This window comes from Qipengyuania xiapuensis (genome assembly GCF_019711395.1).
Classification (GTDB): domain Bacteria; phylum Pseudomonadota; class Alphaproteobacteria; order Sphingomonadales; family Sphingomonadaceae; genus Qipengyuania; species Qipengyuania xiapuensis.
Genome location: NZ_JAIGNL010000001.1, coordinates 502,507 through 613,061, shown reverse-complemented (window position 1 = coordinate 613,061; position 110,555 = coordinate 502,507). Strand labels below are relative to the sequence as shown.

The window sequence follows — 110,555 nt, the reverse complement described above, 5'->3', positions numbered from 1 at the left end:
CTGCCATCGAGTGCCAGTAGAAGCCGTGGTTCCAGCTCTGGGCTGCATTGTTGAACAGGCCCTGGTTGCTTCCGCGCGCTGCGGCGATCACCTCTTCGAGCGACTTGCCGGCATGATCGGTGCCTTCGATCGCGGCATTGGTCTTGTCGATATAGGCCTTGTGGTGCTTGCCGTGGTGGAAGCTCAGCGTCTTCGCCGAGACCGCAGGCTCCAGTGCGGTGTCGTCATAAGGAAGGTCGATCAGCTCAAAAGCCATGCGAATGGTCCCCTCTTGGGTTGGTGTGAATATAATTCCGTTGCGACCCTAACGCACCAAGGCGCGCGAAGTTGCACTAGGGCGCGATAAGCGCCACGAAAAGGGGGACGAGTGGACTTTTCTTTGCCTTGTGAAGGCGTAACAAGGGTCCGCAGAAGCAGGGAAAGGCATTTATGGCGCGCAAGTTCTTCGGCACCGACGGTATTCGTGGCCGCACCAACCAGGGTGCGATGACCGCCGCGACCGTGATGAAGGTGGGCCAGGCGGCGGGAACGCACTTCCTGCGCGGCGGCCACCGGCATCGTGTGGTGATCGGCAAGGATACGCGCCTTTCGGGCTACATGATGGAGAGCGCGCTGGTGGCAGGCTTCACCAGCGTGGGCATGGACGTGATCATGACCGGCCCGCTTCCGACGCCTGCGATCGCGCTCCTGACGCGCGAGATGCGCGCGGATCTCGGCGTGATGATATCGGCCAGCCACAACCCGTTCGAGGACAACGGCATCAAGCTCTTCGGGCCCGACGGCTACAAGCTGTCCGACGAGGCCGAAGCGGCGATCGAATTGCTGATCGAGCAGGAGCCGCTGCTGGTCCAGCCCGATCGGATCGGGCGCGCGCGGCGGATCGACGATGCGAGCGGGCGCTATATCCACGCGGTCAAGCAGTCGGTGGCGAGCGACATCCGATTCGACGGGCTCAAGGTCGTGGTCGATTGCGCCAACGGCGCGGCCTACCAGGTCGCCCCCAGCGCGATCTGGGAACTGGGCGCCGAAGTCATCGCCATGGGCACCGAGCCTAACGGCACGAACATCAACGACGGCGTGGGCTCTACCGCGCTCGACGCGATCAAGGCGCGTGTTGTCGCGGAAGGCGCGGACATAGGGATCGCGCTCGACGGCGATGCCGACCGGCTGATCGTGATCGACGAGAAGGGCCAGGCAGTCGACGGCGACCAGATCATGGGCCTCATCGCCACGCGCCTCAACGACCGCGGAGATCTCAAGGGCGGCGGCGTGGTCGCCACCGTGATGAGCAACCTCGGCCTCGAACGCTATCTCAAGGACAAGGGCCTGACGCTTGAGCGCACCAAGGTCGGCGACCGCTACGTGCTCGAGAGGATGAAAGAAGGCGGCTTCAACGTCGGCGGAGAGCAGTCCGGCCACATGATCCTGACCGATTACGGCACGACCGGTGACGGGACGGTGGCCGCGCTGCGCGTCCTTGCGAGCGTGGTCCGCTCGGGCAAGCCTGCGAGCGAACTGCTGCATGTCTTCGATCCGGTCCCGCAGCTGCTCAAGAACGTGCGCTATTCGGGCGGCAAGCCGCTGGAGGCCGAGAGCGTCAAATCGGTGATCGCCGAAGCCGAGAAGGAACTGGAAGGCTCGGGCCGCCTCGTGATCCGTCCATCGGGCACGGAACCGGTGATCCGCGTCATGGCTGAAGGCGACGATGCCGCTCAGGTCGAACGCGTCGTCGACCGAATTTGCGACGCGGTAAGGGACGCCGTCTGATGCTCGAGATGCGCCCCGACTGCGAACGCTGCGGCAGCGACCTTCCCGCGGAGAACCCGGGTGCCTTCATCTGCAGCTTTGAATGCACCTACTGCGCTGACTGCGCGGACGATCTCGATGACCTCTGCCCCAATTGCGGCGGCGAGCTGATGGACCGCCCGACTCGAGCGAAGAAGCTGCACGACAAGTTTCCGCCCAGCACCTCGCGCAAGTTCAAGCCATGAGCGAGCGCCCCGTCCCGCCACGCGTACTTTCGATCGCCGGTTCCGACAGCTCGGGTGGTGCCGGCATCCAGGCCGACATCAAGACCATCGCCATGCTCGGCGGCTATGCCATGACCGCGATCACGGCAGTGACCGCGCAGAACACACGCGGGGTCCAGCAGGTCGCGCCGATGGATCCGGGTCTCGTCATGGACCAGCTCGAAAGCTGCCTCACCGATATCGGGGTCGATGCGATCAAGATCGGCATGCTCGGTTCGCCCGAGATCGCCATGCGGCTCGCCAAGCGGCTCGATACCTTTGCAGGGCCGATCGTGTTCGATCCGGTCATGGTTGCAACCAGCGGCTCGATCCTCGCCGACGAGGCGACCATCGAAGGCTTCGGTGCGCTGATGGATATCGCCACCATCGTCACGCCCAACCTGCCCGAGCTTGCCGCCCTTACCGGGCGCGAGGAGATCGACGGCGAAAGCGTCTTCGAAGCCGCGCTCGACCTTGCGCGCGAGCGCGACACTATCGTGCTTGCCAAGGGCGGCCACGGCGAAGGCGACCAAGTGATCGACTACGTCGTTTCCGCCTCGGGCAAGCTGGCAAGTTTCGGCCATGCACGCATCGAAACGCGGCACACGCATGGGACCGGCTGCACTTTATCGGCTGCCCTCGCGACGCTGCTCGCCATGCGCCAGCCGCTGACGCATGCCGTGCGCATCGCGCGCGCCTTTACCTACTCGGCGATCGAGCAGGCCCCAGGGTTCGGCGAGGGAAGCGGACCGCTCGGACACCATGCGGTGCGCAAGCTGTCCGCCCCTGACGAGGGCTAGCAGCCCAGGTCGTAGAAGTCGCAGAGATAGGCCCAGGCCTCTTCCGCGGTCTCGCACCAGCGGAACAGGTCCAAGTCCTTTTTCGAGATCGTGCCTTCCTCGGCAATCGCCTCGAAATCGACCACGCGGGTCCAGAAATCCTTGCCGAACAGCAGGATCGGAATCGGCTTCATCTTGCCGGTCTGGATCAGCGTGAGCAGTTCGAACAGTTCGTCGAACGTGCCGAAACCGCCCGGGAACACCGCGACCGCACGAGCACGCAGCAGGAAGTGCATCTTGCGCAGCGCGAAATAGTGGAAGTTCAGCGAGAGGTAGGGCGTCACATAGCTGTTGGGCGCCTGCTCATGCGGCAGGATGATGTTGAGGCCGATCGATTCCCCGCCAGCCTCGCTGGCGCCGCGGTTGGCCGCCTCCATGATCGAAGGGCCACCGCCCGAACACACGACGAACTGGCGCTTGCCATCCTCGATGATCGATTTCTCGGTCGCCAGCTTCCCGAGCTTGCGGGCCTCGTCGTAATACTTGCTCTTGGCGACGAGGTTCTCGACGACCTTGCGGTCGTATTCCGGAAGGTCCTTGGCACCTTCCAGAGCGGCTTCCGCCGCATCGGGCGGGGGAATGCGGGCGCTGCCGTACATGACCAGCGTCGAGCCGACGCCGGCTTCGTCGAGAACCATCTCGGGCTTCAGCAGCTCGAGTTGGAAGCGAACCGGGCGCAGTTCCTCGCGCAGGAGGAAGTCCGTGTCCTGGAAAGCCAGCTTGTATGAGGGGTGTTCGGTCTGCGGAGTGTGTGTTTCGAGGCCCTTCTTTTCGAACTGGGCTTCTTTGTGTGCAGGGTAGAACTTGCGGTCCTGGATGCCGCGCTTGCGTTTTTCTTCTTCTGTCATGACTTGCGCGATAGGCGCGCCTTGCGTCAGCGACAAGTCATTGAAGAGGAAATGGCAGGGGTGACAGGATTCGAACCCGTGGCCCTCGGTTTTGGAGACCGATGCTCTACCAGCTGAGCTACACCCCTGCAGCTTGGAGAGCGGCGCATTAGAAGAGCCGCGCGCGCTTGGCAAGACAAGTATCGCTACCTTGTGCGAACTGTTAGGATATGCGCGCCATGCATGCGCCGGTACCAGAGATCATCCCAGCGGAATTGCTGCTGCGCGCCTATCGCAGCGGCATCTTTCCCATGGCCGACCACCGGAACGACCGCGAAGTCTACTGGGTCGAGCCGCGCGAGAGGGCGATCATCCCGCTCGACGGGTTCCGCATGTCGAAGAGCCTGCGCAAGGTCATCCGGCAGGATCGCTACCGCGTCACCTGCGACCGGGACTTTCGCGCAGTAATCTCTGCCTGCGCCGAGCCGCGCGAAGAGCATGCGGAAAGCTGGATCAGCCACCAGATCGAGGCGAGCTACATCGCTCTACAGGAGCAGGGACACGCCCATTCGGTCGAGGTCTGGCAGGACGGCGAACTGGTCGGCGGCCTGTACGGCGTGGCTTTCGACCGGGTGTTCTGCGGCGAGAGCATGTTCAGCCGGGCGGACAATGCCAGCAAGGTCGCGCTCGCATGGCTCGTCGCCGCGATGAAGCGGGCCGGCTACGTCCTGCTCGACTGCCAGTTCATGACCGACCACCTCGGCTCATTGGGCGCAGTTGCCATGCCGCAGGCCAGGTACCTGGGATTGCTGCATTCTGCCCGCGGCGTGCCGACGGGGCGCATCCCGCAGGCGATCGCCGAAGCGAACGCTCATTCCTCGCCCGGGAACTCCATCGCGCAGGCCTTGACCCACACGTCGTAAATCGGGTGCTCGACCACGTTGATCGAGGGCTTGTTCTTGAACAGCCAGCCGGAAAAGACCGAGCGGAAATCGCTCTCGCTGCCGCGCTCGCGCACGAGGACCTGCACGAATGCGCCCTCGTCCTTCTCGAATTCCCACGGCGCCGTTCGCTCGCAGGCTCTGAGACGCACGATCACATCGCCGACCCGCTGCTGTTCGCCCGGCCTCAGCTCGAGATCCTGCGCGAGGTTGTTGCGCTTGTTGAGGAGGCCGATCGTCGCGACGCGCTCTTCCATCGGCGTACCGATGCCGGCGACTTCGGCGCCCGATGCAGGCGGCGGAGCCACGTTCTGCAGGTCTTCGGGAATCTCGGTTTCGACGGGAGCCGGCGCGGCAGGGTCGTCCGAACAGGCCGTCAGCAGCGCAAGGCCGGCAAGAAGTGCGCCCGCGCGCATCATGCTCAGGCGTCCGGCGACCAGGCTTCGTAGTCGCCCACTGCGCGTGCGCGCTTGCCACCCTTTTCGAGCGCACCCTGCGGGCGATAGGCCTTCTCGGTACCGGTCGCATTGGGCGTATATTCGGCTTCCCAGATGCGCGGCGGCGGAAGGTTGCTCTCGGGCACGTCGTCGAATGCGCCGTGCAGCCAGCCGTGCCATTCTGCGGGCACGCGGCTCGCATCGTTGGGACCCTCGTAAATCACCCAGCGACGCTCGCGCTGGCCTTCGCCACGCTTCTTGGAGCGGAAATAGGTATTGCCCTGCGCGTCGGTGCCGACTTTCTCGCCATTGCGGGAAGACCACAGGAGCGTGCCGATGGTTGCACCGTTCCACCAGGTGAAGATTTTTCCGAGGAGACTCATGGCCGCGCGCTTAGCCTTGTTTTGGGCGCGCCTCAAGCGCCCTTGAAGGCGTCGGCGCTCGCTTTACCACCGGACCATATCTCCCGGCTCGATACCGAGTTCCTCCGCACGGCCGCCGCGCAGTTCCAGAACCCCGCTGGTGGTACCCTGCGAATAGACCGATTCGAGCGAATAGGGCTCGGTCATCGCGGCGATGTTGAGGATCCTGCCGTCAGTCCCGATGAAAATGATGTCGAGCGGGATCGGCGTGTTCTTCATCCAGAAGCTGCGCGCCGTCTGCGGCTCGCTCGGGAAGATCATCGCCTCCCAGTCGCCCAGCTCCGTGCGGAACATGAGGCCCTGCGCCTGCGCCTCGCGGCTGGCGGCCAGCTCGGAACGGAATTCGAAAGTCTCGTCGCCGCTGGTGACGGTGACCGGAATGATCTCGAGGCCCGATACAGGGTGGACGCTGGGCGCCGCCTCGTCGCCGACGCTGGCCGGTGCAGGTTCTGCGGATGGCTGGGGCGAGCAGGCGAAAAGGATGGCCGCTCCCGCAGCGATGGAAAATCCCCGTGCGATCAGTCCTGTGCGTCCCAAGCCCATTCTTCCAACTCCTCGACCGTCCGCGCCTCGACGATGCGCCGGGCGTGGTCGAATCCATGGCCCGCGCGAATGATTGCGGCAAGCTGCTTTTCGCGCCGTTTGTGGGCTTCTTCGACCGTCTCGTCCGATCCGGGCCGCGCGAAGGGACCGAATCGCCGACGCTTCGCCAGCGCTACCGCCGCCTGCCGGGCCTCCGCTTCCTCGGGAGCCGCGTCGCCGCGCACCTCCTCGTCGATGCCGGCCGCCCGGAGGGTCTCCTCCACCCGCCGTGCGCCATAGCCGCGCGCGAGCAATCCATTCGCCTTGGAGCGGGCATAGGCCTCGTCATCGACATAGCCCTTGTCGGCGAAACGTTCGACCAGCGCATCGATATCGGGCTGGCCGTCACCCTCCCATCCGCGCTCGCGCAGCTTGCGCTGCAGGTATGTCCGAAGCTTTCCTGTGGACGTTGCGAAGCGAGCAACATAATGGAGCGCGAGGTCGTTCAGCCGCGTGCGATCAAGCGGTTTCGGCGAACGACGATTGCGACGCCTTGTTGCGGAAGCATCAACCATCGGCCATATTCTTGCCACAGTCCTTATCGATTGGGAAACATCGAATGAGGGGCCGCGGTAGGGAGCGCGGCAAATTTCTGCATTTGGGTCGCCATAAGGCACTGAATTTCAAAAGGTATCATAACAAAGCTATGAACGACGCCGTTTTGACGCCGACGCCGAACGACTGCAACCTGCCACGACGCAGGAGCGACTTCGCGACTTTCAACGACGCGATCGATTACGCAGCCCGAAGCGAAAAGGGACTCAATTTCCACGACATGCGCGGCAACCTCGCGCGCGTCTATCCCTATTCCGAAATGCGCAGCGATGCGATCGCGATGGCCTACAAGCTGATCGCTTCGGGCATCGGCAAGAACGAGCGCGTGGCGCTGGTTGCCGAAACCAGCTCCGAATTCTCCGCATTGTTCTGCGCCTGCATCTATGCGGGCGCCTGGCCCGTCCCGCTGCCCCTGCCGACCACCTTCGGCGGCAAGGAAAGCTATATCGACCAGCTCAAGGTCCAGCTCGAGAGCAGCGATCCGCGCATTCTCCTCTATCCGCCCGAAATCGCCGAAATGGCCAAGGCCGCTGCCGACAAGCAGGGCTGCGAGGGCGAAAGCTGGGACGTGTTCGCCCAGCGCGAAGGCCCGGAGTGCGAGCTGCCCGAAGCCAAGCCCGACGATATCAGCTACCTCCAGTATTCTTCCGGCTCGACGCGTTTCCCGACCGGCGTTGCCGTCACCCACGAGGCGCTGCTCCACAATCTGCGCGGCCATGCCCAGTCGATGGACATCGGCACGAACGACCGGGTGGTGAGCTGGCTGCCCTGGTACCATGATATGGGCCTCGTCGGCTGCTTCCTGTCGCTGATCGCAAACCAGGTCTCGGTCGACCTTATCCGGACAGAGCACTTCGCCCGCCGTCCGCTCGCCTGGCTCGACCTCATCAGCCGCAACAAGGGCACGACCCTCAGCTATTCGCCGACTTTCGGCTACGACATCTGCGCGCGCCGCATTTCCAGCCAGAGCCACGTCGCGGACCGCTTCGACCTCTCGCGCTGGCGCACCGCCGGTAACGGCGCGGACATGATCCGCCCCGACGTCATGCAGAATTTCGTCAACGCATTCTCCGACGCGGGCTTCAAGGCGAATGCATTCACGCCGAGCTACGGGCTTGCCGAGGCGACGCTCGCGGTTACCGTAATGCCGCCGGGCGAAGGCATCCGCGTCGAGCTGGTCGAGGAAGAGCGCCTATCGGGCCGTCCGCGCGACCTCAAGAATCCCGCGCGCTATCGCGCGATCGTCAACTGCGGCAAGCCGATCCCCGGGATGGAGGTCGAAATCCGCGACGAGCAGGGCAATGCCAAGGGCGACCACCAGATCGGCAAGGTCTGGTGCCGCGGCAAGAGCGTCATGCACTCCTACTTCCGCAACCAGGAAGCGACCGATGAATGCCTCGTCGACGGCTGGCTGGACACCGGTGACATGGGCTACCTCGCCGATGGCTACCTGTTCATCGTGGGCCGCGCGAAGGACATGATCATCATCAACGGCAAGAACCACTGGCCGCAGGACATCGAATGGGCGGTGGAACAGCTGCCCGGCTTCAACCACGGCGACATCGCCGCCTTCTCGATCGAGACCGAGAATGGCGAGGAAGCGCCAGCCGTGCTCGTCCATTGCCGTGTTTCCGAGCCGGAAGAGCGCATCAAGCTGCGCGACCAGATCTCCGACAAGGTCCGCGGCGTGACCGGAATGAGCTGCGTCGTCGAGCTAGTGCCGCCGCGCACGCTGCCGCGCACCAGCTCGGGCAAGCTCAGCCGTGCGAAGGCCAAGAGGCTATACCTTTCGGGCGAAATCCAGCCGATCGAACTCGAACTGGCCGCCTAGTTTCGGCAAACCGCTGATCCGGAAGGACAGAGGCGCTTGAAACTCGTGTTATAGAGACCTAATACAGAACTAAGGCTCACACGCCCTGGTTCTCTCGGAGGTCTGCTGAAATATCATGAGTGACGAAACGCCCAAGCCCGAAGCTGCGCCTGCACCCGCAAAGGCCGCTCCCACGACTACGGCTGCGCCGCCCGAGTTCGACCTGACTCCGCCCGACCCCGTACCCGCGGTCGCGCCCGAAAAGGCGGCCGGCCTCGTGCCGGTTTCCGAAGAGGTGAAGAGCAAGCTCGAAACCAAGGTCGACGGCTTCGTGGAAGATCTCATTTCGCAGGACGCGAACTCGCCCGAATTCGGCAAGAAGGTCGACCAGCTGACCAATATGGGCCGCAAGGAAATCATGGCGGCGGCTGGCATGTCGAACCGCTTCCTCGACCGCCCGGTCCGCGCGATGGACAAGGACGAAGGCGTCGGCGCGAACCTCGCAGAGCTGCGCCGTGTGGTCGAAGACCTCGATCCGGGCAAGCGCGGCAAGCTTTCTGGCACGCGCAAGTTCCTCGGCATTATTCCTTTCGGCAACAAGCTGACGAACTACTTCCGCAGCTACCAGAGCGCGCAGACGCATATCCAGTCGATCCTCTCGAACCTCGCCAGCGGCAAGGACGAGCTGATCATGGACAATGCCGCGATCGACGTGGAACGCCAGAAGCTCTGGGAAGCCATGGGCAACCTCGAGCAGATGATCCACATCTCGAACACGCTCGACGGCAAGCTCGAGGAAAAGGCCGCGGAACTCGACGCGACCGATCCGGCCAAGGCCAAGGCGATCCGCGAAACCGCGCTGTTTTATGTCCGCCAGCGTACGCAGGACCTGCTCACGCAGATGGCAGTCAGCGTGCAGGGTTACCTCGCGCTGGACCTCGTGAAGAAGAACAATGTCGAGCTCGTGAAGGGCGTCGACCGTGCCAGCACGACCACCGTGGGCGCGCTTCGCACCGCGGTTACCGTGGCCGAGGCGATGACCAACCAGCGCCTCGTGCTGGGCCAGATCACCGCGCTCAACGACACTACAGCAGGCATCATCGACAGTACCAGCACGATGCTGCGCGACCAGACGGGCAAGATCCACGAGCAGGCCGCCGCCAGCACGATCCCGCTGGAGACGCTGCAGCGCGCCTTCCAGAACATCTACGACACGATGGACGAGGTCGACCAGTTCAAGCTGCGCGCGCTCGACAGCATGAAGCAGACGGTCAACGTGCTCACCGACGAGGTCGAGAAGTCGAAAGGCTACATCGCCCGTGCCGAAGGACAGGCACAGGCGCAGTCTTCGATCCAGGAATCGAACCTGCTGAGCATCGAAGGCTGATATGAACGACCTCACCCGCGACAGTGACAATATCGTTCGGGCGGCGAAGGAATCGCTGTCGCAGCAACGTGCCGGCGGTGTGCATCGCCGCGCGGGCTCCATTGGTCGCGGGTCTGCCAAGCTTAAGGCGAAGCATTGGGGCAAAAAGGCCCGCAATATCGTGATTGCGGTCTTTGCCATTTGGCTGGCCAGTGGGATCGCCGGCGCGATGTTCAGTGGCATCGGCTTTTGGGGCCTGATGGCTGTGCTCGTTGCCAGCATCGTCGCGATCGGCGTGTTTTCCAGCTACCCCAAAATGGAAGTGCCGAAGCGTGCCGACCTCAAAACGGAAAATGTACGCGATCTTGTTGGCAAGACCGAGCTGTGGCTGGAAATGCAGCGCTCGAAGTTGCCCAAACCGATTGCAAAAAGTCTGGCAATCATTGGCAGCCAGCTCGATGAGCTGCAGCGTCAATTGGAGGACGTCGATCAGAAGCATCCTACCGCTAGGGAAATTCGCAAGCTGGTGGGCGAGGACATGCCCGACATGATCGAAGGGTTCCTGAAGATCCCCGAAAGCATGCGCTACGAAGAGCGGTCGGGAACTACGCCGGTCAAGCAGCTAGAGAACGGTCTTGATGTGATCAGCCGCGAGATCGATTCGATCAATCGCCAGTTGGCGCAGGGTTCCATCGATGACCTTGCGATCAAGAATCGTTATCTCGACTACAAATATGGCGAAGGCGCCGAGACTTCCCTGTCTGACACCGGAGTGCCGCTTCCCGACTTCGATCTCGACAAGCAAAAGGCTCCGAACTGATGCGCGTCCCGCTTCCCCACGATCTCGGCAAGGACGAGGTCCGTCGCCGCATGAAGGCCCGCAGTCACGAGATCGCCGATGCGATCCCCGGCGGCATGGCAGAGGTCGAGACCAGCTGGCCCAACGAGGACTGCATGGCGCTGGACATCAAGGCGATGGGCAATGTCACCCGCGCGCAAGTCCTGATCGAGGACACGCAGGTGATCTTCGAAATCGACCTTCCGCCCGCACTTTCCTTCGTGGAACCGGTCATCGCAGGAGCGATCCGCAAGAAGGGTCAAAAGCTCCTCGAAGCGAAATAGCTCCAAAACATCCGACAAATATCGATTTTGTCGGGAACCTTTCGATAATTCAGGCGCTTTCTGCGAACGCAGGGCTTTGCCTCACCGCTTTGTCGGGTCTCCGTTTCGTCGACCTCCTGCCGTAACACTCGGAAATAAGGGGGTCCGAAGTGAGGAAAGAATTACGCGAGGCGACCGATGCTGCGCACAGGCGGCTCGACGCTGCTGCCGGCGCGCTTCCGCTGACCTGCGATCATGATTACGCGATTTTCCTGAAGGCTCAGTACAGCGCCCGCGCCGCGGTGGAGCGGGCTTTTGCGCTTACGGCTCCTGCCGGCATCCAGGCTCCCCCCGCACAGACCCCTCGCCTCGCGCGCGATATTGCCTCGCTCGGCCGGGTCCTTCCTGTGTCCGCCGAAGCGCCCCGCTTCGATAGTCCGCTCGAAGCCCTCGGGGCCGCCTGGGTCATCGCCGGCTCCTCGCTCGGCAATCGCACGCTGCTTGCCCGGCGCCGCAAGGCAGGCCTTTCTGGCGCAGACGCATTCCTTTCCGACCCATCGATGCCCGAGTATTTTCGCAGGCTGCTAGCCGTGATCGAAGCGGCAGATCCTGCAAGTTCGCTCGAACCGGCTACCCGCGGCGCCCTGAAGTCTTTCGCCCTGTTCGAAGGCGCATTTGCCGACCACCTGATGGAGCAGGCCGCGTGAGCCAGGAGGTCGACCTTACAAGTTGCGACCGCGAGCCGATCCACAAGCTCGGCAAGATCCAATCATTCGGGGCGCTCGTCACGGTCAATGGCGACTGGTTCGTCAGCCAGCGCTCGACCAATCTCGAAAACATGCTCGGCATCGACCGCGAGGTCGAAGCAGGAGCGAAACTTTCCGATTACCTCGATCGCAACGCGTTCATGAGGCTTCGCAGCGCGGTCTCCGTCATTGCCGACGGCGACCAGGTTGAGCGACTCTTCGGTGTAGCTCTTACCGGCTCCGACGATCTTTTCGACTGCGCCGTGCACCAGTCCGGTGCCTACCTCGTCATCGAGATTGAACCGCATGCGAAGGGCGATCTCAACCGCCAGATCGGCTTGCTTCGCCCGATCATGAGCCGTCTCGAACGGCACGATACCGTCGAGGGCATCGTGCAGGAGGCAGCCCGCCAGCTGCGTTCCTCGCTCGAGATGGACCGCGTGATGGTCTACCGCTTTCACGACGATCTTTCCGGAGAAGTCGTTGCCGAGGCAAAGCGTGACGGGCTCGAAGCCTTCCGTGGCCTCCGCTATCCTAAGAGCGACATCCCGGCCCAGGCGCGCGAGCTCTATAAGCGGAACCGTTTCCGCATCATCAGCGACGTGCATTCCGAACCTGTCGACATCGTCCCCGAACACACGATCGAGGGCAAGGAACTCGACCTTTCGATGAGCACGCTGCGCGCGGTCTCGCCGATCCATATCGAATATCTCAAGAACATGGGTGTCGGCGCTTCGCTGTCGATCTCCATCGTGATCGGCGGAGAGCTGTGGGGGCTGTTCGCCTGCCACCACTACGAAGCCAAGATGCTTCCCTATTCGCGGCGCACGACGGCAGAGCTGTTCTCGGAGATGTTCTCGCTGCTGCTCGAAAGGGCGCTGCACAGCAAGAGCGACGAGCTGCGCATCGCGGGGCGCGAGGTGCACGATCGCCTGATGCGTGATATCGCTGCCGGCACGCCGTTGAACGAGAGCCTCCCGATGCTCTCGCCGGTCATCCAGAACATCATCCCGCACGACGGCGCCAGTGTCTTCATGGACAATGTCTACGAAGCGCAGGGTGCCGCGCCCAACGAGGAAGAATTCCGGGCGATCGTCGGCTCGCTCAATGCAGCCGCCACGAGCAAGATCTTCGCGACCGACGCGATGAGCGAGCGCATTCCCAAGGCCGAGCGCTTCTCCGACCGTGTGGTCGGCGCGCTCACCATCCCGGTCTCGCGGACTCCGCGCGACTATCTCGTCCTGTGGCGCGAGGAATTGAGCCAGAGCGTGCGCTGGGCGGGCAATCCGGAGAAGCCCGTCGAATACGGGCCCAACGGAGCGCGCCTGACCCCGCGCAAGAGCTTCGAGGCCTGGCAGGAAACCGTCGAGGGACGAAGCTCTCCCTGGACCAGCGGCGAGCTGCAGGTTGCAGAGGGGCTTCGCGTCACGCTGCTTGAGATCATCCTGCGACTGACGGACGAAGCCGTACAGGAGCGCGCAAAGGCGCAGAACCAGCAGGAATTGCTGATTTCCGAGCTCAATCACCGCGTCCGCAACATCCTCAACCTCATCCGCGGGCTCGTGAACCAGTCGCGCGGTGAAGCGAAGTCGGTCGAAGAATTCTCCGATATCGTCGGCGGACGCATATCCTCGCTCGCCTCGGCGCACGACAACATTACCAAGGGCAACTGGTCTTCCGCCCCGCTGCACGAGCTGATCGAGACCGAGGCCAATGCCTACCTCTCCGGCAAGACCAGCCGCATCACCGTTGACGGACCCGACCCCATGGTCGTGCCCGAAGCCTATACGGTGCTTGCCCTCGTCATCCACGAGATGATGACGAACTCGGCCAAATACGGATCGCTGAGCGACAGCAGCGGCGAGTTGCTGATCGAGATGAGGCAGACGGACGACGACGCCCTCGAAATCCACTGGAAGGAGGTCGGCGGCCCCCCGGTGAAACCACCCAAGCGCCGCGGTTTCGGGTCGACGATCATCGAACGCTCGATCCCCTTTGAGCTGGGTGGCGAGGCGAAGGTCGATTACAAGCTGCAGGGCCTCGAAGCCTTCTTCATGGTGCCGCAGCGCTTCGTCTCATGGGAGACCAAGTCGGTGCCCCCGCAGACGCAGAGGAAGCAGGAAAAGGCTTCCGCGCCGCTATTGGACAGCGTCCCCGATCACGTGCTGGTCGTGGAGGACAGCATGATCATCGCACTCGATACGGAAGACTGCCTGAAGGAACTCGGCGTCGAGCATGTCGTGGTCGAAAGCACGGTCGCAGGCGCGCTCAAGGCTCTCGAACGCAAGGAGCCCGACCTCGCGATTCTCGACTACAATCTCGGCAGTGAGAGCAGCGAGCGTGTGGCCAAGGAACTCGCCCGCAGGAAGATCCCTTACTGGCTCGCAAGCGGCTACGGGGAACTCGAGGATCGCCTCGAGGAGCTCGGGGCCGACGGCCTGCTGACCAAGCCTTACGGCAAGGACGATCTGGTCTCGATCCTCAAGTCCTGAGCGGAAGGCCCACCAAGAGGCAGCGCGGGCAGCCGGAGAAATCGACAACGTTCACCGAGCTAGCAAAAGCAGAACTGCCCGCCTCGATGCGCTCGCCTTCCAATTCGCAATGCCCTTCGAGCGGGATGAGCTGGACGGGACCTCCCATCTGCGAGATGACCTCGTCCGCAGCGGACTGCGAAACCTGGGCGACGGCGAAATAGGGCCCTTGGACCAACATCTGCGAGCGCGCCGGATCGATCAATCGGCGCAGGTCTGCCGGGTGCAATGAGCCGAAGGCGCTGCCGATCGCTTCATCGAGATGCAGGGGCCGGTCGCGCCCGTAATCGTACAGCCGGTAGGTGATATCGGTGTTCTGCTGCACCTCGACGATAGAAAGTCCCGGACCCATGGCGTGAACCGTGCCGGCAGGAACATAGAGAAACTCGTTCACCGCCACCTCGCGCCAGTCGAGCAGGTGCTCGATCGAACCGTCGAGTGCCGCCTGCCGGATCGCATCAGGTCCGATCTCTTCCCTGAAACCGGTCGCAAGGCGGGCTCCGGGTTCGGCATCGATGACCAGCCAGCACTCGTCCTTGCCTCGCCCAGTCGGGCTGAAGCTTGCGCGCGGATGGACCTGTACGGACAGCTTGGCGCTGGTGAAGAGGTATTTGGTGAGGATGCTGTCGAGCGGCGCGGGCGGCGCGTACCAGATCTCCCCGACGGCCCCCTGGCTGTCGCCGACGAGCCGTTTCGGCAGGCCAGTCCGGCCCCACGGCTTCTCGAGCAACCATGGTTGCAGTCTCATCGCTTCGCTCATGTCCGGTCTGCCGGGTTTAGCTGCCGTACCGACTGCGCCGCGTCGCGCGAGAGGACGAGGACCTCGTCCCCGTCGACCACGACGATCACGTCATCGAGCCCCACCACCGAGATGCGCGCCCCGTCGCTGACGGTCATGATATCGTCGGCACCGACCGCCTGCGTGTCGGGCGCGCACAGATCGAGACCTGCGGCCTCACGCGCGATCATGAGTGCATTCCAGTCGCCGATATCGGACCAGCCCATATTCGCGCTCACCACCGCTGCGCGCTCTGTCGCTTCCATCACTGCGTAATCGATACTTTCCGCGGCGATCCCACCGAAGGGCGCGGCGCCGGGGCAGAAGACATGACCTTCGCTACGGCCACCTGCGACCGCCTCGTCGATGAGCTTGGCCATCTCGGGACGATGCTTCGCCAGTTCGTCGAGGTAGTCGCCCGCCCGGAAGAGGAATATTCCCCCGTTCCAGACGAACTTGCCACTCGCGAGATAACTTTCGGCAGCCTCGCCGTCAGGCTTCTCGACGAAGCGGGACACGGCGTGACCCGTCTCCAGCGCCTCGCCCCGCTCGATATAGCCATAGCCGGTTTCAGGGCGGTCGGGAGCGATGCCGAAACAGACGAGCCTTCCCCGCTCTGCAAGGCTCTTCGCCGCCTCTACACCTTCGCGGAATGCATCTTCGTCGCCGATGTGATGATCGCTCGGGCAAACCAGCAGTACCGTCTCGCGCGGAACTCTTGCTGCAGCCAGCGCGATGGCAGGCGCGGTATTCTTCGCATGCGGTTCGACGATGAGGTGATGGCGGCCCGCCTGGTCTTCGATCATCGGGGTATGGGCGCCGCCGGCAACGACGATCGGGTCGGCAAATCGCGAGCGGTCGGCCACGCGGTCCAGCGTCTGCTGGAAGAGCGTGCGTTTGCCCAGGAGCGGGAGGAACGGCTTGGGCCTGTCGGGGCGGCTCAGCGGCCACAGGCGCGTGCCGCTTCCTCCGCACAGGACGACAGGCTGTATCACTTGCAATTCCTTATTCGGGCCGCTTCTTGCGCCCCTCCATAGGCAGTGCTTGTGCGCTTGTCAGTTGAAGAAACGCTGCCGGTAGTAGAACGGCGCTGGAACCGGATTACCCTGCGCATCTCGGGCCGGTTCGAAGCGGATTTGCTCGTAGGACAGGCGGCAGACGACCGCATCGGTCTCGGGGAACGGGCTTGGCCGGTAGATCGAACACGCTGTCACGCGGCCCTGCGCGTTCACCGTCAAACGTACGATCACCGATTCACCTATCCGTGCCTGGCGGCCACCGGGCGGGATGGGAAAGGCGCTGCTGTCGGTAATCGAGCGGATGAGCACGGGCTTCGTCGCTGCGACGCCGCCCTGCCCGCTGCCGCCACGCCCCGATCCGGTACCGGTGCCGCTTCCTGCCGCGCCCGTGCCATCGCCCGATTGCGTCGCGCCCGAAGTCGTTGCCGAACCCGTCGATGCGGCGCGCGGAACGGGCCGGTCCTCGCGGACCTGTTGCCGCGGAGTGGGCGCGGAGACCGGCTGCGGGACAGCTTCCTCGCCCGGATCGCCCTGCGCGCCCTCGTCGGGTTCGGGTTCGGTCACAGGGGTCTCTTCTTCGGGCGCAGAGACGGTCACCGTGAAAGCGGAAACCACCGTCTGCTCGACGCTCGCGACCGCGGTGGGCGCAAGCGCACGTATTAGTACGTAGAAGATTCCCAAGTGAATCAACAGTATAAGCACAATAACCCAGGGGTTGAGCCGCTTCCTGGTCGTGCTGAATCGGGTCGCCGTTTCGGACATGAAGCAAGAACGGGAGAAGCCGCCGGGACGTTCCGGCCAAATTTTTTCCCGCCAGCGCGCTTCACGACAGGGGACACGCCCATGGATTCCACCGCCGCCATCCTCCCCAGTTCCGACCGGAGGGGGAAAGCTCCCGCTGCAAATGCGCTCCTGCTCCCGCTGGCAGGACTGATCGCCTTCGCCGCCCTTGCCTATCTGAGCATCGCGCTGACCCGCGGAGAGGGGCGCATCGCTGTCGTCTGGCTGCCCAACGCACTGGCGGTCGCCTTCCTCCTGCGGTTTCGCGTGCCGCAGGAGGCGTTCTTCCTCGCTGCAATGTATGCCGGCAATTTGCTGGCGAATTTCTACGCGGGCGATTCCGCTTTCACCGCGGGTACCCTCGCGCTTGCCAATTCGGTCGAGATCCTGCTCGCGATCAGGCTCGTACGCCGCTGGTGCGGGCCGCGACCGGACATGTCCGACACCCACGATCTGGGCTACTTCATGGTTGCTGCCGGGCTCATCGCGCCGATGTGCTCAGCGCTGGTCGCCTCGGTCGCCCTGCTTGTTTCCGACGGACTTTCGCCAACGGCCGTGCTACGCTGGGCCGGGTCCGACGCGCTCGCAATGTTGATCCTCGCCCCCGGTGCCCTCGTCCTCCATGACGCACTGAGCAACCCGCGCATGCCGACACCGCGCGAGGCATTGGAATGGCTGGTACTGACCGGCTGCGGCACTACCCTGACCCTCGCCGTTTTCAACCAGACCCAATACCCGCTGCTGTTCCTCGTGCCGCCCATCGTGGTGGCCCATGCCTTCAGGCTGGGGGCGCTCGGGACCGCCTTCTCCACTCTGAAGGTCGCCCTGATCGCGCTGGTCTTCACCCAGCTTGGCAAGGGACCGATCAATCTCCTGCCCGTACCGATGGCCATGCAATTGCTGGTCCTCGAAACATTCCTGGCGTCCGCAATGGTCGTCGGCCTGCCCATAGCCGCCGTGCTGGCCACTCGGGATAGGGCCCGCATGGAACTCGATGCAGGCAGGCAGCAACTCGCCCTGCTCGCCGACAACATCACCGACGCGATCCTGCGCTTCGACTTGGACGGAAAGTGCACCTACGCCTCGCCCTCGGTGGAGACCGTGCTCGGCCTGCCGCCCGGCGATTTCCTCGGAAAGAGCGCCGGTGAACGGGTTCATCCGGAAGCTACGCGGGCGATCCATGACGTCCAGGAAGCTCTCCTGACCGGCAAGAAGGACAAGGAGCGCTTCACCTACCGCCGCTACCTCGATGCCGAGGACGGGAGCGCGGTCCATATCGAGGCAGATTGCGCGGTCGCATTCAATTTCGAGACGGGCGAGCGCGAGGGCATCATAGTGTCGGCACGCGATGTCACCACCCGCGTCGAGCTCGAAGGCCGCCTCAAGCGTGCCACCCGCCATGCCGAGAACGCCGCACGCGCCAAGGCGGAATTCCTTGCCAACATGAGCCATGAAATCCGCACGCCCATGAACGGCGTACTCGGGTTTGCCGACCTGCTCTCGCGGATGGATCTCGACGAGGACGCGAAACGCTATGCGCAGCTCATCGTGCGTTCGGGACGCTCGATGATGATGCTGCTCAACGACATTCTCGACATCTCGAAGATCGAATCGGGCAAGCTGGTGCTCAATTACGAGCGGGTCGACATCGCCCAGCTGGTCGCCGATTGCGCGCACCTCCACCACGAGGGTGCCGAGCGGAAGGGAATATCGCTTGTCACCACTGCCGAGCCCGACCTGCCGCAGTGTGTGCACAGCGATCCGCTGCGGCTGAGGCAGATCCTCCTCAACCTCCTCGGCAATGCGGTGAAGTTCACGGAAAGCGGAACCGTCTCGCTAACGGTCGAGAGCGAGGGTGAGACGCTGGCCTTCGTCGTCGAGGACAGCGGGATCGGCATTGCTCCGAAACGCCTCGAGAATATTTTCGCACCCTTCGTGCAGGAAGAGGCCACCACAACGCGCCGCTTCGGCGGCACCGGGCTCGGCCTCAGCATCTCGCGCCAGCTCGCCGAACTGCTCGGCGGATCGCTTACGGCCGATTCCATGCCGGGGCTGGGCTCGCGCTTCACCCTGCGCATCCCGATGAAGGCAGCGGATGGCGCGAAAAAGGAAGCTGCCGGTACCGGACGCAGGGCGACCGATGTCGATCGGCCTAACCGCGGTCGGGTCTTGCTTGCCGAGGACCACGATGTGAACCGCATGCTGGCGACCGCCATGCTCGAGGAGCTCGGGCAGGACGTCGTCGTTGCGCAAGACGGTCTCGAGGCTGTCGAGGCCGTGCTCTCGGAAGTCGAGAAGGACACCAGCTTCGACCTCGTCCTCATGGACATCCAGATGCCCGGTTGCGATGGTTATTCGGCGACCCGGATGATCCGCGATAGCGGTGTCGGGCCCGAAAGCCTGCCGATCATCGCGCTCACGGCCAATGCCTTTCCCGAGGATGTCGCTGCGGCACAGGATGCAGGAATGCAGGCGCATCTCGCAAAGCCCCTCGTCTTCGAAGATCTGTCGAAGGCACTCGCCCGCTGGATGCCGGTCCGGATCGTCGACGAAAGCGCGGCTGCCCCTGCGAGCCTCTCAACTCCACGCAAGTCTCCCGAGATGATGGCCCGCTGGAGCGAGCGCCGAAAAGAGGCGATCCAGGCCGTGACGGAGGCGCTGGGAGGCAATGAGCTCGAAGGCGCTCGGATCGAGGAGCTGGCACGTACGGTGCACAAGCTGGCCGGTACGGCCGCCATGTTCGGCGAACCGGGGCTCGGGAAGAAGGCGGCCGCGCTTGAGCGCGCGCTGCGGTCCGGCGTGGAACCTGACATTCGCAGGCAGCTTGCAGAGGAGCTACTCGACGCGGCCTGACACCGGGTCACACTCAGGCAAAGAAAAAGGGCGACCCCGAGGGGCCGCCCTTTCCTGTTCGGTATGATCGAAGGATCAGAACTCGTAGCGAGCGCCGACCTGGATCTTCCAGGCCGAACCCGAGATCGAGATCGACTGGTCATCATCGGGGTTGAAGTTGTCGATGATGTAGCGGCCTTCATCGTCATAATCCGCGAACGAAGTCGGGATGTCGAAGTTGAAGATCACGCGGTTTGCTTCGCTGTCGATCATGTTCAGGACGTTGTCGAAATCGGCGAAGATTTCGAGACGGTCGTCGACGAGGCCGGTCAGCTTGCCGAAGAACGGCAGTTCCTGGCTGATGCGCATGTCGAGATCGTACGACCACGGGTTACGGCAGGTGTTACGCTCGATGCTTGCACCCGGCGTGAACTCGCAGCCCGACGCGTTGACGTAATCGATCAGTTCCTGGACCGCGGTCGGATCCGACTGCGGCGAGAGGAACGGATCGTTGATGCCCGACGGGACGTAGAGCAGTGCGTTGTCCGAACCCGACGCGCTGTCGTTGAAGACGCTGCCGCCGTCGAAGACGAGGCTGTACGGACGGCCCGAACGGGCGCGGAAGAACAGACCCAGCTGCGTTGCGTAGTCGCCGAAGAACTTCTCGCGGAAGCTGATCGCTGCCGTGATGTTGTGACGCGTTTCGAAGTTCGAGGTCGAAACGGCCGGGTTCTGGCGATCGAAGGCTGCGGTACGGTCGTACGACGAGGTCGCAGTCGACGAAGCGACGTCACGGTTGTTGCTCGAGTCCGTGAAGGCGTAGCCGAAGCGGACGTTGACGCTACCACCGTCGGTGATGATGCCACCGTCGAAGCGCTTCGAAAGCAGCATCGAGGCGATGTGGCTTTCATAGCTCGGGCCGTTGGTCAGCTGGATGAAGTCATCCAGGCGCGTACCGAAGCAGTCACCGGTCAGGTTGTCGTAGACCGGCGGCGTGCCACCCGTGCCAACGAGCGTTGCGTTACAACCGGAACGGTTGATGTCGAGCGCGTCGTAGATCGGACGACCGTCGATGGTGTAGCCGTTGAGGCCTTCATCGGGGTTCGGAGCCTGCACCAGGTCGACGAAGTTCAGCGTGTCGTTGAACCGCGAGTAGATGTAGTCGAGGTTCAGGCGCCAGCCGCTGAAGAAGCCGGTGTCGGTGCCGATGTCGCTGGCGAAGCCGAGGTTCGCACGAACGACGGTCGGAACGTCGAAGTCCGGATCGGTCGACTGGACGTCACCACCGCCCTGAGCAGCGGTAGCCGAACCGGAGTCGGTCACACACTGCGGGAAGCCGGTGAAGTTGCCCTGTGCGTCCAGAACGTTGGTCGGCGTGGTCGAGCAGAACACCGAGGTGCCCAGCGCGGTCGAGAAGCCGTTGTTCGAGAACGCGTTCGAGAAGTACACGACCGGGTCGCCGCCCGAGAACACGCAAACACCGCCGGTGATGCGCGAGTTCGAGAAGAACCCGTCATTGTCGAGTTCGTAGGTGGCGCTCAGGCGCGGCAGCAGGACCGGGTCCAGCTTGCCGAACGAGTTGGCGTTGGTGAAGCCGAAGCGATCGAAGAACGCCGGGTTCGTGCGCGGTGCGTCACCGTCGTAGATCTGGACGCGAAGGCCGGCAGTAACGCTCAGCTGGTCGGTCGCCTGCCACTCGTCCTGTGCGTAGAACGAGTAGATGTTGCGGTTGAAACGCGCGGCGGCTTCGTTGATGTCGCCGGTCGGCGTGGCGTTGATGTCAGCGCCGTATGCCTGGCCGGTGGCGATTTCGAACGCGTTCGGGAAGAACTCGAAGCCCTGGCTCAGGACACCGTTTTCGAAGTCGTCGAGGTTGGCGAAGTACAGCGTACCGGTCGCGTTGATGGCGAACAGGTTGTAGACTTCGAGCGAGTTGGCTTCGGCACCGATCTTGAACAGGTGGTCGCCAGCATCGATGTTGATCTGGAACTTCGCCTGGTCGATCTGCGTGTCGAGCTGGTTGGCCGAACGGAAGATGCCCGGGCCGGTGCTCAGCACGCCGTAGTTGAATTCGCCCGGATCGTTCGCGTCGGGGACCTGGGTACCGACTGCGAGACGCACGGTCGGGTTGGCCGACTGTGCTTCACCGAAGCCGACCGGACCCTGCTTGTCGCCAACTTCTGCGCGGCTGAGGCGCAGCTCGGTCGAAACCTTGTCGCTCCAGTCCGAGTAGAGACGGACCGAGTAGTAGTCCGAGATCGTGCCTTCGTCTTCGAACGAGTTCAGGCCGGTGATGTTGCCACCGCCGAAGTCGGGTTCGATGTTCGATTCCTCGAGGCGCTGGTAGGTCGCTTCGAGACGATGGTCGTCGGTGATGTAGGCGTCGATACGACCGAAGTAGCGGACGCTGGTTTCGTCCAGGGTGCGCGGATAGCCGCCGACATCCTGGCCGTAGACGTCACGTGCGATCTGCGCGAAGCGATCGAACTGTGCCTGCGTCACACCGAATTCGGGGTTCGCGAAACCGCCGCCGAGGGGACCTTCGTCGTTCGCGTCGCCGAGATCGGTTTCTTCGTAGCCTGCGTAGAAGAACAGGCGGTCCTTGATGATCGGGCCGCCGAGGGTGACACCCCAGCGCTCTTCGCTACCCGACGAAAGGGGCACTTCCTCGCCATCCGGACGGATGATCGTGTCGGCCAGCATGCTGTCGTCGTAATAGGTGTAGAAGGCCGAACCGTGGAATTCGTTCTGGCCCGACTTGGTGACGACGTTCACGAGACAGCCCGTGAAGTCCGAGTATTCGACGTCGAACGGTGCGAATTCGACCGAGGTCTCACGAACCACGTCGTAGGGAAGCGGCAGCGAGTTACGCGCTGCGAACGGGGTGCCGTTGAGACCGAACACGTCGGCCTGGACGATACCGTCGACGGTGAAGGTGTTCGAACGGTCGTTACCGCCGAGGCACGAGATACGATCGACTTCGTCGGCGCGCTCGAGGCTGACACGCGGGTCAAGACGGATGATGTCGCGAACGTCGCGCGAAAGGCTCGGGAAAGCTTCGAGGGTCGCTTCGCCGAATGCGGTGCCCGGGCCGACAGCGAGCTGCTGGACGTTGGCACGTGCGCCGGTGACGACGATCACGTTCTCTGCCGCGCTCTGCGTCAGTTCGAAGGTGAAGCTGGTGTTACCCGAAACGGTGATGAACTGGCCTTCGACGGTCTGACCTTCGAAGCCGTCCGCCTGCGCGGTGACCGTGTAGGGACCGCCCGGAACCAGCGAGCCGACGCGGAACGAGCCGTCCGGGCCCGAGGTAAGGACGCTGCTCTGGCCGGTACGCGTGTCGGTGACGGTGACCGTCGCGCCCTGGATCGCAGTGCCGCTGTCGCTGACGACCTGGCCTTCGATGCCCGAGGTGATCTGCTGCGCCGCAGCAGGTGCAGCGACCATGGCGGCCGTTGCAGAAAGGCTGACCGCACTTGCGGCCAAGAGATACTTGAACTTCATCGGAGAAGACCCCTTCGTCTTGTCGGATAAAAAAATCGGATGCACTTAACGATGCGCAGCCCCGCTAGGCTGACGATGTTTCGCCAAAGCTATCCTTTTATGACAGAGTCAAGACAACGCACCCGCCCCTGTGGAGGGTGAGCCACGAAATTGCAAAAAAACGTTGTTTTTCTGCGCTTTACCGCTGTTGCAAAAACCACACAGCTGTCAAAAAGATTCGTTTTCTAACGAAACTCGTGTGCGACGGGCTGTGCCTCAGGCGAGATTGATTTCGCGCAGGCGCTGCAGCAGGAACTCGTGGCTAGAGATCGGCTCGGGGTGATCGGTCGGATTCTCCGGGTCGATGCACGAGGGCAGCGTCTCGATCACGTAGTCCGGGCGGAAGTGCAGGAAGAAGGGCATCGAATAGCGTGCCCGGTATGCAGCTTCGCCGCGCGGATTGACGACGCGGTGCGTGGTCGAACGCAGCTTGCCGTTGGTCAGCCGGTCGAGCATGTCGCCCACGTTGATCACCAGCGCGCCCTCCGGCACGTCGACGGCTTTCCACTCGTCCTGCTTGGTCAGCAGTTCGAGCCCTGCCTCTTCGGCACCGAGCAGCAGCGTGATCGTGTTGATGTCGCCATGTGCGGCAGCGCGGATAGCGCCCTCGGCCTCTTCGCCCTCGAGCGGCGGATAACGCAGCAGGCGCATGACCGAGTTCCCGTCCTCGACAGTGGCGGCGAAGAATTCGCGCGGCAGTCCGAGGTGGATGGCGATCGCTTCGAGCACCTTCCCACCGGCAGTTTCGAATGCGGAGTAAAGCTCGCTGAAAGTCTTGCGGAAACCGTCGACTTCATCGGGCCAGACATTGTCCGCCATGAATTCGGCGAGCGGGTGGCCCTCGGGAAGTTCGCGGCCGACGTGCCAGAATTCCTTGAGGTCGTGGACGTTGGCGTCCTTGGCCTTCTCGGTGCCGAAGGGCGTGTAGCCACGTGCGCCGCCGCCGCCGGGAATGTGATAGGCCTTCTTCACATCCTCGGGCAGCGCGAAGAATTCCTTCGACAGCTCTTCGGCGCGATCGATCAGCTCCTGCGGGATGCCGTGGTCGCGGATCACGGCAAAGCCGTATTCCTGGAAGCTGCGGCCGATCTCGTCGGCAATGCTCTCGAGCGGCTGTGCCAGCGACACAACCGCGATGTCGGTGTTCGAATCGGTCATAATGGTGCGCCCTTTAATACGGGAGGAAGATCCCCGCCAGCGCTGCGCTCATCAGGTTGGCGAGGCTGCCGGCGGCGAGCGCGCGAATACCCAGCTTTGCAATCACCGGTCTTTGATTTGGCGCAAGGCCGCCCGTGACGGCCATCTGGATGGCGATCGAGCTGAAATTGGCAAAGCCGCACAGCGCAAAGGTTACGATGGCGCGGCTGCGATCGGTCAGCGCGCCCGCTTCCATCGCACCCAGCTCGATGAAGGCCACGAACTCGTTCAATACGATCTTGGTGCCGAACAGGCCGCCTGCGAATTGCGCCTGGCTCCAGTCGGATATGCCGATCATGTACATGACGGGCGCGAAGACATAGCCGAGCAGCTGCTGGAAGGTGACGTCGGGATAGCCGATCAGTCCGCCGATCCCGCCGAGCACGCCATTGGCGAGCGCGACCAGCGCGACGAAGACCATGACCATCGCACCCACCGCCACGGCCAGCTTCACGCCGGTCTGGGTGCCCTGTGCCGCAGCTTCGATCACGTTGGCGGGCCTGTGGCCCTCCTCGAATGTCTCTGCGACCTCGACCTCGTGCGGCTTGCCGCTTTCGGTGAGGGCTGCCGGACCTTCTGCGCTGATGCGGGCATCGGGCAGCTTGATCTCGCCTTCGGTGCCGGCAAGCTCGGCCGCGTCGCGCGCGAGATCGCTCTCGTCGTCGGGCATGATGATCTTGGCCATCAGGATCCCGCCGGGGGCCGACATGAAGGCCGCTGCGAGCAGGAAGGGGACGGCTTCGGAGCCGATGAAGCTGGCATAGGCCGCGAGGATCGTGCCCGCGACACCCGCCATGCCGACGCTCATGAGCGTGAACAGGCGGCTCGGCGTGAGGGCTGCGAGATAGGGACGCACGACCAGCGGGCTCTCCGACTGGCCGACGAAGATGTTGGCAGCGCTACCCAGCGCCTCGACCTTGCTGATGCCCGTGATCCAGCCGATCGCACCGCCGACCCAGCGCACGAGGCGCTGCATGATGCCCCAGTGATAGAGGATCGAGACAATCGCCGCGAAGAAGACGATGACCGGCAGGGCGGCGATCACGAAGGTGTTGGTGAAGGGGTTCGAACCCATCGGTCCGAACACCGCCTCGATCCCGATCTTCGAATAGTCGAGCAGGGCGATGACGCCGTTCGACATGCCCTCGATCAGCTGGACGCCCCAGGGCGTGCGCAGGACCAGCAACGCCATGACCGCCTGCAGCGCGAATGCCGCGCCCACGACCCGCAGCTTGATGCGCTTCTTGCCCGTCGACAGGAGGAAAGCGATCGCCAGGATGGCGATGATACCGAGAATATTGATGACCACTGGCGGCATGCCGACCCCTCTGGCTACGCGACTAGTTGCGGATGAAATCAGCCGCTGTCTTGCGCGGCGGGCCCGCTTAGTCAATTTTCGCGCCCGATTCCAGCTTCGGCTATCACCAGACGATAAGGGGCGCAAAACGCCAGCATGACCGACCAACCGGCCAACGAAACCCGCCTCGCGGCAGCCGCAATGCCTCTGGGGCTCTTCGTTTACACGCTGCTTTATGGCGGGATGACCGTGCTTGCAGGCGTGCTCGCGTTCAAGCAGGTGCAGCTCTACCCGACTGATCTTGCTGTCGAGGCAGGCATCTTCGCCTTCCTGCTGCTGGTGGTCATTTCCAGCACGCTTGCCCAGCTATATGGTGAGAAACTGGCCAATCGCATCGTCTGGTGGGGCTTCGTGCCGCTGCTGATTGCATCGCTGCTGATGCAACTGGTGCTCAACCTGCCCGCTTCGACCGAAATGGTCGAATTCCGCAGCGACGACCTTGCCGCCTTCGAACGCGTTCACGCGACGCTCTGGCGTGTATGGGCCGCCGGACCTGCCGCCTATATCGTCTCGCTGCTGCTCAACGTGTGGATCTTCTCGCGCCTGCGCGGGAAATCGGAAGGTGCCTCGACCTTCTCGCTGATGGTGCGCGGCGCGATCGCATCTGCCCTCAGCCAAGCGATCGATTCGGTGATCTTCATTACGCTCGCCTTCTACGGCCAGTTCGAGATTACCAACCTCCTCATCGGCCAGGTCATCGCCAAGGTCGCGCTCAGCATCGTGCTTGTGCCGTTCCTGATCACCGGCGGTGTCGCTTTCGCGAAGTGGCTCGACGCGCGGAAGGGCTAAGTCTCGCGGACATTCTCGACGAGAGTTTCATCGAGCCTGTCGCCGTGAAGCACCGAGACGTCACCGGTGGTCTCCAGCACAACTGCTCGAACTTCGGATAGCGAGAGCACATTCGCTTCGCGTAGCTTGGCGATCACGTCGCTGCGCGCGACGCGGGTGGACTTGAGCGCATCCTCGCAGAACTCGCCGTCGCGCATCAGGAAGACGGGTTCGTTCTGGATCGCTTGTTCGAAGGCATCCGAATCCTTGCGCGCCCGCGCCACCAGCCATTGGACAAGGAACAGCCCGGCCATCGCCGACAGGCACTGCCCGAAGACCACCCACTTGTCCGCCGTGACGGCGGCTGCGAGGACCGAACCGAGCGCCACGGTCATGACGAAGTCGAAATTCGTCATCTTGGAGAGCGAGCGCAATCCGACGATGCGGATCAGCAGCATGACCCATGCGAGGCCGACAACGGACAGGACGAAGCCGCGCGCGGCGAGATCGGCGAGTGTGTTTTCGAAGAACATGCCCTCTTAACGGGCACTTGGGCATTTGGCTCCTAGGCCGAACAACTTGCCCCGCCGAGGACGCAGAAACGCGCGCAATGCGGATGGTTCAGCGGGACATCTCCGCTCGCCTCTGCCAGCGTTTCACCGAGATCGAACCCATCATCATAGGGAATGAGGGTGCAGGCGACGACGCGCGGGCTTGCCTCGCCCTTGCGGTGCACCACCATGCGGCTCGATGCGCACATTATGTCCGACGGCGACTTACCGAGGATGCCCCAGCATTCGGTGGTGATCTCGGCGATGTCCTTTTCCTCGTCCATTTCGGGAAAGAGGACGAGGCGTGCGGGATCGCGTGCGTCGATCGCGATGCCTTCGCGCTCGAACAGGGCAGCGTAGCTATCACGCGCGGCCGGTTCGCCTTCTTCGGGCAGGAGACGACCTGCAACGGCAATCGAGAAACCGTTTTCGCTCAGCCAGCGCAGGCCCTCGATGGCCGGCTCCCAGCTGCGCTGTCCGCGTTCGCCCTCGTGAACTTCGCGGCTGTGATGATCGAGACTGACGCGGAGCGTGAGGCGATCGCCGTGCCTTTCGTGCAGACCGAGAAGCGCTGCTTCGTGCCGCCGCATCGGCTTCATCGCATTGGTGAGAACGAGGGCTTCGAAGCCGCCGCCCAGCGCATCCTCGAGCATGCCGAGCATATCGGGGTTCATGAAGGGCTCTCCTCCGGTGAACCCGATCTCGCGCGTGCCCATGCCTTTCGCCTCGGCGAGATAGCGCGCCGCGTGCGCCCGCGAAAGGTACACCAGCGCATCGTTGGTGGGGCTGCTCTCGATATAACAGGTCGCGCAGGCGAGATTGCAGAGGGTGCCGGTGTTTAGCCAGAGCGTGTCGAGCTTCTCCAGCGGCACCGAGGCGCGCTGTTCGCCCTTGGCCGTCAGCAGCGGATCGCTGAATTTCTCGCGCGGGAGCGGTGCGGCCTCCACCGCGAAGGGCGAAGGTCCGACCGGCGCGTTTCGCGACTTCGCCCGGGTGGCATTCACGAAAAGCGTCTCCGCAAGGAAGCGACGAAACCGGCATACTTCTTCGGGATCGATCCGAAGACGGTCGGCTCCCACGCGGTGAAGGCAGCCGCCTTCGAGATCTCGCTGCGGGTGGGATAGGCGATGATTGCCGAGCCGAGCGCAAAGGTGCTGCTCTTGCCGGTGATCGATTGCGAGAAGGGCAGGAGGAGTTCGCCTGCATTCTTGCCCACTATGCTGGCGCCGAGCACCTTCTTGCCCTTGAGCACCAGCTTCAGGTGACCCTTGTCGTTGCCCTCGGCGAGGCTGCGTTCGTTGTCGTGGAACGTCTCCTTGACCACGGTGACCTTTTCGCCGTGCTTTTCGCGCGCTTCCCTTTCGGTCATGCCAATCTGCGCGACTTCGGGGTCGGTGTAGGTGCACCAGGGAAGCGCCGACCAGTCGACCTTGGTCGGCACGCCGAGCGTGATTTCGAGCGCGACATTCGAGCCTTCATAACCCGAGACATGCGTGAGCCGCGGGCCATTGCGGCAATCGCCGATGGCGTAGATGCCCTTCACCGAGGTGCGCCTGCGGTCATCGACCTTGATACCACCGCGATCCATTTCGACGCCGATGTCTTCCAGGCCGAAACCCTTGCAGCGAGGCGTGCGGCCGACCGCGATGAGGAGGTGCGAACCTTCGACGGTTTCGTCTTCCGTGTGGAGGCGGATCGCGCCTTCCTTGCCCTCGACCTTTTTCGCGAGCCCCTTCACGAAGCGAACGCCCTCGCCCTCCATCGTCTCGCGGACCACGGCCACGCTGTCGGGATCGTCGCGCCCCATCAGCTCGCCCGGCTCGACCACGGTCACGGCGCTGCCGAGGCGGCGGAAACTCTGCGCCATCTCCATGCCGATCACGCCGCCACCCACGATCACGAGGTGATCGGGCAGCGCATCGAGATCGAAGATGTTCTCGTTGGTGAGGTAGGGCGTTGCGTCGATATTTTCGATCGGCGGGACTGCGGGCTTGGAGCCGGTCGCGATGACGATACGCGGTGCCCGCAAGGTGCGTCCGCCGACTTCAACCGTCTGCGGGCCGGTGACCTTGGCCCAGTCGCGGATGACCTCGCAGCCCATTTCCTCGAAGCGTTCTTCGCTATCGTGCGGGGCGATCGCGGCGATGGCATCGTGGATGTGCTTGTGAACGCCGGTCCACTCGACTTTCGGCGGCTGCAGCGTGATGCCGTAGCGCTCGCTCTCGTTCGCTTCGGCTGCGCGCTTTGCGGCGGCGATCAGGGCCTTGGACGGTACGCAACCATCGTTGAGGCATTCCCCGCCCATCTTGCGCGCTTCGATCAGCGCGACGTCGAGGCCGAACAGTGCGCACCCTCCGGCTGCGGTGAGACCGGCAGCTCCGCCGCCGATCACGATAACGTCATGCGTGAATTTCATCGCTTGCTCCGTAACCGAATTTGCGAGAGATGCGAAAGCCCCAGTGCAGTTCGCACTCCTCCATTCGCCGACGGGAAGCATCAGGTTACATGGGCTCCGCGCACATCTCGTGAATATTCTCGTCACCGGAGCGGCCGGCCTGCTGGGCGGCGAGGTCTGCAAGCGACTGGCCGATGCGGGCCACCGCGTGACCGCGCTCGTCCATAACAATCCCGAAGTGCGGGCGAACGACGGCAGTCTCGTCGACGTCGCCACGATCAAGGGAGACGTGTCGTGCGAGAAGTTGGGCTGGGACCAGGCGACTTGCGCCTCGGTGGCCGACGGTCACGACCTCATAGTCCACTGCGCAGCGACTGTGCGCTTCGACCTCGCGGAGGCCGACTACAGCTCGGTCAATGTCGACGGCGTCGCGAATGTCCTCGCGCTCGCGGAGGCGGGTTCGATGGCCTTCCTCCATGTCTCGACCGCCTACGTCTGCGGCACGCGAGACGGCCCCATTCTCGAAAGCGATCCATTGCCCGCGAGCGGCTTCGCCAATGGCTACGAGGCGAGCAAGGCAGCGGGCGAACGCCTCGTCCGCTCCAGCCCTGTGCGCTGGGCCATCGCGCGCCCCTCGATCGTGGTGGGCGAGCACCAAAGCGGCCGCATCCGCCAGTTCGATACGACCTATGCGGCATTCAAGCTGATCGCCGAAGGCCGCGTGCGCCACATGCCCGCCCGCGCCGGAGCAACGCTCGATTTCGTCCCGCTCGACCATGTCGTGCGCGGCATCGTGGCCATCGCCAGCGACATGGAGCGCGCAATGGGCGGCACGTTCCATCTCGTTTCGGCCCAGCCGCTTCCGGTGGAGCGTTTTACCGGCTTGATCGGCGCCTACCCGCAGTTCCACGAGCCCGAACTTGTCGCTCCGAAGAAGTTCGACGCTTCGATGCTTCCCGCGCTCGAGCGGCGGCTCTTCAAGCGAGTTGCCGGTCTCTACGCAAGCTACTTCCAGCGCGATCCCGAATTCGACGACAGCCAGTTCCGCGCGTTTGTCGGAGCGTCATGTCCGGAAACCGGCGAGCCCTTCATCGAGCGCCTGATCGACTATTGCGTCGAGGACGGCTTCCTCAGGCCGAGCGACGCTTCGGCCTAACGCACGTCGGGATAGTGCTGCGCCATGCGGCCACGCAGCCCGAAGGCCCAGAGCATACCGACCTTGAAATAGATCCAGTTGGCCTTGAGCGCGCCCCATTCGGCGATCCGGCGGTCGGAAGTATAGACCCGCCGCGGCACCATCTTCACGCGTCCGCGCTGCGCCAGCTTCACGCACAGATCGGCCTCTTCCATCACCTGGTCGCCCGGCGTGCAGCCGCCCACGGCAATGAAATCCGCTCGACGAAAGAACATCGCGTGATCGCCGAAGAGCAGGCGAACGCCGCGCACAAACAGGTGCGGCCGCGTGATCAGCGGAGCGTACCAGGTCTTCGCCCAGTTATGGATAGTCGTGCCCCAGCGCGTCTTCTTAGGGCCGCGAATGACGGGCGTGAAGCTCGCCAGAGCGATGCGCTGGTCGGCAAGCGTCTCTTCGATAACTTGCACCATGTCGGCTGGCGGATGCGTATCGGCATGGACTACGCACACGATCTCGCCGCGCGCCGCTTCGACCCCATTGTTGATCTGGAGCGCCCTTCCCTTTTCGCTTTCGATCACTCGCCATCCCGCTTCGCGCGCGATCTCGCAGGTCCGGTCGGTGCTACCCCCGTCGACGAGCATGATCTCGGCGGGCTTCGGGTCAAGTCGCTCGAACAAAGCGACCAGCTCGGGCAGCACCCTTTCCTCGTCGAGCGTCGGCACGAGGAGCGTGACGCTCATTCGAATTCGGGCCAGGCGGCGAGGTCTTCGCCGGTATCGATATCGGCCAGTTCAGGCAGGATCGCCGGGCCGTATCCGCGCTCAGCGAGCCGGGTGAGCGTTTCGGGCAGCACCTTGGGTGTGCTCCATTCCATGTCCTCGAACAGGAAGGGCACCGGCTCGGTGAAACCGATCAGGTAATAGCCGCCGTCATTGGCTGGCCCGAGCACGACACGGCGGTCATCCAGCGCGCCCGCCGCAGCCTGGAGCAGCGGCACGGAAATGCCCGGACAGTCGCTTCCGATAAGGAGGGCCGGCGCTTCGACACGCGCCATCTTCGCGCCGAGATCGCCGCCACCCTGGTCGACCACGGCGACATTGCTTCCGAACAGCGAATGGAATGCCTCCACCTCGCCCCCGGTCACGCGCAGTTCGAAGTCGAGCCCGCTTTCCTTCGCGACTTCAACAGTATGCGCCAGCAGCCGCGCATAGATTCGCGCGGCCCCTTCCTCGCCCACGGCTGGAACGAGCCGCGTCTTCACCTGCCCCGGCACAGGGAGGCGCGCGAAAATCGAAAGCTTGGGAGAAACCATTCCCGCCACGATAGCGCTGCGAATGCAGGTTGGAAGGCGGAAATGGAGAAAAAAGGTGGTGAGCCGTGCTGGGTTCGAACCAGCGACCTACTGATTAAAAGTCAGTTGCTCTACCAACTGAGCTAACGGCCCGACCACGGCGCCCACCTAGTTACGGTTGTCGAGGTGGTCAAGCACGCTTTGGCTTGCCATTCGCGGCAACCCCCAATTAGGGCGAAAAGGATGACGAAAACCGCTTCCCGAGACGCTCCGCTGGACGCGAAGAAGGCCGCCAGCCGGTCCGGCGGGCCGAGCTTCTCGCTTGCCAACCGCCTCGGGCGGATGGTCTGGATGACGAGCTGGCTGCTTCTCGCCCGCTGGACGCCTCCCCCCTTGCACGGTTGGCGAGCGCTCATCCTGCGGCTGTTCGGAGCAAGGCTGGGCGGTAATTGCCGGGTGCACGCGAGCGTGAAGATCTGGCACCCGCGCAATCTGGAGCTGGGGGACAACGTGCTGATCGGTCCCGGCGCCATCATCTACAACCAGGGGCGCATCACCATCGGAAGCGACTGCGTTGTCTCGCAAAGGGCGCATCTCTGCGCGAGCACGCATGACGTGTCCCACCGGGATTTCCAGCTCGTGGTAAGGCCGGTCGCACTTGCGCCAAAGTGCTGGGTCGCAGCGGAAGCTTTCGTCGGGCCGGGCGTCACGATGGGCGAAGGCGCAGTGCTTGCGGCGCGCGGCGTGCTGTTCGAGGACGCCGAGGCCTGGGCGATCTACCGCGGCAATCCCGCCGCGAAACTCAAGCCGCGCGAGCTGCGAGCTGGCGAAGCGTGAAGCCGGTCACGGGATCGCGCCAGTGCGGCGCGATTTCGGCAGCGGGCTTCAACACGAAAGAGCGTTCGCGGAACAGCGGGTGCGGGATGAGCAGTTCGGGCGAGGCGAAGTAGCCCCCGCTCCACAGAACGATGTCGAGATCGAGCGGCCGTGCCCGCCAAGGGGCGCCCTTGCGGCGGCGTCCGAAGCGGTGTTCGAGTTCCTGCAGGCTGGCCAGCATTTCGTCGGGCGCAAGCGCGCTCTCGGCGAGCACCGCGGCATTGGCAAAACGGCGGAGCGATGGGCCGACCGGCGCGCTCGACATTATGCGCGAGGCCTGCTGCACCCCGATATCCGCTTCGGCGAAAGCGTTGATCGTCCGGGACAGCACCGCGCGCGGCCCGCCGATTCCCGCCACCCGCATGTTCGAGCCCAGCGCGATCAGGTAGCGGTGGCGTGCGCCTGTCATCGGGCCTCCCCGAATATTTCGTTCGCAGCCTCTTTGGCCGAGAACTCGCCCAGCGATACGCGACGCTTGCGTTTCAGGAAGCCCTCTCCTGCCTCGGTAAAGGGGACGAGGATGTCGGCAGCATAGTTGGGCGCGCGGAGCATGACCGTCATCTGCCCTTCATGGTGCCTGTCGAGCGAGATGGCGAAGGCCTGGACCAAGCCTTCAGCAACGCGTGCGCGCAGGATTTCGAACAGCCTGTCGATCACGTCGCGGCATCCGTCGATCGCGCCGGTCTCCAGCACGGCAACGGCCTGGATGGCGCCGCTGTCCCGCAATTCGAAGACGAGTGGGTGGAAATGGCCGTCCTTCTCGATCCGCCCGATCGCCGCCTCGAGCGCTGCCGTGAAGAGCGCGTCGAGCTGGTCCTGACTGATGGAGCGACCCGTGGACAAGCTCAGATATCCTCGCAGATCCGCCCGTAGAGCTGGGGCCTGCGGTCGCGGAAGAAACCCATGCCCGCGCGGTGCTTGGCCGCCCGCTCGAGATCGAGCTTCGCGACGAGCGTGCCGCTGTCCGACGCGCCGAATTCCTCCAGCAGGTCGCCCCATTCGTCTGAGATGAAGCTGTGGCCGTAGAAGCTCTGCTGGCGGTCGGCTGGCCCTTCATGGCCTATGCGGTTGGCGGCGCAGACGGGCATGCAATTCGAGACCGCATGGCCGATCATCGCGCGGCGCCACATGCGGCTGGTGTCGAGATCGACGTCATAGGGTTCGGACCCGATGGCGGTCGGGTAGAACAGGACCTCTGCGCCCTTGAGCGCCATGACCCGCGCGCATTCGGGGTACCACTGGTCCCAGCAGATCCCCACGCCGATGCGCGCCCCGAAGACGTCCCAGACCTTGAAGCCGTCGTTCCCCGGGCGGAAATAGTATTTTTCCTCGTAGCCCGGTCCGTCGGGAATATGGCTCTTGCGATAGGTGCCCATGATCCCGCCATCGGGACCGATCATGGCAAGCGTGTTGTAATAGTGATGCCCGTCGCGCTCGAAGAAGCTGGTCGGGATCGCCACGCCGAGCTTGCCCGCAAGCTCCTGCATCGCGAGAACGCTGGGATGCTCTGCCGTCGGGCGGGCCCGGGCGAACAGCTCCTCCTCTTCCTCGCGGCAGAAATACTCGCCTGCGAAGAGCTCGGGCGGCAGGATGACCTGCGCACCCTTGCCCGCCGCCTCTTCCACGAGCTGGCAGACGGCGGCGATGTTGTCCGCCTCATCCGGACGGGCGAGCGGCAACTGCAGGACGGAAACGGTCAGTTCTCTCATGCGGAGGAGCGTTATTTCTCCCGCAGCGCGAAGTCTACCTGGATGTGGACATTGGTCCGCGTGGTGCCGACCATCATTCCGGGCGATCCGCTCTCAGGAGCAGGTATGTTCACCGGCGGCGGGGCCATGGCCTGCGTACGGACAGCGACGCTTTCGGCCATCTCGTCCATCGCCTGTGCTCCGCGAACCCAGCTGCGGCCCTGCTGGCCGCCTGCATCTCGGATGTAGAGTACCCGGCTGATCTCCATGCCGGCTGCCGCTGCATAGGCCTCGGCGCGTCCGCGAGCGGCTGCATAGGCATCGGCATAGGCGGTGTTCAGCACCTCTTCGGGATCGCTCATGGTCAGGCTCGGGCCGGACAGGACATTGGCGCCCGCCTCGGTAACGGCGCTGATCGCGGCGCCGGCGTTGTCGGGATCATCCATCGTGACTTCGAAGACGTTGCTCGCCTGGTACTGGCCCTTGCGATCTCCCCAGCGCACGCGCTGGACGCTCACGTTCTGCGTCTGGATATTGTCCTCGGCGATACCGAGCTCGCGCAGCGCCGCGACGATCTCCTCGATCTTCTTGGCATTGGCCTCGCTCGCCGCAGTCGCACTGCGCGAGAATGTCTCGATCCCGGCGTTGAATTGCGCGCGGTCGGGGCGGCTTTCCGCCTGTCCGCTGGCACTGACCGACAGCAGAGTCTCGCCGTGATCGACCCCGCGCGCTTCGTCGGCGCGGTCGCTACAGGCCGCCAGCGCGAGCGGAGCGGCAGCCACAAGAACCAGTTTTTGCATACAAAAATCCCTCCGATGTAATACTGTTACATCGGAGGGATTGCAGTTCGCTTATGAACGCTGGCTGACAGAGGCGTCAGTCGGCCTTCTTGAAAAGCAGGGTCATGCGGTCGCTCTCGCCGATAGCGATATAGCGGTCGCGGTCCTGGTCTCCGTAGCGCAGCACGGGCGGCAGCGTCCAAACGCCGCCTTCCCAGTTCGCGGGGTCCTTGGGGTTGGCGTTGATCTCGCTTTCGCCGGCGAGTTCGAAGCCGTTTGCCTCGAAGATCGCGACGACGTCTTGCTTGCGCATGTAACCGCGCTGGCGGGCACCGTAATCATCATAGCTGGCGCCTTCGGGAGCGCGGTGCTGCACAACGCCGACCAAGCCGTCGTCCTTGAGCATCACACGCGCTGCCTTGAGCACCGTGTCGGCAGCATTGCCGATGTTGAGGCCGTGCATCGAGCGGAAGATGAGGACGCGGTCGACAGTTCCGGCCAGCTCTTCGGGCATTTCGTCGATCTCGAAGGCCGTCACATTATCACCGTTGACGCCTTCCATCTCGGAGACGCTCGCGGTGAAGCGCTCGGTCCAGCCCTTTGCGCGCGCTTCCTGTGCCCGGTCGCGATAGGTGCCGCCATCGCTGTCCTGTTCGAAGGCGATGTACTTGCCGGCAGGCGAAATATATGGCGCGAGCACGCGGGTGTACCATCCACCCCCGGGGCCATATTCAGCCACGGTCATCGTCGGCTCTACACCGAAGAATGCAAGTGTCTCTTCCGGGTTGCGATACTGGTCGCGCGCGCGGTCGTCGTCGCGCAGATCGGACGCGAGGACCTCGCCGAGGTCACCGGCGTGATCGTCGGCCGCAAGCGGGGTCACGGCAAAGGCGGCGACGGCCGCAGTCAGGAACAAACGCATGGGGGGATTCTCCTCTCAATTCGATGGCAATGCTTCCTGCACATGCACTGGAACGATGACAAGGACCCGTCGTCTTCCTACATGCTCGCTCAAAGGAGAAATACATGTCGCAGGAACAGGTGATCGTCGCTGGTGGATGCTTCTGGTGCACCGAGGCGGTGATGAAGGACGTCATCGGAGTGAGCGAGGTCGAGAGCGGCTATATCGGCGGCCACCAGGCTAACCCGACCTATAAAGAGGTTTGCACCGGCAATACCGGCCATGCCGAGGGCGTGCGTGTCACGTTCGACAGCGAGCAGATCAGTCTCGAGCAAATCCTCGACGTCTTCATGGGCACGCATGACCCGACCCAGCTCAACCGTCAGGGCAACGACGTCGGCACGCAGTATCGCAGCGCGATCTTCCCGACGGACGACCAGCGCGAGGCGGCAGAAGCCGCCATCGCCCGCTGGAACGAGGAGCATCCCGGCCAGCGCGCGGTGACCACGATCGAAGGCGGTGAATGGTTTCCGGCAGAGGACTACCACCAGGAATACTGGGACGGCGAAGGCCAGCGCAATCCCTATTGCCTCGCGGTCATCCCGCCCAAGCTGATGAAGCTGCGCAAGAGCTTCCAGAAATACGTCAAGGACGACGCCTGAGGACCGCCAGCGTGAAGACTGCGATTGTCGGAGCGGGAATGGCCGGGCTGAGCTGCGCAACGGCGCTGCGTGATGCCGGTGACGAGGTGGCCCTCTTCGACAAGGGCCGCGGCCCGGGTGGACGCATGTCGACGCGCCGGATTGACGCCGATGGCGAGACGCTGCGCTTCGATCACGGCGCGCAGTACTTCACCGTTCGCGACGAGCGGTTCCGCACGCAGGTGGCGAACTGGCAGGAGCGCGGCATTGCGGAACGCTGGCCTGCCGCGGGCGAGGATGCCTGGGTCGGCACGCCGGGAATGAACGCACCGATCCGCGCCATGGCCGATGAGCTTGGCGTGCAATTCGGGGCGCGCATCGAACGCATCGAGCGGGACGGACAGCGCTGGCTCATCGCGGGCGAGGGGTTCGATCCGGCAGCCTTCGACCGCCTCGTCCTCGCGCTGCCTGCCGAACAGGCCGCGCCGCTGCTCGAGGCGCACTGCCCGGAATGGAGCAAACTAGCTGCGACGACGATCTCGGACCCTTGCTGGACCGTTATGGCAGCCTTCGCGGATGCCGTTCCTCACTTTAATGACACGCTGCGTAACGCAGGCCCTATCGGATGGGCGGCACGAGACAGTGCCAAGCCCCGCCGTTCGACGGGCGAACGCTGGGTGATCCAGGCTGGCCCCGAATGGTCGCGCGCGCACCTCGAGGACGAACGCGAAGAGGTCACCGAGGCACTGTTGGGCGCATTCGCTGCGGAGATCGACGCGGACCTCCCCGAAATCGTCGCGAGCAGCGCCCACCGCTGGCGCTATGCCAAGTCAGGAAGCGCCGGCGAAGGCCACTTGTGGGATGCCACTCTCCAGCTGGGCGTGTGCGGCGATTGGCTGGTCGCTCCGCGCGTCGAGGGGGCCTGGGTATCGGGACGAGAGCTCGCCGAGGCGGTCCTCGCCGCTACCGGCTAGGCAAGAAAAAAGGGGCAGGTCCGAAGACCCGCCCCTCAAAACTAGCGTATCCTGCGCTCGGCTCAGCCTTCTTCGGTGGCCTTGCTGACGAGGATGTTGACCGAAACGCGGCGGTTCTGCGCCTTGCCTTCCGGCGTGCTGTTGTCTGCAGCCGGATCCGATTCGGACATGCCGGTCGGGGTCAGCATGCGCCAGGGCTTCCAGCCACACTTCTGCTGAAGGTAGTTGGTCACACGGCCTGCACGGCGCTCCGAGAGGACCTGGTTGTAGTCTTCGTCGCCATCGGAGTCGGTGTAGCCGACCACGAGCAGCAGCGCGTTGTCCATGGCTTCTGCCTGCGAAGCGATTTCGCAGATCTCACGCTCGCCTTCAGCCGAGATGTTCCACTTGCCGCTGTCGAAGTAGACGTTGGTCACGCCGCGGACATTGTACTGGTCGATGTTGGCCATGCGACCACGCAGGGCTTCTGCGGCAGCCGTGTTGGCGTCGATGTCTTCGCGCTGTTCAGCGAACTGCTGAGCGGTCGCACCGCGGATCATGGCAGCGGTTTCGAGGTCGCTCGCCTTGAGCTTCACGCGGCTGGCAACGAGGCCACCGTCGAACTGCAGCGTGTCGACTTCGACCGGAAGGCCGTTCAGCAGCTGGCGCGAGGTCAGCTTCTTGCTGCTCATGCCGAGGAAACCGCCGGTTGCGCGGATTTCGGTGCCTTCATCGATGATGATGTCGGTGGTGGTGCCGTTTTCCAGCGTCACGCGGATCTTGTCGCCGCTGCGCGAGGTGATGATGCCCTCGACTTCGGGACCTTCGGTGAGGGCCGAGCCGTAGACGTCGATGTTGCTGTCGGTGGCTTCAACTTCCTGCGCCGAAAGGCTCATGGGCAGCGCAAGCGCGCCAAGCAGGAGGGGGATTCCTGCGGTCTTCTTAATTGCAGTCACTTTCGTACTCCTTCAATCCACGACGACCATGGACATCTTACAGCTTCTTGATGGCCGCTTGTAGGGGGCGGTCCGGTCGTCGATCCTAAATTCTGATGCGTGTGTCTCATGACGCGGCAAGAATGGCGGCGTCCTCGTGTGGTGACACGCTGATTGTTGATCCCATGCTTTCAAAAATGTGAATGGCAAGCCGAAGGTGCCCGGCATGAGGGCGGTGCGGTCCACTGTTGCGGTGAACCGTTAAAACTTTGCCTTCTTTTTGCCTTTTTTCAGCCGCGCGAAGCGAGCCGGGCGATGAAGAATCCGTCGATTCCCCCGTTTTCCGCCATCATTCCGGGGTCGGTTCGCAAGGTCCCATCGGCGCCGGGGGCGATTCCCTCTGGGAGCTCATCCTGCGAAACCGGTAGAAGATCTAGCTTGGAATGGGCCAGGCGGGCCTCTCCTTCCTCGCGCTCTAGCGAACAGGTTGCATAGACCAGCGTGCCGCCCGGCTTGAGCCATCCGGAGGCGCGTTCAAGTAATGCGGCCTGGAGTTCGGCCATCTCCTCGATCTGTCGCGCACCGATCCGGTGAAGCACGTCGGGATGCCGGCGGGCGGTGCCGGTCGCGGTGCACGGCGCATCGAGCAGGATTGCATCGAAGCGGTGCTTGGGCTCCCACGTGAGTGCATCGGCGCGTAGCGGGCTGGCTTTCAGGCCCACGCGCTTGAAGTTGGCGCGCAGCAGGTCGAGCCGGCGCTTGGAAATGTCGAGCGAGGTGACCTGCCAGCCCTGCGCCGCCAGTTGTAGCGACTTGCCGCCGGGCGCAGCGCACAGGTCGAGGACGTGGCGGCCCTCGCCTTCGCCTAGCAGGCGCGCGGGTAACGAGGCCGCGATATCCTGCACCCACCATTCGCCTTCCGCGAAGCCGGGCAGCTTCTCGATATTCTCGCCCCGCGCGAGACGCAGGTGACCGGGCATCAGGCTGTCGGCGGCAAGTTTCGCCTTCCACACCTCGGTCTGCGAAGGGTCCTTCAGCGTCAGGTCGAGCGGCGGTGGCTCGGCAAGGCCCTGAGCGATAGCGGCCGAGCGGTCACCCCAGCGTTCGGCGACATCGGCGGGAAGCGTCGGCGCTTCGGGCAAGGCGATGCCGCGCTTGGTAAGCGTCGAGAACACGCCGTGCGCCAGCCTGCGCGGGCCTCCAGCAAGCAGCGGCAGGCAGGTCGCGATGACCGCATGCGGCGGCGTATCGAGGCGGAGCCACTGCGCCAGCATCATGCGGAGCACCGTGCGCGCCTTGGCATCGGCAGGCAGCGGCTTCTTCGTCGCACTGTCGATCAGCGCATCGAGATCGACCATCCAGCGCAGCACTTCGCTGGCGATTGCACGCGCCAACGCCTTGTCCTCGAACTTGCGCACATCCTTGGTCGCCGCGCCGAATGCGACGTCGAGCGTCTCGCCGCGGCGCAAAACCGCATCGAGCAGGCGAAGCGCGGCGCGGCGCGCGTGTATTCCGGTAGGCTGTGCCATTGGGCGCTGCCCCTAGCTCCACTTGAAACCACGCGCCAGCCTGCGCATTTTAGATGCATGACAAAACGCGCGACCAAGCGGCCCGAGAAATTCGAGAAGCCCGAGCACTGGAGCAGCGAACCGCCGCCCAAGCCGAAGAAGGTCGAGAACGAGGAAGACCTGAGCCCGACGCGCTACGGCGACTGGGTCAAGGACGGCATCGCGATAGACTTCTGATTTGCGCACCCGCCTCCGCGGGTACGTCCTCGCTAGACGCGCAGCAAGCTGCGCCCGCTGCGGGCGGGCAATCGCCCTTGCCTCGGCTTAGCCTCGGAAATCAAAGCGCCTTGAGCGAGATCTTCAGGCCGTCGCGCGGCTTGGGGATCGGCCAGGGCTGCCAATCGGGTTCCTGCTCGAGCGTGATCTCGTAGCGCGGCAGGAGCTGCGCGAGCAGGATCTTCACCTGCATATAGGCGAAGTGCAGCCCGAGGCACATGTGCGCGCCGCCGCCGAAGGGAACCCATGCATATTTGTGACGCGCCTTCACCTTGTCGGGCGTGAAGCGCATCGGATCGAAGTCGAACGGATTGTCCCAGTGTTCTTCGTCGTGATGGACGTAATACTGGTTGATCCCGACGTGCGTGCCGGCAGGAATGCGATAGCCGCCGAATTCGAACTCGCGCAGCGCGCGGCGCGGCATCGAGGGCACCGGCGGGACCATCCGCAGCGCTTCCTTGAACGCCATTTCTGTCAGTTCGAGCTTACCCATATCCTCGTAGGCAAGGTCGCGGGGCTTGCCATCGCTGCCGACACCGCCGGTCACGCTTTCGACTTCCTGGCGCAGCTTTTCCTGCCATTCGGGATGCTTGGCAAGCAGCCAGATCAGCGAGGTCGCCGAGCTGGTGATCGTGTCGTGCGCCGCCATCATCAGGAAGTTCATGTGGTCGACCACCTCGTCGACCGGCATCAGACTGCCGTCGTCATACTCGGCGGTGGCGAACTGGCTGAACATGTCCTGCCCGCCGCCTTCCGCGCGGCGACGCTGTGTCTCCGCAGTGAAGAAATCGACGAGGAATTTCCTTCCGTCGACGCCTCGCTTCATCTGGGTGAAGGGCAGCGGTTTCCTGACCGGCGCGACCGAGGCCTGTACCATGTCGATGAAGGCGGTGTTGATCTTGTCCGCTTCCGGACCCCACTCGATCCCGATGAAACTGTCTGCGGCAAGGTCGAGCGTGAGCGTCTTGATCGCGGGATAGAATTCCATCCGGCCCGCGCCCCAGTCCTCGACCTTTTTCGCGATGCCGCGATTGAGGCTGCCCGAATAGTGGCGCATCGGGCCGGGCTTGAAGGCGATCGACAGCGCACGCCGGTCGGCGCGGTGATGGTCGAAGTCGAGCAGCATCAATCCGCGCGGGAAGAGCTGGTCGAGCACCGGGCCCCAGCCCTGCTCAGATGAGAAATTCTTGCTCTTGTCGAACAGCACCAGCTCGTTCGCATCGGCACCGATCAGGGCGACGTTCCACCCGCCGAACGCCTTGCTCTTGTAGACCCGGCCATAGGTTTCGACCATGTGCCGCGTGAATGCGTGCGGGTCCTTGAGCATCTTGAAAGTATTGCCGACCAGTGGCCATCCGCCCTCGCCGGGAATATGTGCCAGTTCGTCGTCGCTCGGGACGCCTTCGGTCCAGTGAGTGGGGATCGGATCATGTGCTGCAAGAGTGGCCATGCAGCCATCATGCATCAGCAATTATTAAGTGGCAATTAGCAATCGATCCATCCGGCAAGCTCGCGCCGCAACAAGGTTTCGAGCATCGCGAGGCCCGCGTCCGAAGTGTTGAGGCAGGAGAGTGCCGCAAACTTCTCGCCGCCTTCCTCGATGAACTGCTCGCGCCCCTGGATGGCAAGTTCCTCGAGGGTCTCGAGACAGTCGGCCGAGAAGCCCGGAGCCGCGATGGCGAGAGACTTGGTGCCCTTGGCTGCCTCTTCGCCTATCACCGTGTCGGTCGCCGGTTCGAGCCACTTGGCGGGGCCGAAGCGCGACTGGAAGGTCGTGCGGATGCGCATGTCACGCCCGGCAAGCCGTTCCTGCAACAGGCGCGAGGTCTTCTGGCAATGGCAGTGATAGGGATCACCCAGCTCCAGCGTGCGCTGCGGCATGCCGTGGAAGCTCAGCAGGAGGACTTCGGGCGTGAAATCGAGCGCATCCAGCTGGCGCGTGATATCGGCTTCGAGCGCGTCGATATAGGCAGGATCGTCGTGATAGGGCGGGAGCGTACGCAGGCTTGCTTGCCAGCGCATTTCCTTCAGCTTGTCGGCCGCCTTGTCGACCACCGTCGCCGTCGTCGCACCCGAATATTGCGGGTAGAGCGGGGCGAGGAGAATGCGGTCGCAGCCGGCATCCATCAGCTTCTGGATCTGGTCGGGGATCGAGGGCTTACCGTAACGCATGGCCCAGTCGACCATGACGCCGTCACCCAGCCGGTCCTGCATGGCCTCTGCCTGCTTGCGGGTGATGACGGCGAGCGGCGAGCCTTCCTCGGTCCACACCTGGCTATAGGCGTGCGCGCTCTTCTTGGGGCGCGTGTTGAGGATGATGCCGCGCAGGATCGGCTGCCATGCGATCGCGGGTATCTCGACCACGCGGCGGTCGGACAGGAATTCGGCGAGGTAGCGCTTCACGGGGCCCTTCTCGGGCGCATCGGGCGTGCCGAGGTTCACTACAAGTACGCCGATCCTGCCGGACTTCACCGGCGGGTGGTCTGCGGGGAGTTTCTGTTCTTGCCAGGTCATGATCGTTCGCTGAAGAACGGGAGTTGCTGCATTCGCGTTCCCGTCGTTGTGAAGAGGGCGTTTGCGATCGCCGGCGGGGCGACTGCCACGCCGAGTTCGCCGGGGTCGAACGGCTCGGCCTCGCTGGCGATGAAGTCGACCACGATCTCGGGACAATCGGCAAGGCGCGGCAGGCCCAGCCCGTCGAGCCGTTTCGGCACCGGATGGCCATCACTGAAGCGCAGCGAACCTCCCGAAGCCAACCCAAGGCCGAAAACGAGCCCGCCTTCGATCTGCTGGCGCGCGATATCGAGATTGACGATCCGCCCGATGTCGACGGTCGCAACCAGACGAGAAACGCGCGTGCGGCCCTCGCCCCTGCCGACCTGCGCCACGCAGGCAATGTGTCCGGCACGCGCGGGATCGCTGCCCATGCGAAGCATCGCGATGCCCTGCCCGGATCCTTCCTGAGCGCCGTCCCATTCGCCGAGGCGCGAGGCGCGGCGCAGGCATTCGGCCATGCGCGGCGCGCCGCCCAGCATCGCCATGCGGTAGAGAAAGGGATCGCGGCCCGCGGCTGCCGCCAGCTCGTCGACGAAGCATTCGGTGGCAAAGGCCGTCCAGACATGCGCCCCGCCACGCATCCGTCCGGCGGGCAGGCGAATGCTGGCAGGCACGTGATCAACCGCGACATGCGAGATGCCGTAGCTCGGCACGGCACCCTCGGTCATGAAGGGGTCGGCTTCCTCGCGGCCCAGTTCCTGTGCGGCTTCCGGCACGAGATTGTCGAACAGCCGTCCGCCCATTTCGCGGATGGCGGAAGGCGCGGTGACCCGCGTGCGCCACGCGACTGGCTGCCCCTGCGCCCCGAGGCTCGCTGAGATCTGCACCGAGACCGGGGGACGCGGAGGGACGGCCTGCAGGTCCTGCGCCCGGCTCCAGACGAGCTGCACCGGACGTCCGACCTGCTCCGCGATCTGCGCCACCTCGATCGCATGCTGCTTTTCGAGCCGGGCATCGAAGCTGCCGCCGGCGGACACGGGATAGAGGACGACGTCCTCAGGCGAGATACCGATGGCCTTGGCTGCCGCATCGCGCGCGGCGGCGGGCGCTTGCGAGGCGATCCACAATTCGAGGCGTCCGTCTTCGAACCGCGCGGTCGCACTCGCCGTTTCAAGCGGCGCATGGGCTGCGGGCGCGAAATCGTAGCGGCGGACCGTGGCAGAGCCGCCGAGCATGCCGTCGGGATCACCGATTGTCGTTACCCGTTCGGCATTGTCGTCGGCCGATTCGATCGCGCGTTCCATGTCGCTTTCGAGGACGATCTGCTCGAGCGCCCCGGGCCCGGTGAAATGGGCCCGCATCCTGCCGAGCGCCTGGTCCGCGATCCACCAGCTGTCTGCAACGGCTGCGATCCAGCGCTTCGAGGTGACGACTGTGCGCAGACCGCGCATGCCCTTTACCGCATCCTCATCGAAGCGGAGCAATTCTGGCAGGCCGGCGGGACCGTGCCGGATCGATGCGAAGAGCATTCCCGGCAGGCGGACATCGCCTGCAAAAATGTGGCTTCCGTCGACCTTCGAAGGCAGGTCGAGCCGCGGGAAGATCGTGGAAGCATCGGCCTCGCCCGGGATCGGCTCTTCGGACGCAGCAAGCGGTCGCAGGGGAGCGGGATCGGGCGGGTCGAGACGTGCCGCTTCCATCGCGAGCTCGCCGAAGGGCAGGCGCGTGCCTTCGTGGATGACGAAACCCTCGACCACCTCGCACTGTTCGGGAGCGATATCCCAGCGCTCGGCGGCGGCACGAGTGAGCATGTCGCGCGCGCTTGCCGCTGCCTCGCGCAAGGGGCGCTCATAGGCGGCAAGGCTGGTGCCGAGCGCGGTCGCGTTGAAATCGCCGCGGCGCGCGAAGCGTTCGACCAGCCATGCATCTTCGCTATCGGCCTGCGCAGGGAAGCTCGACCATAGCGGCGACCAATGCGCGGCGAGCGTGAGGTTGGCGAAATGACCCGAAGGCGGGGTCGGTTCGATGCCGATCTGGCGCCAGTCGGCACCGAGTTCGGTGGCCGCGACCTGCGCGAGGACGGTACCGACACCCTGCCCCATCTCGAGCTGCGGGACCGCGACGGTGACGACGCCGTCACGCCCGATCGTAAGCCACCCTTCGAACAAGGCCTCGCCCTCGCCGGCGACCATCGGGCTGGCATAACTGCGCGGCCATAGCGTCCAGGCGACCAGCAGTCCGCCGCCCGCCGCCGCGCCGATCATGAGCTTGCGGCGCGAAACTTCGATGCCGCTCAGTTTCTCGCGGATATCCATTCGGCGAGCTTTTCTGCAATCGCGTGGAACGGCGCGGCGTTGGGGCCGTCACCGGCTGCGGGCGGTTTGCCCGCATCGCTCCCCTGCCGGATTTCCATCGCCAGCGGGATTCGGCCGAGGAAGGGCAACTCCAGTCGGCCCGCAGCCGCCTCGACGCCGCCGGCACCGAAGGGATCGGAAATCTCGCCACACTTGGGGCAGGCATAGCCCGACATGTTCTCGACCAGCCCGATCACCGGCACACCGGCCGTATCGAAGAGCTGGCCAGCCCGTGCCGCGTCGATCAGCGCAAGGTCCTGCGGCGTAGAGACGAGCACCGCACCTGCCGGCTTGAACTTCTGCACCATGGTGAGCTGCACATCGCCCGTGCCCGGCGGCAGGTCGATCAGCAGCACATCGGTGTCGGGCGACCAGTGCGCCTCGATCAGCTGGCCGAGCGCGCCAGCCGCCATCGGACCGCGCCAGGCGAGCGCCTTGCCCGGCGCAACGAGGTGACCCATCGAAAGATGGTCGACGCCAAAGTCGCTGGCGAGCGGGACCGGCTTGTTGTCGCGCGCATCGGGCTTTGCGCCCTGCGTGCCGAAGATGACCGGTTGCGAAGGTCCGTAGATGTCGGCATCGACCAGCCCGACCTTCACCCCGCGCTTCGCCAGCGCGATCGCGAGGTTGGCGGTGAGGGTCGACTTGCCGACGCCGCCCTTGCCCGAACCGACCGCGATGATCATCGGCCCCTTGCGTTCTGCCGTCATGACGACGCGCACGTCGTTCACGTCCTCGCGTGCAGCCACGGCAGAAGTGATCTCGGCTTCCAGCGCACCGCGCTGCGCCTCGGAAAGGCCCGCCACATCGAGAACGAGCGTCGCGCGTCCTTCATTGAGGACGCTACCGGTAACACGGGCGCTGATTTCGGGGGGCAATTGGTCTTTGAAAAGCGTGTCGCTCATGGAGGGCGCTGCTGTAGCATCGAAAAGCGCGCCGCAACCCCTGTTTTTCCTGCAAAGCGTACCTATAAGACAAATATGAGACTTTTGGACGGGCTAGGACAGAGGATCCGCCTCGCAATGGCAGGAAACAATCCATGGGGCGGGGGTGACGATTCCTCCGGCTCCGGTAATGACGGTGATGCGCCGAAGGGCGACAAGGGTAGCGGCAAGCCGAAGGGCCCGCGCAATCCCTGGCTCCCGCCGGGCTCGGGCGGAGGCGACGGTCGCCGCGGCCCCAATATAGAAGACATCTTCAAGAACCGCGGTCCCGAAGGTCCGCGCCGCAAGGGCGGTGGCCCCGGCGGGCCGAATTTCCGCTTTCCGCAGCGCCCCGGCGGCAAGAGCTGGTTCCCCGTGGTGGTGGTCGGCATCATCGCGCTGGGCCTGCTCGCCACGAGCGTCCACCTGATCGGCCCGCAGCAGCAGGCCGTGGTCAAGACGCTGGGCAACTACACCCGCACGCTGGATTCGGGCCTCAAGTTCTCCGCGCCCTTCCCCTTCGAGACGGTCGACGTCGAGGACGTACAGGGCGTGCGCGCCGTGCGCATTCCCGGCAACAACAGCCAGGTGAAGCTCATCCTGACGGGCGACCAGAACCTCGTCGACCTCAGCTATATCGTGCGCTGGAACATCAAGGACCTCGCCGACTACAAGTTCCGCGTCGTCGACCCGGTCGAGACCGTGAACGAAGCGGCAGAGGCCGCGATGCGCGCCGCCGTCGCCGAGAAACAGCTCGACGAGACCTTCTCGGGTCAGGGCCGCGCCTCGATCGAGCAGGACGTGCGCGAGCGCATGCAGGAAACGCTCGACAGCTACCAGGCAGGCATCCGCGTGCTCGGTGTCGAAATCGAGAAGGCCGACCCGCCGAGCCAGGTGGTGGATGCCTTCCGCGACGTGCAGGTGGCAGAGCAGAACGCCGATGCCGCACGCAACCAGGCACAGGGTTACGCCCAGCAGGTGCTCGCACAGGCACAGGGTGAAGCCGAAGCCTTCGACAAGGTCTACGAGCAGTATCGCCTCGCACCGCAGGTGACCCGCCAGCGCCTCTATTACGAGACCATGGAGCGCGTCCTGAGCAAGACCGACAAGACCATCGTGGAAGCGCAGGGCGTGACGCCCTACCTGCCGCTTCCCGAAATCCGGCGCCGGGCCCAGGAGGCCCAGCCTACCACCACCGTGACCGCGCCGGGAGGAAACTGAGATGCAGCGTATCTGGGAAGATTATCGCCTGACCATCATCGCGCTCGGCGTGGCGATCGTGGGTCTGCTGATGAGCGTCTACGTCGTGCCCGAGGAAGAGCAGGCCGTCATCGTGCGGACGGGTAACCCGATCGGGACCGTCAACACGCCGGGCGGCGAGACCGATGCGGGCATCTATCTCCGCATGCCCTTCGTCGACCGCGTCGTGCGGATCGAGAAACGCCTGCTCGACCTCGAAATGAGCGACGAGGAAGTGCTCTCGAACGACCAGCAGCGCCTGCTCGTGAACGCCTATGCGCGCTTCCGGATCACCGATCCGGTCCGCATGGTCGAACGCGCCGGCACCACCGACGGCGTGCGCAATGCGCTCGAGCCGATCCTTAACTCGGTCCTGCGCCAGGAACTCGGTCGCCGGACCTTCCAGGCCATGCTGACTGCGGAGCGCGGCTCGGCGCTGCAGAACGTGCGCAACAATCTCGACCGCCAGGCCCGCCAGTACGGCGCCGAAGTGGTCGACGTGCAGATCACCCGCACCGACCTTCCCGAAGCGCCGCTCCAGTCGGCCTTCACGCGGATGGAATCGGATCGCCAGCGCGAGGCCCGTGCGATCCGTGCCGGTGGTTCGCGTGATGCCCGGATCATTCGTGCAGACGCCGATGCGGAAGCAGCGCGCATCTATGCCGAAAGCTTCGGCAAGGATGCGGAGTTCTACGACTTCTACCGCGCCATGCAGAGCTACGATGCCACCTTCGCGGCCGAGAACGGCGATGCTGCAAGCAGCATCATCCTCTCGCCCGACAATGAGTACCTGCAGCAGTTCCGCGGACGGCGTTGACCGTTTGTCGAACGGTGGCGGTCCAGTATCGCCCCCGTTCAAGGCGCATTCAGCGCCATATTGCAGTCCTGATGCCGGAACCGCGAGGCCGGTCCGGCATAGGATATGCAAAAGACCCGCACTCGCCACTTTGAAGAGGATCGAGAAAAGGACGTGAAGCCCGTGCGTTATGCCTACTCAGTAACCGCCGCCCTGTTGGCCGGTGGTGCAGCCCTTTCGCTGGCAGGTTTCCCTGCCGGGGCGCAGGTCGCCCAGAACGACGATTCGACCATGGCAAGCGTGGTCCCGCGCGCCGGTGCACCGGCAAGCTTTGCCGACCTGACCGAGCAGTTGCAGCCCGCAGTGGTCAACATTTCGACCCGCCAGCGCGTCGAGGTCTCGCGCGGCACCAACCCCTTCGAGGGTACGCCGTTCGAAGGCCTTTTCAACCAACGCCGCGGACAGCAGGACGACGAACCGCAGTATCGTGAAGGCCAGTCGCTCGGCTCGGGCTTCATCATCTCTGCCGACGGTTACGTGGTAACCAACAACCACGTGGTGAGCCCCTCGGGCCGCGCGTCGATCCAGGAGATCACCGTCACCCTGCCCGACGGCACCGAATACGAAGCGGAGCTCGTCGGTACGGACGCGCAGTCGGACCTTGCCGTGCTGAAGGTCAATCGCAGCGAACCCTTCCCCTTCGTCCGGTTCGGTGACAGCGCTCAGGCGCGTGTCGGCGACTGGGTGATCGCAATCGGCAACCCCTTCGGCCTCGGCGGCACCGTGACCAGCGGCATCGTCTCGAGCGTGCTGCGCTCGACCGGCGGCGGTGCCTATGATCGCTACATCCAGACCGATGCCAGCATCAACCGCGGCAACTCTGGCGGTCCGCTGTTCGACATGCAGGGCAATGTGATCGGCGTGAACAACGCGATCATCTCGCCGACCGGCGGCAGCGTCGGCATCGGCTTTGCGATCCCCGCTGAAACCGCGGCCCCGATCATCGACAAGCTCGTCCGCGGCGTCGAGATCGAGCGCGGCTACCTCGGCATCCAGATCCAGCCGGTGACAGAAGACGTTGCTGCCTCGCTGGGCCTCCAGCGCAATCGCGGCGAAATCGTCCAGATGGTGCAGGCAGGCGAAGCTGCCGAGCGCGCCGGGATCGAGCCGGGCGACATCGTCCTTTCGGTCAACGGCCGCGAGGTCACTCCGGACCAGACGCTGTCGTTCCTCGTCGCCAATGTCGCGCCGGGCACGACCATTCCGGTCGACCTGATCCGCGACGGCGAACGCCGCCGTATCAACGTGACCGTCGGCAAGCGCCCGAGCGAGGAAGAGCTTCGCCAGCGCCAGATGTTCGATCCGGACGCCGAGCCCGACGAGGACATGTCGCCGAGCGACAATGAAGTGATCGAGGAGCGCCTCGGCCTCCAGGTCCTCACGCTCACGCCGCAGATCGCCCGCCAGATCGGCGCGGATGCGGATACGCAAGGCCTCGTCGTCGCGATGGTCGACCGCAATTCGGACGCAGCGCGCAAGGGCCTCCAGCGCGGTGACATCATCCTGACGGCGAATTACCGCAGGCTGGAATCGGTCGAAGACCTCGAAGACGCGGTTCGCCGCGCCCAGGCAGACGATCGCGATGCCGTTCTCCTGCGTGTGCAGCGCCGTGGCGGTGCCCCCCAGTACATCGCGGTGCGCCTCCGCTAAGCCGCACACCTCGGCCAAACAGAGAAAAGGCCCTCCCGGTTCGCGCCGGGAGGGCCTTTTTCTTGTTCGCTGCAAGCCGGATCAGTTGCGCGGCGGCCGTTCGGGTCGCGGCGGAGGCCGGTCGCGTCCTATTGCGCCGTCGAGGAAGTCGTCACCGATAGCCTGCGGTGCTCCATCCTCGCCCACGCCCGTCGGACGGGGGCCCGGCACGCGCTCTACCGGAGGCGGTGCCGGAACACGCGGACGCATGCCGTCTTCGCTGCCGAAGGAGCCGCCTTCCTCGGGGAAGGGAATTGCACCGCCGGGGCGATCGCTGCGACCGGGCTCGATCAGGTTGCCCTGCTCGTCGATGTAGTAATAGTCGTCCGGGTCGCCGAAGAAGTAGTCGTCCTCTTCGTCGAGCTGCCATTCGGGCAGCTGGAGCTGGGTGTCGAATTCCTCGACCGGGCGATCCTTGACCGCGTAGCGCATGTAGGCGGCAAAGGCCTGCGCGGGGGCACGACCACCCTGCAGCCCGCCAACGCGGCGGTTGTCGTCCCGCCCCATCCAGACACCGGTGGTGATGCCGGAAGAGAAGCCGACGAAATAGCCGTCCTTGTTCGAGCTGGTGGTGCCGGTCTTGCCCGCGACCGGCCTGCCGATCTGCGCGGCGCGGCCCGTGCCGGTCTGCACGGCGGCCTGCAGCAGGTCGGTGATACCGCGCGCGACATGGTCGGGAATGAGCTGCGTGCTGCGGGCCTTCTCGTGCTGGTAGAGAAGCTCGCCCTCGGCCGTCGTCACTTTCACGATCCCGTAGGGCTCCACCGAAGCGCCTTCGGCAGACACGGCGGCGAAAGCGCGCGTCATGTCGAGCAGGCGGACCTCGTTCGCGCCCAGCACCATCGCCGGATAGGTGTTGATCGGCGTGGTCACGCCGAAGCGGCGCGCCATCGACGCGACCTGGCTGAAGCCGACCTCGTTGCCGAGCTGGGCTGCAACCGTGTTGATCGAATAGGCAAAGGCAGTGCGCAGGTTCGTCTCGCCGATATTCCGGCCATTCGAATTGCGCGGGCTCCAACCACCGATCGAGACAGGCGTGTCGACCACGCGGTCTTCGGGCGTGTAACCCGCCTCCAGTGCGGCGAGATAGACGAACAGCTTCCAGCTGGAGCCGGGCTGCCGCATCGCATTGGTCGCGCGATTGTAATTGGTCTCGACGTAATCGGTGCCGCCGACCAGCGCGAGGATCGCGCCGTCACGATCGAGGCTGACCAGCGCGCCCTGTGCGCCGTCGGGGGCGTTCGCCTTCACCGCCGCGGTGGCTGCGGCCTGCATGCCCGGATCGAGCGTCGTCCAGACCTCGATCGGTTCGAAGGTCTCGGGCAGCAGCAGATCGAGCTGCGGCAGTGCCCAGTCGGTGAAATAGCGCACCGAATTCTGGCCGGCCTCTTCCTTGAGCTTCACGGCCGAAACGTCGACCGTCGCGTTCTGCGGTATGCGGCCCTGCTCCTTCATCAGTTGCAGCACCACGCTTGCGCGGCCGACGGCCGCGTCGACATCTGCCGTGGGCGAGTAACGGCTAGGCGCCTTCACGAGCCCGGCGATGATCGCTGCCTCAGCGGTGGAGAGCTCGGTCGCGGGATGGCTGAAGAACTTGCGGCTCGCGGAATCGATGCCGTAGGCGCCGCCGCCGAAATAGACCTTGTTGAGGTAAAGCTCGAGGATCTGCTCCTTGGAGAACTTCCATTCGAGAGCCATTGCGAGAACCGCCTCGCGCGCCTTGCGGTCGAGCGTACGGTTCGAGTTTAGGAACACGTTGCGCGCCAGCTGCTGGCTGATGGTCGAGGTGCCACCGACGCGCGAACGCTCGCCGGTCACGCCTTCGATGACAGCGCCCGTCAGGCGGACGATGTCGACACCGGGGTGCGAATAGAAGCGCCGGTCCTCGACCGAGATCATCGCGTCTTTCATGACCTGCGGGATATCTTCGGACGAAAGCCATTTTCCGTAGCTGGGTCCCAGCTCCACGATCTCGGTGCCGTCGCGCGCGCGCACGACGATAGTCTGCGCGTTCTGCGTCGCCTTCAGCTGGTAGAAGCTCGGCAGCGAACGGGCGGCGAAGCCCACCGCAATGGCCAGGAAAAGGGCGCCAAGCAGGACGAGCGCTCCGCCCCACAGGGCGATGCGCTTGCTCCACAGCTTGAGCGCGCTGAAGTCACGCTTGCCTTCCGCTTCGGCGCGAGCGGCGCGTTCCGCGCGTTTCGAGCTTTTGCGGCGGCTGCCTCGTTTGGTCATGCTAGGCTGAAATCCTCAATTCGCTTGGCGATCGATGCCGCGTCATATCCGCCGCTTCCTTGCATGGCGAGACGTAACAGCAGGTGAACGCACAAGAGAATACGGCGCGCGCAGCCTCAGTCTTCCGGTTCGAAGTCGAGCGCTGCGGAGTTGATGCAATAGCGCAGGCCCGTTTCGCCCGGACCATCTGGAAAGACATGGCCCAGGTGACCGTCGCATTTGGAGCACACGACCTCGGTGCGGATCATGCCGTGGCTCGTGTCGCGATGCTCGTCGACCGATTCCCCGTCGGCAGGCGCAGTGAAGCTCGGCCAGCCGCAACCGCTGTCGTACTTCTCGCTGCTTTCGAACAGGAGCTGGCCGCAGGCCGCACAGTGATACTCGCCCTCGGCCTTGTTCTTGTCGTACTTGCCGGTGAAGGCTCTCTCGGTCCCTTTCTCCCGCAGGATATGGTACTGCTCGGGAGTGAGCTTCTCGCGCCATTCGGCGTCGGTCATGGCGAGCTTCTCGGTCAAAACGCATCCTTTCGCTTGTCGGGTGCCCTACACCTACCCATATAGGCAAACAGGATGCGGGATGCACGGTTCCGGCTTTGGCTTGACGATTCGCAAGTCCGGGGCTAAGTGCGCCGCTTTCCGGCGGTACATCCGCCTTTTTCGACACGACCAGACACAGATTTTCGCCGCTCTTTCGTGCGGCCTGCACCGAGGACACACATGGCCAACACGCCGCAAGCCAAGAAGCGCATTCGTCGCAACAACCGCCGCGCAGAGATCAATGGCGCGCGCATGAGCCGCATCCGCGGTTTCGTGAAGAAGGTCGAGACGGCCTGTGAAGCCGGCGACAAGGACGCCGCCCAGACCGCACTCAAGGCAGCCCAGCCCGAAATGGCTCGCGGTGTTGCCCGCGGCGTGATGCACAAGAACACTGCCGCTCGCAAACTGAGCCGTCTCACGAAGCGCGTCGCAGCGCTCTGATTCGCCGCCGGCTCCGGCCGGATCGGGACGAGATTCGAAGGGGTCGTCGCGCCAAGCGACGGCCCCTTTGTCATGCTGCAAGCGCACATCGGGATGCAACACCGGTTGCCCTCTCAGCTAAGTGACGCAATTCCCGCGATTCGCATCGTGCGGAGGGCTCTTTTCCTTTAAAAACAGGTAGATGAACGAAGCTCTGCGGCATTGCGGGGAGTCAACAAGTTTATTTCAGGTTTTTTACAGTTATCCCCCTTGCGACTCATCCACAGGGCGACTTACACAATGGGAACGCTCGGGGGGGACAGCCCGGGTTTTTTAAATCGATGGCCATCATGGGGGGTACCCGCGGAGCAACGATTCCGCGGAGCGGCGGAGCCGTGCCGAAACACCTGGATGGAAGACTAGAACAGATAGCTCTTGGACGGGCTGCTCGGGGGATAACAAAGTAATGGCAAAAGCGGGTGAGTTCGCTGGCAAGCGGAAGGCGACAGACGACATGGAAGACTTGGAGGCCGTAAACCTGGCAGCGGATTGGGCCGACATCAGCCAGGGTCTCCGAAAAGATCTGGGTCACCAATTGCACAGCCAGTGGATCAAGCCGATCCAGCTCGGCAAGATTGATTCCGATACCGGCACGCTCGACCTCTACCTTCCGACCGAATTCAGCGCGAACTGGGTCAAGGACCGCTTCGCCGACCGGCTGAGCCTCGCATGGAAGATCGCCCGCAGCGAAGTGCGCAAGGTCGCCATCTCGGTCCACCCGGGTCGCCGCCAGGTCGCCGACCTGCAGCTGCACAACGACGGCCGCCGCCCGGCCAACGATGCCGACACTTCGATGATGGCGATCGGCGCCGATACGCTCGGCGATTCCGGATTCACCTCCTCTGTCGGCCTCGACGCCTCGCTGACCTTCGCAGCCTTCATCACCGGCGAAGCGAACATCCTCGCCTTCAACGCGGCGCAGCGCATGGCCGCGACCGAGAAGCCGCAGTTCAGCCCGCTCTACCTCAAGGCCGCTACCGGCCAGGGCAAGACGCACCTGCTGCACGCCATCGGCCACACATTCCTGCAGACCCACAGTCGCAGCCGCATTTTCTACTGCAGCGCAGAGCGTTTCATGGTCGAGTTCGTCCAGGCCCTGAAGGCCAACCGGATGATCGAGTTCAAGGCCCGCCTACGCAGCTTCGACCTGCTGCTCGTCGACGACATCCAGTTCATCATCGGCAAGGCATCGGCGCAGGAAGAACTCCTTTACACGATCGATGCGCTGCTCGCCGAGGGCAAGCGACTGGTCTTCGCCGCCGATCGCGCACCGCAGGCACTCGACGGTGTCGAGCCGCGTCTTCTCAGCCGCCTGTCGATGGGCCTCGTCGCCGACATCCAGCCGGCCGACATCGAGCTTCGCAAGAAGATCCTGCACTCCAAGCTCACCAAGTTCGCGCCGCTCGCCGTGCCCGAAGACGTGATCGAATTCCTCGCCCGCACCATCACGCGCAACGTTCGTGAACTGGTCGGCGGCCTCAACAAGCTGATCGCCTATGCGCAGCTGACGGGACAGGAAGTCTCGCTCCAGCTCGCCGAAGAACAGCTCACCGATATCCTGTCGGCCAACCGTCGCCGGATCACGATCGACGAGATCCAGCGCACCGTGTGCCAGTTCTACCGGATCGACCGCAGCGAGATGTCGAGCAAGCGCCGTGCACGCGCCGTGGTTCGTCCGCGCCAGGTGGCGATGTACCTGTCGAAGGTCCTCACCCCGCGCAGCTATCCCGAAATCGGTCGCAAGTTCGGTGGCCGCGATCACTCGACGGTGATCCACGCCGTGCGCCTGATCGAGGACCTGCGCCAGCGGGACGCCGACATGGATGGCGACGTGCGCAGCCTCCTGCGCCAGCTCGAAAGCTAATACCCAAAATTCTCACAGCCCTTCGGTTCGCCATACAAAAGGGGAGAGTGCTGTCGGGCAGGTCTATCGCAGAGGCCTGTCGACAGTTTCCGAACAAGCTGCCAACAGGCTTTCCATGAGCCTGTCCACCGACACAGCCGACAACCGGGAAGCCCGCTACGAGCTGCCCGCCACGCTGATGGCGTGCCTATGGCGTGGCGTGCTGGGGCGCTGCCCGCGGTGCGGCGAAGGCAGCCTGTTCCGCAAATGGCTGAAGCCGGTCGACAGCTGCGCGCATTGCCGGCTCGACATTTCGGGACAGCGTGCCGACGACCTGCCCGCCTACATCGGCATCTTCGTCACCGGGCACCTGCTCGCCCCGGTCATCATCGCACTGGTGACGGGCTTTGCGCTCTCGGCCACGGCATTGCTGGCCATCATCATCCCGCTGGCCTTGGTCATGCTGCTCGGCCTGCTCCAGCCTTCCAAGGGCGGTGTCATCGCGCTTCAATGGTGGAACGGGATGCACGGCTTCCGCAAGGAACGCGCCCCGGAGCCATCGGAGTGAGCCTTTCTCCCGATCGCCTCGACCGTTTCGCGCGCCATATCGTGCTGCCCGAAGTAGGCGGCGCGGGCCAGGTCGCGCTCGCCGGCAAGCACCTCGTGCTGGTGGGCCTCGGAGGTATCGGCAGCCCTGCCCTCCAGTACCTTGCTGCCGCGGGGATCGGGAAGCTGACGCTGGTCGACGACGACAAGGTCGATGCGAGCAATCTCCAGCGCCAGACGCTTTATAACGAGCGCGACATCGGCCACGGCAAGGCGATCTCGGCCAAGCGCTGGGTCAAGCTGTTCGATCCCGAACTGGACGTCGAGATCAGCGACCGGCGGATCGATGCCGAGCGCGCCGTGACATTGGTCGAGGGCGCCGACCTCGTGCTCGACGGGACCGACAATTTCGCCACCCGCCTCGCCGTGTCCGACGCATGCGTGAAAGCGGGCGTGCCGCTGCTCTCGGCCGCGGTCGGGCGCTTCCAGGGGCAGGTCGGCGCCTTCGCCGGACACTTGCCGGATGAGGCCTGCTATCGCTGCTTCGTCGGCGATGCCTTCGATGCCGAGGACTGCGACACCTGCGCAGAAGACGGCATGCTCGGCGCGATGGCGGGCTGGGTCGGCAGCTTCGCCGCGCTCCACGCGGTGCGCGTGCTGCTCGACGGCGTGAGCGCCTATGGCGATGCCCAATGGAGCCGCGTGAACCTGCTCGACGGGATGAAGCCCGGCATGCGGCAATTCACGATTGCGAAGGATCCGGCGTGCAAGGGGTGTGGTAGCTGACGATGGGGTACGAGCCCTCCGACAAGCCGCACACCTTCTTCCTTGTATTGCTCGCAGGCCTCATCCTGATCACTCTAGGCTACTTACCGGTCCGGCCGGATCACGCCTCCGCATTCACGAAAGACCTCCATCGATGCGCCGGCGAACACGGCATTGGCGAACTAGAGTGGCGGACGATGCACGGCTTCCATGATTTCAATATCGGTCGCGAATTCCTGGCCAAGACACCCGCCGAAAGAAAGGCATTGTCTTGCGCACTTGAGAACACCTCGGCCGAACTGGTGACACGCGACGCCGAGCAGGGCGATCAGTATCCGGCCCTCCGCATCTGGTACGGCGAAACACTCTTTGAACGGGATATCGTCGTTTACACACCGCCATCAAACTGATGGTGTGAGAATCTCCTTCACCCACTCCGGCACCAACTCGCTGGCGCGGCCTTGGCGCGATTCGTTGAACCAGTAGGAGCCTTCGCTGCGCTCGAGGTTGAGCTCGAGCGTCCTTGCGCCCAGCTCGCGTGCATCGCGCACGAAGCCGGCCGCGGGATAGACCGCCCCCGAGGTGCCGATGCTCACGAACAGGTCCGCCCTGCGAAGATGGGCGTAGATGCGCTCCATCTGGTAGGGCATCTCGCCGAACCAGACGACGTCGGGCCTCAGCGCCTGCGCGCCGCAGCCCGGGCAGGCTGGCTGGTCCAGCAGCGTTTCGCTCCAGCTGTGCCGTGCTTCGCAGCGTGCGCATAATGCGCTCAGCAATTCGCCATGCATATGGAGCACGCGCCTGGCGCCCGCGCGCTCGTGCAGGTCGTCGACGTTCTGCGTGACGATCAGGAGTTCGCCCTCCCACTCGGCATCGAGCTTAGCCAATGCCTCGTGCGCGGGATTGGGCGAAACCCTCTGCACCGCCTCGCGCCGCGCATCGTAGAAGCGCTGCACCAGTTCCGGATCGCGCGCGAAGCCTTCCGGCGTGGCGACGTCCTCGACCCGGTGCTGCTCCCACAATCCGCCCGCATCGCGGAAGGTATCGATGCCGCTCTCTGCGGAAATTCCGGCCCCGGTCAGGACGACGATGTTGCGCGGCTCACTCATACCAGCCATGAACCACGGGAAGCTTAGGAGGGGCAATGGCAAATATCGGCGTCATCGGCAGCAAGGGCGCAATGGGCGAAGCCTTGCGGCGTGTGATCGAGGCTTCGGGCCACGACTACGCAGGCGGCGCGGACAAGGGCGACGACGTGGGCAACCTTGCCGATGTCAGCGACGTGCTGGTCGACTTCTCGGCGCCCGCAGCCCTGCAGGCGAACCTGCATGCGGCGATCGGGGCCGGCATCCCGATCGTGATCGGCACGACCGGGCTCGAACCGAAGCATCACGATGCGATCGATCAGGCGGCGCGCGCAGTGCCCGTGTTGCAGACCGGCAATACCTCGCTCGGCGTCACGCTGCTGGCCCATCTCGTGCGCGAGGCGGCATCGCGTCTGGGCGAGGACTGGGACATCGAGATCGTCGAGATGCACCACCGCCGCAAGGTTGATGCGCCTTCGGGAACGGCACTCCTTCTCGGAGAAGCTGCGGCCGGCGCGCGCGGGATCGACCTCGACGACAATTCGGAAAGCGGGCGCGACGGCCAGACCGGCCCGCGCGATCGCGGCGCAATCGGCTTCGCGGCCCTGCGCGGCGGAACCGTGGCCGGCGAACACAGCGTGATCCTCGCCGGCGAGCAGGAACGCCTCACGCTCTCGCACAGCGCCGAGAACCGCGAGATCTTCGCGCGCGGCGCAGTCCGGGCGGCTGAATGGCTGAAAGGGCGCGAGCCGGGACGCTATACGATGGAAGAGGTTCTCGGGATCTGACGCCATGAAGCTGCGCGAATATCTCCACCACCAGATCACCATCGGCTCGTGGCCCGACGGCAAGCTGACGGGGATGAACGTTCTTCTGATCTGGGTGATTCTCGCAGCTGTCGTCGTCGGGGTGATCTCGACAGAACCGGAGATCCTTGACCGGTACCGCCAGGAAATCCTCTGGGCGGAAATCGCTTTCGGCGTGTTCTTCCTCGCCGAATATCTTGCCCGCATCTACGCCGCGCCGGAAATGCCGGGAGAGGGTTCGGACTGGGTAAAGAGGTGGCGCTTCATCCGTTCGCCGATCGGCTTGGTCGACCTTGCCGTCGTCATCGTCAGTCTCGCGCCCTTCTTCATCGCCAATGCGGCAGCCTTGCGGCTCCTGCGACTGCTGCGCGTATTTGCGCTCGCAAAGCTCGGCCACTTCTCCGCTGCCATGCGCGAAATCCTCGGCGCATTGCGTGAGCGCAGCTACGATCTCCTCGTCTGCGCAGCGCTGGCCTTCAGCCTGCTGCTGGTCGGTGCGAGCGGTCTCTACTGGCTCGAGGGCCATCTACAGCCCGACAATTTCGGCAGCATTCCGCGCGCGCTCTGGTGGGCGGTGATCACGCTGACCACCGTCGGCTACGGCGATGCCTATCCCATCACCACCGCCGGCAAGCTCATCGGCTCGCTCGTCGCGGTCGGGGGCGTGCTCCTGGTGGCGCTGCCGACCGGCATCTTCGCCGCCGCCTTCTCCGACGCAATGCAGCGCAGGCGCGAAGCGGTGGCCAAGGCGCTTGCAGAAATCGAAGAGATCGGCTGATCGCACCCGCATGACCAAGGACCAGATTTTCGAGTTCTTCCGGCGGCTCGCCGAGGACAATCCCTCGCCCGAGACCGAGCTGGAATACGGCAATTGCTACCAGCTCGTGGTGGCTGTGGCGCTGTCCGCGCAGGCGACCGATGTGGGCGTGAACAAGGCCACGCGCGCGCTGTTCCGGGAAGTCGAGACGCCCGAGCAGATGCTCGAACTGGGCGAAGAGGGCCTCAAGGAACACATCAAGACGATCGGCCTGTTCAATTCCAAGGCCAAGAACGTGATCCTGCTGAGCCAGTTGCTGGTCGATGAATATGGCGGCGAGGTGCCTGACACGCGCGAGGATCTCGTCCGTCTTCCCGGTGTCGGCCGCAAGACCGCCAATGTGGTTCTCAATTGCTGGTTCGGGCAGGAGACCTTCGCGGTCGACACCCATATCCTGCGCGTCGGAAACCGCACCGGTCTCGCCAAGGGTAAGACGCCCGAACAGGTCGAGGCAAAGCTTGAAAAACGTGTCCCCCAGCCCTTCCGGCTCGGCGCGCATCACTGGCTGATCCTGCATGGCCGCTATGTCTGCAAGGCCCGCACGCCCGAGTGCTGGCGGTGCAAGGTCACCGACCTGTGCAGTTTTCGCAAAAAGGTGCTGGAGAAACCGAAAGGTCGGTGAGCGGTCGCCCCTTGAACAGCGTCTCCCCTCGCGGCAGTCTGCAAGCGAGGGAGAGAGACTTTGGGGACTAGTGCGAACGGAACCGGGATTGGGGTCGCTAGGGACCTGACCACCGGCGATCTCATGGATGCGGTGCGCAAGGGATGGCGCGATTTCCTCGCCCGCCCGCAGTACGGTTTCTTCTTCGCCTCCTTCTACGTGCTGGTCGGCGCGGGGCTCTATTACCTGCTGATGGTGCGCGGCGAGACGCGCTGGCTGATCGCCTCTGTCGCCGGTTTCCCGCTCTTCGCGCCCTTCGCCGCCGTCGGCCTCTATGAAGTCAGCCGCAGGCTCGAGCGGGACTTGCCGACCAGTTGGGGCACGATCCTGGGCGCGCTGCGCGGGCGCGGCGACGAGCAGTTGCTGCTGATGGGCGGGATCATCTTTGTCGGCTTCAGCTTCTGGGTGATCATCGCGCACACGATCTTTGCGATCTTTGCGTCGGCCGCCGGACTTGGCGAAGGCATGGCCTTCCTGACTTCGCAGATGGGGCTCACCATGCTGGCCATCGGCGGCGCGGTGGGTGCGGTGATCGCATTCGTGTTTTACGCCATCACCCTGATGAGCCTGCCCATGCTGGTCGACCGCGACGTGGACTTCATCACCGCCATCATCACCAGCTTCAAGACGCTCAGCGCGAATTTCGGAGTGCTGCTGCTTTGGGCCCTTGTCATCGCACTGGCGCTTTTCGCGGCTATCCTGCCCTTCTTCCTTGGCCTGTTCGTGGTCCTGCCCGTTCTGGGCCACGCGACCTGGCACCTCTATCGGCGTGCGGTTAGTTGAGGGATCGGAAGATCACGAAGGGGCCACAAGCCTGACGATGCAATCGAGAAGATAGGAGCCTGTGATGAAGCGGAAGCTGCTGTGGGGCGTGGGGATCCTCGCCATATTGCTGGCCATCGGTGCATTCTTCATCACGCGCGACGGCGAAACGATCACGCCGGAAGGCGGCGGCACCGTGACGGTCTCAGGCGTTACCTTCGAGGCCTTCCCGCTGCCCGACTATATCGCCGAGGCCATCGATCGCGACTACAAGAGCTACCTCGTCGAGGTCGAACCCGGCATCAAGATGCATGTGCTGGAAGTGGGCGAAGGCTACCCTGTCTATCTTCAGCACGGCAATCCGACCAACGGGCTGCTCTACCGCAAGGTGGCTGCAGAGTTGCCGCGCGACCGTTTCCGCATGATCATGCCGACGCTGGTGGGCTTGGGCTTCTCCACCAAAGTCCCGGCGAGCGAGCACCAGCTCGACAACCACCTGCGCTGGACCTCGGCGTTGCTAGACCAGCTCCAACTCGAAGAGGTCATTTATGTCGGCCAGGATTGGGGCGGCCCGGTCGGTATGGGCGCGCTCGCTCAGTCTCCTGATCTGCTCAAGGGCGCGGTGATCATGAATACAGGGCTCAACGCGCCGAGAGAGCAACGCGACCTGTCGTCGGCCCACGCCACGGCGAAGACTCCGATCATTGGCGAACTGCTGTTCGAACGCGTGGTGTCGATCTTCGACCGGCTCGCCGATGCGCAAGGCGATCCCGCCTCGATCCCGCCGGAAGTGAGCGCGCTTTATGGCCGACCGGTCACCGAAAGCGGCAACATCAAGGCTCCACTTGCCATGATGCGCATGGTGCCAGACAGCCCCGGCCACCCCAGCGCCGACGAGATGCAGATGATCGAAGACTATATCGGCACGCTCGATGCGCCGGTGGAAATCGTCTGGGGCACGAGGGACCCGATCCTTGGCCCGGGGCTCGCAACCATGAAGGCAAATTTCCCGAACGCACACGTGACCGAGACCGAAGCCGGTCACTTCCTGCAGGAAGAGGTGCCAGGGGAAATCGCCGCGGCGGTGATACGGGTGTACGAAGCGGTTGAGCCGCCCGAAGGCTCCGACGAGCCCGCGAACCCGGACTAGGGAACGAAAGTCCTAGACGTCGTCCGCCGAGACCATTTCCTTCGTGTCGATCTCGCCCGTCATCACGGCCACCGTCGTCGCCACGGCGGCATCGCCGCTGACGTTGGTCGTGGTGCGCATCATGTCCATGATCCGGTCGACGCCGGCGACGAAGGCGATCGTTTCGAGCGGCACGCCGACTGCGCCGAAGACCAGCGCCATCATGATGAGGCCCGCACCCGGGATGCCTGCCGCACCGACCGCACCCAGCGTCGCGAGGATCGAGATGAGGAAGTAATCGCCCATCGTCAGGTCGACGCCGAAGATCTGCGCGCCGAACAGCGTGGCGAGGCCGAGATACATCGCAGTGCCGTTCATGTTGATCGTCGCACCGAGGCTGATCACGAAACTGGCGACCGAGTTCGAGACGCCGAGGTTACGCTCTGCGCAGCGCAGCGTCACCGGCAACGTCGCGTTCGAACTGGCTGTCGAATAGCTCACCGCCATCGCGTCGATGATACCGCGGAAGAAATCGCGCACCGGCAGCTTGGCGAGGAACTTGATCATGCTGCCGTAGACCAAGGCGATGATCAGCAGGCAGCCGAGGTAGTTGAGACCGACCAGCTTCGCGAGGCTGATGAGCGCGTCGAGGCCGAGCGTGCCTGCCACCCAGGCCATCAGCGCGAAAACACCGAAGGGGGTCAGTTCCATCACGACCATGGTGACCTTCTGCATAACGACCGCGCCGCTATCGAAGACCTTCTGGACCGGCTCGCCGTCCTTGCCGGCCATCAGGATGCCGATACCGATCAGCAGCGAGAAGACAATCAGCGGCAACACCGCCACGTCGGCCATCACCTGCACCGGGCTTTCGGGCACGATCGAGAGGATCATGTCGACCGCGGTGGTCGGATTGGGTTCGGGGGTTGCGCCTTTCTGTATCGCGCTGGTGTCGACGCCCGCGCCAGGAGCGACGAAAGTGCCCAGCGCAAGGCCAAGCCAGACCGCGATCTGGCCGGTGATGATGAAGAGGATCATGGCCCGCCCGCCGACCGCGCCGAGCTTGCGCAAATCGCCGATGGCAGCGACGCCTGCGACGAGGCTGAAGAAGATCAGCGGGACAACCAGCATCTTGATCGACTTGATGAAGAAGTCGCCGATCCACTTGATGCTTTCCGCCTCGGGACCCCAGGCATAGCCGGTCAGTACGCCGAGCAGCAGTGCCGTCAGCACGCGCTGCCACAACGGAATTTCGAACCAGACCTTCAGCATTTGTGTCCCCTCACGTCCCGTAAATTATGCCAGCGCGTCTTTCGCGATCGCCGTGTAGATGCGGCTTAGCGTGGAAAGGTCCTCGATGGCCACAGCTTCGTCGCGCTTGTGCATGGTCGCGTTGACGAGGCCGAATTCGATCACCGGGCAAACGCTGCGCAGGAAGCGCGCATCCGACGTGCCGCCGGTGGTGGAAGGCTCGGGATCGACTCCCGTCGCCTCCTTCACCGCGCGCGCGATGATGTCGCTGAATTCGCCTGGCGGCGTAAGGAAGGGTTCGCCCGAAATGATCGGCTTGGCGATGCCGCCGTGCTTTTCGGCGATCGCGCCGACCTTCTCCGACAGTGACGCGCCCGAGTGCAGATCGTTGAAGCGGATCGAGATGCGCGCCTCGGCCTTCGCGGGGATGACATTGTGCGCCATGTTGCCGACCTCGAGATCGGTGATCTCGAGATTGGAAGGCTGGAACCAGTCGGTCCCCTCGTCGAGCACCAGCGCGTCGAGCTCGGCCAGCATGGCGACGAGCTTGGGGATCGGGTTTTCGGCGAGGTGCGGATAGGCGACATGGCCTTGCGTGCCCTCGACCTCGAGCCAGATATTGACCGAGCCGCGCCGCCCGATCTTCATCATGTCGCCGAGGCGATTGACGCTGGTGGGTTCGCCCACGAGGCACAGGTCGGGCTGGTGGCCCTCGGCCCGCATGAAATCGATCAGTGCCCGCGTACCGTGGAGCGCGGGGCCTTCCTCGTCACCGGTGATGATGAAGCTGATCGTGCCCGCTTCGGCGGGGACGTCTTTCACCGCCTCGACCATGCAGGCGATCGCGCCCTTCATGTCGACCGCGCCGCGCCCATAGAGCAGCTCGCCGCGCACTTCGGGTTCGAATGCTCCCGAGGCCCAGCCACCGCCCGGCGGCACCACGTCGAGGTGTCCGGCAAAGGAGAAGTGCTTCGATCCTTCCGGGCCGCGGCGGATGGCGAAGAGATTCTCTACCGGCGCTTCGGGGCTGCCCTTTTCGCCATCGCCGCGCGTGAAGCGGGTGACTTCGAAGCCGAGCGGCTCCAGCATCGCCTGCAGCTCGTCGAATACGGAGCCGGTGGCGGGAGTGACGCTTTCAGCGGCGATGAGGCGCTTGGCGAGATCGAGGACTTCGGTCATGCTGCCTCCGCTAGCAGGAGTGTGCGCCAATGCCCAAGCTCGATCTCGATGCCATCCCCCAGACCAATGCGACCGGCTATCCGCCCGAGTTCGCGGACAAGGTGCAGGGGCGCCATTACAGGCGACTGGCGCCGGCATCGGGCCTGGCGGATTTCGGCGCCAGCCACGTCGTGCTCGAACCGGGTGCATGGTCCGCCCAGCGCCACTGGCACGAGGAGGAAGACGAGCTGCTGGTGATGGTGGAGGGCGAAGGAACGCTGGTCGATGACAGCGGCGAGACCATCATGCGCCCCGGCGACATCGCCGCATTCCCCAAGGGCGACGGGAACGGGCACGTCGTCCAGAACCGCAGCGACCGCCCATGCGTCTACGTGGTAGTCGGCAGGCCGTCGGCGAGCGACTGCCACTATCCCGATATCGACATGCACCTGACCGAGGGACGCGGCTTCCACCGCAAGGACGGCAGCGACTTCTAGTTGCGCTCCGGCTCGGGCAATGGCCCGGGCGCGAACGCCTGTTCGAGATATTGCGCCATGCGGATGCCCGCCTGCGTGACGCGGCGGCGAGAGATCGGGATTGCCCTCTCGATATCCTCCTGCGTCAGCGCGGTCTGGTCGGGCAGGTCATCGCCCTCGCAGGCAGGCCGGTCGAAGGCGTTCGGATAGACGAAATCGCGGCTCGTCTGCCAGCTCTCGCGGCCCCATTCAGCCGGATCGCCTCCACCGAGATCAGTGATTTCTTCCACCGAGTAGCGACGCACGAGGGGCACCGGCGCAGAGGTGATTGCGCGCTCGGCCAGCGGGCCGTCCCAGATCCAGTGCAGGTTGAGCCCCGGCGCGATACCGTAGTCGGTCTCGATATCGTTGCCACCACGGTCCTCGTGGTCGCCCGAGTGCAGCGGCATGTGCACATCACCGATGAAGTGGACCATGAAGGCCAACGCCTCGAGCCGGATATGCGCAGGCAGGCTTTCGTCGGCGAGCAGCCGCTGGCTGCGTTCGATCTGCGCGGTCACGCAGTTGCCGCCCGAGCAGTTGCTGCGCGGGTTGTAGGCTTCGCAAACCGGAGCGGTGCGATAGTGCCATGCCGCGGTATAGCCCCAGCGCCAGCGCGTGCGCCGCACGCAATCGGGCCAGACGGTCGCGTCCTCGAGGCTCGCGAGATCGCATTCGGGCGTCGCGAGCAGCGGCGCAGCGCGAAGCAGGCGCTCGATCTTGGCGCGCGTCTCGGGCGTGACGTTCTCCAGCGCGATCTCGCCGGTGGTGCGATGCGCAAAGAAGCCCCAGGCATGGGCGGGAACCGGAAGCAGCGCGAGGAGCGCCGCGGCGAGCGTCAGGACACGGTTTCGTATTGTTCGATGACCCATTCTTCGTTTTCCGATGCTTCGATCCACGCCTTCATCCAGTCATGTTCCCAGATCGCCTGCATATATGCGGCGGCAAAGCCGGGGACCGGGATCTGGTAGCTGATGAACCGTGACACTACGGGGGCAAAAAAGATGTCCGCCGCGCCGAAAGTGCCGAACAGGTAGGGCCCGCCACTGCCGAAGCGGCTGCGCGCCTCCGCCCACAGGCCGAGGATACGCAGGATGTCGGCCTTGCACGCCTCGCTAGGCTCGAAGCCGTCGAAGCGCTTGCGTACGTTCATCGGGCATTCGCTGCGCAGCGCCTGGTAGGAGGAATGCATTTCGGCGACCATCGAGCGCGCCATACCGCGCGCGGTGTCGTCCTTGGGCCAGAAGCGGTCGCGACCGACCTTGTCGGCGAGATATTCGAGCATGGCGAGGCTGTCCCACACCACGATCTCGTCGTCCCACAGCAGCGGGACCTTGCCGTGGCTGGGCTGGATCTCGCCGCCCTGCTTGGTCGCTTCCCAGTTCTCTCCGAACAGCGGGACCACGATTTCCTCGAAGGAGAGGCCCGATTGCTTGGCGGCCAGCCAGCCGCGCAGCGACCAGCTCGAATAGTTCTTGTTGCCGATGATGATCTTCATGAACCCACCTTTCGACTGCGCGGGTTAGAGGTTCAGGATTACGCTGTCGAGGCTGAACGAGACGGCTTTCCGTGGGCGACCTATGGAGCTAGACAAGCGCCATGAGCCTGCGCCCCTTCCACCTCGCCTTTCCCGTCCACGATCTTGAACAGGCCCGTGCCTTCTACGGCGGCCTGCTCGGTTGCGCAGAGGGCCGTTCGTCAGACGAATGGATCGACTTCGATTTCTACGGGCACCAGATCGTCCCGCACCTGAGCAGCGATGCAGGCGACCGGGCGAGCAATCCGGTAGACGGGCACGACGTCCCGATCCCGCATTTCGGTGCGGTGCTGAAAATGGCGGACTGGGAGGCGCTGAGGGACCGGCTGGTCGAGGCGGGCGTCGAGTTCATCATCGAACCGACCGTGCGGTTCAGGGGCAAGCCGGGTGAGCAGGCGACGATGTTCTTCCGCGACCCGAGCGGCAATGCGCTGGAGATGAAGGCTTTTGCCGACGACGCGATGCTGTTCGCGACCTAGGTTTCACCAGTCCAGACGCAGCGGAGCCACCGATGCCGCAGAGGACATCGATGGCTCCGACATTCACGATCGACGACTGATCAGTTGCCGAATTTCACCTTGAACCTCACGCCGATCTGGCGCGGAGGCAGGATGTGCGTAGAGAAGCCGCGCACATAGACCGGACCGCCTTCGAAATCGAAGATGTCCTGGTTGTTGAGGCGGGTTCCGATCGCGCCCGTCTCGGCAAATTCGTCGAACAGATTGTCCGCAAACAGCGTCGCCGAGAAGGTATCGGCTTCGTAGGTGATCGCCGCATTGGCGACACCGAAGCTGTCGAGCGTCAGGCTCGAGCCCCTGCCGCCTGCACGCGTCAGCACGTCGCCCTGCCAGGAGTAGCTGGCATTGAACTTCAGGCTGTCGCCGTTCGCCAGCGGCATGTCGTAGAGGCCGAAGAGCGAGAACTGCGTTTCGGGGAAACCGGGAAGACGGTCGCCGTCCTGGCCATCCTCGAACGCCGAACCGAAGCCGGGCGGGTTGATCGTCCGAATGAGATCCGGCGTCAGCGTGGTCAGCGTGGAATCGATGTAGCTGAAGTTCCCGCGGAACTGCAGGTTGTCGGTCGCACGCCAGCTTGCCGACAGCTCGATACCCTTCGATTCCGCACCGCCGCCATTAACGGTGATCGGGATGTTGGCGTTGATCGTCGCCGAGCCGAGCTGCGGATCGATCCAGTCGATGTAGTAGATCGCACCGTTCAGCGTCATGTCGCCATCAAGCAGCGTCGACTTGAACCCGAGTTCATAGTTTCGGGTCTTGTCGGGCGAGAACTGGCGTTCGTCGCGGGTCGACACACCGACCTGTCCGTTACCGGCATCGAATTCCTGACCCGGTGCCAGTGCGCAAGCGCCCTGCGTGTTCACACCGGTGGGATCGTAGGGTTCGCACTGGCCTACGCCGTTCACGCCGCCGATGCGATAGCCTTCGCTGACGGTTGCGTAGACGAGCAGGTCCGGATTGACCTCCCACGAGATATTCCCCTTGAACAGGAAGCCGTCATCCGACTGCGCAAGCTCCGGATCGAAGGCGAGTTCCGAGATCTCGTCGAGTGTCAGCGGCGTATAGCTGAGGTCCTCGAAGAGCGGGAAATCGACCGTCGCGGCCGACTTGAGGTCATAGTCGTAGTAGCGCCCGCCGAGGGTGACCGTCACCGCGTCGAAGAACTCGTACCCGATCTCGCCGAAGACCGCCTTTTCGGTCAGCCGGTTGCGACCGGTCGAGAAATACTCGAGCGCATCGGGACGATCGGTGAGCCCGAAATCAAGTGCGGGCTGGTTCACGTAAGGCACGTAGCCGGGCACGAACTCGGCCGAGAAAGCCGCATTGTTGAGCCGATTGTAGTATCCGCCGACGATCCAGTTGAGCGGGCCGTCACCGGTCGAAACGAGACGGATTTCCTGGTTGAACCGTTCTTCCTCGCCACGTTCGCGGGTGAAGGCGGTGAAGGCCGGGAACAGCTCGTAGCTGTATTCGAGCGTGATCAGCAGCGTCGTCTGGTCGCGCTGACCGTCATCGTCGAAATGGCTCCAGCCGGTCGCCGAGGTCAGCTCGGCAAAACCGAGGTCCGCCACCACTTCGAGCGCCAGAAGGTCGTTCTTGATGGTGTTGGGTTCCTGCACGCGGAAGGCGTTTTCATAGCGCCCAACGCTGCTGTTACCGTCGAGCAGGCCCGGCACGTCGCTGCGCCAGTGCGAGACCCGACGGCCTTCGATATCGGCTTCCTGGTAGTAATAGGTCAGCGTCGAATCGAGCCAGCTCGTGGGTTCCCACCGGGCAGCGATACGACCCGAAATGGTTTCCTCACCGTCGGCATCCTTGATGCGGCTGAGACCGGCGCCGGTATCGGGATTGGTGACGCCCACCTGGTCGACCACGTTCACGTAGTCGATGAAGCCGGAATCGTTCGACCAGTCGATCGAGCCGCGCAGGGCAAAGGTGTCGGTCAGGCCGAAGTTCACCGTCATCCCGGTTTCGTGGCTGAGACTGGAAGCCTTGGAATATTTGGAAGCTTCGGCGCGGACTTCGACGCTGGTCTCGCCGAACTGCGGCTTGACCGGGATGTAGCGGATCGCGCCGCCCAGCGTGCCTGCGCCATAGAGCGTGCCTTGCGGTCCGAGCAGGACTTCGACGCGCTCGAGGTCATTGAGCTTGAGGTCGACGAAGACGGGAATTTCACCGATGTAGGTCGCAACAGTACCGCCGCCGTCATTGTTACCATCGCCCGAACCGATCGCGTCGACGTTGAGGCCGCGCACGATGATCGGGTTGCCCTGTCGGCCGCCGCGGTCGACGACGTTGATGCCGGGGACGAAGGGCAGGAGGTCGGAAAGTTCGGTGAGACCCTGCTCTTCGATCTGCTCGCCGCCCACCGCTGCGATGTTGAGGGGAATGTCCTGGACCGATTCCGCGCGGCGGGTAGCCGTGACCACGATTTCGTTAGTCTGGACCGCTTCGGGCTGGCTTTCCTGAGCGATCAGGGGCGCAGCATAGGTGGAACCTATGACAGTCGAACCCAGCAATGCCGCGCGTGCGACCCCCCGTGAAAATTGAGCTTTCATGTCGTTTGTTTCCCTCATAGCTGTTCTAGACATGTGCAATCCCTTTGCTGCATCGCAGCAATCGGCAACCCTGCAACGGTGACAACCCGTTGTCAAATTACACCGGAGCTCAATCCGATAACCGATAAATACACCTCGATAAGCGTCGCCAAACGAAAATTGTTCTCCGGCGCATTTAAGGAAGCATATGCTGCGGCGCAGGAGCTCCTGCGCGCAGAGCCGGGCAATCCCCAGGCCGCGCTCGTCATGGCCGCCATCGCCATCGAACACGGCAACCAGCCCGCCGCGCTGCGGCTGGTCGACCTGCTCGAAAAGGCCGGCGTGAAAGACTGCTGGCTCGAGGTGCTCAAGGCGAGGATCGCGCTGCTGCGCCAGGACCAGGAAGGGGCCCGGCGCCATGCCATGAGTGCAGCCGCTCTCGGAACCGACGATCCGGATATCGCCAACCAGCTCGGCGTCGTGCTGTCGCGCACCGGCCATCACGAGGAAGCCGTAGCCCCGCTGCGGATCGCGGTGGAGCAGGCGGGAGACAACACCGACCATCGCTACAATTTTGCCGTCGCGCTGCAGTTCGCCGGAGAGCTGTCTGAGGCTGAAGAGCAGTTTCGCGAACTGGTCCGGCAGGATCCCTCGCATGCGCGCGGATGGCTGGCGTTGGCGCAACTGGCGAAGGCCCCGGAGGAAGAGTGGCTCTTGGCGCTCTCGCAGCAGTTCGATGCCAGCAGCGACACCGAGCAGCGCCTGCTGATCGGCCATGCGCTTGCGCGGATCGAGGAAACCCGCAAGGACTGGGATTCCTCATTCGGCTGGCTGCAAAGGGCCAAGGAGGCGAAACGGGCCGAGGTCGGGCACGACCGCGAGTTCGCTGGGCGAGTGGTCGATGCCGCGATCGCCTCGATCGACGCGCAACCGATTGCCTCCACGCCTTCGGGAGACGAGCGCCCGATCTTTATCGTCGGCATGCCGCGCAGCGGGACCACCCTTGTCGAGCGAATTCTCACTTCGCACTCGCAGGTCACCTCCGTCGGCGAACTGTCGGATTTCGCGATCGTGCTGAAGAAGTTCCTCGATACGCCGGGCCCGATGGTTCTCGATGCCGAGGTGCTTGAAGCCGCAGCTGCGCGAGAAGACCTGACCCCGGTGGGCGATGCCTACCGCGCGCGAGCGGAAGCGCTTGCGGGCGACGAGGCGCGCTACATCGACAAGATGCCCTTCAATTCATTCTTCGTGCCGGCGATCCTGCGCGCGAACCCCGGCGCAAGGGTGATCTGCCTCAGGCGCTCGCCGCACGATCTGCTGATGGCGAACTACCGCCAGCTCTTCGCCACGGGCTTCAGCTATTACAGCTATTCCTACGACCTCGAGGACACCGCCCACTTCATCGCCGGCTTCGAACGCATGGCAAGCGCTTACGAAGCCTCGCTCCCGCGGGACCGGTTCATGGCCATCCGCTACGAGGATGTCGTGGCTGACCAGCGCGGGAAGACGGAGGCACTGCTCGATTTCTGCGGGCTCGAGTGGGAAGAGGCCTGCATGCAGTTCCAGCGCAATGCCGAGCCCGTCGCGACCGCAAGTTCGGTGCAGGTTCGCTCGCCGATCTATTCGAGCTCGATCGGCCAATGGCGTCGCTACACCGCCGCGAGCGCGCAGGTCGAAGGCAGCCTGGCGAAATTCGGCGTCGATCCCGTCAAAGGCTGACATGTTCCCGTCGCCACAGAGCAAACCACAAGTTGGATTGCCCTTCCCCCGGCAAGGGCCTAGGTATCACCATGTGGTCGCGTCCGTTGGGGGCAACGTGCGATTAGCGACGAACAGCTAAGTCTCGAATCCGAAACCGGCGCCACCGAGGAGGGCGTGCCGCTGGCCTTCAACAGGCCACCGGTCGAGCGCCTCGAACCGTGGGTCGGCAGGTCGATCGTCGCGGTTGCCCATGCGCCCGGCGACATCACCCTGCACGGCCTCCTGTGCAACGATGCATCCTACTTGCGTAGCGCAGTCGACGTGGACTGGAGCGTCGAGACCGCCGACGGCATGCTCGCCATCCGCGACGAGACTTTCCTTTGCGGCCAGCACTCGAAGGCGATGCCGCTCGGCTACTGCGGCGGCATCAAGGTTGCGGGCCTAATGCTTCGCCCGGGCGCATTGCATACGCTCTTCGGGCTGGAGGAAGCGGGCATGGTCGACCGGATCCGCGGTATTGCCGCTGCCGGAATTCCCGATGAAGAGGTTACCGGCCTCTACTCGCCGGATATTACGCCGCAGCAGTGGCTCGAACGGATCGAGGATTGGCTTGCCACCCGCATCGCGGTGATCGATCCGCCGCCACCGGATCCTTTGTCACAGGCATTCGAGCTCCAGGCTTTTGCCGACCCGAACAAGAGCATCCATGAATTTGCCGAGGCTCACGACATCTCGGTCAGGACGCTCGAACGCATGACCAAGCGGGATTTCGGCCTCACGCCCAAGCAGGTCATGCGCCGCGCGCGGATTCTCGATCTTGCGGCGCAATTGTGCGGTGTCGCCGACGAGCAGGAGGAAGACATCCTGCTGCGCTTCTTCGACGATGCGCACCTGATCAGGGAGTTCAGGGCATTCTTCGGAATGACCCCCGGGGTCTTCAAGCGGAACCGTTCGGGATTGCTGACGCTCAGCCTCGAAATACGGCAGGCGCGCAGGTTGGAAATGCTGGAAAAGATCGAACCCGGTGCGGTGCGTCCGTGGATGCGGCGCGCCTTCCATCCGGCGCCCGAGGGGTAGGCCCGCGCCTGGTGCTGCTCAGCGCCAGTCGGGCCCGAAAATCTCGAAACCGCGCGCCTCGAGTTGGTCGAGCACGCCGCCGTCTTCTGCAAGGACACGCAGCGGCACGACTGCGAGCGTCACTCCCGTGTCGGCGGAGGCGTCGGCGATCATGCCGGTCCACTGGTCGCGAATTTCCTCGCCGAGATTGTCGTCCGCCCATGGCCAGCAGGTGCCGAGCGCGATCTCGAGCGGATTATTCATGACCCCGGCGACATCGAAGGTCCGCCAGGCATCCCCGCGCGCCTTGATAACCTCCTGTCCGGCTTCGACCGCCGTCATGGCCGCGACGAGACAGGGGATGTGGTCTTCCGGCGGCGCTTCCGCGAGGTCGTCCAGCAGGTCCTCGCCGCGAAACCGCTCGGGCCGCGTGATCGGTACGTCCGCGCGCTTGGCGGCCTTGCGCACGATGTCGGTCGCATCCTTGGTCGTGTCGTCATCGAAATCGAGCCGCCTCGCGAGCAGGTCGAACGATGTCATCAGGAAGCTGCGGCGGTCGTAGTCGATATCGTATTCGGCCTCGAGGGCTGCCAGCCGAGCGCGCTGTTCGGACGAAAGGTAATCGGCGGCGGTGCTGCGATCGGGCAGCTTGGTGAACTTGCCGCCGCTGAAGATGAGCCGGAAGATATCGCCGGGCGAGAATTTCGGCGGTGCGCGCAGGATGACGCGGCTTGCTTCGGCGCTGGCTTCTTCCAGCAGCTCGGGCTGCCACGGAGTCGATTTCGGGACCGCGGCGATCTCGCCTACGAGGATGATCGTGCCGGTCGGGGTATCGATGGTCCACATCGGCGCGCCCGAACGCTGCGCGGTAACGACGATCTCGTTCTGCGAAGACGGCGCCTGTGCAGCAAGAGGTGCTGCAAAGAGCGAGGCAGTGGCAAGTCCTGCAGCGGCGAATGACTTCGGGATCATGCGCGCTGGCCTAGCGAGCGGCGGATAGACGGTTTCTGAATGGGAGGAGGCGGGAGGCGATCCGTAGCCGGATCAGACGCCCGCATCCTGCAGCAGCGCGGCGCGAAGCTCTCCGATCCCCATGCCCTTCTCACTCGAGGTCACGTGGATATGCGGATAGGCTGCGACGTGCTTCTTGGCCTCGGCCTCGACCGCAGCAACGGTCTTGGCGAGTTCGCTTGCCTTGATCTTGTCTGCCTTGGTCATGACGATGCGATAGCCGACGGCGGCTTCGTCAAGCATCTTCATCATCTCCCGGTCGACATCCTTCAGCCCGTGACGGCTGTCGACCAGCACGAGGTTGCGCACCAGCACCTGGCGCCCGCGCAGGTAGGTGCGCACGAGATTTTTCCACTTTTCGACGACCTTCACCGGGGCCTTGGCAAAGCCGTAGCCGGGCATGTCGACGAGACGGAACTGGGTCGGTTCGCCTACCTCGAAGAAGTTGAGCTCCTGCGTGCGGCCAGGCGTCACCGAGGTGCGCGCGATGGCCTTGCGCCCCGTGAGCGCGTTCAGGAGCGAGCTCTTGCCCACGTTCGATCGGCCCGCAAAGGCGATCTCGGGCACGGTGGGTTCGGGCAGGAACTTGAGCTGCGGGGCCGAGAGGAGGAACTCCACCCGCCCCGAAAACAGCTTGTTCGCGCGCCGCTCCAGCTGGGCAAGTTCGGCGGCTTCTTCTTCGGTCACTTGCGCTATCCTACTTCCCGGCCTTCGCCGCCGCGGCCTTCTCGGCCTTCTCCTTCTCGGCCGCCGCCTTCAATTGCGGGTGCTTCGAATAGAGATATTTCTGCTGGGCGAGCGTGAGGATGTTCGAGGTTACCCAGTAGAGCAGCAGGCCCGCTGCGAACGGAGCCATGATGAACATGAGTACCCACGGCATGATCGCGAAGACCTGCTGCTGGACCGGGTCCATCGCGGACGGGTTGAGCTTGAAGGTCAGCCACATCGTCACACCCAGCAGCACCGCGAGCACGCCGATGGCGAGGAAACTCGGCGGCGTGAACGGCAGCAGGCCGAACAGGTTGAGGATGGTCGCCGGATCGGGCGCGGAAAGGTCGCTGATCCACAGGAAGTCTTGGTGGCGCATCTCGATCGCGAGGTAGAGAACCTTGTAGAGCGCGAAGAAGATCGGGATCTGCAGGATCAGCGGCAGGCAGCCGGCCAGCGGATTGACCTGCTCTTCCTTGAACAGCTTCTGCATTTCCTGCTGCTGCTTGACGCGGTCGTCCTTGTACTTTTCCTGCAGCGCTTTCATTTTCGGCTGGATCGCCTTCATCCCCGCCATCGAAGCGAACTGCTTCTGCGCGATGGGGAACATCAGGCCGCGAACAATGATCGTCAGGATGATGATCGCGACACCGAAATTGCCGACAAGTTCGAAGATGTTCTTGAGCAGCCAGAGCAGCGGCTTCTCGAACCAGCGGAACCAGCCCCAGTCGATCGCGAGACCGAACTGCGGGATACCCGCGTCCTGGTACGCGTCGAGGATTTCGCTGTCCTTCGCACCTGCATAGAGGCGCGAGGTGGTGGTGACCTTGCGACCGTTGGGAATGGTGATCGGGTCGTAGATCATGTCGGCGCGGAAGAGGTTGCCGCCGAGCGAGCGGAATGTCGCATCGGGCGCAGTGCCTTCCTGCGGGACCATGGCTGCGAGCCAGTAGATGTCGGTGAAGCCGACCCAGTCGGTTTTGCCCGCCATGGAAACGCTCTTATCGTCTTCCAAGTCGTCATAGTCGTAATCGTAGTCGACGCTCTGGTCGAAGCTGCCGATGGGGCCCGAGTGCGCGATGAAGAAGTCGGCGCTGGCGGTATCGCTGGTGCGGCTGACGAGGCCGTAGGGCTGCACGACCACGGGGACACCGCTGGTGTTGCTGACCGCCTGTTCGACGGTGAGCATGTAGTTCTCGTCGATCGACCAGGTCTGTTCGAGCGTCAGGCCATCGCCCGCGGCATGCGTCAGCGTGACCGGGTTGTCCTGCGAGAGCGCGCCGCCCGAGCTTTCCCAGACCGTGTCGTCCGAGAGCTTTTCGCCGTTCACGAGGAAGCCGAACTGCGAAACCTGCTGTGCCGGCGTTCCGCGCGGCGAGAAGATGCGCACGGGCTCATCGTCTGAATCATCTGCGGTTGCCGCGTAATCCTTGAGCACGACGTCGTCGAGGAACCCGCCCTGCAGGTTGATCGAACCGGCAATCTTGGGCGAATCGATTGCCACGCGTTCGGGCGAGGCGAGCGAGGTCTCGAGATCGGCCGCTTCCTGCGCAATGGCGGCGGAATCCTGCAAGCCGCCGGTGCGCGAATGCGCGACCTCGGCCTGCTCGGCAGGCGTATCCACCTTCTCGGCCGTGACCGGCACTTCTTCCGGCTGCGGGTAGAAATAGTCCATCGCCCACTGCCAGCCGATGAGGACGGCGAGCGAGAGCGTGAGCACGAGCACGAAATTGCGTGAGTTTTCCAAGGTCGATCCCGTTGGTGAATGTCTTCGATCAGATGGGAAGAGTGTATTGCTACGTCAAGACAGTACCCGCTCAGGGTACCGGGTCATGGCCGCAGCCCCCCCAAGGTTGGCAGCGCAATAGCCGCTTCGTGGCCAGCCATCCACCCTTGATTGCCCCGTATTTCTGCAAGGCCTCGATGGCGTACTGGCTGCACGAGGGCGTGTAGCGGCAGGTGGGCGGCAAGATACGGCTCGGGCCGAGCTGCCAGGCGCGCGCGATCCAGATGAAAATGTACTTCACTTGCGCGGCGACCGCTTGTGGCGCGGACGCCTTGCGCGGTCTCCCTCGCCCTTCGATGCACGGGCCAGCGCGGCGGCGAGCTCTTCACGCATCTTCGCAAAGTCGCGTTCCACCCCGCCCTCGCGTCCGATCAGGATGTGGTCATGGTCCGCCAGACCTGCTTCGGGGAGCGCCGCCCACAGCAATTCGCGGAACCGGCGTTTCATCCGGTTGCGCACCACGGCGTTGCCGATCTTCTTGGTGACGGTGATGCCGTAGCGCTTGCCCTGCCCGTCGTTTGGACGTGTCAGCAGCACGAAACCCGGCTTCGCATTGCGCATGCCGCGATTGGCAGCGAGGAAATCGCTGCGCTTGCGGATGACGGAGAGGCTCGGGTCCATGGAAGCCAGATACGCAAAACGGGCCCCCGATGGGAGCCCGTTTGACTATCGCGATCGAAGCCGCGCCGAAGCGCGACCGATCAGGCGATTACGCGCAGAGGTTCTTGCGACCGCGAGCGCGGCGTGCACGCAGAACCTTGCGACCACCCGGGGTAGCCTTGCGCGCGAAGAAACCGTGGCGACGGGCGCGCACGAGGTTCGAGGGCTGGAAAGTCCGCTTCATCGGATGATCCTTCGTTTAATTCGTTGTCAGCCGGGCGAATCGCTCCGACAAAAAAGGGCCGCCGAAACGGGCGACCGCCTACAGGTGGGCGCGCTTAAGGAAATCGGGCGAGAAGGTCAAGCCTGAAGCGGGCTTGATCGATTACGGATCGACCAAGTCTCGACAATATAACAACTTCTTGCCAGACCGCCAGTATCGCAGGGGGGAATGGAAGTGGTCGCACTGGTCCGGACGGTGGCCTATCTCGGGCTGGAAGCACGCGCTGTAGAGGTGCAATGCTCGCTCGCACCGGGATTGCCCAATTTCAATATCGTGGGCCTTGCCGACAAGGCGGTGGGCGAAAGCAAGGAGCGGGTCCGCGCCGCGCTTTCCAGCATGGGCCTCGCGCTTCCGCCCAAGCGGATCACCATCAATCTTTCGCCTGCCGACCTGCCCAAGGAAGGTTCGCATTACGACCTGCCGATCGCGCTCGCCGTGCTTGCTGCCATGGGCGTAACCGATGCCGAGCAGCTCGAAGACTGGATCATGGTCGGCGAACTGGCGCTCGATGCGCGGGTCGCACCCTCGCCCGGTGTCCTGCTCGCCGCGATCCATGCGAGCGAGCAGGAGAAGGGCCTGATCTGTCCCGCCGCGCAAGGCTCGGAAGCCAAGTGGGCCAGCGAAGTGCCGGTCATCGCCGCCCCGGATATCGCCAGCCTGCTCAATCACCTCAAGGGGACCAGCCAGCTGCCCCAGCCCGAACAGGGCGAAGTCGAAGAGGCGGGCCGCGCCCCCGACCTCCGCCAGGTCAAAGGACAGGAAACCGCCAAGCGCGCGCTCGAGATCGCGGCGGCGGGCGGTCACAACCTTCTCATGATCGGTCCGCCCGGTGCCGGAAAGTCGTTACTCGCCAGTTGCCTGCCCGGCATCCTCCCTCCGCTTTCGCCCTCAGAGGCGCTCGAGGTGAGCATGGTGCAATCGGTCGCAGGCCTGCTCGAGGAAGGGCGCATCAGCCGTGCCCGACCGTTCCGCGCCCCGCACCACTCGGCGAGCATGGCCGCGCTGACGGGAGGCGGGCTCAAGGTGAAGCCGGGCGAAGTCAGCCTCGCGCATCTCGGCGTGCTGTTTCTCGACGAGCTTCCCGAATTCCAGCGTGCCGTGCTCGATTCGCTGCGCCAGCCGCTCGAGACGAACACGGTCGATGTCGCGCGCGCCAATGCGCATGTGACCTTCCCCGCCAATGTGCAGCTGGTTGCGGCGATGAACCCTTGCCGCTGCGGTCACCTCGGCGATCCCGCGCTCGCGTGCAGCCGCGCTCCCAAATGCGCCGCCGATTACCAGAGCAAGGTGTCGGGCCCGATGCTCGACCGGATCGACCTTCATGTCGAAGTCGATCCGGTCAGCGCCGCAGACTTGGCACTGCCGCCGGCAGCGGAGGGGACAGCCGAGGTCGCGGCGCGGGTAGCGAATGCACGGGCAGTGCAGAGCGCCAGGGCCGGGGAAAGCGGGGTGCGGACCAATGCCGAATTACAGGGCGATGCCCTCGAGACATTCGCCGGGCCCGACGAAAAGGGGCGCGAACTTCTCATGCAGGCCGCGACGGCTATGCGCCTGTCGGCACGCGCCTACACGCGCATGCTGAGAGTTGCCCGCACGATCGCCGACCTTTCAGGTTCGGAGCAGGTCGGGCGCATCCATATTGCCGAAGCGCTAAGCTACCGGAGGCAACCACCTCGCGCCTAAGTCGTTGTAACTGCTGAAAGGGGAGCATGATGAAGCCATTCACCAATACAAGGAGCGGTCTTGCAGCAGTCCTCGCGATCCTCGCGGCCGCCGGATGCGCACCGGTCGACAGGCCTGAAGGCGCGTCGGTTTCGTCGAACGAACAGCAGCGCAGCGGCGCCCTAGCGTTATTCCCGGTGCTCGATGCCGAAGCGAAACCGGAAGAGAATGTCGTCATCTCGCCTGCGAGTATCGATCTCGCCTTCGGCCTCCTCCACGCAGGTGCGCGGAGCGATACGCGACAGCAAATCGAAGACATCCTTCCGCCACCCGCAGATCCGCTCGGTTTCGAAAGCGACGAGCGCGATGTCCGGGTGAACATATCCAACGCCCTCTTCCTCGATCGCGATTTCCGCTTCCGTGACAGCTATCTGCGCGAGACAAGGAGGACCTACGAGGCCGAGGCCGAAACCGTCGATTTCACCGACAGGCAGGCGAGCGCGGATAGGATCAATGCCTGGGCGAACGAGGCGACCGAAGGGTTGATCCCGGAAGTCATCGCTCCCTCGGGCATCGAAGACACGATGGTCGCGCTGCTCGCCAACGCCCTCTACTTCGAAGGGCTTTGGCGCACGAAGCTCATGTCTCAGCAGGAATTGCCGTTTCTCTTCGGCAACGGTGAGGAGAAGCCTTTCACCTTCGTCGGTGAGACCTTCGACACTCCCTACACGAAAAGCAGCGGATGGGAGGCGATCCGCCTGCCCTACCGCAATCGGCGCTACGCCATGGACATCATGATCCCCGAGGACAGGGAGATCATGTCGGCTGCGCCGTCGCTGGAATTCATCGAGCGCATGAAACTGCGCCTCGACGATGAAGACCCCGAGCTGGTGCGCGTGCAGATACCCCAGTTCGAGACCGACTATTCCCAGTCGCTCGTGGCTTCGCTCCAGAAACTGGGTCTCACGCTGCCATTCAGTGAGGTTGAGGCCGACCTGAGCGGGATTGCCGAACCGGGCCAGCGCCCGATCAGTGTCAGCGAGGTGAAGCACGTCACCAAGCTGCAGGTCTATGACGAGGGTACGAAAGCTGCCGCGGTGACCACGATCAGCATCGTGCTTAGTGGCGGCCGCCTGCTGCCCAAGGAACCGATCCTGTTCCGTGCGGACCGGCCGTTCATCGTCGTACTGCGCGACCTCGAGCGCGACGCCGTCCTGTTCATCGGCCGGATTGCCGACCCACAGCCTTTCGATCCACAGGTGATCGAACCCTAGGAGGGAAGTCTCCGCCGGAACGGCCACAATTGACCATGGGCCGGAATGCCGCCAGATTTCCCATCATTGCGCGGCTCGGGGGAGGGAATCATGCCGTACAAGAAGGCGTATCTGTGGGTCGTGCTGGCGACCTTGCTGACCATTCCGGCATTCTGGCGCGGCTATTTCGGGCGCATGCCCGAAGTGGGCTGGGAACTGCATTTCCACGCTGCGACGGCGACAGGATGGATGATCCTGCTGGCAGCGCAGGCCTGGGCTGCGCATCGGCGCGACAAGCTCGCGCTACACCGGATCCTTGGCAGGGCGAGTCTGTTTTTCTTCCCGCTCTTCTTCGCCAGTGCGATGCTCGTCGTCTGGTCGATGGCCAATGCGACCGCATTCGGTGACAGCATCATCTACGAAGCCCATGGCGAAGGATTGGGTGCCTACGACCTGCTATCGGTCGTCGGGATAGGTGCCTTCTATTATCTGGCCCTCAAGGAAAGGCGCAGCGTCCACGTGCACGCACGTTGGATGATCGGCACGCTGTTCGTGCTGATCGGGCCGATGCTCGCAAGACTGATGGCCATCCCGCTCTTCATAGCCCTGGGCGCGAGCCAGGCTCCGACCGATATATTCTACGGCGCGCTGGTCCTTGCCCATGCGATCGCCTTCGCCATCGCGGTCTGGCTCTGGCGCGGCGCGCCCATTGCCGGGAAACAGCCGATGAAATGGGTCTCGCTATTGGTCGTGGGCCAGGCGTCAATCTTCGCAGTCGCCCGGCTGTCGGATGGCTGGCGCGAAGTGTTCATGGCAATGGGGCGGACCGATCCCACGATCTGGCTTCTGCTGGGTCTGGCGATCGGTGCTGCGCTGACCTGGGCCGGCTGGCAGGCGGGCAAGGTACCGGGAAGCAAAACGGCCGCCCCTGCAGCAGGAGCGGCCGTCTAAGCTTTCACCGGTCTGCTAAGGCTCAGTCTTCCTCGCTGATGTCGAGGTTGAGCTTGACCGTTTCGTGCTCGTCGTCGCCTTCGAACTTGGCGAGGAAATCGGCGATCGGCATCGACTGGTCGGGCATGGCGCCCATGGCAGGTGCGGGCACGGCCTCGGCATTGCCTGCAGCAGGCGTCGTTTTCACGTGGAGATAGGGCACCCAGACCTCGCCGTAATCGGCCTGCTGGTACCAGACGTCGAGCACGTCGTAGCTCGCCCAGCTGCCATCGGGCTCCTTCAGGCGAATGCCTTCACCAATGCGCGGCACGCTAACCGCCTTTATGCGGAATTGCGTCTGGTGCGACTCGTTCTGGACTTCGATTTCGATCACGTGCGATTTTTCCGGCTCTTACGTGGGGCAAGCCCCCGATTCACATGGGGTTATGCCAGCGAGGTCTTGCGATCAATTTAACGATGACGTCACGAAGTCGGGAGATCGGCGACATTCCCAGATCGCGTGTGATTTTTCATATAGTTACGGGAATGCGAATGGATGATCAGGCTTGGAAAAGTGACGTCACTTTCGGCCGGATGTAGCGAAAAGCCCGCCCCTCCTTAACCATGTCACCCTGAATCACCTGCATAAGGCGTGTTCTTGACGAGGTGGCGATTGTAGTCGGGCGCGCCGTCACTCCACCACACCGGTCCGCGCTCGCCGAGCGCAACCTTGGCCGCGTGGACATCGGCGCGCGCCGCCTTTTCCGCAGTCCTGTCGCCCGCCTTGAGCGCTGCTCCTACAGCGCGGCGTGCATCCATCAGCCGGTCGACGAGCTTCGCGCGCTCGGCCTCGGACAGGTTCGGATTGCTCGCACGCCACAAGCGGCCGCGCACGATGATGTAGCGGCCGTCGGGCGTCCTTTCGGGAGATTCGCTCAGGCGGCGTCGCGCGCCTTGCGCAGCGCCTCGAGGTCGACCACCGAGCCCATGCCCAGCACTTCGCCCTCGGTTGCCTTGCTACCGTCGGCACGGATGCCGAGGTTGGCGCGCTCGACCAGGTGCAGATCCTGCGGGCCGAGAATGCGTCCGTCGTGGCTGAGAATCGAGGTCGGGCCGATCGGCAGGCGATCGCGCTCGTCGACGAGAACCGGGTTTTCGATGACTTCCGCACCGTATTTCTGGCCCCACTGGCGCAGCGCGACCATGGCGGGGAGCAGGTCGAAACCCTTTTCGGTCAGGCGATATTCGATCTTGCGACGATCATCGGGGCACGGGTCACGGCGAAGGATCCCGTGTTCGACCAGCTTGGCGAGCCGGTTCGAGAGGATGTTGCGGGCAATCCCGAGCTCACTGAGGAATTCCTCGAAGTGGTGCAGCCCGTTGAAGCTGGCGCGCAAGATCATGAAACTCCAGCGCTCGCCCATGACCTCAAGCGCCTGCGGCAAGCCGCATTCGGTCAATTCGCGCAACGGTTCGCGGATGTCGCCCATAAAAATCAGTCCTTTCCCAGCAACCTATCTAGCGGAAAAATTCGATCTGCCAAATTTTTCGGAAAAAGGGTTGCGCAAAGCAACCTATCTGGATAGGTAGCGATTCGCAACCAGTTGCAAAGAGAAACTTACATTGCTCTTTCCGCAACTGGTGTTGTGAAAAATGCACCAACCGAAAGGTACCGATCGATGACCCTCTCCATCCCCCGTTCGACCAAGCTCGGCGTCCTCGGCGCTGCTCTCGCTTACACCGCTGCCGGCTTCGGCACGCTGGCCCTTCCGACCGTCGCCGAAGCACGCGACACCGGCCCGTTCTACACTGCCGAACTCGCACAGCCTGCCAGCGAAACCACCGTCATCGCAGGCGGCGTTGCATGGAAGTGCCAGGACACGACCTGTGTCGCCAGCAAGGGCACCTCGCGTCCGATGCGCATGTGCCGCGAACTCCAGCGCGATCTCGGCGAAGTTGTCGCTTTCACCACCAAGGGTGAGCAGCTCGAAGAATCGCGTCTCGAGAAGTGCAACCGCTGATAGCGTTTGCCTCCTAGTCCCCCACCCCCTCTCCATCAGGGTGGAACTTTCGGCCCCGGCGACAACCGCCGGGGCCTTTTTCTTGCCTAGACGAGACCGCGCGCCGCGAGATCGTGCTCGAGCCCTTCAGCCTCGGTGAAGTGATGGACCTGCCACCCGCATTCGCGCGCCGATGCGATGTTGGCGAGATTGTCGTCGATGAAGAGCATCGCCGCAGGATCGTGTCCGAAACGCTCGGCGGACAGCGCGAAGATCGCCGGGTCGGGCTTGGCGAGACATTCCTCGCCCGAGACGACGATGTCGCGAAAACGCGTGAAGATCGGCGCGGTCGGCACGAATCCGGCCCAGAACTCGGCTCCGAAATTGGTGATCGCGAAAAGCGGGACACCTTTCTCGTCGAGCCGTTCGACCAGCGCGTGGCTGCCGGGGACGGGCCCGGGAATGGTCTCGTTGAAGCGGCCCGCATAGGCGCGGATCTCGGCCTCGAACTCGGGATATAGGGCGATGCGTTCGGGCACCATGTCGGCGAGCGGGCGCCCGCGGTCATGCTCGAAGTGCCATTCCTCGGTTACGACTTCGCCGAGGACCTTTTCCAGCCGCACCGGATCGTCGACGATCTTCTCGAACAGGGCAGACAGCTGCCACTGGTAGAGCACGCGCCCCACGTCGAAAACGACTGCGTCGACAGCCTGCTTAGCCATTTCCCGTAACTCCAAACATCAACGGCCCGCACTCCCATGGGGAGCCGGGCCGATAGACAGACAATCGCGAGGCATGGCCCCGCGCAGCCGAAGCTTAGCCCTGGCGGGCCTTGAAGCGACGGTTGGTCTTGTTGATGACGTAAGTGCGGCCGCGACGACGGATCACGCGGCAATCGCGGTGACGGCTCTTGAGCGACTTGAGGCTGTTGCGGATCTTCATCGTATCTCTCTAATCAAATAAATACGCGCCGGAGATGGAGCCCCGACGCGCCAATTTCAAGCGCGCCCGTTAGCGAGCGCGGTGATTCTGGTCAAGGCTTTCCCCGCAATTCGGTCAGCCTGCGCTCCCATTGCAGCGCATGTGTGATGATCTCGCCGAGATCGTCATGCCTGGGCTTCCACGGCAATGTGGCGCGGATGCGCGAGGGATCGGACACAAGTTCGGCCGGATCGCCCGCCCGGCGCGGTTCCATACGCCGTTCGATCCTCGAATTCGTCACCCGGTCGACCGCGTCGAGCACCTCGAGCACCGAGAAGCCCTTGCCATAGCCGCAGTTCATGGTGAGCGAGCGATCGGGTTGCCCGATCAGCGCTTCGAGTGCGAGCACATGCGCCGAGGCGAGGTCGCTGACGTGAATGTAGTCGCGCACACCGGTCCCGTCTGGCGTGTCGTAGTCGGTCCCGAAAACCGATACGCCGTCGCGCTTTCCGGTTGCCGCTTCGCAGGCGACCTTGATGAGATGGGTCGCGCCCGCCGTAGACTGGCCGCTGCGCGCCTCGGGATCCGCGCCCGCCACGTTGAAGTACCTCAGCGCACAGAAATTGAACCCGTGGGCCGCACTTGCATCGGCAAGCATCTGTTCGGTCATCAGCTTCGACCAGCCATAGGGGTTGATCGGGCTCTTGGGCGAATCCTCGGAGATCGGCGAGCTTTCCGGCACGCCATAGGTCGCTGCGGTGGAAGAGAAGATGAAATGCTCCATCCCGCCCTTCACCGCGGCCTCGATCAGCGCGCGGCTCTTCACCGTGTTGTTCTCGTAATACTTGAGCGGCTGCTCGACCGATTCGGGGACGATGATCGAACCTGCAAAGTGCATGATCGCCCTGGTTCCCTGTTCGGAGAAAATCCGCCCCAGCAGTTCGGCATCGGCAATGTCGCCTTCGTAGAGCGGCACGCCCTCCGGAACGGCGAAGGCAAAGCCGGTCGAGAGGTTATCGATCACTGCCACCGGCCATCCCGCATCCTTGAGCGCGAGCACCGCATGACTGCCGATATAACCGGCGCCGCCGGTGACGAGGACGGGGACCTTGGTGTCGTTTTCCATCGACGGCGGGCCTAGCATACGATTTGGTAAGGGCAATTACCTAAGAGGCTCGCCGCATGCATTGCGGAGCCTTGCCTGCCACTACCCGTTGGTAGAACCTGAGCTTCGGTTTTTCGCATTGCATGAAAGGTCGCATGATGAAGTATCCAACCCTCTTTTCCGCCGCGCTGGCCACGCTTGCCCTTGGCGCCTGCGCAACTCCTCCCGGCCCAGTCGAGGTGACGCGCTTCGTTGCGCCCGAGAGCGTCGAGCGGCTTGGCGAAGGCACGATCTTCATCGAAAGCGCGGCAGGCGAAGACAACGACAGCCTGATGATGGCTCCGTACAAGTCGGCCATTGCCGAGGAACTGCGCAGCCTCGGCTATACAGAGAGCGACCGCGCATCGGCGTCGCAGATCGCGACGGTCTCGGTCGAACGCTACGTTCTCGAGGCAGGCGGCAGGCGCTCGCCGGTCAGCGTCGGCGTCGGCGGCAGCACGGGAACTTACGGGTCCGGCGTGGGTGTCGGCATCGGTATCAACCTGGGCGGCGGAGAGCGCGACAAGCTCGGCACGATGCTCGCCGTGACCATCCGCGATGCGGACACTTCGCAAAGCCTTTGGGAAGGCCGCGCGGACTTCCGTGTGAAAGACAATTCTCCCCTTGCGCGATCAAACGCCAACGCGCAGACGGTGGCCGCCGCGCTGTTCAGCGATTTCCCCGGCAACAATGGCGAAACCATAGAAGTAGAGGTCTCCGAGTGAGCGATATCCGCATTGATTCAGCATTCGACAGCGGCAACATCGAGGTCCTGTCGGTGGACGGCGCGAATGCGACGCTGGCCATCCCGCTGGATACCAAGAGCGAGTTCAAGCAGTGGTTCCACTTCCGCGTCGCTGGCGCGAAGGGCCGCGAACTGGTGCTCAAGATCACGCAGCTTTCGGACAGTGCCTATCCCGATGGCTGGCCCGACTATGACGCCTGCGTATCCGAAGACCGCGACTACTGGGGCCGCGCTTCGTCGAGCTACGACAAGGACGAGCAGGGCGGCACGCTGACGATCCGCTACACGCCGGCGAGCGACATCGCCTGGTTCGCCTATTTCGCGCCCTATTCGATGGAGCGTCACCACGACCTCGTCGCCGAGGCAGCCGCTTCGGAAGGCGTCGATCACATCGCGCTCGGCAATACGCTCGACGGTCAGCCGATCGACTGCCTCGAGATGGGCGAAGGCAGCTACAACGTGTGGCTCTACGCCCGCCAGCATCCCGGCGAGACGCAGGCCGAATGGTGGATGGAAGGCGCGCTCGAAGTGCTGACCGATCCCGCCGACAGCGTGGGCCGCGCGCTGCGCAAGCGCTGCCGCCTGCACATCGTGCCGAATTGCAATCCCGACGGCTCGCGCCGCGGAAACTTGCGCGTCAATGCGGCCGGTGCAAACCTCAACCGCGAGTGGGAAAACCCGACTGCCGAACGCAGCCCGGAAGTCCTCGCGATCCGCAACCACATGGACAAGACCGGCGTCGATTTCGCCATGGACGTCCACGGTGACGAGGCGATCCCGGTCAGCTTCCTCGCTGGCTACGAGGGCATCCCCTCGTGGACCGAGGAGCACGGCAAGCGCTACTACAGCTACGAGAGCATCCTCGATCGCCGCACACCCGATTTCCAGACCGAGTTCGGCTACACCAAGGCCGCTCCGGGCAAGGCAAATCTCTCCATGAGCACCAACCAGGTCGCAGAGCGTTTCGGCGCGACCGCGATGACGCTCGAGATGCCTTACAAGGACAACAAGGCCGATCCCGAACCCGAGCAGGGCTGGTCGCCCGAGCGCTGCAAGTTCCTTGCGCGCGACTGTCTCGCGGCGCTGGTCGAATTCATGGACGAACAGGGCGTCTGACGCGCCTCAGCGCACGATCGGCCTCTTGAGTTCGATCGTGCGCGCGTCCGCATCGATTTCCACATCACCGCCATGCGGCAGGCTCAACTGCCCGCGATGGTGGCCGATATTCGCGCCGACGAATGCGGGGATGCCGAGCGGCCCGAGATGCCGGTCGAGAACTTCGTCCAACGTCAGCCCGGCATAGTCGGGCTCGTCCGAGGCGCAGCTGCGGCAGCGGCCGAAAACTACGCCCGACAACCTGCCGAGCACGCCTGCCAACGCGAGCTGCTGGAGCATGCGGTCGATGCGGTATTCCTCCTCGTTGACGTCCTCGAGGAACAGGATCGCGCCGTCGAAATCGGGCGTCCACGGCGTCCCCATCAAAGTCGAGAGCACGGTGAGATTGCCGCCGAGCAGCCTTCCGCGGGCGCGACCCGAAGTAATCGTGCGCCCCGTCGAGACCTCGCCGTCGTCGGCAAGCACCGGAGTCTCGCCGGTGAAGCCGAGCCGCCAGAGGCTTTCCCAGCTCGTCTTCGGCCACGGGCTGCTCGCATTGGGCGCGTGCAGCGTCGCAAACCCTGCCCGCGCGGCGATCGCGAGGTGCAGCGAGGTCGTATCGCTGTAGCCGATCAGCAGCTTGGGATTGCGCGCGATCATGTCCCAGTCGAGCAGTTCGAGCAGCCGCGCTCCTCCCCAGCCGCCGCGGATCGCGAAGATCGCGGCGATGTCATCGTCGGCGAACATGGCGTTGAGGTCGGCCGCGCGCTCGGCATCGGTTCCTGCAAGATAGCCGTCGGTGCGCGCGACATTTGCTCCCAGCTTCGGGACGAGACCCATGCCGCTGACATTGTGCTGCGCAAAGGCGATCTCCCCTTCCGAGACCGCGCTGGCCGGGGCGACCAGGCCGACCGTGTCCCCGAGCGAAATGCGGCGCGCTGTCCTACGGCTTCTCGCCAGCGCTGTCGCGGGCGAACCCAGAGCCAATGAAAAGGCTGCCACCGAGCCAAGTGCGCCGCGCCGGTCGATCATGTCACCGGTCCTAGCGGGAGGCAGGCTGCTAGGCCAGCGCGTCAGGTCGCGGCGAGTTTCTGCGCCACGCTATCGGGCGTTCCGGTAACGAGCAGCGGCTGACTGCCGATGATGCCGACCAGCGTCTGGCCATTCTCGCCGACCCTGAGCCAGGCGACATTGCTCGCGACGACCATGTAATTGCCGCCGCGCGATTCGAGGGTCACAAACTTCATCGGGGCTCACTCCGGACGCACATCGCGCCACGAAACCCAGCTAGCCCGAATTCGTGAAGAAAGGCTTAGTCGAGGCTTGCGGGTCCGAATGCGTCGGGCAGCAATTCGCTCAGGCGTACGCGGCGCACTTCCTCAGGCCCCACGCAAAGGACCAGCGGGTCCGTCCCGCCAAGCTGCGCGAGTTCGTTGAGCACCTGCCGGCACCGTCCGCACGGCGTAATCGGCGCATCGCCGGGCCCGGTCACCGCAACCGCCTCCAGCCCGCCGCGCACGCCGTCGGCCATGGCCTTCGAGACCGCGACCGTTTCGGCGCAGAGCGCGAGACCATAGCTCGCATTCTCGATATTGGTGCCGGTCACAACGCTGCCATCGGAAAAGCGCAGCGCGCTGCCCACGGCAAAGTTGGAATAGGGCGAATAGGAGTTTCCGGCAGCCTCGCGGGCAGCGGCGATGAGGTCTTCGTCGGTCATATCCGCAGCCCTAGGGTCGCACGACCAGCCAGCGCAAGGGGGTCTCGGCCGCGTCGCTCGCATAGGCGGAGTTCGCGGTCCACACGGTCCAGGGCCTGCCGGCATAGTCCGGCTCTGCCATGTCACCATCGAGCCAGAGCGCGCGTTCGAGACGGCGAGCAGGACGATAGCGGTCCTCGAATGCTTCGCTCGGCGAGAGCACCACGGGTGCCTCGGTATGCGCCTCGATCTGGTTCACCAGCGTGAGGAGTTCGCTCTGCACCGCAGCATCGGAAACGCGCTCGAAACATTCTTCGGTCGTGCGCGAGAGCCGGATGGCAGGCGGGAGCAGGTCCGCATCGCGCGGAACGATGGTGACGTAATTCGCCGATTGGCCGTCAGCCGTTTCGCATGGGTCGAAGAGATGCACCGCACCGACCTGCAGGCCCGCTTCGCGAGCGGCTTCCAGATTGCGCGAGAAATTCGCATCCTTCCCGCGCGCGCCCCGGCTCGCCTCGAGGTAGACGAAATTTGCGCCCAGCCCCTTGAGCACGGTGAAGTTTACCGCTCCGTCGGCCTCGCCGATCATCGCGCCCTGATCGGGATAGACGTCCTCGTCGGGGCGCCAGCCGCGCTGCTCGTACCAGGTCCAGGCGTAATAACCCGCGCCCGCCACCAGCATGAGGAGGAGCAGTTTGACGAACAGGCCGCCGCGCTTCTTCTTTCGCTTTGTGCGCGCCATGCCTCAGCCCTTGATGTGGAGCACGCAGATCAGCGTGAACAGGCGCCGCGCGGTGGCGAAATCGGTCTCGACCTTGCCTTCCAGCCGCTCGAGCAGGAGTTCTGCCGCGCGGTTGTGGACCCCGCGCCGTGCCATGTCGATCGTCTCGATCTCGCCCGGCGTCGCCTTGCGAATGGCCTGGTAATAACTGTCGCAAATCGCGAAATACTCGCGGATCGGACGGCGGAAACGCGCAAGGCCGAGCAACAATTCCTCGAGCACCGTGTCGTCGGTGTCGGCAATGGTCATGAGCAGGCGCCCGTCGCGCACGGCAAGCCGCAGGTGATAGGGGCCCAACGCCCCTCTCTCGGCGGCGCGTACCGGCTTGAAGGTGTTTTCCTCGATCAGGTCGAAGATCGCGATCCGCCGTTCCTGTTCGATATCGGCATTGCGCCAAATGATCGTCTCCTCGTCGAGGTCGATCTTGGCAATGCGCTGGTCGCCGGAAGGTGCTGCGGATTCGGACATTTCTTCAGGCTGCTTTCGCAACTGCGCGGGCGCGGGGCAAGGGGTCTTGCTTTCATCCCCAATATCCACAGCGAATGTGTGGCATAGCCGCCTTGCCAGTACCCCTTCGAGACAGGCATCAGGATGCCATGGCTGATACCGACCTCCTCTTCCCCGACACTGATTCGACTCCCGCCAAGCAGGCTCAGGGCCAGACCCTGCCGAGCAATGTCGAGGCCGAGGCCGCCTTCCTTGGCGCGGTATTGATCGACAACCAGGTCGTGCAGGAGCTCAACACCCCGCTCCAGCCGCATCATTTCTTCGAGCCGGTGCACCAGCGCATTTACGAGCGCATCCACAAGCTGATCGATCGCAACTCGGTCGCCACGCCGGTGACGCTTAAGCCCTATTTCGAAAGCGACGAAGCTTTGAAGCAACTCGGCGGCGTGACCTATCTCGCGCAGCTGACCGCCGACGGGCAGGGCCTGCTCGCGACCGGCAAGCTGGCCGAACAGATTTACGATCTTGCCCTGCTGCGCGAACTGGTGAGCGTGGGCCGCAACCTCGTCGAAGGCGCGCTGGACACTTCGGAAGAAGTCGCGCCGATGGACAAGATCAGCCAGGCGGAGGCCGATCTCTACAAGGTGGCCGAGGGGGCAACGACGGGCAGCGAGGCGCAGGACTTCCGCACCGCCGCGCTCGGCGCCCTGAAGATGGTCGAGGCCGCGATCAATTCGGGTGGTAAGTTCTCGGGCAAGACCACAGGCCTCGAAACGGTTAACGACAAGACCTCCGGCCTGCACAATTCCGACCTTATCATTCTCGCCGGGCGTCCGGGCATGGGCAAGACCTCGCTTGCGACCAACATCGCGTTCAACGCGGCGCGCCGCCTGATGGACGACAAGAAGATCGGCATCGAGGCAAGCGAGAGCCCGGGTGCAGCCACGGCCTTCTTCAGCCTGGAAATGAGCGCCGACCAGCTGGCCACGCGTATCCTTGCCGAGACCGCCGAGATCTCCTCGGAGAAACTGCGTTCAGGCAAGCTGTCGAAGGAGGAGTTCCAGCGCCTCTCCTTTGCCAGCCAGGAACTGAACGAGCTCCCGCTCTATATCGACGACACGCCCGGCCTCACCATCGGTTCGCTGCGCACACGCGCGCGCCGGTTGAAGCGCCGCCACGACATCGGCCTCGTCATCGTCGACTACCTCCAGCTGCTGCAGGGTTCGGGCCGCGCGAACGATAACCGAGTGAATGAAATCTCGGAAATCAGCCGCGGCCTCAAGACGCTGGCGAAGGAACTGCACGTGCCGGTGATCGCGCTCTCGCAGCTCAGCCGTGCGGTGGAGCAGCGCGAGGACAAGCGCCCGCAGCTTTCGGACCTGCGCGAATCGGGCTCGATCGAGCAGGACGCCGACATGGTCTGGTTCATCTTCCGCGGCGAATATTACCACAACGCGCTGAAGCCCGACACGCCGGACGAGACCAGCAGCGAGGAAGTCCGCCAGAAATATGCCGACTGGGAAGCGCGCCATCTCGAACTGGTCAATCGCGCCACGCTGATCGTCGCCAAGCAACGTCACGGTTCGACAGGCAATGTCCCGCTCCTCTTCCAGAGCGAGTTCACCAAGTTCTCCTCGCCCGAAATGCGCGGCGGCTACGAGGATTACGAATAGGGTCTAGATACCGAGATTGGTGCGCCGGGTGACGGTGTAGTCGATCACGGACACCAGCACCCAGCCGAGCGACCAGCGGATCCGGTTCCACAGCGTCGCGCGCTTGCGGTGCTTTTCCAGCGTGATTTCTTCCGATGCCTCGATGTGCTGCGTCACGAATTCACGCATCCGGTCGGCCAGCGCCTTGTCCTCGATCCGCAACATAATCTCGAGGTTCAGATAAAGGCTCCGCATGTCGAAATTGGCGCTGCCCATGTAGACTGCATCATCCAGCACCAGCAGCTTCGTGTGCAGTTTGCAGGGTGAGAATTCCCAGATCCTTGCCCCGCGCTTCAATAGGTATTTGTAGAGCGAACGCGTCGCCCCGATGGTCGCGCCGTTGTCGCTCTTGGCAGCCATCAGCAAGCGCGTGTCGCCTTTCCTCGCCACGCCCGCGATCCGCTTGAGCAGGGTATAGGGCGGCGAGAAATAGGCCATGAAGATATCCAGCCTCGAGCCGTCCTTCATGTCCTGCGAGATACGCCGGGCCCAGGTCGACAACCCGCGGGTCGGGCCGCCGACGAGCCAGCGCGCACGGCCCGATCCGGACTTCCACTCCCAGTTGCGAACCGTCTTCGTGATCGCGCGGAAATGTGCGCGGTCGTCATCGGTCCAGTCGCGCAGCTTGGCGAACCAGTCGTTCAGGCCCTCGACCCCGTCACCCTCGATATGGATGGCAAGATCGTTCCAGCCGTTTCGTTCGGGCGGGGCGAAGTAATCGTCCTCTATGTTGAAGCCGCCGAACATCGCCCGCTTACCATCGGCGATGACGATTTTCTGGTGGTTGCGAATGAGGTAGCGCATCGACCAGCGCGGGCTGAAGAAGAGATAGCGACCGCCCGCCTCGCGCAAGGGCTTGAGGAACTCGTCCCTCGCCGAAGCGCCGAAGCGGTCGATGATGAGCGTTACCTCCACCCCGCGCCGGGCCGCCTCGATCAGGGCGTCGCGCAGCTCGGTCGAAACCTCGTCCTCGGCAAAGATGTAGAAGCAGATATCCAGTGTTTCGCGGGCCGAACGCACCAGTTCCATCAGCGCTTCGCGGCGGTCCTTGCCTGCCGGATAGAAGACGAGCGACTGCCCCTGCGCCTCGGCCTCGAAAGGCGGTGGGTCGCGATAGGCCAAGGCCTTCCCCTGCTGAGCCTGATCTCCCATGTGGCCGCCACCTTTAGCGCGCCCGGCCAAGGGCGCAAATCCTTGACTATCGGCCGCCTCCTCCCTATTTGGCCCCCTTTCCAAGATTCTCTCGAATTTGCATCGGAGTGCCCAATGGCGCGCGTTACCGTCGAAGACTGCGTAGACAAGGTTCCCAACCGTTTCGATCTCGTCCTGCTGGCTGCCCAGCGTGCACGCGAGATTTCGGGCGGCGCGGAGATCACCCTCGATCGTGACCGGGACAAGAACCCGGTCGTAGCCCTGCGCGAAATCGCCGAGCAGACCGTCAAGCCGAAGGACCTCAAGGAAGCGGCCGTCACCAACCTGCAGAAAATCCTGCCGGACGACGATGACGAGATGGATGAAGTCGGCTCGCTCAGCCAGTCGGCCGAAGCGCTGCGCATCACCGCATCGGCGCCGACCCGTTCGACCTCGATCGGGGCCGACTACGAAGGCTGATCGCTTTCAGGCGAACCGGACAATGGAAGACCCGCCCCTCACCGGGCGGGTTTTTCATTTGCAGCAACGCTATTTGCGGAACGGTAGCAGCAGGCTCCAACCGAGCGCATGCGGCCTTGTGTCCTGATATTCCTCGAGGCCAATGGTGAGGCGGCCTCCCGGGTCCCTGGTATAGGTACCGAAGAGGCGGTCCCATCCCGACAGCAGCGTGCCGTAATTGCTGTTGGTCTCGCGCTCGATCGCCGAGTGATGAATGCGGTGCATGTCGGGCGTGACGATAAGGGCCCGCACTGGTTTCTCGGCCTGCTTCGGCAGCGCGAAGTTCGCATGGGTGAACAGCGTTGCGAGGTTGAAGATGACCTCGAACAGGAAAACGCCCCAGACCGGCAGGCCCAGCGCCACGACGACCGCCATCTTGTAGAGCATGCTCAGCAGGATCTCGAAGGGATGGAACCGCGCGGCGGTGGTCACGTCGAATGCCGGATCGGAATGGTGGACCTTGTGCAGCCGCCACAGGAGCGGGACGCGGTGGGTCGCCCAGTGCTGGAAGTAGAGCGCGAGGTCCAGCGCGAGCACGGCGAAGACGACGCCGAGCCATGACGGCAGCGCGTAGAGGTTGAGGAGGCCCCAGCCCCGCTCGGCAGCAAGCGCAGCCGCGCCGACCATCAGCAAGGGCACGAGCAGCCGCACGGCAAGAGTATCGATCGCGAAGAGCGCGAGATTGGTAAACCAGCGCCTGCCGCGCGGCGCCGAACGGGCGGGCCGGACGAACTCGATAGCCGCAAAGAGTACGAAGACTAGAGCCATCGCGGCGAAGGCGCCAAGCTGTTCCTGCGTGCCGATCGGTTCCATCGGCCTTTATGTCGGCGCAGCGCGGCCATTGTGCAAGACGGATCGCCGCGGTTGGCCTTCCGGGCGCGTCGCCGTATAGTTGCGCCTCGCGAACACACGAGGGGGAACGGCGTGAGTGATTTCGGCGAAGCAATCGGGACGGCAGTCGAAGGCGGGCTTTTCGCCAAGGCAGTCGGCGGTAGCGCCAAGAGCGATACACCTCTCGAGAAGGGACATTTCGCCGAGGGACAGTGCCTCAATTGCGGCACCGAGCTTCTCGGCGCGCACTGCCACGAATGCGGCCAGAAGGCGCATCTGCACCGTACCCTGGGCGCCTTCATGCACGATCTGCTCCACGGTGCGCTGCATTTCGAAGGCCGGACCTGGCGCACTCTGCCCAAGCTCTTTTTCAAGCCGGGCGAATTGACGCGCCGCTACATCGACGGCGAGCGTGCGCGCTTCGTCTCTCCGATGGCGCTGTTCCTATTCTCGATCTTCCTCATGTTCGCGATCTTCCAGTTCGCGGGCATCAGCACGCCGACAAATCTCGGCAACGAACAGACCGACGAGGTCGTCGCCCAGGCCCGCGAGCAGATCGGCACGATGCAGAATCGCCGCGACGAACTCGCCGCGAGCATTGAATCGGGCACGCTTTCGGAGTCCGAGGTCGCATCGGCGGAGCGCCGGCTGACCGAACTCGATGAGCAGATCGAGGCTGTTGCCGCCGCCCAGCAAGTCCCGGTGCTGCGTGACCTCATCAAGGAAGAGGAGGATTCCGGCGAACAGGTTGTGGGCGGGCTTCCTGTCCAGACCGACGAGGAAGGCAACACCACCATCCCGCTAAGCGTCGATGGCGATACAAAGATGAATGTTGGCACATCGGGCGTCGAATGGATCGATGCGGCGCTCCAGAAATGGCGCACGAACCCGACGCTTATGCTCTACAAGCTGCAGACCAACTTCTATAAATTCAGCTGGCTGCTGATCCCGCTGTCGATCCCGTTCGTATGGCTGCTGTTCTTCTGGAAACGCCGCTTCCGGGCCTATGACCACGCGATCTTCGTGACCTATTCGCTCAGCTTCATGTCCCTGCTGATCCTGACCATCACGCTGATGGGGCTGGCCGGCGCGCACGAGGCAATCCTGTTCTTCTCGTCGGTCCTGATACCGCCGATCCATATCTACAAGCACCTTCGCGGTGCCTATGGATTGTCGCGCTTTTCGGCTTTCTGGCGGCTCTTGATCCTTACCGTCTTCATCCTCGTGGTGCTGACGATATTCCTCCAGCTGCTGCTGCTAATCGGCGCCCTTTAGCGAAGCCAACAAGAAAGGCGCCGGAGTTTCCCCCAGCGCCTTCAATCTCTCGTGGTCGGTTTCGATCAGGCTCCGGCAGGAGCGCTGTCCCCCGATCCGCCGAACTTCTTGCCGGCCTTGGGTACGGTCGAGCTGCCAGCCGGACGGACCGCCACCGGGCCCTTGGGCTCGTCGGGACGGTCGATCTTGCCGTCCTTCATCAGCTGGTCGATTTCCTCGCCGGTCAGCGTTTCGTATTCGAGCAGTGCCTGCGCAAGCAGGTGGAGCTTGTCCTCCTGCTCGGTCAACACGTCGTTTGCCCGCTTGAGGCCACCTTCGACCAGCGCCTTGATTTCGGCGTCGATCAGCTTGTTGGTTTCCGCGCCGGCCATGGTCCGTGCGGTCTGGCCCATGCCGAGATAGCCTTCCTGGCTCTGCTCGTACTGGAGCGGTCCGAGCTTGTCGCTCATGCCCCACTTGGTGACCATGTTGCGCGCAAGGTCGGTAGCATACTGGATGTCGCCGCTCGCGCCGCTCGAGACCTTGTCGTGGCCGAAGATGATCTCCTCCGCCACGCGGCCACCCATGGCGACTGCGAGGTTCGCGTGCATCTTGTCGCGGTGGTACGAGTAATTGTCGCGTTCGGGCAGGCGCATCACCATACCCAGCGCGCGGCCGCGCGGGATGATCGTCGCCTTGTGGATCGGGTCCGATGCCGGCTCGTTGAGGCTGACCAGCGCGTGGCCTGCCTCGTGATAGGCGGTCATCTTCTTCTCGTCCTCGTCCATGACCATCGATTTGCGCTCGGCGCCCATCATGACCTTGTCCTTGGCGTCCTCGAATTCCTGCATCGCGACGAGGCGCTTGTTGCGGCGGGCCGCAAGCAGGGCTGCTTCGTTGACGAGGTTGGCCAGGTCCGCACCCGAGAAGCCGGGCGTACCGCGCGCGATGGTGCGCGGGTTCACGTCGGGCGCCAGCGGCACCTTCTTCATATGCACGGCGAGAATCTTCTCGCGGCCGTCGATATCGGGGATCGGCACCACGACCTGGCGGTCGAAACGGCCCGGGCGCAGCAGCGCCGGGTCGAGCACGTCGGGACGGTTGGTCGCCGCGATGATGATGATGCCTTCGTTGGCCTCGAAGCCGTCCATCTCGACCAGCAGCTGGTTCAGCGTCTGCTCGCGTTCGTCGTTCGAATTGCCAAGGCCGTGGCCACGGCTACGACCGACAGCGTCGATTTCGTCGATGAAGAGAATGCAGGGCGCGTTCTTCTTGGCCTGCTCGAACATGTCGCGCACGCGGCTTGCGCCCACGCCGACGAACATTTCGACGAAGTCCGAACCCGAAATGGTGAAGAAGGGCACGCCCGCTTCGCCCGCGATGGCGCGTGCGAGCAGCGTCTTACCGGTACCGGGCGAACCGACCAGCAGTGCACCCTTCGGGATGGTGCCGCCGAGCTTGGAGAAGCGCTGCGGGTCCTTCAGGAATTCGACGATCTCTTCCAGTTCCTCGCGCGCCTCGTCGATGCCGGCCACGTCCTCGAAGGTGACGCGGCCCTGCTTTTCGGTGAGCATCTTGGCCTTCGACTTGCCGAAGCCCATCGCGCCGCCAGCGCCGCCGCCCTTCTGGACCTGGCGCAGGGCGAAGAAGGCGATGCCGAGAATGAGCAGGAAGGGCAGGATCTGGACCAGCGCCCAGATCAGCATGTTGCCGTTATCCTCTTCCTTGCCCGAATACTGGACGCCGTTGTCCTCGAGGAGCTGGGTAAGGCCCGGATCGTTCTTCACAGGAATGGTGCTGAAGTTCTCGCCATCGGTGGTCTTGCCGACGATGCTCTCGTCCGAAATGACGACCGTCTCCACCTTGCCTTCGGCAACCTTGTCCTTGAAATCGGAGTAGAGAAGCGGCGTACCGCCCGCCTGGTTTCCGCCCCCGAACATGGAAACGACCAGGAGCAGGCCGAGGAAGACCCCGCCCCACACCATGAGGCTCTTGATCCACGGATTCGGGCCGTTGCCTTCGGGCTCGGGAGGCTGGTTCTGATTTTCGTCGCGCATTGCGGTGGACAATCCTTACAAAGGTTGAGCCCCAGATGTAGGAGCGCGGGGGTGAATGACAAGTTTAGCACGCCCCGCGCGGAGCAGCTAATTGCGATCACACTCATCGACCGCATAAGCGCGGCAGAACACCTCGACTGCGCCCTCGATTCGCTCACGATCGCGCACAGGGTCCGAAGGCGCGCCGAATCGCCGGTCGAGATCGCCCATGCCCTTGCACATGGCGGCGAACTGTTCGGCGGCGAGCTCGGGATCGGAAACGCTTAACTCGCCCGCCTCGTGCATGGCCTCGATGAAAGCGGAGAAGGCCCGCTTCATCCGGTGCGGCCCCGCTGCGAGGAAGGCAGCCCCCACGCTCGAATCGTGTTCGGTCTCCGCTGCAATCCGGCGTTCGAAACGCACCATTTCCGGACGCGAAAGGAATGCGCTCATCGCCTCGCCGATCGCCAGCAGCCGGTCGCGCAGGCTGCCTTGCGGCATGGCGGGCACGCTGAAACTGCCGCGCATCCGCTCGCATTCATGTTCGACCGCGGCGGTGAAGAGGGAACGCTTGTCGCCGAAGCGGTTGTAGATCGTGACTTTCGAGACGCCGGCATCGGCGGCGACCTGCTCGATCGAGGTGGCGGCAAAGCCATGCTCGAAAAAGGCACGGCTGGCCGCCGCGACAATCGCCGCGCGCTTGGCCTCGTCGGTAGGCCTGCCAGTCCGTTTCATTTCGCCACTTGACAAAGTGAACGCCTCCGTTCAGTTGAACGCCACCGTTCACTAATGAACGACTCGCCAGCGTAACGCAAGCAAAGGTCGCAAGCCCATGATCTGGATCGCCATCCGCATGCTTACCGGCGATGCGCAGAAATTCTTCGGGCTGGTGTTCGGCATCGCTTTCTCGACCTTGCTCATCACCCAGCAGCTGACGATCTTCATCAACCTGCTCGAGCGCGGGGCCAGCGGTGTCTACAACGTCTCCAGCGCCGATGTCTGGGTGATGGACCCGGTCAGCCGCACCACCGATGTCGCCTATGCCATGCCCTCGACCGCGCTCGACAAGGTACGCGGTGTGCCCGGCGTCGAATGGGCGGTCCCGCATATCCGCGCACAGGCATCGGTCCGCACGAAGGACGGCGATCTCGAAGGCGTGGCGGTGATCGGCGTGGACGATGCAACGCTGATCGGCCTGCCCAAGAACATGGTCGAAGGGTCGGTCGACGTGCTCTCGCAGCCCGACAGCGTCATCATCGACGATGTCGGCACGACGCGCATGTTCCCCGGCCAGTCGCCCATCGGGGAGCGGCTGGAGCTGAACGACCAGCGCGCGGTCATCCGCGGGATCGCCGATGCCATCCCCAGCTTCACCAGCACCGTGGTGCTCTACACAAAGTACAGCCAGGCGCTGAACTACGTGCCGGGCACGCGCAATCGCCTGTCCTTCGTGCTCGTGGGCGCGGAGAACCCGGCCGAGGCCAAGGCGCTCTCGGAGAAGATCGAGGAAGAGACCGGTCTCAAGGCCCAAACGCGCGAGGAGTTTGCACGCGACGGGGTGCAGTTCATCATCGAGAACACGGGCATTCCGCTGAACTTCGGCATCACCGTCGCGCTCGGCTTCATCGTGGGCGTGGCAATCGTGGGCCTCACCTTCAGCCTCTTCATCCGCGACAACATCAAGCAGTTCGGCGCGCTGAAGGCGATCGGTGTCACCAATGGCAAGATCCGCAAGATGGTCGCGGCGCAGGCCGGCCTCGTGGGGCTTATCGGATACGGGCTCGGCGTACTGGGCACGGTCGGCTTCATCCAGGCGTTCTCTTCCGACCCGACCTTCAAGGGCTTCTACATCCCCTGGCAAATCCCGCTGATCAGTGCCGCAGCCGTGACGATCATCCTCGCGCTGACCGGTTGGCTCGCGCTGCGCAGTGTCCTCAAGACCGAACCTGCGGCGGTGTTTCGGTAATGGCGACGAAAATGGACACCTCGGCCATCGGCGGCTGCAATCCCGAAGCGGCGATCTGCACGCGCGCCGTCACGCGCGATTTCCAGGCCGGGCAGCAAACGATCACCGTACTCCACGGCATCGACCTCGACGTGAAAGCGGGCGAGCTAACATTCCTCGTCGGCGAAAGCGGCTCGGGCAAGACGACGCTCATCTCGATCATGTGCGGCATCCTCTGGCCGACCGAGGGCGAGGTGAAGGTCTTCGGGACCGACATCTACGACCTGTCCGATGACCAGCTGGTCGAATTCCGCCTGCAGAACATCGGTTTCATCTTCCAGCAGTACAACCTGATCCCCTCGATCGATGCGGCGAGCAACGCCGCCGTCCCGCTGATCGCGCAGGGGATGGAGCGGCACGAGGCGCGCGAGAAGGCGGTCGCCATGCTGGAAAAGCTCAATATCGGCGACCAGGCCGACAAGCTGCCCAACCAGCTTTCGGGCGGCCAGCAGCAGCGCGTCGCCATCGCCCGCGCGCTGGTCCACGAGCCGCGTCTCGTCGTCTGCGACGAGCCGACCGCCGCACTCGACGCCGCCTCGGGCCGCCGCGTAATGGACCTGCTCAAGGAAGTCGCGGTCGCGGAAGACCGCGCCTGCATCATCGTCACTCACGACAATCGCATTTTCGACATGGCCGACCGCATCCTCGTGCTCGAGGACGGGAAGGTCACCCATGACGGCACCGACATGCCGCCATCGGACTTTGGGGATCACTAATGGCACTCGACATTCGCAACCTCAGCTTCTCGCGGCAGATCCTGCCGGTGATCGCCGTGATCGGCCTGGTCTTCGCCGCGATCTACATCCTGTCGGGCCAGCCCGATCGCGAACTGTCGGACCCCGAGCGCGAACCTCCGCGTGCGCCCGAAGCACTTGCAGACGAGGCTCGCGTGGCAGGCTCGGGAATCGTCGAGCCTTCCAGTGAAGTCGTGCAGATCGGCTCCGCGCTTTCGGGTCTCGTCACCGGCCTCTTCGTCCAGCCGGGCGACCGCGTGACCGAAGGCCAGACGCTGTTCACCGTCGACGACCGTGCAGTGCGCGCGCAGCTTCGCGAAGCCAATGCCGCCATCGGCGAGGCCCGCGCGGCGATCGCCGAAGCACAGAGCGCGCAGTCCACGGCCGCCAGCCAGCTCGCGCTCTATCGCAATGTCGACGACCCCGCTGCCGTGAGCCGCAGCGAGGTCATCCGCGCCGAAGGCGAAGCGAGCGCGGCTGCCGAACGCCTCCGGCTCGCCCGGGCACGGCTCGATGCGGCGCAGGCGCGCGCTGCCTCGGCGCGCACCGAACTTGGCCGCCTGACCGTACGCGCGCCGATTGCCGGCGAAATCCTCGCCGTGAACATCCGCAAGGGTGAGTACGTCTCGACCATGGGCGGCGGCGGTTCGCAGCCCTTCATCGAGATGGGCCAGACGCAGCCCATGCACGTGCGCATCGATATCGACGAGGAACAGGCCCCGCGCCTTGCGATGGGCGAGCCCGCGACCGTCTCTCCGCGCGGAGCATCGGACCAGCAGGTGCAGGCGCGCTTCGTCCGCGCAGAACCGCTCGTCGTGCCCAAGCGCTCGCTCACCAATTCGGCCGCAGAGCGCGTCGACGTTCGCGTGTTGCAGGTAATCTACGAGCTGCCGGCCGAGGCAGTCGGTGACAACGGCCTCTTCCGCGTCGGCCAGCAGGTCGATGCCTATATGCCGGCCAAGGGAGCCGAGTGATGCGCCGCCTCGCCATCGTTGCAAGCGCGCTGGCGCTCTCGGCCTGCGCAGGGGGACCGCCGCCAGAGATCGCCACGCCGGCACCAGTCCTTCCCGTCGAGTTCTATTTCGCGCCCGACGGACAGACCGATACAAGCCTTGCTGCGCTGCTGCCCGAAGAGGACCCGGCCTACGACACTCTGTCTGCCCAGGCGCTCGCAGGCTCGCCGACGCTGGGTGAGGCGATCGCCCGCATCGACCAGGCCCGCGCTGGCGCCGGACGCGCGGGCGCGGAAAGGCTCCCGAGCATCGGAGCGAACGCCTCGGTCACCGGAACGAGGACCAACCCGGCGCAGTTCGGCGGCGCCCTGCCTCCGGGCATCGATTTCGATGCCGAACGCGGCGCCTATGCCGCGAACCTGACCGCACGCTGGGACCTCGACATCTTCGGTCGCCTCCGCGCGCAGGAGCGGGCCGCCCTCGCCCGCGTCGATGCCGCCGATGCCTCCGCGCTGGCCGTACGCAATGCGTTGCTCGCCGAAATCGCGGGCAGCGTAATCGACTGGCGCACACTCGAGGCGCGGCAGGCCGAAATCGAGGACGACATCGAGGCCGCCGAAGAACTGGCGCGGCTCGCCGGCGTGCGCGAGCGTGCCGGGATCGCACCGGGCTTCGACCGTGTTCGCGCAGAAAGCGCCGCCAATGCATCGCGCAGCCGACTTGCAGCTCTCGAAAGCGAACGGGCCCGGCTGACCGGCAGGCTAATGACACTGACCGCGCAAAGTGCGCCGCAGGTCCGTTCCGCACTCGCGCTCGCCCCTGCCGCGAGTGAACTGCCTGCACCCCCTACCGCCTTGCCTTCGACACTCCTCGTCAACCGGCCGGACGTCGTTGCCGCGGCTGCCACGCTCGCCGCCGAAGATGCAGAGCTTGCCGCAACGGCACGTCGCCGCTTTCCCGTTTTCGACCTGTCCGCCGCAATCGGCCTCCTCGCCTTCGATCCCGGCGACCTTTTCGACGAGGACAGCGTCGTCGGCTCGCTCGCAGCGGCCATCGCCGGACCGCTGTTCGACTTCGGGCGCATCGAGGCCGAAATTGACGGTGCGGCAGCCGAGAAGCGCGCCGCATTCCAGGCCTATCGCGGCGCAGTCTACACCGCGCTGGGCGATGCCGAGACCGCATATGGCCTCGTTGCCGCGGCAGACCGCGAACTGACCGCCGCGCAGGCAGAGGCCGACAGCCTGCAGCGTGCAGCCCGTCTTGCCGAGACCCGCCAGGAAGCGGGCCTCGCCGATTTCCTGACAGTGCTCGAAGCACGCCGCGCAGCAGATGCGAGCGGCGAACGTGCGGCGGCAGCGCTCGGCAGGGCGAAGCGCGCGCGGGTCCTCTTGTGGCAGGCGCTCGGCGGCGATCCTCAGCCGATCACGCGGTCGACCAGCCAGTAGGCTCCCGTGATCCCGATCGCATAGGACGCGAATTTCACCGCACCCGCCTCCGCCGCAGGGCGTGCCTTCCTGACAACCGCCAGTAGCGCCAGCACGATTGCGATCACCAGCAGTTGTCCCGCTTCGACGCCAAGGTTGAAGCTCACCAGAGCAGCCGGGACCTCGCCTTCGGGCAAGCCGATCTCGCGCAAGGCGCCAGCAAAACCGAAGCCGTGCAGCAGGCCGAAAGCGAAGGCGACGAGCCATGGCAGGCGGCGCGTCAGGGTCTGCCTGTCGCCACGTGCCACTTCCACGGCGAGAAACACGATCGACAGCGCGATCATCACCTCGACCGGGCGCTGCGGCAGCCCTGCAAAGCCGAGAGTCACCGCCGCAAGTGTGAGCGAATGTGCAACGGTGAAAGCGGTCGCTGCCTTCACCACCGGCCAGGTGCGCCGCACCAGCAGCACCAGCGCGATGACGAAGAGCAAGTGGTCCCAGCCCATGAGGATGTGCTCGACACCGATCCCGAAATAGCTGCGCCAGACCTGCGCACTCGAAGGTTTCGCCATGATCGTCGCATTCGGCTCTTCGGGAGCCAGGCGGTGGACCTGGAGCGGCCTGTCTTGCGGAGCGACGCGGAGGATCGCTTCGCCCGGAGTGGTGAAGGGCCAGCCCATCTCCTGACCGGCCACCGGCCCTTCGCACAGCACGCGAACGCGACCGCTAACCGCAAGCACGGCGACATCGAGCCGCGGATTACCATCCATCCGGCAGTTTGCGGGCAGGACCGGCTGCGCGGGCTCGCCGCTTTGCCTGCCCGCCATCGGCTGCCTCCAGCCGAGCGACCATTCGCCTTCGTCTACCTGCTCGAAAGTGATCGACACCGGGCGCAGCTCGTCTGCCAGGACCGGTTGCGGGAGGAACACCACCAGCAAGGCCAGCAGCCAGCGGATCATTCGACCTCGATCCGGTAGGCTTCGCGCAGGACGTCGAATGCCTGATCCCGGCGCGCAGCGGCCGTCGAGCTGCGCCAGTCGTCCTCGACGCGCTCGCGGATTTCATCGAGAGGTTTCGGCCGGCCCTCCTCGCGCTCCTCGAGATCGACGATGTGCCAGCCGAAACCGGACGGCAGCTGCGCATTCCGTCCCTCGCGCATCGCGGCGATCTGCTCGGCGAATTCGCTTCCGAACACCGCCTTCACCTCGTCATAGGTCGCGCGCTCCATCCGTGCTGGCAGCGAGATCGAGTATTCCCGTCCGTCGCCCTTCAGGAAGCGGGTCATGGCATCCTCGTCGGGGAAGTATCTCTGCGAGAAAGTGAAGCGCTCCCCCTCGGCAAAGCGCCCCGGGTGGTCCTGGAGCCAGCGCACGAGCACGGCATCGGAGACCGCCGCAGTCTCGGCCTCCGCACTGGCAAGTTCGTCCATCTTGGCGGCCAGCCTGCGCCGCACGACCGGATCGCCCTGATCGAGTCCGAGCCGCAGCGCCTCGCGATAAAGCACTTCCTCGCGCAGCCAGCGCTCTATCTGCGCGTCGAGTTCGGCGTCGGTCGGCGGGCGGCCCATTGTCCGCTCGAAGCCGAGGGCAAGGCCCGCCTGCTGTTCGCGCGTAAGCGTAATGCTGCGTTCGGCCGGATCGACCGGATCGCCCATGAGCGCCAGCAGCCCCCAGATCGCGGCTCCTGCAATCAGGAAATGCGCGAGGGGATCGCGCAGCCAGTTTCCGCTCATTCGCTATCCATGATCGCTGGCGCGTCACCGGGTGTGGAGCGCGGCCGCAACCAGACGGGCGAGCTGTAGGCGCGCTCCTGGATCACATTCGCCTCGATCACGTTTGCGGGCAGCTCAAGTCCGAACTGCTTGGCATCGAACAGCACCCAGCTCGGCGTCGGGATCTCGATCACGCGCACGTAATAGAACGCGCGCTGTCCCTCGACATAATCAGGGTCGGTCCAGGTGGTGCGCAGTTCGGCAGCGCCGATCGTGTTCTCGTAGGTCGCCTCGCGCCGGTTCACCGTGTCTCCGACCGGCGGGACCGGACTGTCGGATGCGCCGTCCATCTCGCGCTCGCTCCAGGCGACGTCATAGACCTTCTCGCGCGCCTCGCCGTTCGCATCGACCCAGCCCTTCACGACCTGCACGCGGTCGAGATTGGCGCCGTCCGGATCCTTCAGCGCCGAAATGAGGAAGGTGGGCGCGGTGCCCCGGTCTTCCAGTTCGCCGCCCATGGGGACGCCGCGTGTGTAGCCCGCACGAACCCAGTCCCCCTCCCAGTCGCTATCGGCGAAATCGAAGCCGGCGAAGAGGCGAACGACCATGCGCGGACCGGTGGTCGCGTAGACCTCGCGGCGCATGAAGGCATCGAAGATTTCCGCGCGCGTGTTGCCGCGTGCCCAGGCTGCCGCATAGCCGCCGGCAAGGTAGTGCCAGCCGAACCGGCCCTGACGCGTGCCGAGGTTCTGGCCTTCCATCGCGCGCCCTTCGCGCGGTTCGACGCCGGTGTGCTTGCCGAAGAAATTGTCTTCGTCACCCGTGGCGAGCGCGGTGTGGCTGTCGGTCGAGCCGACCATTCCGAAGGCATAGGGATTGACGCCGAGCCGTTCCTCCAGGGTCAGCCCGCGAAGCAGCGCCGAACGGACATAACTGCCTGCATACATGTCGGGAGTGGCTCTCGCGGTCAGTGGCAAGTTGCCAAGCTCCCAGCCCGCAACGCCGAAGCCCGCAAACTCGTCGTTCGGCGAAAGGAAAGGGTGGGTCTCGCTGTCGCCCTTAATCTGGGTCGCCTCGACCACCGGCTCGCGCGCAGCTCGCCTGCGGGCATATTGCGCGCTCATCGGTCCGCCGTCGGGGCCGGTCAGCTCGAACATGATGCCGTTCGACAGGTTGGAGTTGTGCGGGATCGCCAGCACCTGCCCGCCGGTGGTGTCCTGGTAGGCGTCCATATAGTCCCACAGCTGCTCGACCGTGGTGTCGATACCCGGGAAGGGCAGAACCTGCCTGGTGTGCGCGCTACCGTCCCTGAACATGACCACGCGGTGCAGATTGTTGCCGCCGGGCATCAACGTCCATTCGAAGCCGGCGAATGCGGTGAACTTGCCCGGCTCATTGTAGCGATCGAGCACGTCGAGGTGGCGGTCCCACAATTCGCGGGTCGCCTTGGCCTGCCGCTCGGGATCGCGCATCGCCTCGGGGATTTCGTCATTGGCCGCTGCGGTAATGAGTTCGGCGACGGCAAGCGTCGATTGCTCGGGGCTCTCGTGCATCATGTCGCGCCAGCGCCTGAGCGTGGGGTCTCGCACCATCATGCGCGGCGCATCGTAAAGCCTGCGCGTTGCGCCCATCGCGTCGGAATGGTCCGAGATGACGAGGAAATCGAGCGGCCGAGCGAGCCTGGCTTTCATGCCGGTCGTGGCGGTCACTTCCTCGCCGCGGGCGAACTTGAGCGCTTCTTCCGGCCCGAGCCTGACGCCGAAGCCGAAGGCATCGACCGAGACATCGGTGTGGAGATGGGTGTCTCCCCAATAGGGGCGGTCGGGAAACTCGGCGAGCTCGATCGTGTCGGTCCCGTCGCCGCGCTGGGCTTCCTCGACTGCAGCTTCGGAACAGCCTGCGACAAGCAAGGCGGCCATCGATACTGCCACAAATTTCTTCATCGCCTAATCCCCTCTCCCTCGGGGAATGTGCGCGAAGGGACGCAGTCAGGTCAAGCGAAGCTCGATGGCGGGTGGCTGCCGGAGAGCCATGCCGCCCGCCTCACCCTCTTCATCCGAACTATTGTAGAAATAGGTTCCGGCAACGAGAGCCGCTGCCGCCAGCAGCAGCGCGGCGAGCATCACCAGACCGTCACGCACAATCAGCGCGAGCGCAATGGCCGCGATCGCGAGCATCGGGGCGGAGCTTGCGAAGGGCAGGACTTCGAGCGGAGGAACGGTAGCGCAGAGCATCAGGATCGCGATTGCGGCGAACCTCAGCCACTTGCCTTCCGTAAAGAAACCGAGCCTGTCGCGGCTATGATGATCGAGCCAGTGCGCGACGCCCCGCAGCTTGGTCACCGCCTTGTGCAGCTTCTTGGAACCGACCGCGCGGTCCTGGATGAATTGCGGCATCCAGATGTGGTCCTTGCCGAAAAGCATCTGCACGGCGACCAGCGCGATGATCGAGGCGAGGACGGTCGGCGCGCCGGGAATGGCGCCGATCGGAGTGATTTCAATGAGCGCGAAGATAAGGATGAAGGGACCGAAACTGCGCCCACCGAAATCGTCGAGCACGTCACCGATCCTGACCTTCTCGCTATGGGAGGCGAGCTCGTCCAGTTCGCCGATAACGTCCTCGACGCTTTCGGGCTCGTGACCTGATCGCTTGTCGCTCATGCACTCTCCCCTTCACTCCTCAATGCGCGAAAGGGCATTTGGGGTGCAAGAAGCGGGTTTCAGGCGCTTTTCTTGAGCAGTGCAGACCGTTCGCAGCGACACACAACCTCGCCGCGCTGGTTCACCGCCTCGTGGAGGAAGGTCACGATTCCCGTATCGGTTCGCGACTTGCTCTCGCGAAGGCCGATCACCTCGCTGGTAGCATGCAGCGTATCGCCGATGAAGACCGGCTTGGGCATGACCAGCTTGTCGTAGCCGAGGTTCGCCACCAGCGTGCCGAGCGTGGTGTCCCCGACGCTCAGGCCGACCATCAGCGAGAAGGTGTAGGTCCCGTTGACGAGGATCTTGCCGAACTCGCTCTCCTTGGCCGCTTCGACATCGAGGTGAAGCGGCTGCGGATTGTGGGTCATCACGGTGAAGAAGAGATTGTCCGCTTCGGTCACCGTGCGGCGGATTTCGTGGGTCAGCTTGTCGCCAACCTTCCACTCGTCGAAGAACTTGCCCGCCATCAGCCGTGTCCCATGACCGCTTTGACTTCGAGGAAGTCGTGGAAGCCCCATTCGCCCCATTCGCGGCCATTGCCCGACTTCTTGTAGCCGCCGAAGGCCGCGTTCATATCGTAGCCGCCGTTGATTGCGACACGGCCTGCACGGATGCGCTTGGCGAGCTTCTTCGCGGTCTCGATATCCTCGCCCATGATGTGGCTGGCGAGGCCGTATTCGGTGTCGTTCGAGATGCGGATCGCGTCCTCGTAATCATCATAGCCGAGGATCGCGAGGACCGGCCCGAAGATTTCCTCGCGCGCGATGGTCATGTCGTTGGTGACATCGGCGAAGACGGTGGGCTTCACATAGTGGCCGGTCTCCAGCCCCTCGGGCTTGCCGGGGCCGCCTGCAACCAGCGTTGCGCCTTCCTCGATACCCTTCTCGATCAGGCCCTGGATCTTGTCCCACTGCGCGCGTGAGACCACCGGTCCGATGGTGGCATTGCCCCTGGGGTCGCCGGGGATCACGCCTTCGGCAGCTTCCTTGGCCGCGGCCTTGGCTTCTTCCATGCGCTTGTGGGGGACAAGCATGCGGCTGGGTGCAGTGCAGGTCTGGCCCGAATTGCCCATCATGGCGGTGGTGCCGCGCATCACCGACTGGGTGAATGCGCTGTCGTCGAGAATGATGTTGGGGCTCTTGCCGCCCAGTTCCTGCGCCACGCGCTTCACCGTATCGGCAGCGTTCTTGGCGATCAGGATGCCCGCGCGCGTCGAGCCGGTGAAGCTGACCATGTCGATGTCGGGATGGCCCGAGATCGCTTCGCCGACGCCCGGCCCGTCACCGTTGACGAGGTTGAACACGCCCGCAGGCACGCCCGCCGCATCCATGATCTCGGCAAAGATATAGGCGTCGAAAGGCGCGATCTCGCTGGGCTTGAGGATCATCGTGTTGCCGGTCGCCAGCGCGGGGAAGACCTTGCAGGCGATCTGGTTCAGCGGCCAGTTCCATGGGGTGATCATGCCGACCACGCCGATCGGCTCCCAAATGTGGAGCGTCGGGCCGTCCTGGCGTTCGAATTCAAACTTCTCGAGCACCTCGATCGCGGTCTGGCAGTGACCGGCAAGGAGGCCGGTATGCGGACCGTTGGCGAGGCTCATCGGCGCGCCCATCTCGTCGCTGACCGCCAGAGCGAGGTCGTCCTTGCGATTGGCGATCTCGGCCTGGATCGCGCGCAGCAGGGTGAGGCGCTCTTCCTTGGTGGTCTGGCTGAAGCTCTCGAACGCGCGGCGTGCGGCGGCGACCGCCTTGTCGACATCGGCCTTGGTGCCGAAGCTGATGTGACCGATGGTCTCTTCGGTGGCGGGGTTTTCGACCGGCTGCGTGTTTTCGGTGACCGGGTCGACCCACTGGCCGTCGATGTAGAACTTGGTGCAATCGCGCATTGGGAATTCTCTCCTTATGCGCGGCTCTCTAGCTCCCTTGCGACCAGCGCGCCACCACCTCTTCGCCGTCCTGTGCACTGTCGCGGATCACCCCCGGCGTGCGGTCGAAGCGCGGAGCCGGAGCGGTGTGCGAGCGCCCACCATGATCGACAAATGCACCGCGTGCCTTCATGTGCGGATGGTCCTTCGCCTCGTCCAAGGGGACGACCGGCGCAAAACATGCATCGGTGCCTTCGAGCAGTTCGACCCATTCGGCCTGCGGCTTCGTCTTGAACAGCGCGGCGAGCCTTTCGGTGTAATCGTCCCAGTTGGCGGGATCCATCTGCCCTTCGCGTAGCTCTTCGGGCGCATCTGCACGCTGGAGCAGCTCGGCATAGAATTGCGGTTCGATTGCGCCGACGCTGACTTCCTTGCCGTCGGCACAGGTGTAACAGCGATAAAAATGCGCCGCGCCGCCGAGCAGGCCTGCGCCGCGCTCCGTGGTGCGGAGCGCACTGTGGGGCTGGCCGTAGAAGAAGCTCATCAGGCTGGTGACGCCGTCGACGATCGCCGCATCGACCACCTGTCCCTTGCCACTGCTCTGCCTCTCATAAAGCGCGGCGAGAATACCGAAGGCGCAATACATCGAGCCGCCACCAAAATCGCCGACGAGGTTCTGCGGCGGGATCGGCAGTTCGCCCCTCGCGCCGATGCTGTCGAGCGCGCCGGTGATGGCAATGTAATTGAGGTCGTGACCCGCAGCATGCGCGAGGGGACCGTCCTGACCCCAGCCGGTCATGCGCGCGTAGACGAGACGTGGGTTGGCTTCGAGCACGACATCGGGACCTAGACCGAGGCGTTCCATCACGCCGGGTCGGAAGCCCTCGATCAGCACGTCCGCATTGGCGAGCGCCTTCTTTACGAAAACCAGCCCGTCCTCGCTCTTGAGATCGACGGCGGCGCGATGCCTTGCGCGCTCTACGACGGTGTTCATGGGCTGGTGCCCCGGCCGCTCGATCCTGACCACTTCCGCGCCGAGGTCGGCCAGCAGCATGGCCACGTGCGGGCCCGGGCCGATACCCTGGAACTCGACGACCCTGAGGCCTGTCAGCGGTCCGTTCGAGCCGCTCTCACCCATCTCTCTCTCCTCTTGTTTACGCGGACGCACACAATGCGAAAGCCGGCGCAAAAGCAACAGGATTGATGGGAATCCGCGAAAGTGACCGATTTTCCGCCAGCTTGCGCGCATTCAACAGGCTGATCGGAAAGGATAATCAAGATTCGCCGCCATGCACCTTGTGCGTGTTGCACCAAATGAAACGGGTGGCTAATCTTCGTAAGGGGATCGGAGGTACATTCGGGGCGGAAACATGCCAGACTTACCTATGGAACTTTTGCAGGAGAATGCCGCGCGCGCGACAGCGCTCCTGAAATCGATGGCGAATGAATCACGCCTGCTGATCCTGTGCCAGCTATCCCAGTCCGAAATGTCCGTCGGTGAACTCGCGGAAGTCATTCCGCTGTCCCAGTCAGCCCTGTCCCAGCACCTTTCGCTGCTGAGGCGCGAAGGTCTGGTGAAGACGCGGCGCAGCTCGCAGTTCGTCTATTACTCGCTCGACAGCGAGGACGTTCAGGCGGTCATCGGTACGCTCTACGAACAGTTCTGCGCCTGAGCGCAACAATCCGGTTCAGCTGGAAGCGGCGGGTGACGCGCGCTCGGACACCAGCCGCTGCAGCATCATCCCTGCGAGCAGGCTGACGACGAAGACCGCGGCCTCGAGCGGGTGGACGAAGAGGATCGCCACGCCCGGACCGGGGCAGAGCCCGGCAAGTCCCCAGCCCACACCGAAGATCGCGGCACCGCCGATCAGCTGCGGCGTCAGGTCGCTGCGATCGGGAAGCGCGAACTTTGGCGCAAAGAGCGGGTGCTTCATGCGCGGCACGAAGCGCCATGCGACGGCCATGACCAAGACCGCGCCGCCCATCACGAAGGCCAGCGTCGGGTCCCAGTTGCCGAACACGTCGAGGAAGCCGCGAACACGTTCCGGGTTGGTCATCCCGCCGAGCGCGAGCCCGGCGCCGAAGAGCGTGCCCGATACGAGCGGAGGAAGGTGGCTGCGGATCACGAGAACGCCCCCATTGCAGCGACGGTGGCAATGCCTGCCGTGATGAAAGTCGCGGTCGCCACCAGCGAACGCTGCGACAGGCGGCTGACACCGCACACGCCGTGACCGCTGGTACAACCGCTGCCCAGCCTTGCACCGAAGCCCACGAGGACCCCGGCAACCGCCAGCAACGGCAGCGGCATGAATTCGGGCGTGGGTGCAGCGGTCAGCCAGGTGACGAGCGCCGCGCCGATCGGCAGGCCGATCACGAAGGTCCATGCACTCGAATAGGACATGCCGCTATCACTGATGCCGAAGGCACGGGCCACGATGCCCGAAATGCCGGTAACGCGGCCCGCCCCGAGCAGCATCAGGGCTGCCGAGAGGCCGATCAGTACGCCGCCGGCCAGCCCGGCGAGGGGTGCGGCATCGGGAAAGCCTGGCAGCGTCATACCGCGTTCACCGGGATCTTGATGTAACTCACGCCATTCTCCTCCGGCTCAGGCAGTCGCCCGCCACGGATATTCACCTGCACGCTGGGCATGATGAGCTGCGGCATCGCCAGCGTGCTGTCGCGCGCGGTTCGCATTTCCACGAATTCGTCTTCGCTGGTGCCGTCCTTCACGTGGACGTTCTCGCGCTTCTGCT

At 64.1% G+C, this 110,555-nt stretch carries 115 protein-coding genes and 2 tRNA genes (2 of these 117 only partly in view); 48 read left to right on the top strand and 69 right to left on the bottom strand.

Annotated elements, in window-relative coordinates; all coding sequences use genetic code 11:
- On the bottom strand, positions 1–256 hold the 5' portion of the coding sequence (locus K3163_RS03040; protein ID WP_221429263.1) for a superoxide dismutase. 356 nt of this gene lie to the left of the window's left edge; 256 of the gene's 612 nt are visible here — the first part of the coding sequence; the start codon lies at positions 254–256; the stop codon falls past the left edge of the window.
- Between the two features lie 173 nt (positions 257–429).
- Between K3163_RS03040 and glmM the strand changes: the two genes are divergently transcribed.
- Genes glmM through thiD form a run of 3 tightly spaced genes read left to right on the top strand, consistent with a single transcriptional unit; the run spans position 430 to position 2,809 of the window.
- Positions 430–1,767 (top strand): phosphoglucosamine mutase, encoded by a 1,338-nt coding sequence (glmM, locus tag K3163_RS03035; protein WP_221429264.1) that lies wholly within the window; start codon positions 430–432, stop codon positions 1,765–1,767.
- Positions 1,767–1,991: a DUF1272 domain-containing protein gene (locus K3163_RS03030; RefSeq protein ID WP_221552117.1), complete on the top strand. Its 225-nt coding sequence runs from the start codon at positions 1,767–1,769 to the stop codon at positions 1,989–1,991. The genes glmM and K3163_RS03030 overlap by 1 nt, the downstream gene beginning before the upstream one ends.
- Entirely contained in the window at positions 1,988–2,809 is an 822-nt protein-coding gene (gene thiD / locus K3163_RS03025; RefSeq protein WP_221429266.1) for a bifunctional hydroxymethylpyrimidine kinase/phosphomethylpyrimidine kinase, read from the top strand. Before K3163_RS03030 ends, thiD begins: the two co-directional genes overlap by 4 nt.
- Here the strand turns inward: thiD and K3163_RS03020 are convergent.
- Both K3163_RS03020 and K3163_RS03015 read right to left on the bottom strand, forming a co-directional pair.
- Positions 2,806–3,696, bottom strand: coding sequence for an LOG family protein (locus K3163_RS03020; protein ID WP_221552115.1), 891 nt, complete (start codon positions 3,694–3,696; stop codon positions 2,806–2,808). The two genes, thiD and K3163_RS03020, sit on opposite strands and share 4 nt — an antisense overlap.
- A gap of 52 nt (positions 3,697–3,748) precedes the next feature.
- A tRNA-Trp gene (locus tag K3163_RS03015) sits at positions 3,749–3,824 on the bottom strand.
- Between the two features lie 90 nt (positions 3,825–3,914).
- Between K3163_RS03015 and aat the strand changes: the two genes are divergently transcribed.
- The gene (gene aat, locus K3163_RS03010; RefSeq protein WP_221552108.1) at positions 3,915–4,598 is read left to right on the top strand and encodes a leucyl/phenylalanyl-tRNA--protein transferase; all 684 of its coding nucleotides are present in this window, start codon (positions 3,915–3,917) and stop codon (positions 4,596–4,598) included.
- Here the strand turns inward: aat and K3163_RS03005 are convergent.
- The 4 genes from K3163_RS03005 to K3163_RS02990 form a co-directional block, all read right to left on the bottom strand.
- A complete protein-coding gene (locus tag K3163_RS03005; protein WP_221552107.1) occupies positions 4,547–5,035 on the bottom strand; it encodes a DUF2155 domain-containing protein in 489 nt (162 codons plus the stop codon). The two genes, aat and K3163_RS03005, sit on opposite strands and share 52 nt — an antisense overlap.
- Before the next feature lie 2 nt (positions 5,036–5,037).
- On the bottom strand, positions 5,038–5,436 hold the full coding sequence (locus tag K3163_RS03000; RefSeq protein WP_221429270.1) for an NADH:ubiquinone oxidoreductase subunit NDUFA12: 399 nt from the start codon (positions 5,434–5,436) through the stop codon (positions 5,038–5,040).
- Positions 5,437–5,499: 63 nt separating this feature from the next.
- Entirely contained in the window at positions 5,500–6,018 is a 519-nt protein-coding gene (locus K3163_RS02995; protein WP_221429271.1) for a DUF192 domain-containing protein, read from the bottom strand.
- Positions 5,994–6,572, bottom strand: a complete 579-nt coding sequence (locus K3163_RS02990) for a regulatory protein RecX (RefSeq protein ID WP_221429272.1) — start codon at positions 6,570–6,572, stop codon at positions 5,994–5,996. Before K3163_RS02990 ends, K3163_RS02995 begins: the two co-directional genes overlap by 25 nt.
- 131 nt (positions 6,573–6,703) lie before the next feature.
- Here K3163_RS02990 and K3163_RS02985 point away from each other — a divergent pair, with 131 nt between their 5' ends.
- The 6 genes from K3163_RS02985 (at position 6,704) to K3163_RS02960 (ending at position 14,127) form a co-directional block, all read left to right on the top strand.
- Positions 6,704–8,443 (top strand): fatty acyl-AMP ligase, encoded by a 1,740-nt coding sequence (locus K3163_RS02985; protein WP_221552106.1) that lies wholly within the window; start codon positions 6,704–6,706, stop codon positions 8,441–8,443.
- A gap of 115 nt (positions 8,444–8,558) precedes the next feature.
- Positions 8,559–9,809, top strand: a complete 1,251-nt coding sequence (locus K3163_RS02980; protein ID WP_244921321.1) for a toxic anion resistance protein — start codon at positions 8,559–8,561, stop codon at positions 9,807–9,809.
- A 1-nt stretch (position 9,810) separates the two neighbouring features.
- A complete protein-coding gene (locus K3163_RS02975; protein WP_221552101.1) occupies positions 9,811–10,608 on the top strand; it encodes a hypothetical protein in 798 nt (265 codons plus the stop codon).
- Complete coding sequence (locus K3163_RS02970; protein ID WP_221429275.1) at positions 10,608–10,910, top strand: polyhydroxyalkanoic acid system family protein; 303 nt, start codon at positions 10,608–10,610, stop codon at positions 10,908–10,910. Before K3163_RS02975 ends, K3163_RS02970 begins: the two co-directional genes overlap by 1 nt.
- A 149-nt stretch (positions 10,911–11,059) precedes the next feature.
- Complete coding sequence (locus K3163_RS13680; protein WP_221429276.1) at positions 11,060–11,596, top strand: biliverdin-producing heme oxygenase; 537 nt, start codon at positions 11,060–11,062, stop codon at positions 11,594–11,596.
- Positions 11,593–14,127: an HWE histidine kinase domain-containing protein gene (locus tag K3163_RS02960; RefSeq protein WP_221552099.1), complete on the top strand. Its 2,535-nt coding sequence runs from the start codon at positions 11,593–11,595 to the stop codon at positions 14,125–14,127. The genes K3163_RS13680 and K3163_RS02960 overlap by 4 nt, the downstream gene beginning before the upstream one ends.
- Here the strand turns inward: K3163_RS02960 and K3163_RS02955 are convergent.
- Genes K3163_RS02955 through K3163_RS02945 form a run of 3 tightly spaced genes read right to left on the bottom strand, consistent with a single transcriptional unit; the run spans position 14,117 to position 16,653 of the window.
- Complete coding sequence (locus K3163_RS02955; RefSeq protein WP_221552096.1) at positions 14,117–14,914, bottom strand: class I mannose-6-phosphate isomerase; 798 nt, start codon at positions 14,912–14,914, stop codon at positions 14,117–14,119. The two genes, K3163_RS02960 and K3163_RS02955, sit on opposite strands and share 11 nt — an antisense overlap.
- 8 nt (positions 14,915–14,922) lie before the next feature.
- Complete coding sequence (locus K3163_RS02950; protein WP_345719692.1) at positions 14,923–15,939, bottom strand: mannose-1-phosphate guanylyltransferase; 1,017 nt, start codon at positions 15,937–15,939, stop codon at positions 14,923–14,925.
- 60 nt (positions 15,940–15,999) lie between these two features.
- Entirely contained in the window at positions 16,000–16,653 is a 654-nt protein-coding gene (locus K3163_RS02945) for an energy transducer TonB (protein WP_247712443.1), read from the bottom strand.
- 153 nt (positions 16,654–16,806) lie between these two features.
- Between K3163_RS02945 and K3163_RS02940 the strand changes: the two genes are divergently transcribed.
- Positions 16,807–19,596: an ATP-binding protein gene (locus tag K3163_RS02940; RefSeq protein ID WP_221552092.1), complete on the top strand. Its 2,790-nt coding sequence runs from the start codon at positions 16,807–16,809 to the stop codon at positions 19,594–19,596.
- 75 nt (positions 19,597–19,671) lie between these two features.
- On the opposite strand, the gene K3163_RS02935 is transcribed toward K3163_RS02940, so the two are convergent.
- The 3 genes from K3163_RS02935 to K3163_RS02925 all read right to left on the bottom strand — a co-directional run bounded on the left by K3163_RS02935 (position 19,672) and on the right by K3163_RS02925 (position 25,633).
- Entirely contained in the window at positions 19,672–23,079 is a 3,408-nt protein-coding gene (locus K3163_RS02935) for a TonB-dependent receptor (RefSeq protein ID WP_221552090.1), read from the bottom strand.
- A 255-nt stretch (positions 23,080–23,334) separates the two neighbouring features.
- Positions 23,335–24,276 (bottom strand): isopenicillin N synthase family dioxygenase, encoded by a 942-nt coding sequence (locus K3163_RS02930; protein ID WP_221429283.1) that lies wholly within the window; start codon positions 24,274–24,276, stop codon positions 23,335–23,337.
- Between the two features lie 13 nt (positions 24,277–24,289).
- Positions 24,290–25,633 carry a NupC/NupG family nucleoside CNT transporter gene (locus K3163_RS02925; protein WP_221429284.1) on the bottom strand — a complete coding sequence of 448 codons (1,344 nt, stop codon included), beginning with the start codon at positions 25,631–25,633 and terminating at the stop codon, positions 24,290–24,292.
- A 135-nt stretch (positions 25,634–25,768) separates the two neighbouring features.
- On the opposite strand from K3163_RS02925, the gene K3163_RS02920 reads away from it, so the two are divergent.
- On the top strand, positions 25,769–26,461 hold the full coding sequence (locus K3163_RS02920) for a queuosine precursor transporter (protein WP_221429285.1): 693 nt from the start codon (positions 25,769–25,771) through the stop codon (positions 26,459–26,461).
- Here the strand turns inward: K3163_RS02920 and K3163_RS02915 are convergent.
- The 3 genes from K3163_RS02915 to K3163_RS02905 are packed head-to-tail and all read right to left on the bottom strand — an operon-like array spanning position 26,458 to position 29,407.
- Complete coding sequence (locus tag K3163_RS02915; RefSeq protein ID WP_221552088.1) at positions 26,458–26,973, bottom strand: DUF421 domain-containing protein; 516 nt, start codon at positions 26,971–26,973, stop codon at positions 26,458–26,460. The two genes, K3163_RS02920 and K3163_RS02915, sit on opposite strands and share 4 nt — an antisense overlap.
- A gap of 32 nt (positions 26,974–27,005) precedes the next feature.
- A complete protein-coding gene (locus tag K3163_RS02910; RefSeq protein WP_221552086.1) occupies positions 27,006–27,995 on the bottom strand; it encodes a radical SAM protein in 990 nt (329 codons plus the stop codon).
- On the bottom strand, positions 27,992–29,407 hold the full coding sequence (locus K3163_RS02905) for a dihydrolipoyl dehydrogenase family protein (protein ID WP_221552084.1): 1,416 nt from the start codon (positions 29,405–29,407) through the stop codon (positions 27,992–27,994). Before K3163_RS02905 ends, K3163_RS02910 begins: the two co-directional genes overlap by 4 nt.
- A 109-nt stretch (positions 29,408–29,516) precedes the next feature.
- On the opposite strand from K3163_RS02905, the gene K3163_RS02900 reads away from it, so the two are divergent.
- A complete protein-coding gene (locus K3163_RS02900) occupies positions 29,517–30,542 on the top strand; it encodes an SDR family oxidoreductase (protein WP_221552060.1) in 1,026 nt (341 codons plus the stop codon).
- Here K3163_RS02900 and K3163_RS02895 read toward each other — a convergent pair.
- The 3 genes from K3163_RS02895 to K3163_RS02885 all read right to left on the bottom strand — a co-directional run bounded on the left by K3163_RS02895 (position 30,539) and on the right by K3163_RS02885 (position 31,965).
- Positions 30,539–31,261 carry a glycosyltransferase gene (locus tag K3163_RS02895; RefSeq protein WP_221552057.1) on the bottom strand — a complete coding sequence of 241 codons (723 nt, stop codon included), beginning with the start codon at positions 31,259–31,261 and terminating at the stop codon, positions 30,539–30,541. The two genes, K3163_RS02900 and K3163_RS02895, sit on opposite strands and share 4 nt — an antisense overlap.
- On the bottom strand, positions 31,258–31,833 hold the full coding sequence (locus tag K3163_RS02890; protein WP_221552048.1) for a TIGR04282 family arsenosugar biosynthesis glycosyltransferase: 576 nt from the start codon (positions 31,831–31,833) through the stop codon (positions 31,258–31,260). Before K3163_RS02890 ends, K3163_RS02895 begins: the two co-directional genes overlap by 4 nt.
- A 56-nt stretch (positions 31,834–31,889) precedes the next feature.
- Positions 31,890–31,965: transfer RNA gene (locus tag K3163_RS02885), tRNA-Lys, on the bottom strand.
- A 90-nt stretch (positions 31,966–32,055) separates the two neighbouring features.
- Between K3163_RS02885 and K3163_RS02880 the strand changes: the two genes are divergently transcribed.
- A complete protein-coding gene (locus K3163_RS02880) occupies positions 32,056–32,649 on the top strand; it encodes an LbetaH domain-containing protein (RefSeq protein WP_221552046.1) in 594 nt (197 codons plus the stop codon).
- On the opposite strand, the gene folK is transcribed toward K3163_RS02880, so the two are convergent.
- The 5 genes from folK to K3163_RS02855 form a co-directional block, all read right to left on the bottom strand.
- Entirely contained in the window at positions 32,615–33,097 is a 483-nt protein-coding gene (gene folK, locus K3163_RS02875) for a 2-amino-4-hydroxy-6-hydroxymethyldihydropteridine diphosphokinase (RefSeq protein WP_221552043.1), read from the bottom strand. The two genes, K3163_RS02880 and folK, sit on opposite strands and share 35 nt — an antisense overlap.
- A complete protein-coding gene (locus K3163_RS02870) occupies positions 33,094–33,531 on the bottom strand; it encodes a hypothetical protein (protein WP_221552041.1) in 438 nt (145 codons plus the stop codon). Before K3163_RS02870 ends, folK begins: the two co-directional genes overlap by 4 nt.
- A 2-nt stretch (positions 33,532–33,533) precedes the next feature.
- Complete coding sequence (gene aguB / locus K3163_RS02865; protein ID WP_221429295.1) at positions 33,534–34,397, bottom strand: N-carbamoylputrescine amidase; 864 nt, start codon at positions 34,395–34,397, stop codon at positions 33,534–33,536.
- An 11-nt stretch (positions 34,398–34,408) separates the two neighbouring features.
- Positions 34,409–35,176, bottom strand: a complete 768-nt coding sequence (locus tag K3163_RS02860; protein WP_221552039.1) for an SIMPL domain-containing protein — start codon at positions 35,174–35,176, stop codon at positions 34,409–34,411.
- Positions 35,177–35,252: 76 nt separating this feature from the next.
- On the bottom strand, positions 35,253–36,077 hold the full coding sequence (locus K3163_RS02855; protein WP_221552037.1) for a class I SAM-dependent methyltransferase: 825 nt from the start codon (positions 36,075–36,077) through the stop codon (positions 35,253–35,255).
- Positions 36,078–36,181: 104 nt separating this feature from the next.
- Between K3163_RS02855 and msrA the strand changes: the two genes are divergently transcribed.
- Entirely contained in the window at positions 36,182–36,718 is a 537-nt protein-coding gene (gene msrA, locus K3163_RS02850; protein ID WP_221552035.1) for a peptide-methionine (S)-S-oxide reductase MsrA, read from the top strand.
- Positions 36,719–36,729: 11 nt separating this feature from the next.
- Positions 36,730–37,671, top strand: a complete 942-nt coding sequence (locus K3163_RS02845) for an NAD(P)/FAD-dependent oxidoreductase (RefSeq protein ID WP_221552033.1) — start codon at positions 36,730–36,732, stop codon at positions 37,669–37,671.
- A gap of 62 nt (positions 37,672–37,733) precedes the next feature.
- Here K3163_RS02845 and K3163_RS02840 read toward each other — a convergent pair whose 3' ends face one another.
- Positions 37,734–38,606, bottom strand: coding sequence for an OmpA family protein (locus K3163_RS02840; protein WP_247710176.1), 873 nt, complete (start codon positions 38,604–38,606; stop codon positions 37,734–37,736).
- 269 nt (positions 38,607–38,875) lie between these two features.
- Positions 38,876–40,114, bottom strand: a complete 1,239-nt coding sequence (locus K3163_RS02835) for an RsmB/NOP family class I SAM-dependent RNA methyltransferase (RefSeq protein ID WP_221552031.1) — start codon at positions 40,112–40,114, stop codon at positions 38,876–38,878.
- Between the two features lie 57 nt (positions 40,115–40,171).
- Here K3163_RS02835 and K3163_RS02830 point away from each other — a divergent pair, with 57 nt between their 5' ends.
- A complete protein-coding gene (locus K3163_RS02830; protein ID WP_221429301.1) occupies positions 40,172–40,330 on the top strand; it encodes a DUF1674 domain-containing protein in 159 nt (52 codons plus the stop codon).
- Between the two features lie 100 nt (positions 40,331–40,430).
- Here the strand turns inward: K3163_RS02830 and K3163_RS02825 are convergent, their stop codons facing one another.
- The 4 genes from K3163_RS02825 to K3163_RS02810 are packed head-to-tail and all read right to left on the bottom strand — an operon-like array spanning position 40,431 to position 45,929.
- On the bottom strand, positions 40,431–41,819 hold the full coding sequence (locus tag K3163_RS02825) for a cytochrome P450 (protein ID WP_221552029.1): 1,389 nt from the start codon (positions 41,817–41,819) through the stop codon (positions 40,431–40,433).
- Between the two features lie 35 nt (positions 41,820–41,854).
- A complete protein-coding gene (hemH, locus tag K3163_RS02820; protein WP_221552027.1) occupies positions 41,855–42,883 on the bottom strand; it encodes a ferrochelatase in 1,029 nt (342 codons plus the stop codon).
- Positions 42,880–45,180 (bottom strand): xanthine dehydrogenase family protein molybdopterin-binding subunit, encoded by a 2,301-nt coding sequence (locus K3163_RS02815; protein WP_221552026.1) that lies wholly within the window; start codon positions 45,178–45,180, stop codon positions 42,880–42,882. The genes hemH and K3163_RS02815 overlap by 4 nt, the downstream gene beginning before the upstream one ends.
- Positions 45,159–45,929 (bottom strand): P-loop NTPase, encoded by a 771-nt coding sequence (locus K3163_RS02810; RefSeq protein WP_221553950.1) that lies wholly within the window; start codon positions 45,927–45,929, stop codon positions 45,159–45,161. Before K3163_RS02810 ends, K3163_RS02815 begins: the two co-directional genes overlap by 22 nt.
- A gap of 312 nt (positions 45,930–46,241) precedes the next feature.
- Here K3163_RS02810 and hflK point away from each other — a divergent pair, with 312 nt between their 5' ends.
- The 3 genes from hflK to K3163_RS02795 all read left to right on the top strand — a co-directional run bounded on the left by hflK (position 46,242) and on the right by K3163_RS02795 (position 49,887).
- Positions 46,242–47,363 carry a protease modulator HflK gene (gene hflK / locus K3163_RS02805; protein ID WP_244921351.1) on the top strand — a complete coding sequence of 374 codons (1,122 nt, stop codon included), beginning with the start codon at positions 46,242–46,244 and terminating at the stop codon, positions 47,361–47,363.
- Between the two features lies 1 nt (position 47,364).
- Positions 47,365–48,198: a protease modulator HflC gene (gene hflC / locus K3163_RS02800; RefSeq protein WP_221429306.1), complete on the top strand. Its 834-nt coding sequence runs from the start codon at positions 47,365–47,367 to the stop codon at positions 48,196–48,198.
- 105 nt (positions 48,199–48,303) lie between these two features.
- Entirely contained in the window at positions 48,304–49,887 is a 1,584-nt protein-coding gene (locus tag K3163_RS02795; protein WP_221552015.1) for a Do family serine endopeptidase, read from the top strand.
- A gap of 81 nt (positions 49,888–49,968) precedes the next feature.
- Here the strand turns inward: K3163_RS02795 and K3163_RS02790 are convergent, their stop codons facing one another.
- Positions 49,969–52,161, bottom strand: a complete 2,193-nt coding sequence (locus tag K3163_RS02790; RefSeq protein WP_221552012.1) for a transglycosylase domain-containing protein — start codon at positions 52,159–52,161, stop codon at positions 49,969–49,971.
- 116 nt (positions 52,162–52,277) lie between these two features.
- On the bottom strand, positions 52,278–52,658 hold the full coding sequence (msrB, locus tag K3163_RS02785) for a peptide-methionine (R)-S-oxide reductase MsrB (protein ID WP_409996145.1): 381 nt from the start codon (positions 52,656–52,658) through the stop codon (positions 52,278–52,280).
- A 219-nt stretch (positions 52,659–52,877) separates the two neighbouring features.
- Between msrB and rpsT the strand changes: the two genes are divergently transcribed.
- The 5 genes from rpsT to K3163_RS02760 all read left to right on the top strand — a co-directional run bounded on the left by rpsT (position 52,878) and on the right by K3163_RS02760 (position 56,741).
- Entirely contained in the window at positions 52,878–53,138 is a 261-nt protein-coding gene (gene rpsT / locus K3163_RS02780; protein ID WP_221429310.1) for a 30S ribosomal protein S20, read from the top strand.
- Positions 53,139–53,583: 445 nt separating this feature from the next.
- Positions 53,584–55,041: a chromosomal replication initiator protein DnaA gene (dnaA, locus tag K3163_RS02775; RefSeq protein ID WP_221429311.1), complete on the top strand. Its 1,458-nt coding sequence runs from the start codon at positions 53,584–53,586 to the stop codon at positions 55,039–55,041.
- 115 nt (positions 55,042–55,156) lie between these two features.
- Positions 55,157–55,588: a DUF983 domain-containing protein gene (locus tag K3163_RS02770; RefSeq protein WP_221552002.1), complete on the top strand. Its 432-nt coding sequence runs from the start codon at positions 55,157–55,159 to the stop codon at positions 55,586–55,588.
- Entirely contained in the window at positions 55,585–56,352 is a 768-nt protein-coding gene (locus K3163_RS02765; RefSeq protein WP_221552000.1) for a HesA/MoeB/ThiF family protein, read from the top strand. Before K3163_RS02770 ends, K3163_RS02765 begins: the two co-directional genes overlap by 4 nt.
- Positions 56,353–56,354: 2 nt before the next feature.
- Positions 56,355–56,741: a hypothetical protein gene (locus K3163_RS02760; RefSeq protein ID WP_221551998.1), complete on the top strand. Its 387-nt coding sequence runs from the start codon at positions 56,355–56,357 to the stop codon at positions 56,739–56,741.
- Here K3163_RS02760 and K3163_RS02755 read toward each other — a convergent pair.
- A complete protein-coding gene (locus K3163_RS02755; RefSeq protein ID WP_221551987.1) occupies positions 56,733–57,440 on the bottom strand; it encodes an NAD-dependent deacylase in 708 nt (235 codons plus the stop codon). The two genes, K3163_RS02760 and K3163_RS02755, sit on opposite strands and share 9 nt — an antisense overlap.
- 35 nt (positions 57,441–57,475) lie before the next feature.
- On the opposite strand from K3163_RS02755, the gene dapB reads away from it, so the two are divergent.
- From dapB to K3163_RS02730, 5 genes are all read left to right on the top strand, one after another.
- Positions 57,476–58,204, top strand: coding sequence for a 4-hydroxy-tetrahydrodipicolinate reductase (gene dapB / locus K3163_RS02750; RefSeq protein ID WP_221429316.1), 729 nt, complete (start codon positions 57,476–57,478; stop codon positions 58,202–58,204).
- 4 nt (positions 58,205–58,208) lie between these two features.
- On the top strand, positions 58,209–59,000 hold the full coding sequence (locus tag K3163_RS02745) for an ion transporter (protein WP_221429317.1): 792 nt from the start codon (positions 58,209–58,211) through the stop codon (positions 58,998–59,000).
- Positions 59,001–59,010: 10 nt separating this feature from the next.
- Positions 59,011–59,661 (top strand): endonuclease III, encoded by a 651-nt coding sequence (gene nth, locus K3163_RS02740; RefSeq protein WP_221551985.1) that lies wholly within the window; start codon positions 59,011–59,013, stop codon positions 59,659–59,661.
- Between the two features lie 60 nt (positions 59,662–59,721).
- Positions 59,722–60,483 carry a DUF2189 domain-containing protein gene (locus tag K3163_RS02735; protein ID WP_247712441.1) on the top strand — a complete coding sequence of 254 codons (762 nt, stop codon included), beginning with the start codon at positions 59,722–59,724 and terminating at the stop codon, positions 60,481–60,483.
- Positions 60,484–60,547: 64 nt separating this feature from the next.
- Complete coding sequence (locus K3163_RS02730; RefSeq protein WP_221551983.1) at positions 60,548–61,612, top strand: alpha/beta fold hydrolase; 1,065 nt, start codon at positions 60,548–60,550, stop codon at positions 61,610–61,612.
- 12 nt (positions 61,613–61,624) lie between these two features.
- Here K3163_RS02730 and K3163_RS02725 read toward each other — a convergent pair whose 3' ends face one another.
- Positions 61,625–62,863 (bottom strand): dicarboxylate/amino acid:cation symporter, encoded by a 1,239-nt coding sequence (locus tag K3163_RS02725; RefSeq protein WP_221551974.1) that lies wholly within the window; start codon positions 62,861–62,863, stop codon positions 61,625–61,627.
- A 24-nt stretch (positions 62,864–62,887) separates the two neighbouring features.
- A complete protein-coding gene (gene dapE, locus K3163_RS02720; protein ID WP_221551966.1) occupies positions 62,888–64,021 on the bottom strand; it encodes a succinyl-diaminopimelate desuccinylase in 1,134 nt (377 codons plus the stop codon).
- Positions 64,022–64,050: 29 nt separating this feature from the next.
- On the opposite strand from dapE, the gene K3163_RS02715 reads away from it, so the two are divergent.
- Positions 64,051–64,497: a cupin domain-containing protein gene (locus K3163_RS02715; protein WP_221429322.1), complete on the top strand. Its 447-nt coding sequence runs from the start codon at positions 64,051–64,053 to the stop codon at positions 64,495–64,497.
- On the opposite strand, the gene K3163_RS02710 is transcribed toward K3163_RS02715, so the two are convergent.
- On the bottom strand, positions 64,494–65,387 hold the full coding sequence (locus K3163_RS02710) for a S1/P1 nuclease (protein ID WP_221551940.1): 894 nt from the start codon (positions 65,385–65,387) through the stop codon (positions 64,494–64,496). The two genes, K3163_RS02715 and K3163_RS02710, sit on opposite strands and share 4 nt — an antisense overlap.
- A complete protein-coding gene (locus K3163_RS02705) occupies positions 65,354–66,013 on the bottom strand; it encodes a glutathione S-transferase family protein (protein WP_221429324.1) in 660 nt (219 codons plus the stop codon). The genes K3163_RS02710 and K3163_RS02705 overlap by 34 nt, the downstream gene beginning before the upstream one ends.
- A 101-nt stretch (positions 66,014–66,114) precedes the next feature.
- On the opposite strand from K3163_RS02705, the gene K3163_RS02700 reads away from it, so the two are divergent.
- Positions 66,115–66,531 (top strand): VOC family protein, encoded by a 417-nt coding sequence (locus tag K3163_RS02700; protein WP_221551938.1) that lies wholly within the window; start codon positions 66,115–66,117, stop codon positions 66,529–66,531.
- A gap of 80 nt (positions 66,532–66,611) precedes the next feature.
- On the opposite strand, the gene K3163_RS02695 is transcribed toward K3163_RS02700, so the two are convergent.
- A complete protein-coding gene (locus K3163_RS02695; RefSeq protein WP_221551929.1) occupies positions 66,612–69,128 on the bottom strand; it encodes a TonB-dependent receptor in 2,517 nt (838 codons plus the stop codon).
- A gap of 78 nt (positions 69,129–69,206) precedes the next feature.
- Here K3163_RS02695 and K3163_RS13610 point away from each other — a divergent pair, with 78 nt between their 5' ends.
- Together K3163_RS13610 and K3163_RS02685 are read left to right on the top strand one after the other, a co-directional pair.
- On the top strand, positions 69,207–70,826 hold the full coding sequence (locus K3163_RS13610; RefSeq protein WP_221551928.1) for a tetratricopeptide repeat-containing sulfotransferase family protein: 1,620 nt from the start codon (positions 69,207–69,209) through the stop codon (positions 70,824–70,826).
- A 156-nt stretch (positions 70,827–70,982) separates the two neighbouring features.
- Positions 70,983–71,885: a helix-turn-helix domain-containing protein gene (locus K3163_RS02685; protein WP_221551926.1), complete on the top strand. Its 903-nt coding sequence runs from the start codon at positions 70,983–70,985 to the stop codon at positions 71,883–71,885.
- A gap of 18 nt (positions 71,886–71,903) precedes the next feature.
- Here K3163_RS02685 and K3163_RS02680 read toward each other — a convergent pair whose 3' ends face one another.
- The 6 genes from K3163_RS02680 to rpmH all read right to left on the bottom strand — a co-directional run bounded on the left by K3163_RS02680 (position 71,904) and on the right by rpmH (position 76,213).
- A complete protein-coding gene (locus K3163_RS02680) occupies positions 71,904–72,836 on the bottom strand; it encodes a TraB/GumN family protein (RefSeq protein ID WP_247712440.1) in 933 nt (310 codons plus the stop codon).
- Between the two features lie 72 nt (positions 72,837–72,908).
- Positions 72,909–73,562, bottom strand: coding sequence for a ribosome biogenesis GTP-binding protein YihA/YsxC (gene yihA, locus K3163_RS02675; RefSeq protein WP_221429329.1), 654 nt, complete (start codon positions 73,560–73,562; stop codon positions 72,909–72,911).
- A 10-nt stretch (positions 73,563–73,572) separates the two neighbouring features.
- On the bottom strand, positions 73,573–75,330 hold the full coding sequence (gene yidC, locus K3163_RS02670; protein ID WP_221551924.1) for a membrane protein insertase YidC: 1,758 nt from the start codon (positions 75,328–75,330) through the stop codon (positions 73,573–73,575).
- A 70-nt stretch (positions 75,331–75,400) separates the two neighbouring features.
- Positions 75,401–75,610: a membrane protein insertion efficiency factor YidD gene (gene yidD / locus K3163_RS02665; RefSeq protein WP_221429331.1), complete on the bottom strand. Its 210-nt coding sequence runs from the start codon at positions 75,608–75,610 to the stop codon at positions 75,401–75,403.
- Positions 75,607–75,990 (bottom strand): ribonuclease P protein component, encoded by a 384-nt coding sequence (gene rnpA / locus K3163_RS02660; RefSeq protein ID WP_221429332.1) that lies wholly within the window; start codon positions 75,988–75,990, stop codon positions 75,607–75,609. Before rnpA ends, yidD begins: the two co-directional genes overlap by 4 nt.
- Before the next feature lie 88 nt (positions 75,991–76,078).
- On the bottom strand, positions 76,079–76,213 hold the full coding sequence (gene rpmH, locus K3163_RS02655; protein ID WP_006833929.1) for a 50S ribosomal protein L34: 135 nt from the start codon (positions 76,211–76,213) through the stop codon (positions 76,079–76,081).
- 213 nt (positions 76,214–76,426) lie between these two features.
- Here rpmH and K3163_RS02650 point away from each other — a divergent pair, with 213 nt between their 5' ends.
- From K3163_RS02650 to K3163_RS02640, 3 genes are all read left to right on the top strand, one after another.
- Positions 76,427–77,935: a YifB family Mg chelatase-like AAA ATPase gene (locus tag K3163_RS02650; protein WP_221553947.1), complete on the top strand. Its 1,509-nt coding sequence runs from the start codon at positions 76,427–76,429 to the stop codon at positions 77,933–77,935.
- A 26-nt stretch (positions 77,936–77,961) separates the two neighbouring features.
- Entirely contained in the window at positions 77,962–79,188 is a 1,227-nt protein-coding gene (locus tag K3163_RS02645; protein WP_221551922.1) for a serpin family protein, read from the top strand.
- A 90-nt stretch (positions 79,189–79,278) separates the two neighbouring features.
- Complete coding sequence (locus K3163_RS02640) at positions 79,279–80,118, top strand: hypothetical protein (protein WP_221551920.1); 840 nt, start codon at positions 79,279–79,281, stop codon at positions 80,116–80,118.
- Between the two features lie 22 nt (positions 80,119–80,140).
- On the opposite strand, the gene K3163_RS02635 is transcribed toward K3163_RS02640, so the two are convergent.
- The 3 genes from K3163_RS02635 to K3163_RS02625 all read right to left on the bottom strand — a co-directional run bounded on the left by K3163_RS02635 (position 80,141) and on the right by K3163_RS02625 (position 81,587).
- On the bottom strand, positions 80,141–80,491 hold the full coding sequence (locus tag K3163_RS02635) for a hypothetical protein (protein WP_221429336.1): 351 nt from the start codon (positions 80,489–80,491) through the stop codon (positions 80,141–80,143).
- 233 nt (positions 80,492–80,724) lie between these two features.
- Positions 80,725–80,991, bottom strand: a complete 267-nt coding sequence (locus K3163_RS02630) for a hypothetical protein (protein WP_247710178.1) — start codon at positions 80,989–80,991, stop codon at positions 80,725–80,727.
- 41 nt (positions 80,992–81,032) lie between these two features.
- Positions 81,033–81,587, bottom strand: coding sequence for a winged helix-turn-helix transcriptional regulator (locus tag K3163_RS02625; protein WP_221429337.1), 555 nt, complete (start codon positions 81,585–81,587; stop codon positions 81,033–81,035).
- 189 nt (positions 81,588–81,776) lie between these two features.
- Between K3163_RS02625 and K3163_RS02620 the strand changes: the two genes are divergently transcribed.
- Positions 81,777–82,118, top strand: a complete 342-nt coding sequence (locus tag K3163_RS02620) for a CC_3452 family protein (protein ID WP_221551918.1) — start codon at positions 81,777–81,779, stop codon at positions 82,116–82,118.
- Between the two features lie 86 nt (positions 82,119–82,204).
- Here the strand turns inward: K3163_RS02620 and K3163_RS02615 are convergent, their stop codons facing one another.
- The 3 genes from K3163_RS02615 to galE form a co-directional block, all read right to left on the bottom strand.
- The gene (locus tag K3163_RS02615; RefSeq protein WP_221551916.1) at positions 82,205–82,819 is read right to left on the bottom strand and encodes an HAD family hydrolase; all 615 of its coding nucleotides are present in this window, start codon (positions 82,817–82,819) and stop codon (positions 82,205–82,207) included.
- Between the two features lie 94 nt (positions 82,820–82,913).
- Positions 82,914–83,039 (bottom strand): type B 50S ribosomal protein L36, encoded by a 126-nt coding sequence (gene ykgO / locus K3163_RS02610; protein WP_006833921.1) that lies wholly within the window; start codon positions 83,037–83,039, stop codon positions 82,914–82,916.
- 91 nt (positions 83,040–83,130) lie between these two features.
- Positions 83,131–84,144 (bottom strand): UDP-glucose 4-epimerase GalE, encoded by a 1,014-nt coding sequence (gene galE / locus K3163_RS02605; RefSeq protein WP_221551914.1) that lies wholly within the window; start codon positions 84,142–84,144, stop codon positions 83,131–83,133.
- Between the two features lie 134 nt (positions 84,145–84,278).
- On the opposite strand from galE, the gene K3163_RS02600 reads away from it, so the two are divergent.
- Together K3163_RS02600 and K3163_RS02595 are read left to right on the top strand one after the other, a co-directional pair.
- Entirely contained in the window at positions 84,279–84,887 is a 609-nt protein-coding gene (locus K3163_RS02600; protein ID WP_247710179.1) for a DUF4136 domain-containing protein, read from the top strand.
- The gene (locus tag K3163_RS02595) at positions 84,884–86,023 is read left to right on the top strand and encodes a M14 family metallopeptidase (protein WP_221551913.1); all 1,140 of its coding nucleotides are present in this window, start codon (positions 84,884–84,886) and stop codon (positions 86,021–86,023) included. Before K3163_RS02600 ends, K3163_RS02595 begins: the two co-directional genes overlap by 4 nt.
- Before the next feature lie 6 nt (positions 86,024–86,029).
- On the opposite strand, the gene K3163_RS02590 is transcribed toward K3163_RS02595, so the two are convergent.
- The 5 genes from K3163_RS02590 to K3163_RS02570 form a co-directional block, all read right to left on the bottom strand.
- Positions 86,030–87,034 (bottom strand): S66 peptidase family protein, encoded by a 1,005-nt coding sequence (locus K3163_RS02590; protein WP_221551910.1) that lies wholly within the window; start codon positions 87,032–87,034, stop codon positions 86,030–86,032.
- Between the two features lie 41 nt (positions 87,035–87,075).
- Complete coding sequence (locus K3163_RS02585) at positions 87,076–87,249, bottom strand: hypothetical protein (protein ID WP_221551908.1); 174 nt, start codon at positions 87,247–87,249, stop codon at positions 87,076–87,078.
- 65 nt (positions 87,250–87,314) lie between these two features.
- Positions 87,315–87,719 carry a cytidine deaminase gene (locus tag K3163_RS02580; protein WP_221429344.1) on the bottom strand — a complete coding sequence of 135 codons (405 nt, stop codon included), beginning with the start codon at positions 87,717–87,719 and terminating at the stop codon, positions 87,315–87,317.
- A 10-nt stretch (positions 87,720–87,729) separates the two neighbouring features.
- Positions 87,730–88,440 (bottom strand): glycoside hydrolase family 25 protein, encoded by a 711-nt coding sequence (locus K3163_RS02575; RefSeq protein ID WP_221551907.1) that lies wholly within the window; start codon positions 88,438–88,440, stop codon positions 87,730–87,732.
- Between the two features lie 3 nt (positions 88,441–88,443).
- A complete protein-coding gene (locus K3163_RS02570; RefSeq protein ID WP_221551905.1) occupies positions 88,444–88,947 on the bottom strand; it encodes a UPF0262 family protein in 504 nt (167 codons plus the stop codon).
- 128 nt (positions 88,948–89,075) lie between these two features.
- Between K3163_RS02570 and K3163_RS02565 the strand changes: the two genes are divergently transcribed.
- Positions 89,076–90,599: a replicative DNA helicase gene (locus tag K3163_RS02565; protein WP_221551902.1), complete on the top strand. Its 1,524-nt coding sequence runs from the start codon at positions 89,076–89,078 to the stop codon at positions 90,597–90,599.
- Between the two features lie 3 nt (positions 90,600–90,602).
- On the opposite strand, the gene K3163_RS02560 is transcribed toward K3163_RS02565, so the two are convergent.
- Positions 90,603–91,790, bottom strand: a complete 1,188-nt coding sequence (locus K3163_RS02560) for a phospholipase D-like domain-containing protein (protein ID WP_221551892.1) — start codon at positions 91,788–91,790, stop codon at positions 90,603–90,605.
- Between the two features lie 114 nt (positions 91,791–91,904).
- Here K3163_RS02560 and rpoZ point away from each other — a divergent pair, with 114 nt between their 5' ends.
- Positions 91,905–92,249 carry a DNA-directed RNA polymerase subunit omega gene (rpoZ, locus tag K3163_RS02555; protein WP_221429348.1) on the top strand — a complete coding sequence of 115 codons (345 nt, stop codon included), beginning with the start codon at positions 91,905–91,907 and terminating at the stop codon, positions 92,247–92,249.
- Between the two features lie 69 nt (positions 92,250–92,318).
- Here the strand turns inward: rpoZ and K3163_RS02550 are convergent, their stop codons facing one another.
- Positions 92,319–93,101: a sterol desaturase family protein gene (locus K3163_RS02550; protein ID WP_221551891.1), complete on the bottom strand. Its 783-nt coding sequence runs from the start codon at positions 93,099–93,101 to the stop codon at positions 92,319–92,321.
- Between the two features lie 111 nt (positions 93,102–93,212).
- Between K3163_RS02550 and K3163_RS02545 the strand changes: the two genes are divergently transcribed.
- Entirely contained in the window at positions 93,213–94,394 is a 1,182-nt protein-coding gene (locus K3163_RS02545; protein ID WP_221551882.1) for a DUF3667 domain-containing protein, read from the top strand.
- Between the two features lie 65 nt (positions 94,395–94,459).
- Here K3163_RS02545 and ftsH read toward each other — a convergent pair whose 3' ends face one another.
- Positions 94,460–96,430, bottom strand: coding sequence for an ATP-dependent zinc metalloprotease FtsH (gene ftsH / locus K3163_RS02540; protein ID WP_247712438.1), 1,971 nt, complete (start codon positions 96,428–96,430; stop codon positions 94,460–94,462).
- An 87-nt stretch (positions 96,431–96,517) separates the two neighbouring features.
- Positions 96,518–97,144: a TetR/AcrR family transcriptional regulator gene (locus tag K3163_RS02535; protein ID WP_221551863.1), complete on the bottom strand. Its 627-nt coding sequence runs from the start codon at positions 97,142–97,144 to the stop codon at positions 96,518–96,520.
- Positions 97,145–97,241: 97 nt separating this feature from the next.
- Between K3163_RS02535 and K3163_RS02530 the strand changes: the two genes are divergently transcribed.
- From K3163_RS02530 to K3163_RS02515, 4 genes are read left to right on the top strand one after another with little or no spacing between them, the layout of a single operon-like run.
- Positions 97,242–98,375, top strand: a complete 1,134-nt coding sequence (locus K3163_RS02530) for an ABC transporter permease (RefSeq protein WP_221429352.1) — start codon at positions 97,242–97,244, stop codon at positions 98,373–98,375.
- Positions 98,375–99,130 carry an ABC transporter ATP-binding protein gene (locus tag K3163_RS02525; RefSeq protein ID WP_247710181.1) on the top strand — a complete coding sequence of 252 codons (756 nt, stop codon included), beginning with the start codon at positions 98,375–98,377 and terminating at the stop codon, positions 99,128–99,130. The genes K3163_RS02530 and K3163_RS02525 overlap by 1 nt, the downstream gene beginning before the upstream one ends.
- Positions 99,130–100,122, top strand: coding sequence for an efflux RND transporter periplasmic adaptor subunit (locus K3163_RS02520; protein WP_221551861.1), 993 nt, complete (start codon positions 99,130–99,132; stop codon positions 100,120–100,122). Before K3163_RS02525 ends, K3163_RS02520 begins: the two co-directional genes overlap by 1 nt.
- Positions 100,122–101,546 carry an efflux transporter outer membrane subunit gene (locus K3163_RS02515; protein ID WP_221551859.1) on the top strand — a complete coding sequence of 475 codons (1,425 nt, stop codon included), beginning with the start codon at positions 100,122–100,124 and terminating at the stop codon, positions 101,544–101,546. The genes K3163_RS02520 and K3163_RS02515 overlap by 1 nt, the downstream gene beginning before the upstream one ends.
- On the opposite strand, the gene K3163_RS02510 is transcribed toward K3163_RS02515, so the two are convergent.
- The 7 genes from K3163_RS02510 to K3163_RS02480 are packed head-to-tail and all read right to left on the bottom strand — an operon-like array spanning position 101,516 to position 108,940.
- Positions 101,516–102,484, bottom strand: coding sequence for a HupE/UreJ family protein (locus tag K3163_RS02510; protein WP_221551857.1), 969 nt, complete (start codon positions 102,482–102,484; stop codon positions 101,516–101,518). The genes K3163_RS02515 and K3163_RS02510 overlap by 31 nt on opposite strands.
- A complete protein-coding gene (locus K3163_RS02505; RefSeq protein WP_221551854.1) occupies positions 102,481–103,257 on the bottom strand; it encodes a peptidyl-prolyl cis-trans isomerase in 777 nt (258 codons plus the stop codon). The genes K3163_RS02510 and K3163_RS02505 overlap by 4 nt, the downstream gene beginning before the upstream one ends.
- On the bottom strand, positions 103,254–105,179 hold the full coding sequence (locus K3163_RS02500; RefSeq protein ID WP_221551852.1) for a DUF3604 domain-containing protein: 1,926 nt from the start codon (positions 105,177–105,179) through the stop codon (positions 103,254–103,256). Before K3163_RS02500 ends, K3163_RS02505 begins: the two co-directional genes overlap by 4 nt.
- Before the next feature lie 45 nt (positions 105,180–105,224).
- Entirely contained in the window at positions 105,225–105,896 is a 672-nt protein-coding gene (locus tag K3163_RS02495) for an exopolysaccharide biosynthesis protein (RefSeq protein ID WP_221551849.1), read from the bottom strand.
- Between the two features lie 59 nt (positions 105,897–105,955).
- Positions 105,956–106,405 carry a MaoC family dehydratase gene (locus K3163_RS02490; RefSeq protein WP_221551847.1) on the bottom strand — a complete coding sequence of 150 codons (450 nt, stop codon included), beginning with the start codon at positions 106,403–106,405 and terminating at the stop codon, positions 105,956–105,958.
- Complete coding sequence (locus K3163_RS02485; protein WP_221551837.1) at positions 106,405–107,823, bottom strand: aldehyde dehydrogenase family protein; 1,419 nt, start codon at positions 107,821–107,823, stop codon at positions 106,405–106,407. Before K3163_RS02485 ends, K3163_RS02490 begins: the two co-directional genes overlap by 1 nt.
- 28 nt (positions 107,824–107,851) lie before the next feature.
- Positions 107,852–108,940 (bottom strand): CaiB/BaiF CoA transferase family protein, encoded by a 1,089-nt coding sequence (locus K3163_RS02480; RefSeq protein ID WP_221551835.1) that lies wholly within the window; start codon positions 108,938–108,940, stop codon positions 107,852–107,854.
- 232 nt (positions 108,941–109,172) lie between these two features.
- Here K3163_RS02480 and K3163_RS02475 point away from each other — a divergent pair, with 232 nt between their 5' ends.
- Positions 109,173–109,475, top strand: a complete 303-nt coding sequence (locus tag K3163_RS02475; RefSeq protein ID WP_247712437.1) for an ArsR/SmtB family transcription factor — start codon at positions 109,173–109,175, stop codon at positions 109,473–109,475.
- Between the two features lie 15 nt (positions 109,476–109,490).
- Here the strand turns inward: K3163_RS02475 and K3163_RS02470 are convergent, their stop codons facing one another.
- The 3 genes in view from K3163_RS02470 to K3163_RS02460 are tightly spaced (each overlapping or abutting the next) and all read right to left on the bottom strand, a layout consistent with a single transcriptional unit that may run on beyond the window.
- Complete coding sequence (locus tag K3163_RS02470; protein WP_221551833.1) at positions 109,491–109,928, bottom strand: DUF6691 family protein; 438 nt, start codon at positions 109,926–109,928, stop codon at positions 109,491–109,493.
- Positions 109,925–110,359 (bottom strand): YeeE/YedE family protein, encoded by a 435-nt coding sequence (locus K3163_RS02465; RefSeq protein WP_221429364.1) that lies wholly within the window; start codon positions 110,357–110,359, stop codon positions 109,925–109,927. The genes K3163_RS02470 and K3163_RS02465 overlap by 4 nt, the downstream gene beginning before the upstream one ends.
- Positions 110,356–110,555: the final stretch of an MBL fold metallo-hydrolase gene (locus tag K3163_RS02460; RefSeq protein ID WP_221551831.1), read on the bottom strand. It continues 751 nt past the right edge of the window; only the last 200 of its 951 coding nucleotides appear in the window; the start codon falls outside the window, past its right edge; its stop codon occupies positions 110,356–110,358. Before K3163_RS02460 ends, K3163_RS02465 begins: the two co-directional genes overlap by 4 nt.

Coding starts and splice junctions, on each gene's coding strand:
- glmM (WP_221429264.1), top strand. CDS start 430: ATGGCGCGCAAGTTCTTCGGCACCGACGGTATTCGTGGCCGCACCAAC.
- K3163_RS03030 (WP_221552117.1), top strand. CDS start 1,767: ATGCTCGAGATGCGCCCCGACTGCGAACGCTGCGGCAGCGACCTTCCC.
- thiD (WP_221429266.1), top strand. CDS start 1,988: ATGAGCGAGCGCCCCGTCCCGCCACGCGTACTTTCGATCGCCGGTTCC.
- K3163_RS03020 (WP_221552115.1), bottom strand. CDS start 3,696: ATGACAGAAGAAGAAAAACGCAAGCGCGGCATCCAGGACCGCAAGTTC.
- aat (WP_221552108.1), top strand. CDS start 3,915: ATGCATGCGCCGGTACCAGAGATCATCCCAGCGGAATTGCTGCTGCGC.
- K3163_RS03005 (WP_221552107.1), bottom strand. CDS start 5,035: ATGATGCGCGCGGGCGCACTTCTTGCCGGCCTTGCGCTGCTGACGGCC.
- K3163_RS03000 (WP_221429270.1), bottom strand. CDS start 5,436: ATGAGTCTCCTCGGAAAAATCTTCACCTGGTGGAACGGTGCAACCATC.
- K3163_RS02995 (WP_221429271.1), bottom strand. CDS start 6,018: ATGGGCTTGGGACGCACAGGACTGATCGCACGGGGATTTTCCATCGCT.
- K3163_RS02990 (WP_221429272.1), bottom strand. CDS start 6,572: ATGGTTGATGCTTCCGCAACAAGGCGTCGCAATCGTCGTTCGCCGAAA.
- K3163_RS02985 (WP_221552106.1), top strand. CDS start 6,704: ATGAACGACGCCGTTTTGACGCCGACGCCGAACGACTGCAACCTGCCA.
- K3163_RS02980 (WP_244921321.1), top strand. CDS start 8,559: ATGAGTGACGAAACGCCCAAGCCCGAAGCTGCGCCTGCACCCGCAAAG.
- K3163_RS02975 (WP_221552101.1), top strand. CDS start 9,811: ATGAACGACCTCACCCGCGACAGTGACAATATCGTTCGGGCGGCGAAG.
- K3163_RS02970 (WP_221429275.1), top strand. CDS start 10,608: ATGCGCGTCCCGCTTCCCCACGATCTCGGCAAGGACGAGGTCCGTCGC.
- K3163_RS02955 (WP_221552096.1), bottom strand. CDS start 14,914: ATGAGACTGCAACCATGGTTGCTCGAGAAGCCGTGGGGCCGGACTGGC.
- K3163_RS02940 (WP_221552092.1), top strand. CDS start 16,807: ATGGATTCCACCGCCGCCATCCTCCCCAGTTCCGACCGGAGGGGGAAA.
- K3163_RS02935 (WP_221552090.1), bottom strand. CDS start 23,079: ATGAAGTTCAAGTATCTCTTGGCCGCAAGTGCGGTCAGCCTTTCTGCA.
- K3163_RS02930 (WP_221429283.1), bottom strand. CDS start 24,276: ATGACCGATTCGAACACCGACATCGCGGTTGTGTCGCTGGCACAGCCG.
- K3163_RS02925 (WP_221429284.1), bottom strand. CDS start 25,633: ATGCCGCCAGTGGTCATCAATATTCTCGGTATCATCGCCATCCTGGCG.
- K3163_RS02920 (WP_221429285.1), top strand. CDS start 25,769: ATGACCGACCAACCGGCCAACGAAACCCGCCTCGCGGCAGCCGCAATG.
- K3163_RS02915 (WP_221552088.1), bottom strand. CDS start 26,973: ATGTTCTTCGAAAACACACTCGCCGATCTCGCCGCGCGCGGCTTCGTC.
- K3163_RS02905 (WP_221552084.1), bottom strand. CDS start 29,407: ATGAAATTCACGCATGACGTTATCGTGATCGGCGGCGGAGCTGCCGGT.
- K3163_RS02895 (WP_221552057.1), bottom strand. CDS start 31,261: ATGAGCGTCACGCTCCTCGTGCCGACGCTCGACGAGGAAAGGGTGCTG.
- K3163_RS02890 (WP_221552048.1), bottom strand. CDS start 31,833: ATGGTTTCTCCCAAGCTTTCGATTTTCGCGCGCCTCCCTGTGCCGGGG.
- K3163_RS02880 (WP_221552046.1), top strand. CDS start 32,056: ATGACGAAAACCGCTTCCCGAGACGCTCCGCTGGACGCGAAGAAGGCC.
- folK (WP_221552043.1), bottom strand. CDS start 33,097: ATGACAGGCGCACGCCACCGCTACCTGATCGCGCTGGGCTCGAACATG.
- aguB (WP_221429295.1), bottom strand. CDS start 34,397: ATGAGAGAACTGACCGTTTCCGTCCTGCAGTTGCCGCTCGCCCGTCCG.
- K3163_RS02860 (WP_221552039.1), bottom strand. CDS start 35,176: ATGCAAAAACTGGTTCTTGTGGCTGCCGCTCCGCTCGCGCTGGCGGCC.
- K3163_RS02855 (WP_221552037.1), bottom strand. CDS start 36,077: ATGCGTTTGTTCCTGACTGCGGCCGTCGCCGCCTTTGCCGTGACCCCG.
- msrA (WP_221552035.1), top strand. CDS start 36,182: ATGTCGCAGGAACAGGTGATCGTCGCTGGTGGATGCTTCTGGTGCACC.
- K3163_RS02835 (WP_221552031.1), bottom strand. CDS start 40,114: ATGGCACAGCCTACCGGAATACACGCGCGCCGCGCCGCGCTTCGCCTG.
- K3163_RS02830 (WP_221429301.1), top strand. CDS start 40,172: ATGACAAAACGCGCGACCAAGCGGCCCGAGAAATTCGAGAAGCCCGAG.
- K3163_RS02825 (WP_221552029.1), bottom strand. CDS start 41,819: ATGGCCACTCTTGCAGCACATGATCCGATCCCCACTCACTGGACCGAA.
- hemH (WP_221552027.1), bottom strand. CDS start 42,883: ATGACCTGGCAAGAACAGAAACTCCCCGCAGACCACCCGCCGGTGAAG.
- K3163_RS02815 (WP_221552026.1), bottom strand. CDS start 45,180: ATGGATATCCGCGAGAAACTGAGCGGCATCGAAGTTTCGCGCCGCAAG.
- K3163_RS02810 (WP_221553950.1), bottom strand. CDS start 45,929: ATGACGGCAGAACGCAAGGGGCCGATGATCATCGCGGTCGGTTCGGGC.
- hflK (WP_244921351.1), top strand. CDS start 46,242: ATGGCAGGAAACAATCCATGGGGCGGGGGTGACGATTCCTCCGGCTCC.
- hflC (WP_221429306.1), top strand. CDS start 47,365: ATGCAGCGTATCTGGGAAGATTATCGCCTGACCATCATCGCGCTCGGC.
- K3163_RS02795 (WP_221552015.1), top strand. CDS start 48,304: ATGCAAAAGACCCGCACTCGCCACTTTGAAGAGGATCGAGAAAAGGAC.
- K3163_RS02790 (WP_221552012.1), bottom strand. CDS start 52,161: ATGACCAAACGAGGCAGCCGCCGCAAAAGCTCGAAACGCGCGGAACGC.
- msrB (WP_409996145.1), bottom strand. CDS start 52,658: ATGACCGACGCCGAATGGCGCGAGAAGCTCACTCCCGAGCAGTACCAT.
- rpsT (WP_221429310.1), top strand. CDS start 52,878: ATGGCCAACACGCCGCAAGCCAAGAAGCGCATTCGTCGCAACAACCGC.
- dnaA (WP_221429311.1), top strand. CDS start 53,584: ATGGCAAAAGCGGGTGAGTTCGCTGGCAAGCGGAAGGCGACAGACGAC.
- K3163_RS02770 (WP_221552002.1), top strand. CDS start 55,157: ATGAGCCTGTCCACCGACACAGCCGACAACCGGGAAGCCCGCTACGAG.
- K3163_RS02760 (WP_221551998.1), top strand. CDS start 56,355: ATGGGGTACGAGCCCTCCGACAAGCCGCACACCTTCTTCCTTGTATTG.
- K3163_RS02755 (WP_221551987.1), bottom strand. CDS start 57,440: ATGAGTGAGCCGCGCAACATCGTCGTCCTGACCGGGGCCGGAATTTCC.
- dapB (WP_221429316.1), top strand. CDS start 57,476: ATGGCAAATATCGGCGTCATCGGCAGCAAGGGCGCAATGGGCGAAGCC.
- K3163_RS02745 (WP_221429317.1), top strand. CDS start 58,209: ATGAAGCTGCGCGAATATCTCCACCACCAGATCACCATCGGCTCGTGG.
- nth (WP_221551985.1), top strand. CDS start 59,011: ATGACCAAGGACCAGATTTTCGAGTTCTTCCGGCGGCTCGCCGAGGAC.
- K3163_RS02730 (WP_221551983.1), top strand. CDS start 60,548: ATGAAGCGGAAGCTGCTGTGGGGCGTGGGGATCCTCGCCATATTGCTG.
- K3163_RS02725 (WP_221551974.1), bottom strand. CDS start 62,863: ATGCTGAAGGTCTGGTTCGAAATTCCGTTGTGGCAGCGCGTGCTGACG.
- dapE (WP_221551966.1), bottom strand. CDS start 64,021: ATGACCGAAGTCCTCGATCTCGCCAAGCGCCTCATCGCCGCTGAAAGC.
- K3163_RS02715 (WP_221429322.1), top strand. CDS start 64,051: ATGCCCAAGCTCGATCTCGATGCCATCCCCCAGACCAATGCGACCGGC.
- K3163_RS02710 (WP_221551940.1), bottom strand. CDS start 65,387: ATGGGTCATCGAACAATACGAAACCGTGTCCTGACGCTCGCCGCGGCG.
- K3163_RS02705 (WP_221429324.1), bottom strand. CDS start 66,013: ATGAAGATCATCATCGGCAACAAGAACTATTCGAGCTGGTCGCTGCGC.
- K3163_RS02700 (WP_221551938.1), top strand. CDS start 66,115: ATGAGCCTGCGCCCCTTCCACCTCGCCTTTCCCGTCCACGATCTTGAA.
- K3163_RS02695 (WP_221551929.1), bottom strand. CDS start 69,128: ATGAAAGCTCAATTTTCACGGGGGGTCGCACGCGCGGCATTGCTGGGT.
- K3163_RS02680 (WP_247712440.1), bottom strand. CDS start 72,836: ATGATCCCGAAGTCATTCGCCGCTGCAGGACTTGCCACTGCCTCGCTC.
- rnpA (WP_221429332.1), bottom strand. CDS start 75,990: ATGGACCCGAGCCTCTCCGTCATCCGCAAGCGCAGCGATTTCCTCGCT.
- rpmH (WP_006833929.1), bottom strand. CDS start 76,213: ATGAAGCGGACTTTCCAGCCCTCGAACCTCGTGCGCGCCCGTCGCCAC.
- K3163_RS02645 (WP_221551922.1), top strand. CDS start 77,962: ATGATGAAGCCATTCACCAATACAAGGAGCGGTCTTGCAGCAGTCCTC.
- K3163_RS02640 (WP_221551920.1), top strand. CDS start 79,279: ATGCCGTACAAGAAGGCGTATCTGTGGGTCGTGCTGGCGACCTTGCTG.
- K3163_RS02625 (WP_221429337.1), bottom strand. CDS start 81,587: ATGGGCGACATCCGCGAACCGTTGCGCGAATTGACCGAATGCGGCTTG.
- K3163_RS02620 (WP_221551918.1), top strand. CDS start 81,777: ATGACCCTCTCCATCCCCCGTTCGACCAAGCTCGGCGTCCTCGGCGCT.
- K3163_RS02615 (WP_221551916.1), bottom strand. CDS start 82,819: ATGGCTAAGCAGGCTGTCGACGCAGTCGTTTTCGACGTGGGGCGCGTG.
- ykgO (WP_006833921.1), bottom strand. CDS start 83,039: ATGAAGATCCGCAACAGCCTCAAGTCGCTCAAGAGCCGTCACCGCGAT.
- galE (WP_221551914.1), bottom strand. CDS start 84,144: ATGGAAAACGACACCAAGGTCCCCGTCCTCGTCACCGGCGGCGCCGGT.
- K3163_RS02600 (WP_247710179.1), top strand. CDS start 84,279: ATGATGAAGTATCCAACCCTCTTTTCCGCCGCGCTGGCCACGCTTGCC.
- K3163_RS02590 (WP_221551910.1), bottom strand. CDS start 87,034: ATGATCGACCGGCGCGGCGCACTTGGCTCGGTGGCAGCCTTTTCATTG.
- K3163_RS02585 (WP_221551908.1), bottom strand. CDS start 87,249: ATGAAGTTTGTGACCCTCGAATCGCGCGGCGGCAATTACATGGTCGTC.
- K3163_RS02580 (WP_221429344.1), bottom strand. CDS start 87,719: ATGACCGACGAAGACCTCATCGCCGCTGCCCGCGAGGCTGCCGGAAAC.
- K3163_RS02575 (WP_221551907.1), bottom strand. CDS start 88,440: ATGGCGCGCACAAAGCGAAAGAAGAAGCGCGGCGGCCTGTTCGTCAAA.
- K3163_RS02570 (WP_221551905.1), bottom strand. CDS start 88,947: ATGTCCGAATCCGCAGCACCTTCCGGCGACCAGCGCATTGCCAAGATC.
- K3163_RS02565 (WP_221551902.1), top strand. CDS start 89,076: ATGGCTGATACCGACCTCCTCTTCCCCGACACTGATTCGACTCCCGCC.
- K3163_RS02560 (WP_221551892.1), bottom strand. CDS start 91,790: ATGGGAGATCAGGCTCAGCAGGGGAAGGCCTTGGCCTATCGCGACCCA.
- rpoZ (WP_221429348.1), top strand. CDS start 91,905: ATGGCGCGCGTTACCGTCGAAGACTGCGTAGACAAGGTTCCCAACCGT.
- K3163_RS02550 (WP_221551891.1), bottom strand. CDS start 93,101: ATGGAACCGATCGGCACGCAGGAACAGCTTGGCGCCTTCGCCGCGATG.
- ftsH (WP_247712438.1), bottom strand. CDS start 96,430: ATGCGCGACGAAAATCAGAACCAGCCTCCCGAGCCCGAAGGCAACGGC.
- K3163_RS02535 (WP_221551863.1), bottom strand. CDS start 97,144: ATGAAACGGACTGGCAGGCCTACCGACGAGGCCAAGCGCGCGGCGATT.
- K3163_RS02530 (WP_221429352.1), top strand. CDS start 97,242: ATGATCTGGATCGCCATCCGCATGCTTACCGGCGATGCGCAGAAATTC.
- K3163_RS02525 (WP_247710181.1), top strand. CDS start 98,375: ATGGCGACGAAAATGGACACCTCGGCCATCGGCGGCTGCAATCCCGAA.
- K3163_RS02520 (WP_221551861.1), top strand. CDS start 99,130: ATGGCACTCGACATTCGCAACCTCAGCTTCTCGCGGCAGATCCTGCCG.
- K3163_RS02515 (WP_221551859.1), top strand. CDS start 100,122: ATGCGCCGCCTCGCCATCGTTGCAAGCGCGCTGGCGCTCTCGGCCTGC.
- K3163_RS02510 (WP_221551857.1), bottom strand. CDS start 102,484: ATGATCCGCTGGCTGCTGGCCTTGCTGGTGGTGTTCCTCCCGCAACCG.
- K3163_RS02505 (WP_221551854.1), bottom strand. CDS start 103,257: ATGAGCGGAAACTGGCTGCGCGATCCCCTCGCGCATTTCCTGATTGCA.
- K3163_RS02500 (WP_221551852.1), bottom strand. CDS start 105,179: ATGAAGAAATTTGTGGCAGTATCGATGGCCGCCTTGCTTGTCGCAGGC.
- K3163_RS02495 (WP_221551849.1), bottom strand. CDS start 105,896: ATGAGCGACAAGCGATCAGGTCACGAGCCCGAAAGCGTCGAGGACGTT.
- K3163_RS02490 (WP_221551847.1), bottom strand. CDS start 106,405: ATGGCGGGCAAGTTCTTCGACGAGTGGAAGGTTGGCGACAAGCTGACC.
- K3163_RS02485 (WP_221551837.1), bottom strand. CDS start 107,823: ATGCGCGATTGCACCAAGTTCTACATCGACGGCCAGTGGGTCGACCCG.
- K3163_RS02480 (WP_221551835.1), bottom strand. CDS start 108,940: ATGGGTGAGAGCGGCTCGAACGGACCGCTGACAGGCCTCAGGGTCGTC.
- K3163_RS02475 (WP_247712437.1), top strand. CDS start 109,173: ATGCCAGACTTACCTATGGAACTTTTGCAGGAGAATGCCGCGCGCGCG.
- K3163_RS02465 (WP_221429364.1), bottom strand. CDS start 110,359: ATGACGCTGCCAGGCTTTCCCGATGCCGCACCCCTCGCCGGGCTGGCC.